Source organism: Nitritalea halalkaliphila LW7 (genome assembly GCF_000265075.1).
Lineage (GTDB): Bacteria > Bacteroidota > Bacteroidia > Cytophagales > Cyclobacteriaceae > Nitritalea > Nitritalea halalkaliphila.
This window is the reverse complement of record NZ_AJYA01000009.1, coordinates 1-112995: the sequence shown is the minus strand read 5'-3', so window position 1 is coordinate 112995 and position 112995 is coordinate 1. Positions and strand designations below refer to the sequence as shown.

111 protein-coding genes and 18 pseudogenes (1 of these 129 only partly in view) are annotated in these 112995 nt (G+C 49.6%); 76 read left to right on the top strand and 53 right to left on the bottom strand.

Annotated elements, in window-relative coordinates:
- Window positions 1–547: the 5' portion of a replicative DNA helicase gene (gene dnaB / locus A3SI_RS04085; RefSeq protein WP_009053764.1), read on the bottom strand. The gene continues 1016 nt to the left of window position 1, outside the view; only the first 547 of its 1563 coding nucleotides appear in the window; its start codon is at window positions 545–547; the stop codon falls past the left edge of the window.
- A gap of 299 nt (window positions 548–846) precedes the next feature.
- On the opposite strand from dnaB, the gene A3SI_RS04080 reads away from it, so the two are divergent.
- Window positions 847–2157 (top strand): UDP-N-acetylmuramate--L-alanine ligase, encoded by a 1311-nt coding sequence (locus tag A3SI_RS04080; protein ID WP_009053763.1) that lies wholly within the window; start codon window positions 847–849, stop codon window positions 2155–2157.
- Window positions 2154–2959: pseudogene (locus A3SI_RS04075) on the top strand (exonuclease domain-containing protein). The gene A3SI_RS04080 and the pseudogene A3SI_RS04075 overlap by 4 nt, the downstream one beginning before the upstream one ends.
- Window positions 2960–3161: 202 nt before the next feature.
- Here the strand turns inward: A3SI_RS04075 and A3SI_RS04070 are convergent.
- Window positions 3162–3968, bottom strand: a complete 807-nt coding sequence (locus tag A3SI_RS04070) for a M48 family metallopeptidase (RefSeq protein ID WP_009053762.1) — start codon at window positions 3966–3968, stop codon at window positions 3162–3164.
- Window positions 3969–4085: 117 nt separating this feature from the next.
- Between A3SI_RS04070 and A3SI_RS04065 the strand changes: the two genes are divergently transcribed.
- Window positions 4086–4598: a DUF4442 domain-containing protein gene (locus A3SI_RS04065; protein ID WP_009053761.1), complete on the top strand. Its 513-nt coding sequence runs from the start codon at window positions 4086–4088 to the stop codon at window positions 4596–4598.
- 61 nt (window positions 4599–4659) lie between these two features.
- Here the strand turns inward: A3SI_RS04065 and A3SI_RS04060 are convergent, their stop codons facing one another.
- The 4 genes from A3SI_RS04060 to A3SI_RS04045 all read right to left on the bottom strand — a co-directional run bounded on the left by A3SI_RS04060 (window position 4660) and on the right by A3SI_RS04045 (window position 10506).
- Window positions 4660–5433, bottom strand: coding sequence for a peptidase associated/transthyretin-like domain-containing protein (locus A3SI_RS04060; protein ID WP_009053760.1), 774 nt, complete (start codon window positions 5431–5433; stop codon window positions 4660–4662).
- A gap of 126 nt (window positions 5434–5559) precedes the next feature.
- Complete coding sequence (locus tag A3SI_RS04055) at window positions 5560–7062, bottom strand: S10 family peptidase (protein ID WP_169315088.1); 1503 nt, start codon at window positions 7060–7062, stop codon at window positions 5560–5562.
- A 94-nt stretch (window positions 7063–7156) separates the two neighbouring features.
- Window positions 7157–7840 carry a potassium channel family protein gene (locus A3SI_RS04050; protein WP_040670072.1) on the bottom strand — a complete coding sequence of 228 codons (684 nt, stop codon included), beginning with the start codon at window positions 7838–7840 and terminating at the stop codon, window positions 7157–7159.
- A 113-nt stretch (window positions 7841–7953) separates the two neighbouring features.
- On the bottom strand, window positions 7954–10506 hold the full coding sequence (locus A3SI_RS04045) for a phosphoenolpyruvate carboxylase (protein WP_009053757.1): 2553 nt from the start codon (window positions 10504–10506) through the stop codon (window positions 7954–7956).
- 356 nt (window positions 10507–10862) lie between these two features.
- Between A3SI_RS04045 and A3SI_RS20185 the strand changes: the two are divergent.
- The 20 genes and pseudogenes from A3SI_RS20185 to A3SI_RS03970 all read left to right on the top strand — a co-directional run bounded on the left by A3SI_RS20185 (window position 10863) and on the right by A3SI_RS03970 (window position 23188).
- Window positions 10863–12079, top strand: a pseudogene (locus tag A3SI_RS20185) (proton-conducting transporter transmembrane domain-containing protein).
- Between the two features lie 121 nt (window positions 12080–12200).
- Window positions 12201–12746: a hypothetical protein gene (locus A3SI_RS20175; protein WP_238531585.1), complete on the top strand. Its 546-nt coding sequence runs from the start codon at window positions 12201–12203 to the stop codon at window positions 12744–12746.
- Between the two features lie 17 nt (window positions 12747–12763).
- A complete protein-coding gene (mbhE, locus tag A3SI_RS20170; protein WP_238531584.1) occupies window positions 12764–13165 on the top strand; it encodes a hydrogen gas-evolving membrane-bound hydrogenase subunit E in 402 nt (133 codons plus the stop codon).
- Window positions 13166–13177: 12 nt separating this feature from the next.
- Window positions 13178–13588 carry a Na+/H+ antiporter subunit B gene (locus A3SI_RS04035; RefSeq protein WP_009053756.1) on the top strand — a complete coding sequence of 137 codons (411 nt, stop codon included), beginning with the start codon at window positions 13178–13180 and terminating at the stop codon, window positions 13586–13588.
- Between the two features lie 6 nt (window positions 13589–13594).
- Entirely contained in the window at window positions 13595–13951 is a 357-nt protein-coding gene (locus A3SI_RS04030; protein ID WP_009053755.1) for a Na+/H+ antiporter subunit C, read from the top strand.
- Window positions 13944–14978, top strand: a pseudogene (locus A3SI_RS04025) (proton-conducting transporter transmembrane domain-containing protein); the annotation flags it as partial. The gene A3SI_RS04030 and the pseudogene A3SI_RS04025, both read left to right, overlap by 8 nt.
- A gap of 82 nt (window positions 14979–15060) precedes the next feature.
- Window positions 15061–15138: pseudogene (locus tag A3SI_RS22145) on the top strand (hypothetical protein); the annotation flags it as partial.
- 108 nt (window positions 15139–15246) lie between these two features.
- Window positions 15247–15456, top strand: a complete 210-nt coding sequence (locus A3SI_RS22140) for a hypothetical protein (protein ID WP_316929066.1) — start codon at window positions 15247–15249, stop codon at window positions 15454–15456.
- Window positions 15457–15465: 9 nt separating this feature from the next.
- Window positions 15466–15945 carry a Na+/H+ antiporter subunit E gene (locus A3SI_RS04020; protein WP_009053754.1) on the top strand — a complete coding sequence of 160 codons (480 nt, stop codon included), beginning with the start codon at window positions 15466–15468 and terminating at the stop codon, window positions 15943–15945.
- Window positions 15942–16217 carry a cation:proton antiporter gene (locus A3SI_RS04015; RefSeq protein ID WP_009053753.1) on the top strand — a complete coding sequence of 92 codons (276 nt, stop codon included), beginning with the start codon at window positions 15942–15944 and terminating at the stop codon, window positions 16215–16217. The genes A3SI_RS04020 and A3SI_RS04015 overlap by 4 nt, the downstream gene beginning before the upstream one ends.
- Window positions 16210–16581 (top strand): monovalent cation/H(+) antiporter subunit G, encoded by a 372-nt coding sequence (mnhG, locus tag A3SI_RS04010; protein ID WP_009053752.1) that lies wholly within the window; start codon window positions 16210–16212, stop codon window positions 16579–16581. Before A3SI_RS04015 ends, mnhG begins: the two co-directional genes overlap by 8 nt.
- A 79-nt stretch (window positions 16582–16660) precedes the next feature.
- The gene (locus tag A3SI_RS04005; RefSeq protein WP_009053751.1) at window positions 16661–17368 is read left to right on the top strand and encodes an RsmE family RNA methyltransferase; all 708 of its coding nucleotides are present in this window, start codon (window positions 16661–16663) and stop codon (window positions 17366–17368) included.
- 12 nt (window positions 17369–17380) lie between these two features.
- Window positions 17381–17770, top strand: a complete 390-nt coding sequence (locus tag A3SI_RS04000; protein ID WP_009053750.1) for a hypothetical protein — start codon at window positions 17381–17383, stop codon at window positions 17768–17770.
- A gap of 116 nt (window positions 17771–17886) precedes the next feature.
- The gene (locus A3SI_RS03995) at window positions 17887–19011 is read left to right on the top strand and encodes an alpha/beta hydrolase (RefSeq protein ID WP_009053749.1); all 1125 of its coding nucleotides are present in this window, start codon (window positions 17887–17889) and stop codon (window positions 19009–19011) included.
- Window positions 19012–19013: 2 nt separating this feature from the next.
- The gene (locus tag A3SI_RS03990; RefSeq protein WP_009053748.1) at window positions 19014–20456 is read left to right on the top strand and encodes a leucyl aminopeptidase family protein; all 1443 of its coding nucleotides are present in this window, start codon (window positions 19014–19016) and stop codon (window positions 20454–20456) included.
- Window positions 20446–21066: an ATP-grasp domain-containing protein gene (locus A3SI_RS22135; protein WP_316929064.1), complete on the top strand. Its 621-nt coding sequence runs from the start codon at window positions 20446–20448 to the stop codon at window positions 21064–21066. Before A3SI_RS03990 ends, A3SI_RS22135 begins: the two co-directional genes overlap by 11 nt.
- Window positions 20949–21659: an ATP-grasp domain-containing protein gene (locus A3SI_RS22130; protein ID WP_316929063.1), complete on the top strand. Its 711-nt coding sequence runs from the start codon at window positions 20949–20951 to the stop codon at window positions 21657–21659. The genes A3SI_RS22135 and A3SI_RS22130 overlap by 118 nt, the downstream gene beginning before the upstream one ends.
- A gap of 129 nt (window positions 21660–21788) precedes the next feature.
- Window positions 21789–22028 carry a hypothetical protein gene (locus A3SI_RS03980; RefSeq protein ID WP_009053747.1) on the top strand — a complete coding sequence of 80 codons (240 nt, stop codon included), beginning with the start codon at window positions 21789–21791 and terminating at the stop codon, window positions 22026–22028.
- Window positions 22025–22801 (top strand): XRE family transcriptional regulator, encoded by a 777-nt coding sequence (locus A3SI_RS03975; RefSeq protein ID WP_009053746.1) that lies wholly within the window; start codon window positions 22025–22027, stop codon window positions 22799–22801. The genes A3SI_RS03980 and A3SI_RS03975 overlap by 4 nt, the downstream gene beginning before the upstream one ends.
- A 6-nt stretch (window positions 22802–22807) precedes the next feature.
- Window positions 22808–23188, top strand: a complete 381-nt coding sequence (locus A3SI_RS03970; protein ID WP_009053745.1) for a hypothetical protein — start codon at window positions 22808–22810, stop codon at window positions 23186–23188.
- A gap of 79 nt (window positions 23189–23267) precedes the next feature.
- Here the strand turns inward: A3SI_RS03970 and A3SI_RS03965 are convergent, their stop codons facing one another.
- Window positions 23268–24020 (bottom strand): hypothetical protein, encoded by a 753-nt coding sequence (locus A3SI_RS03965; RefSeq protein ID WP_009053744.1) that lies wholly within the window; start codon window positions 24018–24020, stop codon window positions 23268–23270.
- 192 nt (window positions 24021–24212) lie between these two features.
- Here A3SI_RS03965 and A3SI_RS17100 point away from each other — a divergent pair, with 192 nt between their 5' ends.
- The 3 genes from A3SI_RS17100 to A3SI_RS17095 all read left to right on the top strand — a co-directional run bounded on the left by A3SI_RS17100 (window position 24213) and on the right by A3SI_RS17095 (window position 25851).
- Window positions 24213–24785 carry a Na/Pi symporter gene (locus tag A3SI_RS17100; RefSeq protein WP_009053743.1) on the top strand — a complete coding sequence of 191 codons (573 nt, stop codon included), beginning with the start codon at window positions 24213–24215 and terminating at the stop codon, window positions 24783–24785.
- A gap of 18 nt (window positions 24786–24803) precedes the next feature.
- A complete protein-coding gene (locus A3SI_RS18780; protein ID WP_156810156.1) occupies window positions 24804–24962 on the top strand; it encodes a hypothetical protein in 159 nt (52 codons plus the stop codon).
- Between the two features lie 160 nt (window positions 24963–25122).
- Window positions 25123–25851: a hypothetical protein gene (locus A3SI_RS17095; protein WP_050977364.1), complete on the top strand. Its 729-nt coding sequence runs from the start codon at window positions 25123–25125 to the stop codon at window positions 25849–25851.
- 10 nt (window positions 25852–25861) lie between these two features.
- Here the strand turns inward: A3SI_RS17095 and A3SI_RS03955 are convergent, their stop codons facing one another.
- The 4 genes from A3SI_RS03955 to A3SI_RS03945 all read right to left on the bottom strand — a co-directional run bounded on the left by A3SI_RS03955 (window position 25862) and on the right by A3SI_RS03945 (window position 30117).
- Complete coding sequence (locus A3SI_RS03955) at window positions 25862–26614, bottom strand: pseudouridine synthase (RefSeq protein ID WP_009053742.1); 753 nt, start codon at window positions 26612–26614, stop codon at window positions 25862–25864.
- Window positions 26615–26707: 93 nt separating this feature from the next.
- Window positions 26708–29080, bottom strand: a complete 2373-nt coding sequence (locus A3SI_RS03950; RefSeq protein WP_202946842.1) for a DUF3427 domain-containing protein — start codon at window positions 29078–29080, stop codon at window positions 26708–26710.
- A gap of 20 nt (window positions 29081–29100) precedes the next feature.
- Window positions 29101–29847: a phospholipase D-like domain-containing protein gene (locus A3SI_RS19605; protein WP_202946841.1), complete on the bottom strand. Its 747-nt coding sequence runs from the start codon at window positions 29845–29847 to the stop codon at window positions 29101–29103.
- A gap of 39 nt (window positions 29848–29886) precedes the next feature.
- On the bottom strand, window positions 29887–30117 hold the full coding sequence (locus tag A3SI_RS03945) for a hypothetical protein (protein WP_009053741.1): 231 nt from the start codon (window positions 30115–30117) through the stop codon (window positions 29887–29889).
- 715 nt (window positions 30118–30832) lie between these two features.
- Between A3SI_RS03945 and A3SI_RS03935 the strand changes: the two genes are divergently transcribed.
- Entirely contained in the window at window positions 30833–31048 is a 216-nt protein-coding gene (locus tag A3SI_RS03935; RefSeq protein WP_009053740.1) for a hypothetical protein, read from the top strand.
- 307 nt (window positions 31049–31355) lie between these two features.
- Here A3SI_RS03935 and A3SI_RS03930 read toward each other — a convergent pair whose 3' ends face one another.
- Genes A3SI_RS03930 through A3SI_RS03920 form a run of 3 tightly spaced genes read right to left on the bottom strand, consistent with a single transcriptional unit; the run spans window position 31356 to window position 32865 of the window.
- On the bottom strand, window positions 31356–31811 hold the full coding sequence (locus tag A3SI_RS03930; RefSeq protein ID WP_009053739.1) for a DUF2141 domain-containing protein: 456 nt from the start codon (window positions 31809–31811) through the stop codon (window positions 31356–31358).
- Window positions 31790–32476, bottom strand: a complete 687-nt coding sequence (locus A3SI_RS03925; protein WP_238531583.1) for an acyl-CoA synthetase family protein — start codon at window positions 32474–32476, stop codon at window positions 31790–31792. Before A3SI_RS03925 ends, A3SI_RS03930 begins: the two co-directional genes overlap by 22 nt.
- Window positions 32392–32865: an AMP-binding protein gene (locus tag A3SI_RS03920; RefSeq protein ID WP_040670069.1), complete on the bottom strand. Its 474-nt coding sequence runs from the start codon at window positions 32863–32865 to the stop codon at window positions 32392–32394. Before A3SI_RS03920 ends, A3SI_RS03925 begins: the two co-directional genes overlap by 85 nt.
- 233 nt (window positions 32866–33098) lie before the next feature.
- Between A3SI_RS03920 and A3SI_RS03915 the strand changes: the two are divergent.
- Window positions 33099–33930, top strand: a pseudogene (locus tag A3SI_RS03915) (1,4-dihydroxy-2-naphthoyl-CoA synthase).
- A gap of 535 nt (window positions 33931–34465) precedes the next feature.
- Window positions 34466–35146: a hypothetical protein gene (locus A3SI_RS19600; RefSeq protein ID WP_009053737.1), complete on the top strand. Its 681-nt coding sequence runs from the start codon at window positions 34466–34468 to the stop codon at window positions 35144–35146.
- A gap of 199 nt (window positions 35147–35345) precedes the next feature.
- On the opposite strand, the gene A3SI_RS17085 is transcribed toward A3SI_RS19600, so the two are convergent.
- From A3SI_RS17085 to A3SI_RS03895, 4 genes are all read right to left on the bottom strand, one after another.
- Window positions 35346–35783, bottom strand: coding sequence for a hypothetical protein (locus A3SI_RS17085; RefSeq protein ID WP_050977362.1), 438 nt, complete (start codon window positions 35781–35783; stop codon window positions 35346–35348).
- Entirely contained in the window at window positions 35780–36148 is a 369-nt protein-coding gene (locus A3SI_RS17080; RefSeq protein ID WP_050977361.1) for a universal stress protein, read from the bottom strand. The genes A3SI_RS17085 and A3SI_RS17080 overlap by 4 nt, the downstream gene beginning before the upstream one ends.
- Window positions 36149–36284: 136 nt before the next feature.
- Window positions 36285–36434, bottom strand: coding sequence for a hypothetical protein (locus A3SI_RS20165; RefSeq protein ID WP_009053736.1), 150 nt, complete (start codon window positions 36432–36434; stop codon window positions 36285–36287).
- Between the two features lie 56 nt (window positions 36435–36490).
- On the bottom strand, window positions 36491–36889 hold the full coding sequence (locus tag A3SI_RS03895; protein WP_009053735.1) for a methyltransferase domain-containing protein: 399 nt from the start codon (window positions 36887–36889) through the stop codon (window positions 36491–36493).
- A 117-nt stretch (window positions 36890–37006) separates the two neighbouring features.
- Between A3SI_RS03895 and A3SI_RS03890 the strand changes: the two genes are divergently transcribed.
- The 4 genes from A3SI_RS03890 to A3SI_RS03875 all read left to right on the top strand — a co-directional run bounded on the left by A3SI_RS03890 (window position 37007) and on the right by A3SI_RS03875 (window position 40231).
- Window positions 37007–38446, top strand: coding sequence for an MBL fold metallo-hydrolase (locus A3SI_RS03890; protein ID WP_009053734.1), 1440 nt, complete (start codon window positions 37007–37009; stop codon window positions 38444–38446).
- 108 nt (window positions 38447–38554) lie between these two features.
- On the top strand, window positions 38555–39505 hold the full coding sequence (locus A3SI_RS03885) for a sterol desaturase family protein (RefSeq protein ID WP_083836438.1): 951 nt from the start codon (window positions 38555–38557) through the stop codon (window positions 39503–39505).
- Window positions 39506–39564: 59 nt separating this feature from the next.
- Entirely contained in the window at window positions 39565–39816 is a 252-nt protein-coding gene (locus A3SI_RS03880; RefSeq protein ID WP_040670065.1) for a hypothetical protein, read from the top strand.
- Window positions 39817–39895: 79 nt separating this feature from the next.
- A complete protein-coding gene (locus A3SI_RS03875; protein WP_009053732.1) occupies window positions 39896–40231 on the top strand; it encodes a rhodanese-like domain-containing protein in 336 nt (111 codons plus the stop codon).
- 137 nt (window positions 40232–40368) lie between these two features.
- Here the strand turns inward: A3SI_RS03875 and A3SI_RS03870 are convergent, their stop codons facing one another.
- Window positions 40369–40653 (bottom strand): TIGR03643 family protein, encoded by a 285-nt coding sequence (locus tag A3SI_RS03870; protein ID WP_040670091.1) that lies wholly within the window; start codon window positions 40651–40653, stop codon window positions 40369–40371.
- A 39-nt stretch (window positions 40654–40692) separates the two neighbouring features.
- On the opposite strand from A3SI_RS03870, the gene A3SI_RS03865 reads away from it, so the two are divergent.
- The 4 genes from A3SI_RS03865 to A3SI_RS03850 all read left to right on the top strand — a co-directional run bounded on the left by A3SI_RS03865 (window position 40693) and on the right by A3SI_RS03850 (window position 45041).
- Window positions 40693–42162, top strand: a complete 1470-nt coding sequence (locus A3SI_RS03865; protein WP_040670064.1) for a cryptochrome/deoxyribodipyrimidine photo-lyase family protein — start codon at window positions 40693–40695, stop codon at window positions 42160–42162.
- A gap of 68 nt (window positions 42163–42230) precedes the next feature.
- Window positions 42231–42593, top strand: a complete 363-nt coding sequence (locus tag A3SI_RS03860; RefSeq protein ID WP_009053729.1) for a hypothetical protein — start codon at window positions 42231–42233, stop codon at window positions 42591–42593.
- 38 nt (window positions 42594–42631) lie between these two features.
- A complete protein-coding gene (locus A3SI_RS03855) occupies window positions 42632–44614 on the top strand; it encodes a PAS domain S-box protein (RefSeq protein WP_009053728.1) in 1983 nt (660 codons plus the stop codon).
- Window positions 44535–45041 carry an ATP-binding protein gene (locus tag A3SI_RS03850; protein ID WP_156810153.1) on the top strand — a complete coding sequence of 169 codons (507 nt, stop codon included), beginning with the start codon at window positions 44535–44537 and terminating at the stop codon, window positions 45039–45041. The genes A3SI_RS03855 and A3SI_RS03850 overlap by 80 nt, the downstream gene beginning before the upstream one ends.
- 41 nt (window positions 45042–45082) lie before the next feature.
- Here A3SI_RS03850 and A3SI_RS03845 read toward each other — a convergent pair whose 3' ends face one another.
- From A3SI_RS03845 to A3SI_RS03820, 6 genes and pseudogenes are all read right to left on the bottom strand, one after another.
- On the bottom strand, window positions 45083–45322 hold the full coding sequence (locus tag A3SI_RS03845; RefSeq protein ID WP_009053726.1) for a (2Fe-2S) ferredoxin domain-containing protein: 240 nt from the start codon (window positions 45320–45322) through the stop codon (window positions 45083–45085).
- Window positions 45323–45345: 23 nt separating this feature from the next.
- Window positions 45346–46598: pseudogene (locus A3SI_RS03840) on the bottom strand (DUF819 family protein).
- 13 nt (window positions 46599–46611) lie between these two features.
- Window positions 46612–47295, bottom strand: coding sequence for an NUDIX hydrolase (locus tag A3SI_RS03835; protein ID WP_009053724.1), 684 nt, complete (start codon window positions 47293–47295; stop codon window positions 46612–46614).
- Complete coding sequence (locus A3SI_RS03830) at window positions 47285–47947, bottom strand: hypothetical protein (protein ID WP_009053723.1); 663 nt, start codon at window positions 47945–47947, stop codon at window positions 47285–47287. The genes A3SI_RS03835 and A3SI_RS03830 overlap by 11 nt, the downstream gene beginning before the upstream one ends.
- Window positions 47948–48329: 382 nt before the next feature.
- Window positions 48330–49591: pseudogene (aceA, locus tag A3SI_RS03825) on the bottom strand (isocitrate lyase); the annotation flags it as partial.
- A 37-nt stretch (window positions 49592–49628) separates the two neighbouring features.
- Window positions 49629–51176 (bottom strand): annotated as a pseudogene (locus A3SI_RS03820) (hypothetical protein).
- A gap of 227 nt (window positions 51177–51403) precedes the next feature.
- On the opposite strand from A3SI_RS03820, the gene A3SI_RS03815 reads away from it, so the two are divergent.
- The 4 genes from A3SI_RS03815 to A3SI_RS03805 all read left to right on the top strand — a co-directional run bounded on the left by A3SI_RS03815 (window position 51404) and on the right by A3SI_RS03805 (window position 55460).
- Window positions 51404–52870 (top strand): helix-turn-helix domain-containing protein, encoded by a 1467-nt coding sequence (locus tag A3SI_RS03815; protein WP_009053719.1) that lies wholly within the window; start codon window positions 51404–51406, stop codon window positions 52868–52870.
- The gene (locus A3SI_RS22125; protein WP_316929062.1) at window positions 52867–53835 is read left to right on the top strand and encodes an isocitrate dehydrogenase kinase/phosphatase AceK regulatory subunit; all 969 of its coding nucleotides are present in this window, start codon (window positions 52867–52869) and stop codon (window positions 53833–53835) included. Before A3SI_RS03815 ends, A3SI_RS22125 begins: the two co-directional genes overlap by 4 nt.
- Complete coding sequence (locus tag A3SI_RS22120; protein WP_316929061.1) at window positions 53826–54593, top strand: isocitrate dehydrogenase kinase/phosphatase-domain containing protein; 768 nt, start codon at window positions 53826–53828, stop codon at window positions 54591–54593. The genes A3SI_RS22125 and A3SI_RS22120 overlap by 10 nt, the downstream gene beginning before the upstream one ends.
- Window positions 54594–54692: 99 nt before the next feature.
- Window positions 54693–55460: a 3-hydroxybutyrate dehydrogenase gene (locus tag A3SI_RS03805; protein WP_009053718.1), complete on the top strand. Its 768-nt coding sequence runs from the start codon at window positions 54693–54695 to the stop codon at window positions 55458–55460.
- Between the two features lie 133 nt (window positions 55461–55593).
- On the opposite strand, the gene A3SI_RS03800 is transcribed toward A3SI_RS03805, so the two are convergent.
- The 5 genes and pseudogenes from A3SI_RS03800 to A3SI_RS03785 all read right to left on the bottom strand — a co-directional run bounded on the left by A3SI_RS03800 (window position 55594) and on the right by A3SI_RS03785 (window position 61067).
- Entirely contained in the window at window positions 55594–55896 is a 303-nt protein-coding gene (locus tag A3SI_RS03800) for a hypothetical protein (RefSeq protein WP_009053717.1), read from the bottom strand.
- Window positions 55897–56013: 117 nt separating this feature from the next.
- Window positions 56014–56364 (bottom strand): TonB-dependent receptor, encoded by a 351-nt coding sequence (locus A3SI_RS21485; protein WP_156810152.1) that lies wholly within the window; start codon window positions 56362–56364, stop codon window positions 56014–56016.
- Window positions 56295–58466 (bottom strand): TonB-dependent receptor, encoded by a 2172-nt coding sequence (locus A3SI_RS03795; protein WP_050977359.1) that lies wholly within the window; start codon window positions 58464–58466, stop codon window positions 56295–56297. Before A3SI_RS03795 ends, A3SI_RS21485 begins: the two co-directional genes overlap by 70 nt.
- A gap of 321 nt (window positions 58467–58787) precedes the next feature.
- The gene (locus A3SI_RS03790) at window positions 58788–59501 is read right to left on the bottom strand and encodes an alpha/beta fold hydrolase (RefSeq protein WP_169315087.1); all 714 of its coding nucleotides are present in this window, start codon (window positions 59499–59501) and stop codon (window positions 58788–58790) included.
- Window positions 59437–61067, bottom strand: a pseudogene (locus A3SI_RS03785) (sodium:solute symporter family transporter). Before A3SI_RS03785 ends, A3SI_RS03790 begins: the two are co-directional and overlap by 65 nt.
- Window positions 61068–61376: 309 nt before the next feature.
- Here A3SI_RS03785 and A3SI_RS03780 point away from each other — a divergent pair.
- Entirely contained in the window at window positions 61377–62135 is a 759-nt protein-coding gene (locus A3SI_RS03780; protein ID WP_083836436.1) for an alpha/beta fold hydrolase, read from the top strand.
- Between the two features lie 209 nt (window positions 62136–62344).
- Here the strand turns inward: A3SI_RS03780 and A3SI_RS03775 are convergent, their stop codons facing one another.
- The 5 genes and pseudogenes from A3SI_RS03775 to A3SI_RS03755 all read right to left on the bottom strand — a co-directional run bounded on the left by A3SI_RS03775 (window position 62345) and on the right by A3SI_RS03755 (window position 67276).
- Window positions 62345–63157: a transglutaminase family protein gene (locus A3SI_RS03775; RefSeq protein ID WP_009053714.1), complete on the bottom strand. Its 813-nt coding sequence runs from the start codon at window positions 63155–63157 to the stop codon at window positions 62345–62347.
- Between the two features lie 70 nt (window positions 63158–63227).
- Window positions 63228–63926 carry a peptidase gene (locus A3SI_RS03770; RefSeq protein ID WP_009053713.1) on the bottom strand — a complete coding sequence of 233 codons (699 nt, stop codon included), beginning with the start codon at window positions 63924–63926 and terminating at the stop codon, window positions 63228–63230.
- Window positions 63923–64904: pseudogene (locus A3SI_RS03765) on the bottom strand (alpha-E domain-containing protein). The gene A3SI_RS03770 and the pseudogene A3SI_RS03765 overlap by 4 nt, the downstream one beginning before the upstream one ends.
- An 18-nt stretch (window positions 64905–64922) precedes the next feature.
- Window positions 64923–66355, bottom strand: a pseudogene (locus tag A3SI_RS03760) (circularly permuted type 2 ATP-grasp protein).
- A gap of 54 nt (window positions 66356–66409) precedes the next feature.
- Entirely contained in the window at window positions 66410–67276 is an 867-nt protein-coding gene (locus A3SI_RS03755; protein ID WP_083836435.1) for an N-acetylmuramoyl-L-alanine amidase-like domain-containing protein, read from the bottom strand.
- Between the two features lie 216 nt (window positions 67277–67492).
- Here A3SI_RS03755 and A3SI_RS03750 point away from each other — a divergent pair, with 216 nt between their 5' ends.
- Window positions 67493–68539 carry an alkaline phosphatase D family protein gene (locus A3SI_RS03750; protein ID WP_009053711.1) on the top strand — a complete coding sequence of 349 codons (1047 nt, stop codon included), beginning with the start codon at window positions 67493–67495 and terminating at the stop codon, window positions 68537–68539.
- A gap of 1 nt (window position 68540) precedes the next feature.
- On the opposite strand, the gene tamL is transcribed toward A3SI_RS03750, so the two are convergent.
- The 6 genes from tamL to A3SI_RS03730 are packed head-to-tail and all read right to left on the bottom strand — an operon-like array spanning window position 68541 to window position 75925.
- The gene (tamL, locus tag A3SI_RS03745) at window positions 68541–70850 is read right to left on the bottom strand and encodes a translocation and assembly module lipoprotein TamL (RefSeq protein WP_009053710.1); all 2310 of its coding nucleotides are present in this window, start codon (window positions 70848–70850) and stop codon (window positions 68541–68543) included.
- Complete coding sequence (locus tag A3SI_RS21480; RefSeq protein ID WP_162098411.1) at window positions 70837–71619, bottom strand: translocation/assembly module TamB domain-containing protein; 783 nt, start codon at window positions 71617–71619, stop codon at window positions 70837–70839. Before A3SI_RS21480 ends, tamL begins: the two co-directional genes overlap by 14 nt.
- Complete coding sequence (locus A3SI_RS21475) at window positions 71567–71959, bottom strand: translocation/assembly module TamB domain-containing protein (RefSeq protein WP_050977357.1); 393 nt, start codon at window positions 71957–71959, stop codon at window positions 71567–71569. The genes A3SI_RS21480 and A3SI_RS21475 overlap by 53 nt, the downstream gene beginning before the upstream one ends.
- Window positions 71960–71961: 2 nt before the next feature.
- On the bottom strand, window positions 71962–73017 hold the full coding sequence (locus A3SI_RS21470) for a translocation/assembly module TamB domain-containing protein (RefSeq protein WP_050977356.1): 1056 nt from the start codon (window positions 73015–73017) through the stop codon (window positions 71962–71964).
- Window positions 73018–73067: 50 nt separating this feature from the next.
- Window positions 73068–73532 (bottom strand): hypothetical protein, encoded by a 465-nt coding sequence (locus A3SI_RS03735; protein ID WP_009053709.1) that lies wholly within the window; start codon window positions 73530–73532, stop codon window positions 73068–73070.
- Window positions 73533–73546: 14 nt separating this feature from the next.
- Window positions 73547–75925 carry an AsmA family protein gene (locus A3SI_RS03730; protein WP_156810150.1) on the bottom strand — a complete coding sequence of 793 codons (2379 nt, stop codon included), beginning with the start codon at window positions 75923–75925 and terminating at the stop codon, window positions 73547–73549.
- Window positions 75926–76233: 308 nt separating this feature from the next.
- Here A3SI_RS03730 and miaB point away from each other — a divergent pair, with 308 nt between their 5' ends.
- The 6 genes and pseudogenes from miaB to secG all read left to right on the top strand — a co-directional run bounded on the left by miaB (window position 76234) and on the right by secG (window position 80739).
- Window positions 76234–77685, top strand: a complete 1452-nt coding sequence (gene miaB / locus A3SI_RS03725; protein ID WP_009053708.1) for a tRNA (N6-isopentenyl adenosine(37)-C2)-methylthiotransferase MiaB — start codon at window positions 76234–76236, stop codon at window positions 77683–77685.
- Window positions 77686–77706: 21 nt separating this feature from the next.
- Window positions 77707–78440: pseudogene (locus tag A3SI_RS23115) on the top strand (sigma 54-interacting transcriptional regulator); the annotation flags it as partial.
- Window positions 78441–78590: 150 nt separating this feature from the next.
- The gene (locus tag A3SI_RS23110) at window positions 78591–79025 is read left to right on the top strand and encodes a helix-turn-helix domain-containing protein (protein ID WP_394330346.1); all 435 of its coding nucleotides are present in this window, start codon (window positions 78591–78593) and stop codon (window positions 79023–79025) included.
- 7 nt (window positions 79026–79032) lie between these two features.
- Entirely contained in the window at window positions 79033–79560 is a 528-nt protein-coding gene (gene lptE, locus A3SI_RS03715; RefSeq protein ID WP_009053707.1) for an LPS assembly lipoprotein LptE, read from the top strand.
- A gap of 29 nt (window positions 79561–79589) precedes the next feature.
- Window positions 79590–80309, top strand: coding sequence for a hypothetical protein (locus A3SI_RS03710; protein ID WP_009053706.1), 720 nt, complete (start codon window positions 79590–79592; stop codon window positions 80307–80309).
- 13 nt (window positions 80310–80322) lie between these two features.
- Window positions 80323–80739, top strand: coding sequence for a preprotein translocase subunit SecG (gene secG / locus A3SI_RS03705; protein ID WP_009053705.1), 417 nt, complete (start codon window positions 80323–80325; stop codon window positions 80737–80739).
- Between the two features lie 151 nt (window positions 80740–80890).
- Here secG and A3SI_RS03700 read toward each other — a convergent pair whose 3' ends face one another.
- A complete protein-coding gene (locus A3SI_RS03700) occupies window positions 80891–81613 on the bottom strand; it encodes a hypothetical protein (RefSeq protein WP_009053704.1) in 723 nt (240 codons plus the stop codon).
- A gap of 223 nt (window positions 81614–81836) precedes the next feature.
- Between A3SI_RS03700 and A3SI_RS03695 the strand changes: the two genes are divergently transcribed.
- From A3SI_RS03695 to A3SI_RS03670, 7 genes and pseudogenes are all read left to right on the top strand, one after another.
- The gene (locus A3SI_RS03695; RefSeq protein WP_009053703.1) at window positions 81837–82115 is read left to right on the top strand and encodes a co-chaperone GroES; all 279 of its coding nucleotides are present in this window, start codon (window positions 81837–81839) and stop codon (window positions 82113–82115) included.
- Between the two features lie 33 nt (window positions 82116–82148).
- Window positions 82149–83776, top strand: a pseudogene (gene groL / locus A3SI_RS03690) (chaperonin GroEL).
- 127 nt (window positions 83777–83903) lie between these two features.
- Window positions 83904–85039 (top strand): annotated as a pseudogene (gene proB, locus A3SI_RS03685) (glutamate 5-kinase).
- Window positions 85005–85316 carry an aldehyde dehydrogenase family protein gene (locus A3SI_RS20150; RefSeq protein ID WP_238531580.1) on the top strand — a complete coding sequence of 104 codons (312 nt, stop codon included), beginning with the start codon at window positions 85005–85007 and terminating at the stop codon, window positions 85314–85316. Before proB ends, A3SI_RS20150 begins: the two are co-directional and overlap by 35 nt.
- A complete protein-coding gene (locus A3SI_RS03680; protein ID WP_238531587.1) occupies window positions 85277–86257 on the top strand; it encodes a glutamate-5-semialdehyde dehydrogenase in 981 nt (326 codons plus the stop codon). Before A3SI_RS20150 ends, A3SI_RS03680 begins: the two co-directional genes overlap by 40 nt.
- Window positions 86258–86337: 80 nt before the next feature.
- A complete protein-coding gene (locus tag A3SI_RS03675; protein ID WP_040670056.1) occupies window positions 86338–86742 on the top strand; it encodes a hypothetical protein in 405 nt (134 codons plus the stop codon).
- On the top strand, window positions 86715–87005 hold the full coding sequence (locus A3SI_RS03670) for a hypothetical protein (RefSeq protein ID WP_156810149.1): 291 nt from the start codon (window positions 86715–86717) through the stop codon (window positions 87003–87005). Before A3SI_RS03675 ends, A3SI_RS03670 begins: the two co-directional genes overlap by 28 nt.
- A 59-nt stretch (window positions 87006–87064) precedes the next feature.
- Here A3SI_RS03670 and A3SI_RS03665 read toward each other — a convergent pair whose 3' ends face one another.
- The 3 genes from A3SI_RS03665 to A3SI_RS03655 form a co-directional block, all read right to left on the bottom strand.
- Entirely contained in the window at window positions 87065–87823 is a 759-nt protein-coding gene (locus A3SI_RS03665; protein WP_009053698.1) for a YoaK family protein, read from the bottom strand.
- A 48-nt stretch (window positions 87824–87871) separates the two neighbouring features.
- Window positions 87872–88327 carry a lipocalin-like domain-containing protein gene (locus A3SI_RS03660; RefSeq protein ID WP_009053697.1) on the bottom strand — a complete coding sequence of 152 codons (456 nt, stop codon included), beginning with the start codon at window positions 88325–88327 and terminating at the stop codon, window positions 87872–87874.
- Window positions 88328–88562: 235 nt separating this feature from the next.
- Window positions 88563–88934, bottom strand: coding sequence for a DoxX family protein (locus A3SI_RS03655; RefSeq protein WP_009053696.1), 372 nt, complete (start codon window positions 88932–88934; stop codon window positions 88563–88565).
- 202 nt (window positions 88935–89136) lie between these two features.
- Between A3SI_RS03655 and A3SI_RS20145 the strand changes: the two genes are divergently transcribed.
- The 3 genes from A3SI_RS20145 to A3SI_RS21460 are packed head-to-tail and all read left to right on the top strand — an operon-like array spanning window position 89137 to window position 90531.
- Window positions 89137–89298, top strand: a complete 162-nt coding sequence (locus A3SI_RS20145) for a hypothetical protein (protein WP_009053695.1) — start codon at window positions 89137–89139, stop codon at window positions 89296–89298.
- A 17-nt stretch (window positions 89299–89315) separates the two neighbouring features.
- Window positions 89316–90032, top strand: coding sequence for an alkaline phosphatase (locus A3SI_RS21465; protein WP_262491753.1), 717 nt, complete (start codon window positions 89316–89318; stop codon window positions 90030–90032).
- The gene (locus A3SI_RS21460; RefSeq protein ID WP_262491754.1) at window positions 89950–90531 is read left to right on the top strand and encodes an alkaline phosphatase; all 582 of its coding nucleotides are present in this window, start codon (window positions 89950–89952) and stop codon (window positions 90529–90531) included. Before A3SI_RS21465 ends, A3SI_RS21460 begins: the two co-directional genes overlap by 83 nt.
- 126 nt (window positions 90532–90657) lie before the next feature.
- Here A3SI_RS21460 and A3SI_RS03645 read toward each other — a convergent pair whose 3' ends face one another.
- Window positions 90658–91074, bottom strand: coding sequence for a DUF983 domain-containing protein (locus A3SI_RS03645; RefSeq protein WP_156810148.1), 417 nt, complete (start codon window positions 91072–91074; stop codon window positions 90658–90660).
- A gap of 141 nt (window positions 91075–91215) precedes the next feature.
- On the opposite strand from A3SI_RS03645, the gene A3SI_RS19595 reads away from it, so the two are divergent.
- From A3SI_RS19595 to A3SI_RS03630, 3 genes are all read left to right on the top strand, one after another.
- The gene (locus tag A3SI_RS19595; protein ID WP_238531579.1) at window positions 91216–91602 is read left to right on the top strand and encodes a hypothetical protein; all 387 of its coding nucleotides are present in this window, start codon (window positions 91216–91218) and stop codon (window positions 91600–91602) included.
- Window positions 91603–91701: 99 nt separating this feature from the next.
- Entirely contained in the window at window positions 91702–92958 is a 1257-nt protein-coding gene (locus A3SI_RS03635; protein WP_009053692.1) for a hypothetical protein, read from the top strand.
- 93 nt (window positions 92959–93051) lie between these two features.
- Window positions 93052–93951 carry an HAEPLYID family protein gene (locus A3SI_RS03630; protein ID WP_040670082.1) on the top strand — a complete coding sequence of 300 codons (900 nt, stop codon included), beginning with the start codon at window positions 93052–93054 and terminating at the stop codon, window positions 93949–93951.
- 131 nt (window positions 93952–94082) lie between these two features.
- Here A3SI_RS03630 and A3SI_RS03625 read toward each other — a convergent pair whose 3' ends face one another.
- The 6 genes and pseudogenes from A3SI_RS03625 to A3SI_RS03600 all read right to left on the bottom strand — a co-directional run bounded on the left by A3SI_RS03625 (window position 94083) and on the right by A3SI_RS03600 (window position 96820).
- Window positions 94083–94298: a hypothetical protein gene (locus A3SI_RS03625; RefSeq protein ID WP_009053690.1), complete on the bottom strand. Its 216-nt coding sequence runs from the start codon at window positions 94296–94298 to the stop codon at window positions 94083–94085.
- On the bottom strand, window positions 94299–94796 hold the full coding sequence (locus A3SI_RS03620; protein ID WP_009053689.1) for a cytochrome c': 498 nt from the start codon (window positions 94794–94796) through the stop codon (window positions 94299–94301).
- Window positions 94765–95108: pseudogene (locus tag A3SI_RS18045) on the bottom strand (DUF4920 domain-containing protein). The gene A3SI_RS03620 and the pseudogene A3SI_RS18045 overlap by 32 nt, the downstream one beginning before the upstream one ends.
- Before the next feature lie 195 nt (window positions 95109–95303).
- Window positions 95304–95969 (bottom strand): peptide-methionine (S)-S-oxide reductase MsrA, encoded by a 666-nt coding sequence (gene msrA, locus A3SI_RS03610; RefSeq protein ID WP_009053686.1) that lies wholly within the window; start codon window positions 95967–95969, stop codon window positions 95304–95306.
- 45 nt (window positions 95970–96014) lie between these two features.
- Window positions 96015–96278 (bottom strand): DUF3253 domain-containing protein, encoded by a 264-nt coding sequence (locus A3SI_RS03605; protein ID WP_009053685.1) that lies wholly within the window; start codon window positions 96276–96278, stop codon window positions 96015–96017.
- Window positions 96275–96820: a class I SAM-dependent methyltransferase gene (locus A3SI_RS03600; RefSeq protein WP_040670051.1), complete on the bottom strand. Its 546-nt coding sequence runs from the start codon at window positions 96818–96820 to the stop codon at window positions 96275–96277. Before A3SI_RS03600 ends, A3SI_RS03605 begins: the two co-directional genes overlap by 4 nt.
- 403 nt (window positions 96821–97223) lie before the next feature.
- Between A3SI_RS03600 and A3SI_RS03595 the strand changes: the two genes are divergently transcribed.
- The 14 genes and pseudogenes from A3SI_RS03595 to A3SI_RS03535 all read left to right on the top strand — a co-directional run bounded on the left by A3SI_RS03595 (window position 97224) and on the right by A3SI_RS03535 (window position 112371).
- On the top strand, window positions 97224–98792 hold the full coding sequence (locus A3SI_RS03595; protein ID WP_238531577.1) for an amidohydrolase family protein: 1569 nt from the start codon (window positions 97224–97226) through the stop codon (window positions 98790–98792).
- A 10-nt stretch (window positions 98793–98802) separates the two neighbouring features.
- A pseudogene (locus tag A3SI_RS03590) lies at window positions 98803–100187 on the top strand (amidohydrolase).
- Window positions 100188–100222: 35 nt separating this feature from the next.
- The gene (locus A3SI_RS03585; protein ID WP_009053682.1) at window positions 100223–101506 is read left to right on the top strand and encodes an amidohydrolase family protein; all 1284 of its coding nucleotides are present in this window, start codon (window positions 100223–100225) and stop codon (window positions 101504–101506) included.
- Window positions 101507–101626: 120 nt separating this feature from the next.
- Window positions 101627–102025, top strand: coding sequence for a response regulator (locus tag A3SI_RS03580; RefSeq protein WP_009053681.1), 399 nt, complete (start codon window positions 101627–101629; stop codon window positions 102023–102025).
- Window positions 102026–102156: 131 nt separating this feature from the next.
- Window positions 102157–103768 (top strand): annotated as a pseudogene (locus tag A3SI_RS03575) (ABC-F family ATP-binding cassette domain-containing protein).
- Window positions 103769–103782: 14 nt separating this feature from the next.
- Window positions 103783–105165, top strand: a complete 1383-nt coding sequence (locus A3SI_RS03570) for a sodium:solute symporter family protein (protein ID WP_009053678.1) — start codon at window positions 103783–103785, stop codon at window positions 105163–105165.
- Entirely contained in the window at window positions 105162–106229 is a 1068-nt protein-coding gene (locus A3SI_RS03565) for a class I SAM-dependent rRNA methyltransferase (RefSeq protein WP_316929060.1), read from the top strand. Before A3SI_RS03570 ends, A3SI_RS03565 begins: the two co-directional genes overlap by 4 nt.
- A 168-nt stretch (window positions 106230–106397) precedes the next feature.
- Complete coding sequence (locus A3SI_RS03560; RefSeq protein ID WP_009053677.1) at window positions 106398–106904, top strand: dihydrofolate reductase; 507 nt, start codon at window positions 106398–106400, stop codon at window positions 106902–106904.
- On the top strand, window positions 106901–107686 hold the full coding sequence (locus A3SI_RS03555; protein WP_009053676.1) for an SDR family oxidoreductase: 786 nt from the start codon (window positions 106901–106903) through the stop codon (window positions 107684–107686). The genes A3SI_RS03560 and A3SI_RS03555 overlap by 4 nt, the downstream gene beginning before the upstream one ends.
- 1 nt (window position 107687) lies before the next feature.
- Window positions 107688–108948 (top strand): annotated as a pseudogene (locus A3SI_RS03550) (competence/damage-inducible protein A).
- A gap of 80 nt (window positions 108949–109028) precedes the next feature.
- Window positions 109029–110387 (top strand): dihydrolipoamide acetyltransferase family protein, encoded by a 1359-nt coding sequence (locus A3SI_RS03545; RefSeq protein ID WP_009053675.1) that lies wholly within the window; start codon window positions 109029–109031, stop codon window positions 110385–110387.
- Between the two features lie 397 nt (window positions 110388–110784).
- Window positions 110785–111387, top strand: coding sequence for a carbonic anhydrase (locus tag A3SI_RS19590; RefSeq protein WP_009053674.1), 603 nt, complete (start codon window positions 110785–110787; stop codon window positions 111385–111387).
- Window positions 111388–111410: 23 nt separating this feature from the next.
- Complete coding sequence (locus A3SI_RS23105) at window positions 111411–111557, top strand: hypothetical protein (RefSeq protein WP_009053673.1); 147 nt, start codon at window positions 111411–111413, stop codon at window positions 111555–111557.
- 85 nt (window positions 111558–111642) lie between these two features.
- The gene (locus tag A3SI_RS03535; protein WP_009053672.1) at window positions 111643–112371 is read left to right on the top strand and encodes a DUF2490 domain-containing protein; all 729 of its coding nucleotides are present in this window, start codon (window positions 111643–111645) and stop codon (window positions 112369–112371) included.
- A 70-nt stretch (window positions 112372–112441) separates the two neighbouring features.
- On the opposite strand, the gene A3SI_RS03530 is transcribed toward A3SI_RS03535, so the two are convergent.
- A partial coding sequence (locus A3SI_RS03530; RefSeq protein ID WP_009053671.1) for an ATP-binding response regulator occupies window positions 112442–112995 on the bottom strand: 554 nt, incomplete at its 5' end.

Genomic DNA, 112995 nt, shown 5'->3' with positions numbered 1-112995 from the left:
GCATATCCGAATAATTCTTGCGGATATTTTTCTCCGAAATCTCGAAGAGGCTTTGCTCCATTTTATCTAATAGCTCGAATACATCCGTCGTCTCCTCGAAGGCATCGCGCTGAATTTCCGAGGCGATGCTGATCATCTCTCGCTTCATCGCCTGCTCGGTGATGATCCGCGCATGGTACTCGATATTGGCCGCCGAAGAAACCTTAGAGGTCAGCTCGGCCACCTTAAAAGCCCCCCCTGCGATTTCCAACTGCCCGCTCTTCCGCAGCTGGTTGGTCACCGTCAGCAGGTCGATCGGCGAGCTCTCCGAAAAGAGATCTAAAATCGCCGTATAAATGGCCTTGTGCGCATCTTTATAAAAACTTTCCGGCTTTAAAATATCCACCACCTCGGTCAGCGCATCCTTTTCTAACATCAGCGCCCCGAGCACCGCCTCCTCCAACTCTACCGCCTGCGGGGGAATTTTTCCCGTATTTACCTGAGTTCCGGTAAAGGGCGACTTCCTGCGTGCAGCTGTTGTTCGTTTTTGGCTCTCCTCATTTATCATAGTACAAAAGTAAACGCTTTCAGACAGACTTTATTAACAATTTTTACACGAGTTATACACAGCCCTGATGCTGAGCCCGCTGGGCATCGAAATCTCTGCGCAGGAAAACAGGAACCGCCGGGACGCCCTCCTCCCACTTTTTATTTATGGGCCTGCGGCAAAGTATTTGTGGTGAGGGCATTTCCGCACCTGCCAAATTCTTGTTTACTTGCAGGTGAATCCGCATAGCGCATGAACAAGACGACAGACTTCCATTTTATCGCCGTAGGGGGCGCGGTGATGCACAACTTAGCCTAGAGATGCATGCCAAAGGCCATCAGGTCAGTGGCTCCGATGATGAAATTTACGAACCTTCCCGTAGCAGATTGGCCGCGGCGGGGCTTTTGCCGGAGGCCAAAGGCTGGTTTCCAGAAAAAATTCATGCCGAGCTGAAAGGGGTTATCCTCGGCATGCATGCCCGCGCAGATAATCCGGAACTCCTCGCCGCTAAGGCGCTGAGCATCCCGGTTTACAGCTTCCCTGAATTCGTCTACGAGCAGTCGCGGGATAAACTGCGCGTAGTGATCAGTGGCAGCCATGGCAAGACCACCATCACCGCCATGCTCCTGCATGTGCTCCGCCGCCAGGGCATCGCCTTCGACTACCTCGTCGGCGCCCAGCTCGAAGGGTTCCAGCGGATGGTGCAGCTCAGCGACGCACCCCTCATCGTCATCGAAGGGGACGAATACCTCACCTCTCCCCTTGACCCCCGTCCGAAGTTTTTACATTACCATCCCCATCATGTACTCCTAAGTGGCATCGCTTGGGATCATTTTAATGTATTTCCCACCTTCGCGGACTATCGCCGCCAGTTTTCGCTCTTGCTAGAGGGCCTGCCCACAACTACCCACCTGTACGCATTCGAAGGCGATGAGGAGGTGATGGCGCTCGCCGCGCAATTTGCCGAACGAGGCGGCCAGCTGCATACCTACAACACACATCCGCATCGCATCGCGGCCGGCACGACACACCTGCTCCATGCTGAGGGCGAGACGGCTATCGCCATTTTCGGGGCGCATAATATGCAAAATCTAGCTGGAGCTCAGGCCCTGGCCGCTGCCCTAGGCGTATCGACCGCAGACTTCTACAGCGCCATCGCCGACTTTAAGGGCGCCGCCAAACGACAGGAGATTTTAGCCGAAGGCCCAGATGCTCTCCTCATACGGGACTTCGCGCACGCACCCTCTAAATTACAAGCGACCGTGGAAGCGGTGAAGGGACAGTTTCCCGAGCGTCGCCTGCTGGCTGTTCAGGAGCTGCATACCTATAGCAGCTTAAATGAGGACTTCCTGCCCAACTATGCGCATACCATGGATGCCGCCGACGAAGCCATCCTCTACATGAATCCGAAAGCGGTGGCCTTAAAACGCCTGCAGCTGATGTCTGAGGAGACCCTGCGAAACGGTTTTAAGCGGAAAGATATTCGTTTATTTACCACTAAAGACGACTTATTTACGTACCTTGCAGGTCGCGATTATTCTAACAGCAATTTACTCCTGATGAGCTCAGGGAATTTTGATGACATGGAATTAGCGCCTTTAGTAGAGAAAATTCGACAAGCAAACGCATGAACTTGAACTTAAGAACCCCTATTGCATTTTTTGATTTAGAAGCCACAGGAACTAACATTTCGACGGACAGAATCGTGGAGATTTCGATCGTAAAAGTGCATCCGAATGGCAAGGAGGAGATTTTAACGCATAAGGTGAATCCGACCATCCCGATTCCGGCGGAAGTGACGCTGATTCATGGCATTTCAGATGCAGATGTGAAGGATGCACCCACCTTTAAAGAGCTCGCACAGGAGCTGAACCAGTTTTTCCAAGGAGCCGACTTGGCCGGGTTTAATGTGCTGAAATACGATATTCCGCTGCTGGTGGAAGAATTTCTACGTGCAGGCATTGATTTTGACATCGAGAAACGTAATCTGCTGGATGCGCAGAAAATTTCCACATGATGGAAAAGCGTAATCTGACGGCTGCCTACAAGTTTTACTGCGGCCAAGACCTGAAAAATGCGCACTCCGCAGAGGCCGATACCTTAGCCACCTATGAAGTGTTTAAAGCTCAAATCGCCCGATACGAAGGAGAAGAGGTGACGGATCTGCTCGGGAATACGCGCGGAGTCATCGTAAATGATATGCGTAAGGTGCATGATCTGATCAACGAAAAAATGGTGGACCTGGCAGGCCGCTTTATTTTTAATGAAAAGGGCGAAGAATGCTTTAATTTTGGTAAGCATAAGGGGAAGCCCATCACGCAGGTGCTGAAAGAAGAGCCTTCTTATTACGACTGGATGATGAAGGGAGATTTTCCTTTGGACACGAAGCGTAAATTTACTCAGGTAAAACTGCGCAGCTTTAATCAGCGCTAAATGCATACACGGTAAACACCTAAGCGCGCAAAACCTGGAAATACTGCCTCGCAGAGGGCGAGGTATGCCACCGCTTAAAGCAAGTATACATCAGAAAAACTTGCGAATGGCGCGATAAGTAGGAAATGGATAGCATTAAAAAAAGGCCTAACAGTAATGCTAGGCCTTTTTTCGGTACTGATTAGAAAAACAGCACTTCCGCTTACTGCTGGCTTCTATTATAATATTCCATCGCCTTACTCATCTCTCTATTCAGCTGATCGATGCGACGGTCTGGCCCTGGGTGCGTGGACAAAAACTCTGGTGGACGTCCGCCACCTGCAGTGGCCTGATCCATGCGTTCCCAAAACACAGGCGCCTCACGTGGATCGTATCCTGCTAATGCCATAAACGTCAGCCCCAGCTTGTCCGCTTCCAACTCATGACGCCGTGAAAAGCGCAGCATGCCGAGCTCACCCGCATAACCGACTGACTGTAGAAACAGGTTTTTCGTCAAGTTAGGACGCTCTCCCATGGCCACAGAAAGGCCACCTACAAGCCCATTAAGGGCCAGGGCATTAGACATACGCTCACGCCCGTGGCTGGCCACTGCATGCGCGATTTCATGCCCCATCACCACGGCCACGCCCGCCTCATCGCGGCAAATAGGCAAAATCCCCGTATAAAAAGCCACTTTGCCGCCAGGCATACACCAAGCATTAATCTGATCGCTTTCGATCAAGTGGAACTCCCAATCAAAGCCTTTTAGCTCATTTTCGAAGCCCTGCTCGATGAGGTACTGCTCCACGGCTTTCGCCATACGATTTCCGACACGTACGACCATTTGGCCCTGCTCAGTGTTGGTGACCAGACGCTCCCCCTGCTTCACCTGCTTGTACTGTTCGAAGGACATCGGTAAAATTTCCGAGTTCGGGATGGCCGCTAGCTGCCGCCGACCGGTTAAAGGAACCTTCGCGCAGGCATAAACGAATAGCCCCAGCGTAAAAAAGAGCAAAATTTTCTTGTACATGGTGGTTGATTTTTAGTTGACAGCACCCAAAAAAAGTGCCATGATGAAACTCAAATCATATTTTTGAGTATCTTTAGTATATACAAAGATAAGGAGTTAAACTACGATCGAAACGCTATGGCAGAAAAAATCACCCCCAGCACCCGAGAATTAAACCCCGCGGCAGCATCCTACCGGAAAAAAATGACCTCGCCCTTCATTTTTAAGCTGGCCATGCTCAGCAAACTTCCCTCAGCACTTTTTTGGAAACTTAAAATCGAATCCCTAGACGGAGAGAAGTGTGTGGTTAGCATCCCTTTTACATGGCGAACACAGAATCCCTTTAAGAGCATTTATTTTGCCGCGCTAGCGGGAGCCGCCGAACTGAGTACGGGAGCACTGTGTCAGCTCGCCCTAGCGGGCAAAGGGAAATTCAGCATGCTGGTCGTGGATTTTCGCGCAGAGTACTATAAAAAAGCCGATGCCCGCATCCACTTTACCTGCGAACAGGGAGAGGAGGTGGCTACACTGGTGGACAGCCTGCAGCCCGGTGCCTCTGGAACCATTACCACGGTCAGCACAGGAAAGAACCCTGCCGGACAGGAAGTCGCGAAATTTTACGTCACTTGGTCTTTTAAGCGCAAAGCCTAAGCCTAAACCCAAGCCTAAACCCTCAGCCCTTCCCATACAGCGTGGGCGAAAAATTTTCATCTCAGCGGTAGCGGCGCGGTGGATCATACTGCCGCCGCCACGCATAAGAACGGAAAAACTCATAGAGCATACGGCTCACCGTGCTTGCCGGCAGGTCCGCAAACTGATGGCTGCGGTTTTCCCAATTAAATTCCACCACCAAGCTGTCATACTCTTTTTCGGTCAAATTAAATTCTAAAATCAGGCGATTACGCACCGAATCGGACTGAATAAGGTCCAGATAGGGCTGCTGACGGGCACGGAATTCCATTTTGCGCCGATACTGCCGCTTATAGCGCTCGCTTTTCATGAAGTAAGAGATAGGACCGTCGATGGTCAGGCCGGGCATCAAGCCGGGATTATCTGCCAATCCAGAGTAGATTTTCCCTGGTCCCGCTGGCCGATCGGAAAGCCCGCGCATCATGGGCTGGAACTCGTAGTCCATGTTGTACTTAAAATAATCCCCATACACATCGAAGGTGGGTAGCGTGCGTGCATTCAAGTAAATTTCCAGCAGGAGATGACGCTCCTCCCCAACTTCCATTTCCTGCCCGATCCAGTTCGGCTTCGACCAGGCGATGCGATCCCCGCTTTGCCCTTTAAGTCGAAAATACCCACGCGCATTCGTCTGAGCCGAGTCCCCACGGCTGAGATTGACCACGGTCACCCCCTCCACATAACTGCGGTCCAGACCATCGACGATGTTTCCTGAGATGGTCTGCGCCACCCCCGTCACCGGCAAGAGCCCCAGCCCGAGGAGGCCGAAAAGGAAGAAAATAAGTAAAGAATGCTTCACCCTGTAAAATTACGCTTTTCTTTTGGCTTACGTAAAATCAGCTGTTAAAGGTTATTAAACAGAAAACTCCCCCGACGCATGACCGAGGGAGTTTCCCTTATTTTACTTTGGGCCTAGGCCCAAAAATCACTTCTGAACTTCCCAGTACTTCGCTGGAGCATCCTTCGCCGGAATCGTGCGCTTGATAAAGTCACGCACATCATCGTTCGCATTTTTCAAGTCCTCCGCACGTAAGTACATCATGTGTCCGCTGCGATAGCCTTTAAACTCTAAGCGATCCTGCAGTTTGCCTGCCGGATCCATCGCCCAGTGGTTATACTTGGCGTTAAAATAATCCGTACCCCCGTCGTAGTAGCCACTTTGGGTGAGGACATGCAGGTAAGGATTTTGAAGCATGGCCTGCGCCAGCTGCATCCCTGTGTTATCGCCACTGCGGTCCCATGGATTTACTGGGCCGAAGAGGTAATAGGTCAGGTCGGTATTGTACTTCAAAATGTTTTTCGCGTAGTAGTTCATCGCTGGGCTGAAAGCGTGGTTCCAAGCCGTCAGCGCAGGATCATAATCATACGCTTGTCCAGCATCTGTGCGATCCACACCTCGGTAGCGGCTGTCCAGACGGCCCACGGTCAAGCCTCGATCGCGAAGCAATTCCTTCCAGTAAAAACTAGTGGGCACTGCGAGCGCATGCTGCAAGATCACATCCTTACTCAATCCAGAGTAATAAGCCATTTTTTCAGCGATTTTATTCCGCTCTGCTGCAGGCAGTGAGCCCCCCTTAGCGATAGCCGGAAGCACCACATCCAGTGTGTAAGCCTCCACTTCAGGAAGGAGATCCGCCTCCAGATCTTTCGCCTGCAGCTCAGGAGCTAAGGCCTCATGATACCAAGCCGTGGCCGCATAGTAGGGCAGGTAGTTGGCCTGCATCACTGCACCGCTTCTATCCAAGCCCAGTCCAGTAGGAGAAACTAAAATCACTCCATTTAAGTACATCCAGTGGGAATTTTGGAGGGCATAAGCCAAGCCTGATACGCGGGTAGTGCCATAGCTTTCACCGATAAGGTACTTAGGCGACTGCCAGCGGTTTTGGCGCGTGACGAAAGATTTCACCCAATCTGCGAGGTAGCGAATGTCCGCGTTCACCCCAAAGAACGTGCTGCGCGGCGTGTCTTTATCCACGATGCGGCTGTACCCGGTATTCACCGGGTCGATAAAAATGATGTCTGCCACATCTAAGATAGAATGTGGGTTTTTCTTCACGCCATAGGGCTGCAGCGGATAGCCTTCATCGTCGATATTAAGCACATAAGGGCCTGTATAGGCCAAGTGCATCCATAGGGAGCCCGAGCCTGGACCTCCATTAAAGGAAAAGACGATCGGGCGCTCTGCCTTGTTTTGCACATCTGTGCGCTCATAATAGGTATAAAAAAGCGAGGCGATAGGCTCTCCGGCATCATTCCAGACCGGCATAGTGCCCGCTGTGGCCTTATACGGCACCCGTGTTCCATTAATGGTGACCTCTCCGCTCGTCTCCACGGCGGACTCTACTTTAATTTCACGTTTCTCTTGTGCGTGCACAGTTCCTGCCAGCAGGAGCGCCGACAGAAGGATGGGCATAAATCGTTTGAACATAGCGTATCATTTAGTCTGCACTAAATTACCAAAAGCCCGCGCAATCCGGCATTGAATTTTATTTGAGGTGAATATCACGTTTCAGCGGCAGCACTTATTCAGTGGTTTTCCGGGTTACATTAAGCGAAACCAACTGTGCGATCACCACGGCTGGATATAAAATGCCCACGGTAGACAAGAAGCTTGAAAGCATTTTAGAGCTGATATGCGAGGGGACGATGTCTCCGTAACCTACCGTGCTCAGAGATACCATGCTGTAATAAATGTATATGCCGAAATCTAAGTCACTCTTTTGAAAAATTATCTCCCCCTGAAGCACCTCGCCGTGGGTAAGGGCTAAAATCTCTAAGGTAAAGGCCCCGAACATCCCCAAGAGCAGGTACACATTCACCGCCCCGATGATGCGGTAGGCGTTCGCCTCCTGATCGCGAAAAAGCAGGCGCAAGTTTAAAAAGATAAATAATAGCAAATTCGCCACCCCCACGATACGCTCGACAAGGGCAAAAGATAGCGGCCCGTCGGAAAATCGGATGATTTTTAGGGTGATATGCGCCACAAGTAACAAAAGCGCAAACGTACGCATCTGCGCCCCCGAGGCGGAGAGCACGCTCAGCAGAAAGAGCCCGACGAGTAGCCCATTAAAGCCAATCTCACTTAAATGGCCACTCTCTAAAAAAATGGGGATGATAAAACAAAAAAGCAATAACAAAAGCAGAAGTGCCACGAAGCTGACATCCGATAGCCAAAAGCTTTTGATTCGTTTAACCGTTTCTCTCATGCAGGAAAGATACAAGGTCTCGTGCAAAATCCCGCTTTCCTTTTGGGCGGAAGCCCAAAAAAAAGACCCCGCGCAAACGATCGGGGCCCCACTTACTAGCTAATCATACTCGTTTATGCTGCATTTCGAGCTGCATTGATAATACCAAACATCGTGCGCAGGATTAGCTTCTGCAGCACAGGGTCCTCCTCACCAGACTCCAGCATGCTCTGTATCGCATACTGCTGAATCGTGATCAGCGGCAGCACGATACGCTCACGGATGCGAATCGACTGCTTGGATACCGGCGCATCCTCTAACAGACTCTCCATATCGGCTAATGCAGTCAGCTGCTCCACGGTACGCTCGTACTCCGTTTTCATCAGCTCCCAGAAAGGCCCATACTCGGGGTGCTCCTTCAGGTAGGCCGTTGCCGGATAGTAAGACTTGGCCAGTGACTGCATAGAATTGCCCATCAGCGAGCGGAAAAACAAGCTGTCTCGATACAGTTTTTTCACCTCTTCCCACTTGCCCGCAGCTTTACAGGCTTCCAGTGCCTTTCCGACGCCATAAAAACCTGGAATGTTTTGCTTCATCTGCGACCAGCTGCCTACAAAAGGGATGGCGCGCAGGTCCTCGAACTTCAGGCCACCGCCCTGCCCGCGCTTCAGTGGACGAGAACCTACATTGGTTTTGCCAAAATACTTGAGCGGTGTCACATGCTCCAAGTAAGGCACGAACATAGGATGCTTTTTAAATTCCTTATAATGGGCATAGCCCACATCCGCCAGCTCATCGATGAGCGCACGCTGCGCATCGTTTAGGCATTTCTCATCACTCGGATAGAGGTCCGCTTCCACTCCCGCACAGAGCAGCTGCTCCAAATTATAGGTACAGGAGGCGATTTTGCCATAGTTAGCCGAAATCGTCTGCCCCTGAATCGTCACTTGAATCTCGCGATTTTCCACACGCTTCCCGAGAGAGGCATAGAAGTTATGCATATTCCCCCCGCCACGTGCTGGAGGCCCACCCCTACCGTCGAAGAAAACCACGGCGATTTCCTCCTGCCGAGAGATGGCCGTCAGCTCCTCCTTGGCCCGTAAAATCGCCCAGTTGGCCTTAATGTAACCCCCATCCTTCGTGCCATCAGAAAAGCCCAGCATGATGGTTTGTTTTTTATTGCGCTCGCGCAAATGGGCCGCATAGACGGCATCCGAATAGATCGTTTGCATAATCCCCGGAGCATTTCGGAGATCATCGATGGTCTCGAACAGGGGCACAATATCCAAGGTGAGTGGCTTGCCCTCCTTACACAGAGTCAGCTTGGCTAAGTAAAACACCTGCATGATGTGCAGCAGGGACTGACAGTTCGAAATGATGTAGCGATGCAGGCCCGCCTCCCCATTAAAATCCTGCACATAGGCGATAGCATCGAAGCAGGCGAGCATCTCCTGGTGGAAAGGATCCTGCAGCTGCTCGATAGCGGGCAAACTGTCTACCTCGCGGACGATAGCCAGTTTCTCTTCCTCCGTGCCCGCCTGATAAGCAGCCAGTTTCTCTTCACCCAGCTGCAAGCCAATAATCTCCTGCCAGAGCCCATCATGCTTACGACTATCTTGTCGGACATCCATAGTCGCGAAATGAAAGCCGAAAACCCGTACTTTCAAGATAAATTCGTCTAGATGCTCCACGAATAGGCCCTCGTGCTGCTCCATGACGATTTGGCGTACCGCCAAAAGATCCTCAATCAACTCCTCCGCATGCAAGTAGATGGGTGTGGCCTCAAAAAGGGTGCTGTATAGCTTGCGCTCAATACCGAGCAGCAAATGCTCTACCCCTTTAAAGGTCAAGCGGCGTCGCACCTTTCGGATATCCCGGTAATAGTTGCGCAGCACCCAGCGATGCAGCCGCTCTGCCACCTTCTGCGTGATGTCATGCGTGACATAGGGATTCCCATCCCGATCACCCCCCGGCCAAAAACCGATGCGCAGGAGTCCCGTATTCTTCCACTCATGCAGCGGAATATCGAGCGCACGTAGCATGCGGGTTAAAATATCGCTTATAGAAGGATAAAAAACGTTTTCTAAGTACCAAATTAAACTGACTGCCTCGTCGAAAGGCGTCGGCTTTTCCCTATTGATAAATCCGGTCTTGCCCAGCTGCTGCAGGAGCGTATTGATAGTGCCCAGATCATTCGCACGGATGGCCTGCTCCATGTCTGTCATAATCCCCAAGACATTCCCCGGATAAAACTGTGTCGGGTGCGCCGTCAAGGTCAGCCGCACAGAAAAATTATTCAATTTATCGATCAGCGCCTGTCGCTTGTTGTCGTTATCCACCCTGGTGATCAGCGCAGAAAGTGTTCCTTTTCCCTTTACATCATTTACCTTATCGAAAGCAGCATCTTCTATGGAGTCGAAAAGTACGACCTGCCGCTCAACATACTGCACCATGTGAAAAAGCAGCTGATCCCGCTCCTCCTTACTCCTCTCCTTCATGAGCTCTTCGAAAAACTGCTGGATGATCGCTTTCGGCGTCTGTCCCGCCTCAAGACCCTCCTTACAGCGAGTCGCCAGTACAGGCAGCAAAGTCCCCGTACGGTAAATGTCACTGAAAGGCAAGTCCAAGAAAAGACTGTTGTAAATCGTAAATCGCTTTGCGACTTCGGTCTGATAAATTGTAGACATAATAGGTTTGTTGTGTAGTGATTACAATTTAGGCAAAAATGATCGAATATTTTTAACTATTCTCAAATTTACACGGATAAAACCGAAAATTGTTCGGAAATCAGCAGCAGAAAACATGCTCCGCCTATCAAAAAGATGGGGGAAAACATATCCTCTTCATTTTCTGCTATGTGCAGCCGTTGGCCTAAAAATTATTAAAAGTCTGTAAACTTTTATCTAAGAAATTTTGTCCCTATAACGTAATTGCCGATAATTTTAACGATTCTATAACGTACATCTTCTGCCTGTTAGCGCTACAATTCTAAAAATTTGCGTACTTTAGGCCTTTCGTTTCGAAGATTGAACGCCGTACACTTATGATCTTTGCCGTTTTAGCGGGCTTTTTGGTGGCCGCTCTCATTCCCTTTTTCAGCCGCTTTCTGCGCGATAAGGGTGCACGCTTATTCCCTCTCTTACCCCTCGGACTGCTAGGTTATTTCGCCAGCTTCATCGGGCAGGTGAGCATAGATAGTGGCTACACCGTCAGCTACTCCTGGGTACCTTCCTTGGGAATTAATTTCGACTTCCACCTCGACGGCCTCTCCCTGCTTTTTACACTTCTGATAACAGGAATCGGAACGCTGGTGTTTCTCTACACCGCCGCCTATTTAAAAGGTCATCCTTATTTAGAACGATTTTACGGTTACCTGAGCATGTTCATGGCCGCCATGTTAGGCCTCGTGCTCAGCGATAACATCCTCACGCTGTTCATCTTCTGGGAGCTGACCAGTATCAGCTCCTTCTTCCTAATCGGATTTAATAATGAGGACCCCAAGTCCCGCGCATCCGCACGACTGGCTCTCAGCATTACAGGCCTAGGCGGACTCTTCTTGCTGGCAGGCGTCTTACTGATCGGTGCCGTGGGTGAAACATACAGCATCCAAGAGCTTATCAGTTCCAGCGAGCTTCTAAAAGGTCATGCCTGGTACGGCTGGATGGTGGCCCTCCTCCTCGTGGGCGCCTGCACCAAATCGGCCCAGTTCCCCTTCCATTTTTGGTTGCCCGGCGCCATGAAAGCCCCCACGCCCGTAAGTACCTACCTGCACTCCGCCACCATGGTAAAAGCTGGCGTTTACCTGCTGGCACGCTTCACCCCTGTTCTGGGCGACCATGCCTACTGGAACACCCCGCTCATTCTTATCGGCTCCATTACCATGGTCTATGCGGCCATCCACGCCCTCTTCCGCATGGACATGAAAGGCATTTTAGCCTACTCCACCATCTCGGCACTAGGGGTTTTAGTCTTCCTGATCGGCCTTGGCACCGAGGAAGCCCTGCTCGCTGCAGGCGTCTTTATCCTCGTGCATGCCTCTATAAGGCCACCCTATTCCTGATCACCGGCATCGTCGACCATGAGACGGGAACCCGTGACGTATCTGTTTTGGGGGGCTTGCGCAAAGTCCTCTTCCCTGTCGCCATTGCGGGCCTCTTAGCAGCGCTTTCCAATGCAGGAGCCCCTCCCTTCTTCGGCTTTATCGGCAAGGACCTGATCTATGAGGCTACCTTACACCTGGCTCCTATGGCACCCTTTTAACCGGCTTAGCCTTCCTAACGAATGCCTGCCTGCTCTTTGCAGGGCTTCTGGTCGGCCTCAAGCCCTTTGCAGGTCCCCTGCCAAAAGCCTATGAAAAGGTGCACCTTCCGAGCCCGCTGATGTGGGTACCGCCCCTGCTGCTGGCCTCCCTCGGCCTACTCTTCGGCCTAGCGCCAGGCTGCTGGAGGATAGCCTGGTGTCCCCCGTGCTGGCCAGCATGCTGCCGGGAACCGAGGGCGCACACCTGAAGCTTTGGCATGGCTTTAATACGGTGCTGGTCTGGAGTTTAGCCACGCTAGCTACCGGAACGGGCCTCTACTTCGTCCTCAAGCCTTCCGAAAGCCTATTGCAGAAAGCTACGCGGTTTGAAGGGGCCTCTCCCATGCAGTTGGTATTGGCTTTCGGCAAAGGATTCTTACGCCTCGCAAAAGCCTGGACGACCTTTTTCCAAAACGGTTATTTGCGCAACTACCTGCTCACCATCATGGTATTCCTCACGGTGCTACTCGCCTGGAGGCTGTTCGAGGGGGCCAAGCTGGTCGTGAGCACAGAAGATCTAACCGAAATGACGCTTTATGAGGTGATTATCACGGTGGTTATGTTTGTCTCCATTGTATTTGCGGTATTTTCCACCTCCCGCCTCGTGGCAGTGGCCTCCTTAGGGTGATGGGCTTCTCTATCTGTATGATTTTCCTCTTCTACTCGGCACCAGATTTGGCCATGACGCAGTTTAGCATTGATACGCTGACGGTCATTCTTTTCGTGCTGGTGATTTACAACCTCCCGAAATACAATACCATCTCCAGCAAGGCCCTACGTGTGCGTGATGGGATTTTGGCCCTGTTTTTCGGCACGCTGATCGCCCTGACCACACTGGAAGTGCTAAATGAGCCGATAAACCGCGAAACATCCACCTACTACGCCGATAATGCCTATGTGCTGGCGAAAGGAAAAAATGTGGTCAATGTCATCTTAGTTGATTTCAGGGGCTTCGATACGATGGTAGAAATCATCGTACTGGCGATCGCCGCCATCGGCGTCTTTTCCCTGCTGAAACTACGTCTGAAAAGTATCGAAAAAGAATAAGCCTATTCGTTTATGAAAACATTAATCTTTAAAACTGCCTCCGGCTACTTACTCCCGCTTTTAGTGCTTTTTTCGGTCTTTATCTTGCTGCGCGGGCACTATCTCCCTGGAGGGGGCTTTGTGGGTGGACTGATCGCCAGCATCGCCTTTGTAATTCACTCATTCGCGAATGGATTAGAAGAAACCAAGCACCTGATCAAGATGCATCCCGGCTTTCTTATGCCAGTGGGCCTGTTACTGGCTATCCTCGCAGGCGCATCGCCCCTGTTCATCGGTGAAACCTTTATGACCGGGCTTTGGTTCGAGAATCCCGTGCCCGTGATCGGCATGGTGGGCAGCGCGCTCTTCTTCGACCTGGGGGTGTATCTGGTGGTTATCGGCGTGACGCTTACCATCATCTTCACTATTTCTGAAACGCTATAAGTCACTATGGAACTGATCCTTGTCATCCTCATAGGCCTGCTGTACGCCTCCGGCATCTACATGATGCTGCGCCGCAGTATGGTTAAAATGATTATCGGCCTCATCCTGCTGGGAAATGGAGCCAATATGCTGATTTTCCTTCTCGGGCGAATCGTAAAAGGCAAGCCCCCAATTATCGATAGCGCCGAAAAGGTCTTTCAGGACATCTATGCCGACCCCGTGCCGCAAGCCCTCATTTTGACGGCCATCGTGATTTCCTTTGGCCTACAGTCTTTTGCTATTATTTTGGTGAAGCGCGCCTATAAAGTGGTGAAAACCGACGATTTAGACGCCTTAAATTCCACGGACGAGATTTATGACTAACCCTTACATCGTTTTACCGGTTCTTTTTCAACTGCTCACCGCAGTGATTCTCCTGTTCTTCTGGGCGAAGGTGAACACGCAGCGCCTCATTAGCATTATCGGCTCGCTGATCAGCATGGGGATCGCCATCCACCTCTTTTATCAGGTGTATGGACAGGGCATTCAAACCATGCAGGCTGGCAGCTGGGCCGCTCCCTTTGGCATCACCTTCGTGGCAGACCTGCTCAGCGCCACCATGGTGCTGCTCACCACCCTTTCGGGCCTGGCCGTGGCTGTATTCTCCACAGGCAGCATCCGAAATGCCCGTCTTAAATTTGGCTTCCTGCCCATCCTGCACTTCCTGCTCATGGGATTAAATGGCGCCTTCTTAACAGGAGACATCTTCAACCTATACGTGTGGTTTGAGATCATCATCATCGCCTCCTTTGTTTTGATCACCATTGGTGGCGAAAAAGCCCAGATCGAAGGCTCGATCAAGTACGTGACGATGAACCTTTTGGCATCGGCCATCTTCCTGACCGCCATCGCTATTTTATACGGCTTGGCGGGCTCGCTAAACATGGCCGATCTATCCGGACAGGTGGCAGCGATCGAAAACCGTAATCTCGTCCATGTCACCGCCATCTTATTCTTAGTAGGTTTCGGTATCAAGTCCGCCGTCTTCCCGCTTTACTTTTGGCTACCTGCCTCCTACCACACCCCTCCTCCGGCCATCTCAGCCATCTTCGGAGGGCTCCTGACGAAGGTGGGCGTCTATGCCATGCTGCGCATCTTTACGCTTATCTTTATCCCCGACGATTTCCTCTCCGATTTACTCAGCGTGATGGCGGGGCTTACCATTCTCTCGGGCGGACTGGGAGCGCTGCTCCAAAGCAATATGCGCAAGATTTTCTCCTACCTGATCATTTGCCATATCGGCTTCCTCATCGCCGGCCTGGCCATGTACACAGAGCTGGCCCTCTCGGGAACCCTGTTTTATTTGGTGCATGATATCGTGGTTAAGACCAACCTCTTTCTTCTGGCAGGCATTATTTTTAAGCTCACAGGCACGCTAAACATCCAAAAGCTAGGGGGCATGTATAAAAAAATATCCCAAGCTCAGCCTGCTCATGGCCATACCGCTCTTTTCCTTGGTGGGGATTCCTCCTCTTTCGGGCTTTTGGGCGAAGGTAGGATTGATTCAAGGTGGCTACCTAAGTGGTTCCTATGTGCTGGCGGGCATGATCGTGCTGGGGAGCTTTTTGACTCTCTTTGCTATCGCAAAGGTCTGGTCAGAGGTCTTCTGGAAAGAAGCCGTGGACCTGCCTAAAAAGATCGCGGTGAAGTATTTCTATGAACTAAAGCCGATCAAGCGCGTCGCCATGGTGGTGCCCGTCATCGTTTTGGCCGCCGTTTCCCTGTACATCGGGCTGATGGCGGAACATATCGTGCTGCTCTCCGAGCGTATCGCCAGTGATTTAATGGAGCCTTCAGGCTATATCCAAGCCGTTTTAGGAACTAAATGATGCACACACATGATTAAGAACCGATTTTTAAGTAACCTGCTCCTTTCCTTCATCTGGGTGGCCATCACGGGAACATTCAGTGTGGAAAACTTCCTCTTTGGCTTCCTTTTGGCCTTCGGCCTGCTCTGGATCGTGAGCACCGACCGGCAGGAAAATGCCTACTTCCTGCGCGGCCCGAAAATTATCGCTTTCATCTTCTTCTTCCTGAAGGAGCTGATCAAAGCCAATATCGAGGTGGCCTACGATGTCATCACCCCCAAACACTACATGCAGCCGGGCATCATACAGATCCCACTGGATGCGAAAACAGACCTGGAAATTACCCTGCTGGCCAACTTGATCACGCTCACCCCTGGGACGCTGAGCCTGGATGTGTCTGAGGACAAAAAGGTGCTCTATGTGCATGCCATGTACGTTAAAGACCGCGAAGCATTTATCGCGGACATCAAAAATGGTTTCGAACGCAGACTCTTAGAAATTACGCGATGAATCTTTCTGACTACCTCTACTATATTATCCTCCCGATTTTAGCGGTCTCCGTTATCATCATGTTTGTGCGCTTCCTGCTCGGGCCGAAGCTACCGGATCGTGTGGTGGCCCTGGATCTGATGCTGACGACCGGCATCGGAATCATCGCCATTTACAGCATTCGAACCAACCAGCCCACCTTCCTGGACATCGCGATGATCATGGCCCTGATCGCCTTTTTAGGGACCGTGGCCTTCGCCTATTACTTAGAAAAAAGAGAACGAAATGACTGACATTATAATCATGATACTGGCCAGCTTAGGGGCCATCTTTATCTTCCTGGCCGCCGTAGGGGTGGTGAAAATGCCGGACATCTACCTGCGCATCTCTGTGACCACGAAGGCCGCCACGCTGGGCATCGGTTTGATCCTGATCGCCGCAGCCGTCTACTTCGATGACATCGCCATCACGGCACGTACCATCGCCATCATCGTCTTTATGCTGCTCACCGCTCCGGTAGGAGCACACATGATCGGCAGGGCCTCTTACTTCGTGGGCACCAAGCTCTGGTCCCGCTCGAAAATCGACGACCTCGATGGCATGTATGACCCGAAAACACATAAGCTGCGCAGCGAAAAACCAGGCACTCACATGTAACACAGGCGGAATTTCCGCCTTTTTTTCGGCAATTTTCACAAGAAATAAGTACCTTTAGCTAAATCGATAGACGGGCAATATGCAGCTTTTTTATTTTGATTCGATCACCGCAGGGCAGCGGGTCCAGCTTTCAGCAGAAGAGTCCAAGCATCTGATTAAGGTTTTGCGGAAACAAATCGGTGACACAGTTTTCGCCACGGATGGCAGAGGCCTGAAGGCACAGGCACGCATCGTCGTGGATCATTTTAAGCAGGCCGAGCTCGAAGTGCTGGAAGTGGAGCAGGTAAAGCGACCGGACTTTCATATCACCGTAGCCCTCGCTCCCACGAAGAACCAAGACCGCATCGAGTGGTTCCTGGAAAAAGCCACAGAGGTGGGCGTGGATCAGGTGCTGCTCATGCAGACCGACCACAGTGAAAAAAGCTACCTGAAAGAGGATCGGCTGGAGAAAAAGATTTTGGCGGCCGCCAAACAAAGCCATAAATTTTACCTGCCAACCCTCGAAACGGGCATTTCCTTCGATGCGCTGCTCACAGATGCCCGCTTTCAGGACCATGCCCGCTTTATCGCCTACGTATCCGAGCAGGAGCGGGAAGGGCTCTTTGGGCTCGCCCCAAAAAACGCGCAGTACCTCCTGCTAATTGGCCCAGAAGGGGACTTCTCTACGCGGGAGATTACCGCCGCGAAGGCTGCCGGTTTTCTGCCCTGCGCACTCGGTCCTTATCGCCTGCGCACCGAAACGGCCGCGCTTATGGCGGTACATACCTTACAATTAAAAAACACCTAATTACCAGAAACTATGAAGCATTTCACCTTAACTGCCTGGGCTGCTGCCCTCCTACTGGCCGCGAGCTGTAGCCAATCCTCCTCAGAAGAAAAATCCAGTGCCGTAGGATTAGATGGCTGGCTTTCAGGAACTACGGAGGAAAAATTCGAAGAAGTAGCCGAGCAGCTTCAAGGCTTCTCCACGACCATGGTGGAGGTTTCCTACCGCTACAGCGAACTGTACTGGGCAGCCATGGATGAGAACTGGGGCTATGCCGAGCATCAGCTGGAGCATCTGGAGGAGGCGATCGAGCTGGGCCTGAAGCGCCGCCCGCTACGTGCAGCCTCAGCGGAGGATTTTATGGAAGTCAATATCCCCGAGATGGAAGCCTCATCGCAGGGGAAGATAAGGAGGCCTTTCTAAAAGGATTCCAAAGCTTTACGTCTGCCTGTAACGCCTGCCACGCTAAGGAAGGTGAGGCATTTATTAAAATCAAAACCCCTGAGGCGCGTCTGTCGCCGGTACGTTGGTAAACCCCTATGGAACAGCAAGCGATGCAGGTGAGCGAGGTGGAGGAGACAGGATTCGTGATTCGGCTAACAACCGACGAAGACGATGAGCGTCCCGTGTTTATCGCAGGAAATTTTAACGACTGGGCGACGCAGGACTTGCGCTTTCGCATGCAGCGGGAAGCGGAGGGCAGCTATGTGTACCGATTTCCAGAGGGCTTTCCCCTGCCCAGCCCGCTACTCTACAAGTTTACAAAAGGCGACTGGTCGGAGGTGGAAATCGACCGCTATGGCAACAAGACGCCAAACCGCTCTTGTGCCGAACCGAGCGGCACGCGCCAGGAGCATGTGCCGCGCTGGCGCCGCAACTGGCTGCCTTTTCAGCCGGAGCATCTGCCAAAGGTGCACTTGATTTCAGAGGAATTCGAAATCCCCCAGCTGAATAAAAAGCGAAAGGTCTGGGCGCTCCTGCCGCATGACTACCACGAAACGGACACGCACTACCCGGTGCTGTATCTGCAGGATGCCCAAAACCTGTTTAATGAAAATGCTGCCTATGGCAACTGGCAAATCGACAAGAAGCTAGCGGTGATGTCTTACTATGGCATCGGCAAACTGATCGTTATCGCCATCGAGCATGCAGAAAAGGAGCGCATCATCGAGTATAATGTGGGCAAGACCCTGCTCGGTGAAGGGCAGGGCAAGCAGTACATTCGGTTTATGACCGATACCCTAAAACCCTTCGTGGACAAACATTTCCGCACGCTACCCGACCGGGAACATACCGGCATCGGGGGCAGTTCCATGGGCGGGCTGGTCAGCATCTTTTCCGGCCTAATGTACCCCGAGGTGTATGGGAAATTGATGATTTTTTCCCCCTCTTTATGGGTGCTGCCCAAGATGCGCTTCCGCTTTATGGACTTTTTCGAGGTACCAGAGACGCGAATCTACCTCTATGCCGGCGGTGATGAAAGCGAGACCATGGTCAAGCATGTCAAAAAATTCAAGAAAAAACTCTTAAAACAAAGTGATACGGCGGAAAATCTCCGCATTAAATTGAGCATAAACGAAATGGGCAAGCACAGCGAGACCTACTGGTCCGATGAGTTTCCGAAAGCCATCGAGTGGCTCTTTTTTCCAACAGCAAAACCCTAACCATGCAGATTCAGATGTCCACAAGCAGCAGCGCTGCGCATATTATCCTCCCCTACTTCGAGCAGGCCGATGGGCTGCAGCTCCCCGAGCTATACGGCGGCGAGGCGATACCGAAAAAACTGTTCACCGGAGAGGTGGGCGCCATTCGTCATTTGCCGCAAGGAGATCGGCTTTTCCTTTTAGTGGGCCTGGGCCCAAAAGAAAAGGCCAACTTCGAGGAGATGAAGGGCAGCTTTCGCAAGATAACCGCGAAGCAAAGTGACTTCTTTCGGGAACCTGTCACCCTGTACCTCGACGGCAGCCATACCGAAGAAAGCCTGCAAGCCGCCGCACTCGGGCTTTGGATGGGTACCTATCGCCTCGATTTTTATAAAAAGCCCAAAGCAGATCAGGTAGATTTCAGCCAGGTCAGTCTGGAGCTCGTCGCCCCTGAGCTCCAGCAGGCCGCAGAAATCCTCCAGCAGAGCGCCGCCATTTGGAAAGGCCAAAAGCGCTGCTTGACCCTAGTCGACCAGCCTGCCCATCAGGTGACGCCTGCCTTTATGGCCGAAACGGTGCAGCAGTTGGGCCAGGACTATGGCTTCGAAGTGCGCGTTTTCGATGCCGAACAGGCCCGTGAGATCGGTCTGGAGGCATTTTTGGCCGTAGGCCAAGGGAGTGCACGTCCTCCGGCTTTCATCATCGCGGACTATGTGCATCCCGATGCCCGCATCCATGTGGGACTGGTCGGTAAAGGGGTGACCTTCGATACGGGGGGCTACAACATTAAAACAGCTGGCATGCACCACATGAAGTGCGATATGGGAGGCGCTGCCGCCGTGATCGGTGCCTTAGAGGCTGCCGCTGCAGCTGCGCTGCCGATTCGACTCACCACCATCCTGCCCTGCGTCGAAAATGCCATCGGTCCAAGCGCTTTTTTGCCCTCAGATGTGATCGGAAGCTACTCCGGAAAAACCATCGAAGTGATCGATACCGATGCGGAAGGGCGCCTGATTTTGGCCGACGGCCTCTACTACATGCAAAAGCATTTTCAGCCCGAGCTCCTCATCGATCTGGCCACCCTCACGGGCAGCAGCGTCGGGACCTTTGGATACGCCTGCGCCGCCCTTTTCTCTACCGATAAGACCTTAGAAAACAGCCTGATGGAAGCGGGCATGTCCGTTGGGGAACGCGTATGGCCCCTCCCGCTGTGGGACCTGTATGGAAAGGAAATGGAAAGCGACATGGCCGACATTAAAAATTACCACGGCAAGCCTTTCGCAGGGGCCATCACAGCGGCCAAGTTTTTACAGGCCTTTACGGAGGGGCATGAAAAATGGGCCCATCTGGACATCGCGGGGACAGCCTTCGGCGACTCGGCCTTTGCGAAAAGCAAACATGCGACCGGCTTCGGCGTGCACCTGCTCTTCAACTTACTCCAAAACCACGTAGACCATGGAAAATAAACATGTTTTTCTCTGCATTTCCAATTATTTTAAGGGAAGTGCCTTTCTCCGGCGCCTGAGCAGCCTGGGAAATACCGTTTACCTGATCACTTCCGAGAAGCTGCGGGAGGCGGACTGGCCCCATGAGCACATCGCCGAGACCTTTTACATGCCGGGTCAAGACCTGGACTGGAACATGGAGCATCTCCTACTGGGGGTGGCAGACCTGATGCGGCGCAGCCCGATTCACGCCATCGTGGCGCTGGATGATTACGATGTGGAAAAGGCCACCTACCTACGGGAACATCTCCGCATTCCGGGTATGGGGCAGACCACCGGGCGCTACTTCCGAGATAAGCTGGCCATGCGCATGCGGGCCCATAGCGCAGGCATTCGTGTTCCAGCCTTCAGCCCGCTTTTTGTAGATGAGCAGATTAATGCCTACATCGCCGAGGTGCCGGGCCCTGGGTACTTAAGCCGCGGTCGGAGGCCTCCGCCAATGGCATCATTAAAGTGCATACCGCCGAGCAGCTCTGGGAAGAAATTCATCGCCTGGGAGAAAACCGGATTCGCTACCTGGTGGAAGCCTTCCGCCCCGGAGATGTCTACCATGTGGATAGCTTGCTGGTAGGTGGACAGGTGAAATTTGTGTGTTGCTCCCGCTATTTGGCTACGCCAATGGAAATTTCACAGGGGGGTGGGATTTTCCGCAGTGCCAATATCCGCTACGGTTCTGAGGAAGACAAGGCCCTGAAGGCAGCCAATAAGGCCGTGCTAAAGGCCTTTGGACTTAAAAATGGCGCTGCCCACACGGAATTTATATTGAATAAGGCCGATGGCCAAGTGTATTTCTTGGAGACCTCCTCCCGAGTGGGGGGGGCACACCTCGCCGAAATGGTGGAGGCAGCTACGGAAATCAACTTATGGGAGGAGTGGGCCGTGATCGAGGATGCGGTGGCTAAGGACATTCCCTATGCCCTGCCCAAGGCCAAAAAAGGCTATGCAGGCATCGTGCTGACGCTTTCCAAGTATGCCAAGCCTGATCTGAGTGCTTTCGATGCTCCTGAGGTCTGCTTTCAGGTGCCCTTAGACTACCATGCTGGACTGATCGTCCGCAGCCCAAAACAGGAGCGCGTTTTAGACTTATTGGATACCTATGCGCGACAGCTGCAGGAAGATGTGGCGACGGTCGCTGCGCCGGAAGAGGTGAAGAAATTCCACTAAACGGAAGCCTAAGCAAGAAATACTGACAATTACTGACACTTCGTGTTACTTTTATCAACATCTCTTGGTTATTAAAATCAACTTTGCTATCTTAGTAGCATCAAGTTTAACCGATAACCGAGAGCAAGTATGGAACAGCATGGAATCATTCGCTTAGAGCAGCGCAACTTAAAGTCAGGAAAGAAGCAGGTGAAATTTTACATCGATGATGCGCGGAGACCACGGTACGGGTATCTTCTTTTAGATGAACCCAAGCCGATTTCTGCCATCATCGATGAAATTTTAAAGCGTAGCATGCGCCAAAGAGGGCTGCATGCGCTGTCTCTGCATGCACAGGATGACCACTGTTTTTATATGTACTCAGCATGAGTTATTTGGCTGTTAATATTCGATTTTTACGTACACGGCAGGGGCTGAAACAGCAGGAGCTGGCGGAACTCCTCGGGGTGCAGCGGAGCATGATCTCCGCCTATGAGGACGGGCGCTCGGAGCCGAAACTGGCCGGTTTACAGAAGCTGGCCAAGCATTTTAAGGTGCGACTCGATCGCTTAATCGAAGAGGATTTAAGTCTGGAGCGCCAGCCTGTGGGCGAGGAAAAGCGCCTGCAGGTATTAGCGGTCACACTGGATCGGGAAGAGGAGGAACGCATCGCGCTCATACCCCAAAAGGCCTCTGCTGGCTACCTGAATGGCTATGCGGATCCCGAGTACATGGGCGAGCTCCATCACTTTTCACTCCCGCACCTCCGTAAAGACTTGAGCTACCGCGCTTTCGAGCTCAGTGGGGACAGCATGCTCCCCTTAGTACCCGGTACACTGATTATCGGCGCCTATGTCCTGCGCCCAGAGGACATTAAAAGTGGGCAGACCTATGTACTTATTACGGGACAGGAGGGCATCGTGTACAAGCGGGTGTTTAACTATATCCCGGAAAACGGGAAGCTTTACTTGGTATCCGATAATCCCCAATACAAGCCCTATGAAATACCCGCCAGTGATGTCTTAGAGGTCTGGGAAGCAAAGGCCTACATCAGTACACAGTTGCCGAGTCCGCAGCAAGCTGCAGAGCCAGTCACGCTGGAGGATTTAGCCGCCATGCTAAACGAAATAAAAGCCGCTTTGCCCCTTACCAAACAACCCTAATCTACTATGGACGAAATCCAAAAGAATTTACAAGCCCTCCGTGAGCAGCTGCAAGAGCCCGCTACGCGAAGAGAGGCGAAAAAGTCTCCCCTATTTGGTGGTGCAGACGTTTCCTTTGTGCTTAAAGCACCAGCCCCGAAGGCCGAATCAGATTGGAGAGGTGCTCCTACCTATGTGGTGACACCCTATGCACGAGAGTTGAGCTGGGTAGTCTTCCAGCTAAAAGAAATCTTCAGTAAACAACTCAACTATGGGAATAAATATGCCTTTTACGGGCGTCTGGCAGAGGCAGCAAATGCGGCATTAGAACAGAATGAGGCAGCAGGACTTCCTGCGCTATGGGCTGCGCTACTCGAAGAAGCAGAAAAACTGCATGCCGGAACCTAAGGCAAAAAGGGGGGAAATGGTTCAAGCACTAAAAAAAGTGCTGTCTGAGCACCCCTATATCTTTCGTCATCTCGTTGGCTTACTTCGCTTTTTCGATGATGGCCTCGAAGCCCTTTCGAATACCGGCTATGGCATCGTAGCTGCTGTCAATGTTTTGAACCGTTTTTCCTAGCTCGAACCAGTTGCCATCACCTAAGTCAATATAGTTGCCGCGCTTAGTAGGTTTTTTAGTGGCCACATGCTCATAATCGTAATCGGGAAGGTACACATCTGTCAAAAGCTTTTTGGTTTTCTCCCAAGATAGGGATACCAGCTGCCCATTCACCATGGCCTCTGCCTTACGCTGTGCAAAGGAGAGCTGTAGTTCTACTTCCACAGGCCCCTGTTTATCTACCTTTAAGAAGGCCAAAAATAAAGGGGCCTCCTTTCCTGCCTGCTCGTAGATGGCTTGGATAATTTCTTGCGCCAGAAAAGACCATGCTTCCTGCTGCTTGGGTACCCGCTCCTCCCCTTCTTCGATCCGCATGCTGATGCCCCCATCCTCGAAGGAGCTCATCTCCATCCAGTCGGTATGGTTCCAAAGATCCTTCAGAGGCCCTCTCCATACGACAGACACCGTACCAGAATAGGTATAATCATCGTCCTCATTAAACCCCTCATCGATGATCTCCTCTAAGCTGAGCTCATCGCGATGTGTGTAGTGCAGCGCAAAGTCCACCGCGATACCCGTATCCTGGGGCCGAAGCTTCAAGCTATACACATGGCTGTAAGGAGGTGGCACATGTCCAGATTCAAAGAGTATTTCCAGTTCAGCAGGTAATGAAGGCGTCATGTTTCGATTTAAGAGATTAAGAGCACAAAAATACAGGTAAACTCTGATATTTTGCCTATTAACCGCCAAATCCTGCCGACAAAAAGCCGGAACGGGCGGCGAATGCTGCCCATGAGAAGCCCAGGCGTCCTTTCGCTACTATTTTCAAAAAGAAGAAATCGTTATCTTTACATGAAGTTTTAGCCCCACACTATGCCCACACCAGATTTTGAGTTTTGGAAATTCGCCGCCGGATTAGGTATTTTTCTTTTTGGTATGCACCAGCTAGAGGCCGGCCTAAAAGGCTTGACCGGCCGTTCTTTCCAGCGTCTCCTCCAGCGCGCTACCAACAAGCCCTGGAAAGGCATCAGCGTGGGCACCATCGTTACGGCCATTCTCCAAAGCTCCTCTCTGGTGAATCTTCTCGTCCTGGCCTTCTTAGGAGGTGGGGTGATGAGCCTAAAAAATTCACTATCCGTGGTGCTCGGCGCTAATCTGGGGACCACCTTTACCGCATGGATCGTAGCCACGCTGGGATTTAAGGTTAACGTGGCCGATTTAGCATTCCCCTGGCTAACCATCGGCATTCTCTCGGCCCTTTTTCTCACCAAGCGGCCCTTACTGAAAAGTATCGGCGGCTTCCTCATGGGCTTTGGCCTCATCTTTTTAGGATTGGATTACATGAAAGTAACCATGGAGGACTATGCGGCCTATTTGGATATCAGCAGCTTAGAGGGCTTTGGGCTTTGGGCCTTTTTACTGGCTGGCCTGATTGTAACTGCCTGATTCAAAGCAGTCTCAGCCATGATCGTCATCGTCCTCAGCGCGCTAAATGCCGGCCTAATCGACATCTATCAAGCGGTAGCCATGGTCATCGGGCAAGTATCGGCACCAGCAGCACCCTGGTGCTCGGCTCCCTTAGCGGTAGCGCAGATAAAAAACGTCTGTCCTATGGCAACTTGATTTTCAAGGGCGTAGCCGGAATCTTTTGTTTTGCACTCCTCCATCCGCTCGTGGCGCTAAGCCTAAAAATAGGCATCCAAGACCCCCTCATGGAGCTCGTATTTCTGAACACCCTTATCAATGTCATCAGCATTTTGCTTTTCTACCCCTTCTTGGGCAGATGGAGCGCTTCCTCAACCGCAGATTTAGCGAGCCCAGCACCACGGGGGTGGCCCTTCACCTGCCCAAAGTCCCCGTAGAGGTTCCCGAGGTCGCCTTACAAGCGATAGAGAACGAGGTGCAACACTTGTATCGGCTAACCGAACAATCCATTCGTGAGGTCATGCAGGCGGGGGCACCCAGTGCCAAAACCGGTACTTGGAAGCGGCTTTTGGCTACCGAAGCAGATCCCTTTGCCCTATACGGGCAAATCAAACAGCTAGAAGATGAAATCACCGCGTACTTTTCTGAACTTCAGGAAATGCCCTTAGAAGAGGAGGAAGTGGACAAACTCAATACGCTGATCATGAGTACGCGCTCCTTGGTTTTCGCGGCCAAAGCCTTTAAAGACATTCAAGAAAATGTACAGCAGCTCTACCAAACGGCCAAGCCCGAAGAGGTGGAATGGTTAGAAAAAAGCCGCCAGTTTGTGCTGCGCCAGCTGCAGGAGATGCGCACCTATGCCCAGGCGGGCGACTATGTGGAGACACTGCCGGCATGGCCTGCTGCACATGATAGCTATTACCAAGAGCGCTTAGCGGAAACCTATGAGTGGGTCAAACAGCGACCTGCGGGTGCGGCGGGCATTTCGACGCGCACGAATGTGCTTCGCCAAATTACCAATGGCCTGAACAATCTCTCCAGTGCACTCTACTACTGGAAAACGCAAAAGGAAACAGTTCCCTCCTGATCCCAGCTGCTTAATCGATGGCATTTTCCGATGCGGCCAGCGTGCTGTGCAGTTGCTGCAACTCATCCGGGCGCAAATCGCGCCATTTGCCCACGGGCAGGTCTAAGTGTAGGTGCATGATGCGAATCCGCTTGAGGCGTGTCACCTCATAGCCTAATGCGGTACACATGCGGCGAATTTGGCGGTTTAACCCTTGGGTCAAAATGATGCGAAAGGACTGCTTGCCTAAGGGGAATACCTGACAGGGGCGCGTGACAGTATCTAAGATGGGTACACCAGCAGCCATTTTAGCTAAAAAATCTCCGCGGATAGACTTATCGACCCAGACCAAATACTCCTTTTCATGGTGATTTTTGGCGCGCAGAATTTTATTGACGATATCCCCATCGTTTGTTAGGAGAATGAGGCCTTCGCTTGGTTTGTCCAGGCGGCCTACGTGAAAAATTCGTTTGGGATGGCCGATGAAGTCGATGATATTATCTTTTTCGCGCTTGGTGTCTGTGGTGCAGACGATGCCTACCGGTTTGTTAAAGAGAATATAGACAAAATCCTCTTTTGGAGGAACCACAAGCTTACCGTGAACGCGCACCAGATCCCCAGGCATCACCTTCGTGCCCATCTCCGGTACGCTGCCATTTAGCGTCACTGCCTCTTGGGCTATTAAGGCATCGGCTGCTCTCCGGGAGCAGTAGCCAATGACACTCAGGTACTTGTTGATCCGAATACCTTCTTCGGGAATCCCCTCTAACTTACTCATCGCCATTACTTCTGTACATGAAGCCCAAAATTACAGAATTTACAGCACCCCTCAAAGGTGAGAGGGATTAGGGGGAAGGGTTTAGGTGATGCGGGATGCCTATCCTATACGTAGTTTTGCAGCATCATACCATAGATAATGAGGCAGTGGCTCATACAGCTCCCATTTAATATTCATCGGCTTAGCACCAGAATATTCTTTTATTTTTCCTTCGCCTACAAAAACATATCCCATTGTATTACCAAATTCATCTTTATTTTTTTCTCTGACAAAAAGTAGTATTATTTTTCCAATTTCTTCATGCTTAATATAAGAAATCCCTTTTGGGGTTTCTGGTCCAGCCGAGTTTTGACTTTGCCAATGAAAAAGGCTTTCCGTAATAGCATAGTCGTCATATAGTGTAGTAGGAGAAAAATCCTCTTCTGATTTTATCAAATTAATAAACAAAAGTTCTGTATTTAAATCGGTATTCACAACTACTCCTTCGCGACTAGATGATTTTTTCTCAAAGGTACTAAGACCAAAAGCCGCTAGAATTTGATCCCGAGTATAGCGCGCATGAACCTTTAGAGGTTGCTCATAAGGCAATTTAATAGCTAATTCCTTAAAGTCTATCTTATCGATTAGAAGCTCCAAAATTTCCATGATTTCAGCGAGCAATACCTTGTTTTTTCCAATGGCCTCTATACTTTCTTCAAGTGAGGCAAAGCCACCAGCATTTTGCCAAACATCATAATGAAGCATCAAAAGCATTTGTTTTTGAACTTTATTCAACGGAGAAGAAGAAATTTTAAACTCATTTTTTGCTAACGATAAAATAAATTCGAAATAGCTCAAGGACTTGCATGAAAGCCATTTTTTAGAAATAGCGTTAATAATTTGGTTTTCATGCGTATTATCAAAATGAAGTATTCTTCCCGCCTCTAGACAAAGTCTTTTCCATCCACCACGTCTGTAAATAATGGGAAGCGGTATATTATTAAATTCTATAAAATTTTTGAGATTAAACAATAGGGTCGTTTGATGTGGAAAATTACGGATTTTTGAAATAAGTTGATTTCGATTTAAAGAAGTAGCCGCTTTAATACTCTCTATGATAATTTGTTTTGCTTTCTTTTCTAAAACAATAGAACAGCCAAGCGGAAGATGTGGGAAATTATCTTCAATTTCTTTTTTAACTGTTGTTGAAGTTTTTCCTAATAGTGCTCTAAACTTATTTTCAAAATTGTACTCAGGCCTAGCATTTCCCACAAAATCCAAAACAGTTAAACACTCTTTATTGTCCGCAAGTCTTAATCCACGTCCAAGCTGCTGCAGGAAGACAGTCAGACTTTCAGTGGGTCTTAAAAACAACACAGTATCAATTTCTGGTATGTCGACGCCTTCATTAAAAATATCAACAACGAACAAATAATTAATTTCCCTCTGAATGAGTTGATGCTTGATCGCGTCCCTATTTTGAGCATTAGCACTCGTAAGATAGGCTGCCTTAAGGCCGGCCAAAACAAACTTTTCAGCCATAAATCGGGAGTGTTCTATGCTTACGCAAAAACCAATAGCACGAACCTCATTTAGATTTTTGGTATATTTATCCAGTGCATCAATGATATCCCGAACCCGTCTATCATTAGCAGTATAAACGGCTGACAATTCACTCGTAAGATAACGGCCACGCTCCCAAGCTACCCTCGAAAGGTCTATGCTATCTGTGATTCCGAAGTATTGAAATGGACAGAGCAGTTTTCTGTTTAATGCCTCTGGTAGACGAATTTCAGCAGCTATTCTGTTAAAAAAATCCTCTTGAATGTCACCTCCATCCATTCGCTCCGGAGTTGCGGTCAGTCCCAAAAGGATTTGAGGCTTGAAATAATTTATAATGTCTCGATAACTGCTAGCTGTTAAATGATGACACTCATCTATTACTATAAAATCAAAATAACTTGGAGTCAGACTTAAATTATTAATTCTATTATTTAAAGTTTGCACGGAAGCGAAAACATATTCATAACGATCAGGAACTAGGCCATCCACCCAAAGTTCTCCAAAATTGTTGTCTTTTAAAATACCTCTATATACAGTAAGTGCTTGAATTAATATTTCTTTTCGATGTACTAAGTAGAGCAGTCTAGCAGAACTATTTTTACTTTTATAACTTTTATAATCAAATGCTGAAATAACAGTTTTACCAGTACCCGTTGCTGCTACGAGTAGGTTTCTGTTTCTATGGTGAAGAATTCGTTCAACCTCAAGTTTTTCAAGTATTTCTTGCTGAAAAGGATAAGGTTTGACTTCGAAAAAATTAGTATTTAATTTTACAGTGTTTTTATTAGCCCCTTGACTTAAAGAAAAAATTAATTTATCTTTATGAACACTGTCATCAAAGAGCTCGAAGTCATTGCTTTGCCAATATGAATCAAATGTTTTTTGAAATTTATCGATAATATGGCTTACTTCTTTTGTGGTGATCTTCAAGTTCCACTCTAATCCGTCTGTTAAAGCTGATCGGGAAAAATTAGAAGAGCCAATATATCCTGTATGAAAACTGTGTTTCTTTTGAAGAGATAGGCCTTGGCATGTAGCCTTTCATTACTCGTATTATAGGAAATTTTAACCTTGGTATTGGGTAGTTTTGATAAAAATTGAATTGCCTTGTAATCTGAGGCCCCCATGTAAGTGGTGGTAATCACACGTAATCTACCGCCGCGCTGGGTAAATTCTTGCAATTCTCTCTCTAGAATTATTATACCTTTAAACTTGATGAAAGAAACTAACAAATCAACATTGTCAGAGGAAAGAATTTCTTTTTTTAACTCACTTTCCAAAGATAAGCCCACATTACCTCCAGTGAAAAGCTCACTCTGAGTTAATCTCGTATAAGGGGTTATTTCTTTTAACTTTAGATCAAAGTCTGAATAGTCAGAATCAATTTTAGAAAAAACAGCTTTTAATATTTCTGCTTCTACTGAAATAAGATCATTTTCAAACTCTTCCTTTTCCAACTCATCTTTGAGGAATAGGATAATTTTATTGGCAATCTCAATCTGTAACTCAATGGAATTAACTCCCTTTATATATTTAAGAGCATTCCTGAAAGTAAGCGCAAGGTGTTTTGATAAAATGGAAGAGGCCTCTTCTTTATCTAGCTTTCTCTTATTGATGTAAAATGAGCTCCTGTCAACATCATTTAGCTGTTGTTCAACCAACTTAGTGACCAATTCTTCGTAAATCCCTTCAACCATAATCTTATTTGTTCATTAAAAAACTATTTCAACTTCTTCTCAACATGCCCAAACCTTAATCAATGCCGGAAATACTTCCTTGATCGGTACTTTGGCGAATTTAAACCCCTCAGGAAGAATGAAGCCCAGTTTTTCGGCTCTATCGCTAACTGAAAAGGGATACAGTTTTTTATCACCTCTAAAAACTGTGTTTTTCTTTGCTATTTCGCATTTAGGAGCTTGTAAGATAGCCTCGCAGGCCATTTTCTTGATGTAAAGCAATGTACGCATTCTATTTCAATTTTTGGACACCTAGCTAAACTTATTCCAATTAAGCTAATTTTTAAAAGAAAGAAAACGATCAAAAGCGAAAATCAAAAAGAAAGAAAACGAAGCCAAACGAATCACGATTTTAGAGAAAAAGGAAAGAAAACGAACATCTAACGCCCAATGGATAAGCAGAGGGCTATAGACCTCCCAAATTATTAGCCAATGATGACTTCACGACATAACTAAGGTTTAAAAATTTTAACTACGAGCTAAATAAAAAGTTGAATTAGCACCAAATTAATCTGTCGTAAATTAGTCAAAATTCTATAAATTTACGTTTAAGAAAAAGAGGGAATTTTCGAAAGAAGAGAAACTGAAGGTACTTGAGGAGGCCAAATCGAACGGGGTTCAGGCTACTTTGGATAAGTACGGTGTCTATCCTGCTACCTATTACAGCTTGAAAAGAAATAGGAAACCATGGGAGAAAAGGGTTTACGGCATGGCATAACACCCGCGCATTGAAACATCTGGTATTCTGGTATTTAGCTGAGTTAGAGGATAGGCTTGACACCTTCTCCGCAACATACAGCAAGGGGGGAATACATGCCACAACCGCTTACCTTTGGCTCATGCAATTTTGGGAGCTTTGGACCAAATAAAAGATCGAAATGATAAAAAAAGAGAAAAATAAGGTTAAATTTAGGCTTAATGTACCCTAACGCAAAAATCCGCTTAAATGAAAAATTATAAAGAGATAAATAGAGAAATGTTTATGCAGTTTTTTAGAGATGATAAGAAACTGAATGAACTTACTCCTGATGATAGAATTGAAATATTTAGAACTGTTCTTATTGGTAGTTCGGATTTCACAGAAGAACTTATTGAGACTGTGCTATCTGATTACTCTGTACCAAATCTAAAGGTAATAAAAGTAAATAATGAAGAAAAATAATTGGATAAGAGAAAAAACGAATCATAGGGAGAGACTGTTCATTAAACTATCCCACCTCCTAACCCGAAAAGAAAGCAAACGATCATAAACGAACATCAAAAAGAAAGGAAAAGAAAGAAAACGAAGCCAAACGAACACGATTTTAGGGGAAAAGGAAAGAAAACGAAAGAAAACGAACATGCAAGCCCAAMCCCCTACGCCCAAGCCTTAAACGCCCACCAGATGCATCACTCCTATCACTTCCCCTAAAAGCTCGAAATGTACCAAAAGCCAAAAAGGGAATCATGGGCGCCAGCGCTATCTGCTCCTACACCCCTGGCCCCTGCAAGCGGATTTTTAAAGTAGCCCCCTCCTTCTCTGCAGTAAAAGCAGCATCCTTAAACTTGGGAGGACCCATCCTGCCCTTGGCATCCTGCGTGAAACCATACTGCGCCTTAGGAATCCCGAAAGTAGAAGTGGGCAACTTCCCATTTTTTTCCTTGTCATGAAAAACAGAGACCGCATACCGCTTGCCCTTCTCTAAATCGGAAAGCGTAAGGCTCGCCTTGCCCCCCTTAATGCGCTCCCCACCGCGCTTCAAAGCCTTTTCCGGTTTATTCGGAAACCCCTCCTCCTTATCGAACAGCAGCCAACTCATTTCGCCCTCATCCGACTCGAAATCGCCTACCTCGATGCGAATCGATACCTTCTCTACCGGCTCAGGGCTTAGTTTCCAAAAAAAGCTCATGAGTAAAAAACCTGCTAAAACGAAATGTGTTGACATAAAGCGACTGTTTTTGTTCGAGATACCTTATCCGTGCTGGTGCGCACAAACTCCTCCGTCCAGGCCAGCCCCCGAGGACTGATACCGCCAGGCAGCACCTGCTGACAAATCTCTTTCAAAAACCTTGCCTGTTCCATTTCAAGCTCAGCAACTTCCAGCACCAAAATAAGTTTTTGGCCGAAGGCCGCATCTTCCTGCCCAAAGAAAAAATACCGGTCCCCCCGAAAAAGCGGATGCCGCCCCTCCAGTGCCCGCTCCAGCGCTTCAGGGTACAGCTTCAGCCCACCCGAATTAATCACATGGTCCTGCCGCCCCAGCCATTCGAAATGCCGCCCATCCGCCTCCAGTTGCACCACGTCCCGCGTGTCGAGCCAGCGGTTTTCGGTCATCGGGCCACGCAGGGAAAGCCCCCCATCCGGACGCAGCCGGAGCTCCACCCCTGGCAGCGCCGCATAACGCAGACGCGCCGCAGCACTCAGCCGGGCCAGCGCCACATGCGAAACCGTCTCCGTCATACCATAGCTTTGATAGATGCCTTCCGGCTTAAGAGCCAGCAGCGCTTCGCGCAAAGCCAACTGACTCACCCCTCCCCCCAGCAGCAGTATCCGAACGCGCTGAAAAAAGGCCGGCGACTCCTCTGCGATACGGGCAGCCTGCAGCGGCACCAAGGCACAAAATCAAAAGCCTCAGGCCAATCCTCCGGAAGCTCCTGCGCCGGATTCGCACGCGGCGGAAGCAAGTAAAGGGGGCAGTCCAGCAGCAGGGCCCGCACCAGCATCATTTGGCCCGCCACCTTATCCAGCGGCAGCGCACAGAGCAAGCGATCCTGAGGGCCCAGCCCAAAAAACCGGATCGTCCCCTCTGCACTGGCGATCATTTGCGCCCGACTCACCCGAATCGGTGCAGGCGCACCCGTAGAACCCGAAGTGTGCAGGGTAAAATGCGTGTCCCCTTGCGCCCAGCGGCGCAAAAACTCCTCCGCAGGCGCTAAAAAAGCACGATCTACAGCGTCGGGATACCAGAGACGAAAACCAGTGGGAGTAGGTACAGACATGGCGCAAAGATAACATTTTCCCGCATGGATTCGGCGCCTCGCCCCTCGGCCGAATAGACTTTTGCCCACAGGGCTACAAGCCCCCCTCCCGCTAGGCCTTACAGCGCATTTCGGCACAGAAAGGCCGCCAAAGGGGAAAAAGAGCCCCTGCCAACAAACAATTCCGCCCTTTATCGGGTAAGTATGGAGGCGCATTCGCGCGATAAGCTTAACTTGCAAGAAAATTTTAAATCATGGATTGGATCGTCGCTAAAGAATACGAGGACATCACCTACAAGAAATGCCAGGGGGTGGCGCGTATTGCTTTTAACCGTCCTGAGGTGCGGAATGCATTCAGGCCGAAAACTACATCAGAACTTTATGATGCCTTTTTAGACGCCCGCGAGGACACCAGCATCGGCGTGGTCTTGCTCTCAGCAGAAGGCCCCTCCCCGAAGGATGGCGTCTATGCTTTTTGTTCCGGCGGAGACCAGCGCGCCCGCGGACATCAGGCTATGTGGGGGAAGACGGCTACCATCGCCTGAATATTTTAGAGGTGCAGCGCCTAATTCGCTTTATGCCGAAGGTGGTCATCGCCGTGGTGCCCGGCTGGGCAGTAGGGGGAGGCCATAGCTTGCACGTGGTTTGCGACCTGACACTGGCCAGTAAAGAGCATGCCATCTTCAAGCAGACCGATGCCGACGTCACCAGCTTTGATGGGGGATATGCTCGGCATACCTAGCGAAAATGGTGGGCCAAAAACGCGCACGCGAGATATTTTTCTTGGGCCGCAACTACTCCGCGCAGGAGGCCTATGAAATGGGCATGGTAAACGCGGTTGTGCCGCATGCGGAGCTGGAAGAAACCGCCTTCGCTTGGGCACAAGAGGTGCTCGACAAGTCCCCTACCGCCATAAAAATGCTGAAATTTGCCTTTAACCTCACCGATGATGGCATGGTGGGTCAGCAGGTATTTGCCGGGGAGGCCACACGCCTGACCTACATGACCGATGAGGCGAAAGAGGGCCGCGATGCCTTCCTGGAGAAGCGGAAACCGAACTTCCGACACATCCCCTGGATCCCCTAAAAAAGGATAGGGCGTTAAAAAAATGGTATTGGCGCGAGCGCCAAAAGCCACCGGCAACTAGTCTTCGGAAGTGCATCTCCCGAAGACTAGTTTTTTATGCCCCTCCTACCCGCAGACCCTGAACGAAGTTAAACGTTTAAGTAAAGGTCAAAACTTGAATTCATGCACAATCAAGTGTACTTTTGATTACTATAAATTGTAAACGCAATTTATGTACAGATGTAAATACACCGATACAGGGAAAGGCACGCCGCTTAGGTAAATTTAAGAGTCCATCAAACAGAGTGTTTACGTCGGGAGAAAAAATTGACCCGAAAACTCCCAATAACAAAGTAGGGCATAAATAACTTTTTTTAAAAAATGAAAAATCTATTTTTAATCACGCTTTGTACGCTAATTTTCCTAGTATCTTGTAATCAAGAAGAGAAACCTGATTTCAAAAACAATTTTGAAAAAAGAGATATCATTTCTTACAGAGATAAACAGGAATGGATTAAATTCAACTATTTCTAATTTAAACTAAAATGTAACTCCTTTGGAAATCGGTGGATTAAGTTTGAATCAAAGAGACCTGCTTAATGACATCATGTCAGGTTGCAACGAACGTTACCTTTATGCCAATAACATACCTCTAATGGATATGACAAGTAGCTTGGTTGAGGTAAGTTTTCCAGATCATCTGACTAATTTAAGAACGTCTGCGGCTATTGATCTATCAACTTTTGAAATTTATAGCGAAGATCAGTTATTATTGGTTCAGCCATTCATTGAAGACTTGTTGAGTGAAGAAGGTTTAAATCTCGCAAAATCTAAAGCCGTTTCTTTTCAGCAATCAATAATTAACTCTTCTTTATCTTACGATGAAAAAATACAGTTATTAACATTATGCACAGGGATTATAACTGCAGCTGAATTTGTTGAAAAGGGGGGTATTGATTTAGTTGCAAACGAACTTGGTCGTACTTATTTTCCAAATGGTCGAATTCAGAGCTGTAGCGTAAGCTCTAGAAACGTATTGGCGAGCGCTGTAATTGGATTAGCTGGAGGCGCAGCAACTGGAGGATACGCAGGCGCAAGCGTTGGGACATTCACAGTGCCAGTTTTAGGTACGGTGGCAGGTGGTGTTGGTGGAGCTGTTTTTGGTGGAGCTGCTGGATTTGTTAGTGGATTAGTAAGTGGAGTAGCAGGTGAATTACTTACATCTTGCGGAAGATAATATGAAACGAAAAACAAATATAAGGCTTGCCGTAGGGTTTATTTTTCAAGCTGTGTTCTACATGTCAATGGCGCCTTTTGGTAGCTTTAACCCAAGTTTATTCGGCTTTTGGATAGCATTAATTAGTGCGGGATGCACAACATTAATTATTTATTTCATACTAAAGAAATATGCGAAGCATGAGCAAGAGTCATAATCCTCACTTCATGATCCAAAGCGGGTTGCGCGTATGGTAGGCCATCTGCAGGCTATGACTCTGGTTGAACAGGTACGCAAAAAAGGATTTCTTTTGGTAAAACATCACCAAACAGCGCTCGGGATGCTCGCCTAAGTAGCCATTCAGCACCTGCTCTGGCTTTTCTCCCGCACGCAGCTCCAGCCGTGCACGCCAGTCTGGAAAGGCATCCTCCAGCTGACTGGAAAATTCTGCCAACCGGTCCTCGGCCTTATGCGCGAAACCCTCGTAAATATGTAGCAGCGAAAATTCCGCCTCTAAGCCCTGAACCAAAGGGTACCACTTGCGAAAAAACTTCTCATCGTCAGGATGCAAGGCAGTGGAAATCGTAAACGACCAGCGCTCCGGTAAGGGAGCTCCCGTCGGAATCGCCAGCACGGGCGTCATCGCTTCCTTAATCACCTGTCCGGTGTTCGACCCATGAGCGCCTTTTTTATGCCTGAAGCACCCTGCGTGCCCATTACGATCAAATCAAAATCCTCACGATAGGCCATCGCGGTAACAGCCGTCGCCACCGTGCCCTGCACGATTTTATAGGAAACCTCCACCTCCGCAGCACGGCCCACGGCCAAAGCCTGCTCGAGGGCCTGTTCTGCCTCTGCTTCTATGCCCGCCACGATCTCCGTCGCTTGGGCAGCAAAATCATACACCGCGGTAAACGTGTACACCAAACGAATACTGGCGCGCTGCTGCGCTGCTAAGGCCAGCGCAAAACGATAGGCATGGCTGGCATTCTCGGAAAAGTCTGTTGGAACTAAAATCTTCATAGTGCTCAAGTAAGCGTTAAGGTAGTGAGTGGATACAACGTTGTGTAGTTGTGTGTAGCATGTAGCCGCCCCTCTTGGGGCACAATTACAAAGGAAAGTTACCGAAAAATCACCAAGCTACCCGCTTTCTCTCCTACTATTTTGCCAACTTTTTACCTACCAGCCGCACCACATGCGCGGGCCCTCGATGCCCCTCTCCCTCTTCCAGGTGCACCTCACCCGAAAAGGCATACTCCCATTCCAATCCTTTAAATTCAGCCTTGATCTCCTCTAAATCATACAGCATCTCTGGTGCATTCGGACCCCCGGAGGTGTAGCCGATTTGCTCCTGACTGAAGCCCTCTACAAGCAGCGTACCCCCTGGCCGTAGCGCTTGATAAACTTGTGATGGATTTTTTTTCGCATGGCCTGCGGCAAATGAAAGTAAATCAAAGCAATCACATCAAAATGCTTTGCCGGAGGCAAATACAACAGCGCGTCACCTAAAAAATAATCGATTACCACACCATGCAAGCGTGCAAATCGAAGTGCATTCTCTCGCGCCACCTCACTCTGATCTAGGGCCACCACCCCCCAATCTTGCGTGGCGGCATAAATGGCATTTCGGCCCTCTCCCTCTCCCGGTAAAAGGATCAATCCAGGGCGCAACTTATCCAATTCTTGTTTAAAAAAGGCATTGGGCTTCACACCATACAGCAGCGGCTGCTCTTCAAAACGTTTATTCCAAAAAGATTCATTCATAGCTCTCCAACTTAAACCTGCACAAAAATGCAGGCAAACGCGGAGCCAATATGTAACAATCATCACCTATTTTGTGGAAAATACTCCCTTGTTTTGTGCAGAATAGAAGGAAGAACCATGCGTATAACGAGTTTACTAGTGCTCCTGACCTGGGGGCTTATGTTCCAGGTCCAAGCCCAATTTACCGATAAATTCCCTGCGGCGGAACCCCAAAAGGCCGAAATCCATCAGTTTCATGATGCCGGACTCGCCCATTACAGCTATGCCATCGTAGCGGAAGCGGGCATCTACCTGGTAGATCCAGGAAGAGATGTGCGTCCCTATTTGGCCCTGGCCCAAGAAAAAAACAGCCGCATCGAAGGCGTTATCAATACCCACCCGCATGCAGATTTCGTTAGCAGTCACTTGGAACTCCACGAAACCCTCGGCATCCCTATTTATGTGTCCTCCCTCGTGGGGGCCGCCTACCCCCACCAGGCCTTCGATGAGGGTGATGTCCTGGACCTAGGAAATGGGGTTACCCTACGTGCCCTGCATACCCCTGGCCACTCCCCTGATGGCATTTCTATCGTACTGGAAGAGGACGCCGAAGCCATTGCCGTTTTTACGGGTGACACCCTTTTTATAGGAGATGTCGGCCGCCCAGACCTGCGCGAAAATGCCGGAAACGTAACTGCGGATCGCGTGGAGCTAGCCAAAATGATGTATGCAAGCACCCGTGAAAAGCTTATGCCGCTTCCTGATGCAACCCTCGTCTATCCCGCCCATGGTGCAGGCTCCTTCTGCGGCAAAGCCATCGGTACGGATAATGTAAGCACCATCGGGAAAGAAAAAGCCACCAACTATGCCCTTCAGGACATGACAGAGGCGGAATTTGTGGCCCTGCTGCTGGAAGATCAGCCCTTTATCCCTTTGTATTTCCCTTATAATGTGGAGGTCAACAAGCGCGGAGCAGCCACATTAGAGACTGATTTGGCTCGTGTTCCCCGCTTGGCACCCGATTTCCTCACCGAGCAGACGGCACTGCCCCTGATCGACGCCCGAAATCAAGCCCTTTTTAAGGCCTCCCACATCCCGGGAGCGCTGAACATCATGCAGGGCGCTAAATTTGAGACCTGGCTGGGAGCCCTTTTGCCCCCTGGGCAAAGCTTTTACCTCGTCTCAGATTCCGAAGAAAATTTAGATGCGCTGATCGCGCAAACTGCCAAAATCGGCTATGACAAATACATCGTCGGCGCCTTCGTTTATGCACGCGGTGGTGATGCGCAGATGCAAGCCTTCGACCAAGCCGCCTTCGACGCTAATCCCGAGGCCTTTACCATCCTCGACATCCGAAATCCGGGAGAAGTGGCGGAAGGCAAGCTCTTCGAACATGCTTTGGCGATACCACTGCCTGAACTTCGGGAGCGGGCGGGAGAAATTCCTACTGACAAGCCCGTAGTCGTGCACTGCGGGACAGGGTACCGCTCAGCGATCGGCAGCAGCATCGTGCATAAAACAGTACCAAAAGCACAGGTGCTCGACATGGGCGCTGCGGTAAAAGACTATCAAAAATAATTATTGTGGTTTATGGGAGTTAAAAGTGGGCCTTCCTTTGGGGGGTCCTCTTTTTCGTATAAATTACGTATATAACTTGCCTTTTAATCAGAAGACGGAATGGACGTGCTGGAGAAATATCTAAAAATCATCTACGATGCCTATTACGGCTATGCCCAGTATCTACTAAACGAGATGCTGTATCCCTCCTGGAAAAATTATTTCTGGTGGCTGATCGGCCTGTCCCTGCTGGTATGGACGCTCGAAATCCTGTTTCCCTGGAGGAAGCGGGGCGGCATCCTGCGTAAAGACTTTTGGATGGACACCTTCTACATGTTCTTCAATTATTTTCTCTTTTCCTTAATCGCGTATAATGCCATTTCCATGGTGGCGGTGGAGGCCTTTAATGATTTCCTGGGCCTTTTTGGGGTGACAAATTTGGTTGCCCTTGAAATAGGTTCTTGGCCCCAGTGGGCCCAATTCCTCACCCTGTTTTTAGTAGCAGACTTTATCCAGTGGAATGTCCATCGGCTGCTACACCGATCGCCCCTGCTATGGGAGTTTCATAAGGTGCACCACAGTGTGGAGGAAATGGGCTTCGCTGCACATCTCCGCTTCCACTGGATGGAGACGATTCTGTACAAGACCGCTCAGTACGTCCCGCTCGCGATGATCGGTTTTGGGCTGGAGGACTTCTTTATTTTGCACATGTTTACCACGGCGATTGGCCACCTGAACCATGCCAATATCCGCCTCACCTACGGGCCTTTCAAGTACATCTTGAATAATCCCATCATGCACACCTGGCACCATGCGAAAACCCTTCCAGAAGGCAGCCATGGCGTCAACTATGGCATCACCTTGAGCCTGTGGGACTACCTTTTCGGCACCGCCTACATTCCGCATGAGGGGCGCGACGAACCTTTAGGCTTCCCGGGTATGGAGCATTTTCCAACTAAGCTTTGGGATCAGTTGAGGTATATCCCTACTCGGACCAAAACCCCTTCCGATACCTCAGCTCCCCCGAGGAAGGCGGCGCTTACCCCGTTTACACCTGCTAAAGGGCCCGAGAAGCTGTAGCTACAGTGTGCCTCCCCTACATGCACCCCATAAAGATTACTTTACCCCCCCCCAGTATCATGAAAACAAGTATCAATTCTTGGCGCTTCGTCCTCTTGCTTTGCGCTACTTTAGGTTTAGCGCCCTTCGTTCCAGAACCCCATATTTGGGGAAAAATCCGTTGGATCGCCGGAGGCGCAAAGGGCATGCAAGCCTTAGACTGGTTTGACTTTTTTTGGCACGCGATCCCTTTTGTGCTATTAATTCGCTTACTCGTTTTGGCTGCGTATAAAAAAGGGGACAAAAAAGCTGAGAAAAGTCAGCAGGTGTGATAAAGGTTACGGTCTGAAGGGGCTTGGACAGCTATTTTTGTAGTATATAATATCGAATAACCTAATAGCAAATACCAGTATGTTTAGTTTCTTCAAATCCAGCCCAAAAGGGTATAAAGATAGTGATGCAGCCACCTTTTATGAAGGCCTAAAGGCTAAGGATGCCGTTTTAATCGATGTGCGCAGTGCGGGTGAGTTTCAGTCGGGCAAATTAAAAGGTGCGCGTAACATCGACATCATGAGTGCGAACTTCCAGCAGCAGATCGCGAATTTACCTAAAGACAAAACCTACTACGTGTACTGCCGTAGCGGTAACAGAAGCGGTCAAGCTTGCGCCCTTATGGCAAAAGCAGGCTTCGAAAATTTACATAATTTGGCTGGCGGCATCATGTCCTGGCCATACGAAACGGTTTAAGGACGGCTTTACTAAAAAGTTGCATCTACTCGATTAAAGACAAGGCTCGCCTTGTCTTTTTACTTTCCGTACAGAGGATTGCGTCCAGCCCCTCGTGGACGCCTGTGGCAGGCTTTTTTTGACTAGCTCCTGACAAACTACCGCTTCGGCATTTTATTTAGCGCGATTCCCCGCTGCATCCTCGACTTAAACGTATCCATGTCCTTCGGCGCCTTCTGCTTGTGCTTGGTGGCCCTCCCCTGCACACGTGCCCGCCACATCTTAAAGGAGGACTGCTTCATTTCCCGTCGCATCAACTTAATCACCTCTTTCTCCGGCAGTCCAAACTGCCCCTCGATCGCATCGAAAGGCGTCCGATCCTCCCAAGCCATTTCGATCACACGATCTATTTCCTCCTCTGAAAGTGTCTTGAATTTACGCATATCCCCTAAACCAAAATCCGCCGCCCTTGTTTTAGCAGCATGCAAGACCTTCATGTCGTTTGGTTCAAGCGTGATCTCCGCCTCAGCGATCACGCCCCGCTTCAGGCTGCCCTAGCCGAAAAAAAGTGGTGCCTGCTCCTCTATTTTTTTGAGCCCGAACTCGTCGCCTCCCCGCATAGCGACACGCGCCACTGGAGATTCGTCCTCCAAAGCCTCCACGAAATGCAGGCCAAACTGGAAACGCACGGGCTTCAGCTCCACATCCTCTATGCCGATCCGCTGCCCGTCCTGCGCCAACTGCAGGAAACCTATGGCATCGCTTGTCTGTACAGCCACATCGAAACCGGCCTGGCCATCACCTACCGCCGCGATCTGGCCGTAGCCGACTTCTGCCGAGAAAATGGAATCCGGTGGAGAGAATTTCAGCAGCAGGGTGTGCGCCGCGGGCGCAAAAACCGCGAGCGCTGGTCCCAAGAATGGTATGCCCAGATGACAGCACCCCTGGCCCAGCCGAATTTCCACCGCGCTAAAGGCATCAGCCTCCCTAAAACCTTCTTGGAAAACCTCCCTCAGGCCCCTTTGCCACAGGCATGGCAAGAAAACAATCCCCTTATGCAGCCCGGTGGAGAGGATCCCGCACAGCGCTACCTCCAAAGCTTCCTGCGTGACAGGGTGCGGCATTACAACCAACATATCAGCAAACCGAGCCTCAGCAGAAGCTCCTGCTCCCGACTTTCACCCTACCTGGCTTGGGGCAACCTCTCCATGCGGCAGGTCTATCAGGCCGCCGAAGCACGTAGAAAGAGCGGCTTTCAGGCACGAAATCTTGTCAACTTCCAATCCCGCCTGCGCTGGCACTGCCATTTCATCCAAAAATTCGAGATGGAGGATCAAATGGAGTTTCGCTGCGTCAATCAAGGCTTCGAAAAGATGGAAAAACCACTGGACAGCGCCAAAGTGGAGGCTTGGAAGGAAGGACGCACGGGATTTCCGCTGGTAGACGCCTGCATGCGCTGCCTGAAGGAAACGGGCTACCTGAATTTCCGGATGCGGGCCATGCTCGTATCCTTCTTGACCCATCACCTGCTACAAGACTGGCGGCACGGCGTCGCGCATCTGGCGCGGTACTTCTTGGATTTTGAGCCCGGCATACACTTTCCCCAGTTCCAAATGCAGGCAGGGGTGACGGGCATCAATACTGTCCGCATCTACAATCCCGTCAAACAGGCCGAAGATCATGATCCTGAAGCAGTCTTTATCAGCAAGTGGGTGCCTGAGCTCGCGCAGCTGCCCATTCCCTATCGCCTAAAACCCTGGGAACTCTCTCCCATAGAGGCCAGCCTCTACCAGTTTCAGCTGGGAAGCAGCTACCCTGCGCCTATCATAGACTTGGAAAAGGCCGCCAAAATCGCCCGTGACCAGATCTGGAGCGCCCAGAAAATGCCCGAGGTCCAGCAGGAAGCCAAGCGAATTTTGCGCAAGCATACCCTACCCAACAGACAGCCTTAATTATTTAAATTTATGGCTTAAATCCAAAATTTAGCTTAACTTAAGGTTTTCAATCTTAATTAAAGGCTATGCATTCAGAGCCATTTCAGACTCCAGACGCACCAAAATTACCTTGGCCTGCTTTGGGGCCCGCTATGGGCCTACAGCACTCCGCACATCAAGAAGCCTTTACGCGGCATATTCACTATTTATGCGCGGCCCTAGCACATCAAAAACACCATGTGGCCACGATTTTACTGACTTATTTTCCTGAGAAAGGGATTCAAGTGCATGAGGAGTACAGGTTTACAGCGCGCTTTAGTGCGTCAGAGGCTACGCTACTGGCTGAGCGCTACCTCCAATATCGCGAAGAAACCGAGGAGGCCGAGCCCTTTTTTCAGACGGCCCTGAGGGCCAAAGGTCCGCAGAAGAGGAATTCCAAGCCTTCGTAGGAGAAATCCGCCTGCAGCCAGAGACGGGTAGCTACTGCTTGCTCGTCAGCATTTTGGAGGCGGAAGCCCCAGAAGCCTCCTACAGCTATTTTAGAGATTTTTTGTTGCACTCCGTAGCCTATACCGAGCAGCTCTATCACACGCTGCAAGAAACTGAGCGTGAATCCACGATGAAACTTGAGGAAGCGACGCTACTGAAAGATAAGTTTCAAAGCATCTTTAACTCCTCCTTTTCCTTTATCGGGTTTTTAGATCGAAACGGTATTTTAACAGAAGCGAATGCCACTGCTTTGGATATGGCTGGCTTACAGAGAAGCGATGTGGTAGGCAAGTATTTCTGGAGACTGCTATTGGTGGCAGATCAGCATGGAGACACAGGAGGAGCTGAAGCAGCATTTCGAGCAGGCACTGAAGGGCAGGAAGTGAGCTATGAGGTAAATGTATGGATAAAAGATAAACGCGAAGTTACGATCTTGTTTAGCTTGCGCCCAGTGAAAAATAGTGCGGGTGAAGTAATCTTTGTGATTCCCGAGGGTCGTCCGATACAAGATATCGTGGAGGCAAAAAAACGACAGCGTCTTATTTTAGAAAGCTCAAAGCTAGGTACTTGGGACTGGAATATGAAAAGTGGAGAGATGCTGATCAACGAATGGTGGCGGAATTACCTGGGCATCCAAGAAAAGCACGGGCAACCCATGATGCGTGAAGAGTGGATCGCGCGTATGCATCCTGAGGATAGGCAACAGGCGCTTAATAGCATCACGCAGTACTTAGCAGGGACACTCGACACATATCAGGTGGAGTTTCGCATGCAGCACCCGAATGGCTCTTGGCTGTGGATGGCGGAGCGGGGCCAGGTCTTCGACTGGGATAGCACTGGCGCGCCTTCCAAGATGTATGGAACCCTGCAAGATATTACCCATCAAAAGGAGAAAGAGCGGGAAATCACCTACCATCGTGATTTGTTTACGGCGCTATTTGAGCTCTCACCTATCGGTATCGCCCTGAATGATTTCGAAACAGGGCAGTTCTTAGATGTAAACAGTAAGCTTTTAGCTCCGACCCAATATACTAAAGAAGAGTTTTTGGCGCTCAGTTACTGGGATGTTACCCCAAAAAAATATGCCCCAATGGAGGCGCTGGCCTTAGAGGAGATGCGCACGAAGGGAGAGTATAGCCGATTCGAAAAAGAATACCGCAGAAAGGATGGAACCCTCTACCCTGTAGAATTAAGGGGCATCGTCATCGAAGACTTAAATGGCCGAAAACTTATCTGGTCTATTATTCGGGATGTTATCGAAGAAAAAGCCGCAGAAGAACGCCTGAAGACGGCTTTAAGTAAATTACAGGCGGTTTTAGATGCGAGTACACAGGTGGCCATCATCGGGACGGATCGAGAAGGTACCATTTCACTCTTTAATGCAGGGGCAGAGAATCTCCTGCACTTTTCGGCAAGCGAAATGCTGCAGCAGAGACAGCTACAGCAACTTCTGCTGCAAGAAGAACTCGAAGCGCTTAGCACTGAAATTCAAAATCAGTACGGTGTCAAGTGCACCCCAAAGCAGGCACCTTTCTATGAGGCCCAACATGACATTTTCTTTACACGAGAGTTTCAGCTGCGCGATGCACATGGGACGCTTATCAATACGCTTTGTTCCCTCACAAAATTATCAGTGGAAGGAGAGCATATCGGATTTTTAGGAATCTTTACGAACATTTCAGGGCTTAAAAAAGTGGAGCAGCAGATGACACACCTGCTGGAGCGCACGAAAACCCAAAATGAACGCCTGAAGAACTTTGCACACATCGTAGCCCATAACTTGCGCTCGCATAGTGCTGGTCTTATCGGGATGATCGAGCTATTAGAAATGGAAAAACCGGAACTTTTAGAAGTGGCTGCTTTCCCCCTGCTACAGCAGCGCACAGAACTTAGAGCAGACCGTGGAAGACCTAACCGAAATCGTTCGCATGGACTTGGCGGAGCTGCAGCTAAAGGAAGTGGATCTGCATGCCAGCATTGAAAATAACTGTGCCAGCATCCGAGCTTTGCTGCTCCTAAATGGTGTTCAGGTCATCAATAAAATTCCAGAAAAAACCTGCGTGGCCGGCATACAAGCCTACATCGACAGCATCGTCTTGAATTTCATTACCAATGCAGTGAAGTATAAGCGTAGCGAGGCGAAGGAAGGTTGTCAGCTACTCATTGCTTTAGAAGAAACGGACACGCATAAAATCGTGCATTTTCAGGATAATGGCATCGGCATCGACATGAAGCTGAATGGAGGTAAGCTCTTCGGCCTGTACAAGACTTTCCACAAACATCCTGATGCACGTGGAGTAGGATTATTTTTGACCAAAGGTCAAGTAGAGGCAATGGGAGGGTTTATCACGGTACAGTCCACCAAAGGGCTAGGAACTACCTTTTCGGTACATTTCCCGCTTCAGTAAGGGAGTTGAAAGCAGCACGCCAGCTAGCATCACGGGAACATTTAGCCCGTGATTTTCTTACGTATGGCTTCCACGTCGGCCTTTTTGCAGACCTCATTGTTGTAGACCACCACGGGTGCACTTTTACAAAAGTCCATGCACTTGGTGCGGATGATTTTATATTTTCCTTTATGACCGTCTGTTTGAATGAGGGACTTGAGGTCTTTGGTCAGCTTTTTACATCCTTCGTCTTTACAGTCTCCCCCGTTACAGACAAAAATAAATTTGCGGTACGTCGCCATACTCTTTTTACTCTAAAAAAGACCTAAAGGTTATAGACAGCCTGCAGGAGGAGGCCGCAGATCAGGGCGCCGTAAGTACCCACCGCATAGCCTAACACCGCCATCAATACTCCTACGGGAGCCAGTGCCGGGTTAAAGCTGCTGCTACGATAGGAGCTGAAGCAGCACCGCCAACATTTGCCTGAGAGCCCACCGCCACATAGAAGAAAGGGGCTTTGATTAAAAAGGCCACCAGTAGCATGATGGTCACGTGGAAAAGCATCCACAAAATCCCTACTAAAAAGAAAAGTGGGTTATCGAAGATGGCACCCAGGTCCATCTGCATGCCGATCGTAGCTACGAGCACATACAGAAAAACTGACCCGATGCGTGAAGCGCCTGCCCCTTCCAGGTTGCGCGCCTTCGTAAAACTCAGCGCCAGGCCACCCGTGGTGGCTACCACGACGATCCAGAAAAAGGTGCTGTCTAAGGAAAAATCTGAAAGTCGTGGATAGTGGGTGCCGATATAAGGCGCGACATAGTCAGCCACCAAATGGGCGAATCCGGTAATTCCTAGGCCCACACCTGCTATTTTCATTGTGTCTGGCAGCGTAGGCATCCGCATGATCCCTTCGCGATAGGCGGCCACTTTTTCTTGTAGCGTTTGGATGGCACTGCTGTCCGCTTTAAAGAGCGCGTCGATTTTCCCGGGTTTCCCCGCCCAATAGAGGATAACCGCCATCCAGACATTGGCCACCAAAACATCCACTGCGATCATCTGGGAAAAAAGCGTGGTACTCGCCCCGTAGACCTCTAACATGGCCGTCTGATTCGCTCCTCCCCCGATCCAGCTACCCGCGATGGTGGCCAGCCCGCGCCAAAGTTCATCGGGTCCTACTCCGCCGAGGAGCTCTGGAAAAAAGAAGGAGCAGGTAAACAAGGCCAGTGGCCCGCCCAGCACGATGCCCAGCGATCCTGCTAAGAACATGATGAGGGCCTTTGGACCCAATTTTAATATCCCCTGAAAATCAATGCTGAGCGTTAAAAGTACTAGGGAGGCTGGTAAAAGATAGCGGCTCGCCATGTAGTATAGCCCCGACTCCTCACCGGAGATCAGCCCGAAACTATTACAGAGCGCAGGAATAAAGTAGCAGAGCAGAATGGCTGGTACCACGGAGTAGAAGCGTTTCCAAAAGGGATGGGAGCTGCTGCTGGTACTAAAAACAAAAGCCAAAATGGTTATCAATACACCTAAGACTACGGCGTCGTTTGTAAGTAGAGGGGCCTGTGCGAGCATACAGCAAATGGGTTTAGACTGCATAATTAACACATTCGGCCTGAAAGTCCAAAAAGCTGCGCTCAGGCGCCTGCCAAAGTTGCTGCAATTCCGAAAGAATCATGGCGGTAGCTCCCCAAACCATCTCATTTTCGACGGCGTAGTAGGGCGTCCGCAGGGCATAGCGATCGCGTACGCGCACATTTCCTACTTGGATAGCTTCGGGAGCGAATAGTGCAGAAAAAGCACAGGGAATAAGGCGATCCACTTCTTTCGGATCGGGAGAAAAGGAAGGCTGCTCCTCGACAAAGCCGATATACGGAAAGACTACGAAATTACTGGGCGGAATATACAGGCGGGTGAGACTGCCGAGCAGGGTGATGCGTTCGCGCTGCACGCCGATTTCTTCTTCGGTTTCACGTAGCGCTGTCGCGCCAAAGTCCTTATCCTCGTCTTCCCATTTGCCGCCAGGCAGAGCGATCTGCCCCCCATGCACGCCATCATAGGGAGGGCGCTTGATGAAAGGGAAGGTGGCTAAACCTTTTTCTCCCGGATATAGAAGAAGCAAGACAGCTCCTTTCCGGGCGGTTTCGGGGATTTCAGGTGAGAAACGGCGCTCATCCACAGGCTCTGGCGCCATATGCCGATGCCCCTGCAGACCGGGTAAAGGCTGCTGCAGTTTTTCTTCTAAGATGGGAATGACTTCACTAAAACGCACGCTCTTCGATTTGATCCTGAAATTTCTCTTTTAGATATGCATATCTAACGAGCTCAGGGGCGATTTGTTGGTGGCGATACAGCTGGATTTCACCTTCGAAAGGAAAGATTAGCCAGACCATCGGGCGGTACCCCTCTTCTTCCTCCATACTACCGAGAACGAGTAGACACTCGCGATCCAGCCACTCAGCCTCCTCGATACTGGCTGATGGGCCTAAAAAGAGGAGTCGCTCACGCATGCCATCGCGCTTATAAAAGATGATTTCGGAGTCAGGGTTTAGTAACAAGCGCCCCTCTTCGATCAGGGCCAGCTTTTGGCTGTAAATATCCACGACACCTTCTCCCTCGGGGTGCCGTATCTGGTGTGCAGCTAAAGGGTGGCGTGCATTAATCGGGTTTTTCTCTGGAAAGCTCACGTCCTCCATGGGCAGGGTGCCGGCAACCTGAAAATCACTCACCTGAAAGCTGGGAAGGGCTTCCTTCCAAAACCCCATCCACCGCGGCTGAGCCTGTAGTCCCAGCTCTAAGCGTGTCGCTACATCTACTTCTGGCTCTGTGGCAGCTCCTCCACTGCTGGCTCCTTCTTCTGACGCGGAAGAACAAGCGATAAAGACAGAAAGCAAAACGAAAAAAGAATAAAAGTTGGTCTTCATAGTGCAGGCGGATAACGATTTAAATGTACAATAAAAAAAGTCTAGGATACGCGAAGTTTAGTTTGAATTTTACGCATTTTTCCACTCCCTTCGGTGCAAGGCCCCACCAAACGTAAAAAGGAGAACGCATCACGTTCTCCTTTTTATATCGAAAGTACCTTCAACCTTTATTCGAGGGCCTCACTTCATCGGGTGCGAAACAAAATCCCGACGATAAAACCCTGCGATTTGGAACAGAAATGGACTTTCTCATCTCTCAAACCTATTAAACCTATTTGTGGATATTCATCTGATGAATAACACTTCGGAAAGGTATAAAATGTTTTCTAATCGCGCAAACAATCGATTGCGAAAATTTTATTTTGCTTAAAACTGCTGGCGTCTCAGTAGAGTCTTTCATGGCTGTAGTGGAAGCTGTTCCGGCAGTTACGATCTCTTGTACTGCATCGAAATAACCTGTTCCTACGAAGCCTGGTGCTTCACTGCTTTGAATCCATCCTTCTGTAGCGCGAACTCACGCTCCTGAAGCTCGGAGTATCCTGCCATGCCGCGCTCTTTATACGCTTTCGATAACTCGAACATAGACGTATTCAAGGCGTGGAAGCCTGCCAATGTGATGAACTGGAAGCGGTAGCCAAGCTCTGCTAAGTTCTCGCGGAAGGTAAGCATTTCTTCACGGGATAAGTGCGCTGCCCAGTTGAAAGATGGAGAGCAGTTATAGGCCAGCATTTTACCTGGATATTTTTCGTGAACTGCTTGCGCGAACTCACGCGCATACCCTAAATCTGGGTTAGACGTTTCCATCCAGATTAAGTCTGCATACGGAGCATAAGAAATCGCTCTGTCGATACCTTGCTCGATACCATTTTTCACGTGGTAGAATCCTTCAGCCGTACGTGGTCCGGAGATAAACTTATGGTCACGCTCATCGATATCCGATGTAAGCAAATTAGCCGCGTCTGCATCCGTTCTAGCGATGAGTACGGTCGGCACACCACATACGTCTGTGGCTAAGCGCGCCGCAACAAGCTTGTTGATGGCTTCCTGCGTCGGCACCAACACTTTGCCACCTAGGTGGCCACATTTCTTAGCAGAAGAAAGCTGATCTTCGAAGTGAACACCTGAGGCACCTGACTCGATCATCATTTTCATCAGCTCGAAGGCGTTCAAGTTGCCCCCAAAACCGGCTTCTGCATCTGCTACGATCGGCACGAGGTAGTGCAAGTCACCCTGACCGCTCACGGACTGAATCTGGTCAGCGCGTAAAAGGGCATTATTGATACGCTTCACCACTGCAGGAACTGAATCTGCTGGGTATAAGCTTTGATCTGGGTACATATGTCCGGCCAAGTTGGCATCGGCAGCCACCTGCCAGCCGCTTAGGTAGATAGCCTCTAAGCCTGCCTGTACTTCCTGAACCGCCTGATTTCCTGTAAGTGCACCGAGACCCGCGATAAAAGGCTGACTCGTTAATTTGTCCCAAAGTCTGTTCGCGCCCATACGTGCGATAGAATGATCGATGGTAAAGCTTCCTTGAAGCTTAACGACTTCCTCCGCTGTATAAGGACGTGAAACGCCCTCCCATCTTGGATTTGTTTCCCAATCTTTGCGGATCGCCTGCGCTCTTTCTGCTGAATTTTTCATGTTACTAATGGTTATGATATAAATGTGAAAGGTTTTCTTAATTTTCTAGTAGGCCGTAAGCCGGCAAAGTGAGGAACTCGATGAAGGTGCTGCCCAGTACGAGCTTATCCATTAATTGGGAAGCTTGCTTCAGTGCCTCGCCTTGGCTGCGCTCCGGACCAAGTAACTGACGTACTTTTTCCATCTCCTGCTCTTTAAGTGTCATGTAAAGCTCTTTAGTGATGGTACGCCCATCGTCCATTTTGGCGCCCAGCTTGATCCACTGCCAAAGCTGTGCACGGCTGATCTCCGCCGTAGCCGCATCCTCCATCAGGTTGTAGAGAGCGGCTGCCCCCACCCCGGACAGCCAACTTTCTACGTACAGGATTCCCACGTTAATGTTCGTCCTAACACCCATCTCGGTAATCGTACTGCCGGGAATACGCACATCGAGGAGATCCTCCTGGCGCACGCCTGTCTGCGGCACCGGCTTATTTTTTTGGTTGACCTGACCTTCGTCAAAGGCCGCCGTAAACACTTCTTTCGCGATATCTACCAGGAAAGGATGTGCGACCCAAGTGCCGTCATAGCCTAGCTTAGCTTCATTTTCTTTGTCAGCCCGCACTTTCGCACGTGCCTGCTGGTTGGTAGCTTCATCCTTCGCAGGGATAAAAGCGGACATTCCGCCGATAGCATGGGCACCACGCTTGTGGCAAATTTCCACTAACAGGCTGGCATAAGCTTCATAAAGGGAACCGTCATGCTCACCTGCATACGATCCGGGAGTAGGAAGTTGGGATCGTTTCTGAACTTCTTAATCACCGAGAAGATGTAATCCCAGCGACCTGCATTAAGCGCCACGATATGCTCTTTCAACTCGTACAAGATCCCGTCCATCTGTAGTGCTGCGAAGATTGTCTCGATTAAAACAGTACTTTTAATGGTCTTCTGCGGGATGCCGATATAATCCTGTGCTGCGATAAAAACTTCATTCCATAACTTGGCTTCCAGTGCACTTTCTAGCTTAGGCAAGTAGAAATAGGGGCCTGAACCACGGGAAAGTAATTCCTGTGCGTTATGGAAGAAAAATAGACCAAAGTCCACTAAGGAACCGCTGAGGGGCTCGCCGTTCAGCGTCATGTGTTTTTCTTCTAGATGCCAGCCACGTGGGCGAACTTTTAAGGTAGCGATTTCCTCTGCTAGTGCGTATGTTTTGCCGTTAGGCGCTGTAAAATCAATCTGCCGGCGGATAGCATCGAAAAGATTAACTTGGCCCGACATCAGGTTATGCCAGCTAGGAGAAGAGGCGTCTTCAAAATCCGCCATAAATACCTTAGCACCTGAGTTTAGTGCGTTAATAACCATCTTTCTGTCCACAGGCCCTGTGATTTCGCAGCGGCGATCCTGTAAGTCCGAAGGGCCCTCCGCTACTTTCCAGTCGCCTTCCGGCTTAGGAAGCTCAGCTAAAACCTCCGCGAGCTGACCTTGGTCGATTTTTTCCTGGGTACGCTGACGTTTCACTAAAATAGAGTAGCGCTTCTCACGAAACTTGAGCTCTAAAAATGCCAGAAACTCCAGGGCCTCCGGCGTCAAAATCTTCCTGTATTCCTCTCGGATTTCACCTAAAACTTTGAGCTTTAAAGTGTCTGAAACGGGTATGGTCATGATTGCTGTGCGTTTGTGTGATTTGATGTGTTAAAGGTAAAAAGACGAATTTAGATATGCAAGCGAAATTTCGCTTTTTATGAAAAAAACTTTAATTACCGATTTTTGCTAAGTGTGTAAAAACGGATAAATTCCGTATATTCGTCTACGAATAAAACCCACCCGAACGTGAAAGAAGAACACATACGCATAATTTTTGGCTTGAAGATCAAGCAGTTAAGAAAAGATAAGCACTTATCCCTCCAGGAGTTATCCGAAAAATCAGGCATCTCCATCTCCTATTTAAATGAAATCGAGAAGTCGAAAAAATATCCGAAGGCAGATAAAATTTTTAAACTAGCCGAGGCCCTGCAGGTTAGCTACGACTATTTGGTCTCCCTGCAGCTCGATGACAAGATGAAGACCATATCGGATCTGCTGCAGTCAGACATCTTAAGTGAGCTACCGCTCGACATCTTCGGTATCGACGTGGCCACCTTTATCGAACTGCTCTCCGATGCCCCTTCCAAGCTGAATGCCTTCATCATCACCCTCATGGACATCAGCCGCGCCTATGACATCAGCAAGGAGGAGTTTTTCCTCTCTGCCCTACGCGCTTATCAGGAGATGCATGATAATTACTTCCCGGACCTCGAACAAGCCGCGGAAAAACTAAAAAAACAATTTGGCCTCGAGAAGCCCAGCGTGCAGCGCCTGGAGGAAATTCTCGAAACAGCCTATCAGTACCAGATCGACGCTTACGACTTCGACGAAGATCCCGAACTAAAAGGGCTGCGCTCCATCGTACTGCCGGGCAAGGCTCCACGCCTGCTTTTCAACAGGAACCTGACGGAAAATCAAAAGCTCTTCACCCTCGGCCGCGAGCTGGGGCACTGCTTTTTATCTTTGGAAAACCGCCCACTGAGCTACTCTTGGGTGAGCGTGCACTCCTTCGAAGAAGTCCTGAACCACTTTAAAGCGAGCTACTTCTCCTGCGCACTCTTGATCCCAGAAAAAGGCTTCGTAAAAGACTTGGAGCACTTTCTCTACCAGCCCACACTGGAAGCGAGCCGCTTGCTGCAGCTGATCGAAAAGTACACCGTCACCCCAGAAACACTTATTTATCGTCTGACGAATGTGCTGCCCAAGCATTTCGGACTCAAGGAGCTCTTTTTTCTACGTATTAGTAAAAATACGGAAACGAAGAACTTTTCCTTAAATAAGGAGCTGCACCTCACGGGCATCCATCATCCCCATGCCTCGAAGGGTCAGGAAGACTACTGCCGCCGCTGGGTGTCTGCCACCATTTTTGATGATTTCGAGCGCTCCGGAGAACGGGTCGTGGGCAAGGGACAGTTCTCCTTTTATCCGGATGGGGACTCCTACTTTGTCTTTGCGATCGCCTATCGGGCGGGCATGAATGCGAAGGAGCACGTAAGCATTTCCTTTGGCCTGAAGGCCAATGCACTTTTCAAGCGCAAAGTCAAATTTCATAACGACCAAAATATTCCGCTCCGCTACGTGGGAACGACCTGCCAGCGCTGCCCAGTGGAAAACTGTGAAGTGCGGGTAGCAGCGCCTAAATTTTTACTCGAAGCCCAGCGCAAAGAAGCCAAAAGACAGGCCATGGAGCGACTGAAAAAACAGATGCTATGAGTGCACAACAGGTAAGCCGTGTGGTGGGCCTGATGCTGGAAGGGTATATTTCCTACATCAGCACCTTTAATGAGTTGACAAGCTACGCCCCGAAGTACTTTAAAAACAGGGACTGGACAGGCATGCAGCAGGTTCACAAGCGCCGACTTCGGCTCTATAAATATGAGGTAAATGCCACGCGCATCCTGATTAAAGGTGTGCTGAGGGAGGAAATCGGGCAGCGGCAGCTGTGGCGGGAGGTTAAGGCGAATTTTGCCTGGGAAATCACCACCCGAAAGGATAAGGAGCTGGCTGAATCCTTTTTTAATTCTGTGGTACGTAAAACCGTACCTGACACCGCTGTGGATGAGGAAATTATGTTTGTCCATGAGGGCTATGACACCTGTGACATCCACCCGCAGGAAACCTTATACCACACCTATCCCCCTCGCTGGGGCTTACAGAAGATCATGCGGAAAATCGTGGAGGACTTCGACTTCGAGGCCCCCTATTTGGATAAAGAGGCAGATGTACAGTACCTCGTACAAGCCGTCCGCAGCATCGTGCTCACCCGCTACAAGCCCGATGAGCGGACCATCACCCAGGTGCTCAAGTCCGTTTTCTATCGAAATAAGGCCGCCTACCTCATCGGCAGAACCTTCGTGGGAGAAAAATGGATGCCCTTCGTCATTCCCTTTATGCATGGGCCGCGCGGCATTTATGTGGACACCCTCATTTTCGAGAAAAACCTGATGAGTGGACTATTTAGCTACACGCGCAGCTATTTCATGGTGGAAACAGCCATTCCCTCCCAGATGATCAGCTTTCTTTTAGCTGTCATCAACCATAAAAAAATTCATGAGCTGTATAATGCCATTGGCTTTAACAAGCATGGGAAAACCGAGTTTTATCGGGATTTTATCGGGCATCTGGAGCAAAGTAAGGATCAGTTTATCTTAGCCCGGGCATCAAAGGCATGGTCATGACCGTTTTTACGCTACCTTCCTATAATATTGTGTTTAAGTTGATAAAGGACTACTTCGACCCCCCAAAGAGCATGACACGGCAGGAGGTGAAGGACAAGTATGTCTTGGTTTCGCGCCATGATCGGGTGGGCAGGATGGCGGACACCCATGAGTTCGAATCTTTCCACTTTCCTCTAGATCGGATCTCTCCTGAGCTTTTAGAGGAGTTACGGCGGAGCACGAATTCCCTTTTGTCCTTCACGGACAAAGAGCTGATCATTCAGCATCTCTACACCGAGCGTAGGATGACGCCGCTGAACATTTATCTGGAAACCTGCTCGCATGCAGAGGCCAAGCATGCCGTGGAAGAGTACGGACTGGCGATTATTCAGCTGGCCAAGGCCAATATCTTCCCTGGCGATATGATGACGAAGAATTTTGGGGTTACCCGACAGCGGCGCGTCGTATTTTATGACTACGATGAAATCGAATTTTTAACGGATATGAATTTCCGCTGGAAGCCGAAGCCGCAGACCTACGAACAGATTTATGCCTCAGAGCCCTGGTACGAGATCGCACCGAACGATGTCTTTCCTGAGGATTTTAAGCGCTTTATGATCGGGCGAGCCGATGTGCGCCAGCATTTTATTACCTATCATGCCCGGCTTTTCGACCCCGAATACTGGATCGACATCCAGCAGCGCATCCGCCGTGGGGAGCTCTTGCATGTCTTTCCTTATCCGCGTAGCTATCGTTTTCGTCCAGAAGAGGAGGTATAAATGCAAGAATTTATGTAACTTAAGGCCACAGAATTCTAGCCGTGTAGCTGGATGTTTGGGAGGAATCAAATAGGACAGTGTTCAACCCAATACATCAACATGAAACACGCAATCATTACAGGAAGTACCAGCGGCATCGGCCTAGGGCTGGCACGTCAGTTTGCCCAGGCGGGCTACGGTCTTATGCTCCATGGATTAGACCCAGAAGGGCCAGCGCTGGCGCAAAGTTTAGCGCAGGAATATGCTGTTCCTGTGCATTTTTCTGATGCTAACTTGATGCATCCAGAAGCTATCTCCACCTTAATCGACGAAGCCCACCAGGCATTCGGCAGCATAGAGGTGCTGATAAACAACGCGGGCATCCAGCATGTAGCTCCGGTAGAAGCATTTCCCGCAGCGAAATGGGAGGCCATCTTGAGTATCAACTTATCCGCCGCTTTTTATGCTAGCCAAGCTGTTTGGCCCCACATGAAGCAAGCGGCCTTCGGAAGAATTATTAACATCAGCTCTGCCCATGGTTTGCGCGCCAGCGCATTTAAATCGGCTTATGTAACAGCGAAACACGGCATCACGGGACTCACCAAGGCGCTCGCCTTAGAGGGGGCGCCCCATGGTATCACAGTAAATGCTATCTGCCCTGGGTATGTAAAAACACCTTTAGTGGAGGGGCAAATCCGTGACCAGGCCCTTAGCCATAAGATCAGTGAGGCAGAGGTGGTGGAAAAAATTATGCTGGTGAAGCAGCCCATTAAATCCTTTATCCCAGTCGCTGACATCGCAGCCTTAGCCTTATTTCTGGCTTCCGATGCTGGCAAAACGATGACGGGGGCAAGCCTTCCCATCGAAGGGGGCTGGACCGCGCAGTAGTATTCGATTAGGAAAATAGGGTAAAAAGCAGGCTATTCTTGATGTAAAAAGAGAAAGGCTTGCTTTTCTGTTTGATGGTAACTAATCTTTAAGCCATATTTATCGATTAGCCGTTTCGCGATACTCTTAGAGCTTATCGCTCGAAATGTCGTGGCTGAAGGAAGAATAGCGATGCGCAGTGCCTGCTGAAAATGCTCCATCGCTTGTGGAAACCAGGTACGGTACAGCACTTAGTATGTGCCTCCGAGAGCGGCTTGAGCTCTCGCTGATCCACTAAGATCAGTGGGATGTCGTGCATGCGCATGTAGTCTAAACAGGCTAATAAGGTTTCCTTATAGCCCTGCAGGGGCACCTCTCCTATCCACCGAAGGCGCATCGCCTGCTGCTCAGCATCGTATAGGAGCTGCACGTACATTTGCTGTTTTAACTCTTTCATCTCTTTTCGACTAGGCCTAAATTAGAGCCAAAAGCTGGCGAAAAAAAAGAAAAACCAAAAAAAAACCTTCTGGCCAGTGGCTAGAAGTTTCGGAATCAAATAGGACAGTTTATTTTCTTAGAAATCTGCACGTAGCTCTAAAGAGAACAATCTCCCGATAAGCGGTGAACCGACGAACTCTCGCTGCTCTACGTTAAATAAGTTGCTAATCCCGCCACCCAAAGAGAGTGCCTGGCTGATGCGGTACCCTACAGAAAGATCTACTGTGGTAAATCCTCCCAGAGGCCCATAGTCAAAAAGGAAGGGCGCGACGCGAGTACCTGCGCCAGCCGCAGTCGCGATCTGATTACCTGACCTGAAATCAAATTCCGGTACCCAGCGCACATTCACGGATGCGTTTAACTTGTTGTCCAGTAAGTTCGCGGCAGTAAAGTTAAAATTAGCACGGTTGGCAGGTGCATTAAGCACGCGAAATGCCTCCCGAGCCTGTGGCTTAAAAGTGCCAAATTTGGATCATCCTCGAACTTATCTGCCTGAGTGATGTCGGAACCGAAATAGGAGTACTTCGCCCCAAAGCTGTAATTGGCATTAAAGTTATAGGTAAACCCCAGATCGATTCCCCAGTTATTTACCTCTCCAAAGTTCAGGTAGGTCAGGTTAATCCCGCTCAAGTTTTCCGGGATGGGCTGGCCCCCACGCTCCACGATGCGCTCTCCGCCTACGAAGAGGTTTACCGCTGGGCTAATAAAATCACGGGTAATGCCATACCAAGCGGTGGCGTCTACGAAGAGTTTTTTGGCCGCCAGGCCTTTATAGCCGAACTCAAAGGTCTGATTCACCTCCGGCTGTAGCGGGTCGATCATGCGGCGATCTCCTGTCACCAGGTTTTCCACAGTAAGTCCCTGCCCCGAGCCGATGATGGCCCCATTTACCCCTGCGATGGGAAACAAGAACTCTAAAAACTGAATGGAAGGCGCGGCGTATGCACGACCATACGTTAAACGCACGGCTCCATTTTCGCCCACCTGATGGGTAAGGGCTAATCGAGGGCTGAACTGTAGGTCATAGTAGTCGTGGTAATCCACTCGGGCGGCGCCTACGAATTTTAATTTATCTGTAAGTGCATAATCCATCTGCGTCACGACACCGAATTGATTGATGATGATATCGCCATCGATGTCAAAGAGGTAGGTGCCCAGGCTGTTGGCCACATCGCGCTGAAAAGAGGCTCCCAAGACATAGTTAAAGCGGGATCCTACGGAATTATTATACTGAAACTCCCCGTTTAGTCTGCTCGATTCGTCTTTAAACCCAGGGAATCCCAGACCACCCTCTTCTACTGGCAGTAGAGAGCGCCTTTTCGCTTCCTCTGGGCTTAGGCCTGCGGCCAAAAGGGTTTGATAGTTGACGGTACGTCCATTGATTTGGAAGGTGTTTCCAGCATTATTCCACGAATTATAAAGCTGCGCGAAAACCCGAGGAGACACATAGCGCGCCTGTAGGTAGCTAAAAGTCCAGCCGTCGATTTGGTTTCTACCGAGATTCGTCACCCCGATGTTCGAACCCTGACCGATTCCGTAATCCACGATTAGGTCTGCATCTGGCTTAATACTGTAATACACTGCTGCATTCGCGCGGATGGAGCGAAAATTAAAGTCAGGAGCCAACTCAGGCACCCCTATGGCGCCGATATATACCGTATCGATAAACTCAAAATCCCTTCCTTGCGTGTATTCCGCATTTACTTTAAAGGCTAACTTTTCGTTGACGACATTCGCATGACGAAAACGGCCAGACAGTACGGACTGATTTCCTCCACCGAAAACCACGGTCGTACCCTCCGAAGACCGGGGGTCTTTTGTCAGCGTATTGACCACTCCGGCATGCGCATTCGGCCCATAAAGAGCAGAGGCAGGACCTAAGATAACCTCGATACGCTCGATATCTTCTTTGATAATCGTATTGTAAAAACCAGCTGGGAGGCCTGTTCCGCCTGGAAGCATGCCGTTTCGTCCATCGTTTAACTGCAGCATGCGCACATTAAAGGCTGAGTTAAAGCCGCGGGCATTAATCCCGATTCCGATAACTCCTGAGCGAACGACTTCCACGCCTTGCACTTTATTCAAAAGTTCGCCGACGTTAAAGGAGGGGAGGTTGTCCAAATCACGTGATGTAATCACACCGATCGAAGCGGGGGCGTCTGTAAGTCGCTCAGGGCGACGTGTGGCCGATACGACCACCTCTCCTCCGAGGGTCAAAGCAGTACTTTTTAAGTTGAGCGTTCCTAACTGAAGGTCTGCCGAGACTCGGATGCTGCGCTGAAAATTTTCGAAACCCAAACTGCTCGCTTCTAATGTGTAGCTGCCCTCAGGTACGGCAGAAAGGGTGAAATTTCCATCTAAATCAGTGGCCGCTCCGATACCGGTTCCAGCGATGCGCACGTTCACACCGATTAAAGGTTCACGGGTATCGGCATCTCGAAAGGTGCCTCGGACGGTGTAATTTTGAGCTGCTGCCCAGTGCGATGCGAACAGGCAAAGCAGCAGGAGAATAGTAAATCGTCTATCCATAGGTATTTTGGGTTTAAGTATTTTTGGCTTTGAAAAGCTAATACAAGTTTCCCTATTATCAAAATTTTATATAGGTTTAAACCTCATTAACAGAACGACAATAAAAAATAATACAATTTTGAACATAGAAAATTGCACTGAAAAACTCCTCACAAACACCTCATTTCCTGCCTCTTACCTCACTCTAACGCCCCAATTCCCAGACTACCCCTAAAAATCTTAATATTTTAGCCACCAAATAAAAAACTGAAAAAAAATTCCCGGAGAAACTCTGGGAATTCGATTGTAACTGCTCCTACCCCTTTATGGCGTAGCTTCATTTTACTCTAGGCAGAAGCTGCGGATGCGTTGATTCACTTCCTCCGCCTTTTCCCACATGATAAAATGTCCCGCAGCGGGAAGCGCTACCGTTTGAGCTCGTGGAAACCTTTCTTTCGCCTCTGCGAGCAGCTCGGTGATGGTAAGCCCTGGGTTAAAAAATCGATTAGGAATTAAGGCATCCTCTTCGCCGTAGATGATCAGAACCTCCTGCTGAAGCTTAGGTATCCACTCCCAAACCGGCTCCCGCACCATGCCTTTGACCCCATAAACGACTGCCTGCGCATACAAAGGAAATTGAGGGTCCGCTTTTATCTTTTCGCGATCCCTCGCCATAAACCGTGCTTCTTCGGGAAATTGATGAAAATTGCTTTGAAGGTTTTGTAAAATGATATCCGCATCCGCTGCCATCACCGCAGCAGGTTGCATGAGCTCGAAGACCCCTACCTGCTCCGCTGTAAATCGTTCGATACCTGCTGGGGCGAGCAGTACAAGCCGCTGTACCTGCTCCGGATGCCTGTGCGCGAGGTGCATGGCAATCTGCCCACCCATACTATGCCCCACCAGCGTATAGCGTGGAATGGCCAGGTGCCGCAGCAGTTCCGCGACCGCATCCGCCTGATCGGTCAGCATAAATGGCGCTTGCGGCTTGCTACTTTTCCCATAGCCGAGCAGGTCCACCACGATGCAGCGATGGGATTCCGCCAGTGCGTGCATGTTTTTCGTCCAGGCAGGCGCGTAGGACCCCAGTCCATGGAGGAAAACCAGTACCTCCCCTTCTCCTACATCCATGTAGGCCAGTGTATCCGCACTTTCTAGCGCGGCATAATGGACCAGAGCTGGGTAGGAAATCGCTTGAAAGATAGCCTGCCCCTGGCTGGAGCTTATCCCCTGAAACATCCAGAGCAAAGCGACAATGAGTAGTTTTTTCATGAGTTTTGGAGGTTTTTAGGTGTTGGTGAAGGGTTATTTTTGCGCTCGCGCAAAGAAAATACGCGAGGGTGCCGACGGTGAAGCTACTTAAAATAGCCAAAGCAGCTGGAATTCCAGGGTTCTTTACAGGCACTTGCATGTAGCTGATCCATTCCCCATAGTACAACCCAAAATGCACAAAGAGGGCCGTAAACGAGGCTAGAGCCGCAGCGACTACAGGTGTATCCTTCCGAAAAGTCCCGAATAGCACCGGAAAAAAAGCAGCCGAGAAATAAGCATAAACGCCATTTTGGGCGAAAATCCCTACGCTCAACTTAGGGTTTTCCAGTTGATCCACCGTCAGCAGCATGGCCACCACTGCGAGCAGCAGGATAACCCCTCGATTAATCCAAATTCCATAGCGTGTAAAGTCAATAAAGCTTCCCAAAGCAGGGCGCAATAGATCCGAAGTGATGGTAATCGATAGGGACTGCACCAGACCTTCTAAGGTACTCAAGCCAGCAGAAACCAGCCCCATGATGAGGAGCAAGCCAATGATGACAGGGAAATGATACACCACATAGGTGGCGATCACATTATCTACCGGAATAAGTGCTCCGTTAAACTGCAGGTCGGGAAAGCTGATGCGGGCATAAAGTCCCACTAAAACCACCGAGAAAAACAAGAGCTCAGTACCTACTGCAACCCACAGAAAGCGATTGACATCTTTTTCTGACTTGAGCAGGAGTGACTTGGTAATGATATGAGGCTGGCAGACGATGGCTACCCCGACGACTAGTTGGCAAAAAATAATTTCAAAATAATCCCGAAAAAGTGGGCTATCCGGATTAGTCGGCTGCCCCAGTTCTGGGGAAATACGTGATATTTTATCTAAAAACCCATGAACACCCGCGCTAAAGTGGCTGTAACCAGAGCCCAGTAGGAGGATGGCCACTACGAGCATAAGCAGCGCTTGAACCATATTGGTGTACACCATGGCATTCGCTCCACCAAACATCATGTAGCCGAAAATGAAGCTGATAAGCAGCAGACTCATGGTCACCTCTGGCAGGTCCATGGCTCCGGCAAGTACCTTCGTCAGCCCGACGGTAATGAGTACGATAAAGGTAAGTAAAAGCAAGGAAAGCAGGCGAAAAATCGCCGATAAGCCGTATTTTGGTACATGTCCCCCATCCACTGCGCCATGGTGAGTGCTTTTACGGTAGTTCCTGCTCGGCGAAACCCCTTGGTCAGCAGCACTAAGGAAAGCATCGCCGCGAAGGGCAAAAATACAGCCATGGACAGAAAACCCGCCAGACCGTAGTAGGCCACGAAGCCTGGGTTAATGATAAAGGTTGCCGCACTCGTCATACTAGCGGCTAAGCTAAGCCCCACTGCTGTGGGGGAAAAAAGAAAACTACCTAAGGCATAATCTTCCACTGACTTCGTTTTTTTTGCACCACGAAAGACCAGGTAAAGAATGACCAGCATGTACAGCAGCACCAATGCAGTTACCGCTGTTTTATACGTCCAAAACGCTTCCATAAACGGATTTTAAGGGGTTAATAAGGAGAAAGTGAGCCAAAAACACCTAAACCCCCTACCGAGACAGAAGAATTCATAGCGCTAATCTAAACATTTTTCGTTTTATTTAAGCCATGAAACCAAATCCATTTCACCATGCAACACTACTTTCGTCTACCGAACGGGAAGCGGATGCACTACGAAATCAGGGGCATTCCTGATAGTAGCGCTCCTCCTATCCTATTCTTAAATGGGCTCTCTCAGTCTACGCTAGCCTGGCACCCCCTCCTGGCTGCTGGCTTAGAAAAACACGCTACCTGTCTGCTTGTGGACTTACTTTTCCAAGGAAAAAGCGATGAAGATGAGAAATTCAGAAGCTTTGAAGCCCATGCCACTGACGTCTATGCCCTACTCCAGCATCTCGGTATACAACGTGTGGTTTTAGTTGGAATATCCTATGGAGGGGCTGTGGGACAGCGCCTGATGCAGCAGTATCCAGAGGTGATCGCGCAGGCCTTTCTTTTGGCCACCTTTGGAGAAAAAAACCCTTTCTTTAATTTCATCGGAGCAGCTTGGAAGCAGGCACTCCTTCAGGGCGGCTATCCCCTTCTCTTCGATGTCATGCTGCCCTGGGTGCTTGGGAAAACGTTTTTGACGCGGGAGAGCGAGAAAATAGCCCTTCTTCGATCGGATAAATCAGCGATGAGCCCGAGTCCACAGCGCCTGCTTCTACTTATGGAGGCTACCGCTAAAAGTTCGGAAAGCTTTTATGCCCACCTACAGGACTGCCCGGTGCCCACGCAGGTCATTCATGGGGAAGAAGACCTACTCTGCACCCCAGAAATGGGTAGCGGATTGCGGAGGCTTTGCCCGAAGGGCAATTTACCTGCCTGCCGCGCGTCGGACACAGTTTAAATGTGGAGGCGATTCCAGAGCTACTGGATATTTTACTGCGTAACATGCATACGCATAAAAACACCGCTGACTGCTAAGCCAGCAGCACGTATAATTTTTATCAAATAGGACAGTTTATTTTTATACCAAAAGACCCTTTTTCGCCGGAGCATACGGCTAGGCCAGCACCACCGCCTTTTCTTAGCGGGCGAAGATCTGCATCTGCGTGTCTAATCGGGCTTCTGCATCCCCTGCAAAATGCCCTGAAGGGGTGCCACCTGCTCCGGATGATAGCCCATCGCCAAAGGAATGTAACCGCCATCTGCTAATAAACCCAAGCTGGGATCCAGCCCGACCCAGCCAGCACCGGGTAAGAAAACCTCCACCCAAGCATGCAACTCATGCCCCTCCACTGCCTCACTCGAATAGGTATAGCCACTCACATAGCGTGTAGCCAGTCCTACCTGACGCAGTAGGTGCACCAGCATCCAACTGAGGTCACGACATGCTCCTCTTTTCAGCTGAAAGGTCCGTGCAGGCGCCCAAAGATCCGGAGTCAGCCGAATTTCATGCTGCCACTCCGCGTGGATCACAGCTGCCATTTGCGCTAAAAAGGAGACCAGGTCCCTGTTCTGCGCCATGCATGCCCGCGCGAAAGCTTCCAGGGCGAGGTCCTGCTCACTTTCTAGGAAGGGGGCTAAAAAGCCCTGCATCTTTTCAGGGTAAACGTACTGCTGAAAAGGCAGCTGTGGCGCATCCAGCAGAATAAACCCATAGGGATTCACCTCTGCAAGCTCCAGCTCTAAGGTTAAATCGACCGTAAAAGAGTCAGTCCGTTCGGCGGGAAACCACATGAGCCAGCAGCTGTTTCCGAGCATATCGATGCGCTCGTGGAGGGCTTGGGGCTGGGGCCACACCCGTAAACGTTCTGCCTCTAGGCGCACGTAGCCCCGCTGCTGTGGCTTCAGGTACAGGGCATGGGGCTGCAGGAAAACGCCGGAAGAGTAGCTGTAGCGTGTATGGTGCTGAATAGTCAGCCTCATCGCTGTTCCTCTTCTGTATTGAGGTCGAGGATTTCTTGCTGACGCAGGCCTTCCTTCGAAAAGGCTTTTTTCAGGCGTCTACGGGGAGGGTCTGAATGGCTTCCTTCAGCTGCTCATTCCAGTGGCTGGAGATGTGCTCGAGCTCCCGCTGCTCGAAGCGTCGCTCGATGGTGTGGAAATGATCGTTTTCCAATACTACTGTATCGATGGGGTAATCCACATCATTCACGGATAGCTTGGTGGCATCGAAGGCTAAAAAGGCACACTTCATAGCGAACTCTAAGGAATCCTCATAGGAAAGAGAGCGCCGTAGAATCGGGTTTCCAGCTCCTGTATTACCGATAGACACGAATGGAGTTCCTCGACGGATTTCGATCCAATTTCCCTGCGGATAGAGCAGATATAACTTGGGGGATTTATCCTGCTCCAGCTGTCCTCCGATGATGGAAAACAGATTGAAGGCAAACCCCGCCTGCTCTAAGTTAGCCTGATCTTCTTTTGCTACCCGCTTCACCTGATCCGCGAAAGCGTTTACCATCAGGTAGAGCTTGGTGATTTCAGCGTCTTTTTCTTCGATGACTTCAGAAAAATACGTAATCGCCTTATCGCGCACCGAGCGCAGGCCGGAGGTCATGATAAAAAAGGTGTGCTTCTGCCTGTTGACAGTAAAGACCTTCTTCGATGTCGTGGTTTCTGTCCCGGAAGTTATACGAGTGTCTGATAAGCCGACGATGCCGTGCTTGGTTTTTATTCCTAAACAAAAGGTCATTGTAGAGTAGAACTGGTTTGCTGGACAAAATTATCCTTTATTTGAAAGAAATTTGAGTGGATCTTGTTCGAAACTTGGTTAAGTTTTAACTGCAAGCCATCGATATACTCGTGCAGGCCGGAGTCGATGATCTCTCCCACCTCTGTGAATTCCAGCTGTGCACGCAGCTCGCCGATGGCCTTCACTGCCGAATTTCGGTAGGCGCGATCGCCCTGTCCGGAAATGCGATTCAGACAGTGTTCTGCCTCCCGCAGGCAGTAAAATACGGAGCGGGGAAAGTATTCGTTTAGCAGCAAAAATTCTACCACCTTCGCTGGCTCGATATTACCGTACAACCGTTTATAGGTATTAAACGCCGTCACCGACTTGAGCAGGGCTGTCCAGTGCAGGAAGTCCAGCGGCGTCCCGATTTCATCTGCCGTGGGCAGCAAAATATGGTATTTGACATCTAAAATGCGGCTGGTTTTATCTGCTCGTTCCAGAAAAAGGCCAAGCTGCCGAAAGTGCCAGCCCTCCGTACGTGCCACGGTGCTGTCAGCGATTCCGTACAGCAGCAAAATATGGTTTTTCACCTCATGAAAAAAGGCCCGCGGATCCTCTTTTAGCCAGATTTTACGCTCCATTTTGGCATTTACGAAGTGGTACAACTTGTTCAGCCCCTCCCAGGTTTCTTTGGTCAGATTTTCACGGATCACACGCGCATTTTCACGCGCAAAATGGATGCTGGAGAGGATGGAGTTTGGGTTTTCTTTGGCGAAAGCCAAAAATAAACCACGTCCTTCCGGTCGAAGCCCTGAAACTGCTGGAGGTATAGCTCCCGGTCCCCGTGGCATTAATGAGGGGCTCCCACTGCGCCTTCAAGTCTGGCGGTAGATCGAGCATCAAATTAAAGTTCACATCGATAAAGCGGGCATAATTTTCGGCTCTTTCCAGGTAGCGACCCAACCAATAAATAGAATCTGCAACACGACTTAGCATAGGATTAATTTTCTTCGTTTAACGTTCACCATACAGGACCCAAGTATCCTTCATTCCACCTCCCTGCGAGCTATTCACTACCAGGGAGCCCTTTTTCAGGGCCACACGGGTCAGTGCACCCGGAATCACCTCGATCTCCTCTCCATATAAAATGTAGGGGCGTAGGTCCACATGGCGCCCTGTATGCCCTCCTCCGTATAAGTGGGAACGGAAGATAGAGAGAGCGTGGGCTGGGCGATGTAATGCGTCGGATTTTCCCGAATCAGCTTCCTAAACGTATCGTGTTCGTGTGCATCGGCCTTCGGCCCAATGAGCATGCCGTAGCCACCCGCAGCGTTCGTTTCCTTCACGACGAGCTCTTCGATATGGTCGAGCACGTACTGCCGGTCTTTTTCTTCTCGACAGAGATAGGTGGGTACATTCGGGAGGATGGCCTCCTCTCCCAGATAATACTGGATAAAGCGCGGCACATAGGCATAAACGGCCTTGTCATCTGCTACGCCCGTTCCGGGGGCATTGGCCAGGGCCAAATTTCCCGCCTGATAAGCGCCGAAAAGTCCAGGGACGCCCAGCAGGGACTGGGGATTAAAGGTAAGTGGGTCTAAAAAGGTGTCGTCGATGCGACGATACAGTACATCGATTTGGCGCAAGCCCTTCGTGGTCTGCATGTACACCTTGTTGTCTTTCGTGCGTAGGTCTATCCCGGAAACCAGCTCCACCCCCATCTGCAGGGCTAAATAAGAATGCTCGAAGTAGGCCGAATTATAAATGCCAGGGGTGAGCACTCCCACCACCGGCTTGTCCTTATTGGCGATAAACTGCAGCATCTTGAGCAGCTTAGTCGGATAATCCGAGACTGGCATCACGCCAAGTTGATTAAACAGATCTGGGTAGGCACGCTTGATGATTTCCCGGCTTTCCAGCATGTAAGACACTCCGGACGGACAGCGTAGGTTATCCTCCAAAATATAATACTGCCCATTTTTATCGCGCACAACGTCGGTTCCGGTGATGTGGCACCAGATGCCTTTAGGCGGTTGGAGGCCTTTACAGGCATGCAAATAATCCTTACTGCCTAGGACCAGCTCTTCAGGAATGATCTTGTCCTTTAAGATTTTTTGCTCGTTATAGATGTCGTGAATAAACATGTTCAGCGCTGTGATGCGCTGCTTAAGCCCTGCCTCTATGTGTGTCCATTCCGTGTGCGGAATAATTCTGGGAATGATGTCTAAGGGCAAAATCTTTTCCACGCCTTGATTATCGTGGTAGACGTTAAACGTCATGCCCATGGCCAGCTGGTTTTTATTCGCCGTGTACTGGAGCTGGGAGAGTTTTTTAGGGCTGGTTTTGCTGATTAAATGCAGAAAATCCGTGTAGTGGCTGCGCGAAACACCCTCAGGCGTAAACATTTCATCAAAACCATCCCCTAGAGGATAATTTTTTAGGTTCATTTTATGGTCAGTTAGTCCTCTAATATAGAGAAAATTCTGAACATTTGCTTGGCGCTAGCGCAAACGCATGACGCGGATGCCGAGGACGCGGGACTGAGCGGCTAAGTAATCCACCAGCGGCTGGGGACTAATCTCTACCTGCATGCGTTCGGTGCCCGCATGTAGGAGGTGCAGGGTTCCCTCCTGCCAGCTGGCAAAGCCTACATGTGTGATCGCGATCCCTTTCACCTGGCTGTGGATGGCGATGAGGTCGCCCGACTGGATGGAGGCAGCCGCTTGTGCCACCTTGTGTTTAGGCAGCAAAGGATATCTGCTTTGGCTGAGGCGCTTTTCTTGCTGCCGAATCGCTTCGAGTGCCTGCGGGTCACGCAGCTGAGGATAGAACTCTGGATGGCTGGACATAAAGAAAAAATCCTGACGTCGATACTCCCCTCCCAGCTGCAGCGTGTGCTCTTCTAAAAGCCCTGAAGCCACATGGCTATCGATCCAGTCTGTAAAATAATGCAGGCGCGAAGCATAACCCTCCAGCTGGCCATCCCGGTAACGAACCGTTTGCAAGGCCTCCAGATAATCCGCAAAGGATGTCTTGCCCGTCCGAGCAGTCATCGTGAGTGCTAACACATTTTCTAAAAAGGTGGTACAGTCCAGTCCGCTTAAATGGAGCACGAGCTGTTCAGGGCCCGGTAGCTCCAGCGTTTTCGCGACATAGGGCGTGCCTAAAAAGGTTTTGCCGAAGGCAAGGAGCTGCTCGCCAGCACTCGACTCCTGCCAGTCCTGCGCTTCGGCTAATAGCTCCATGATCTTCATCTGATCGGCCTCTGAGCAGTGGAAGGCGGCCTGTGCTTGCTGTCCGAACAGCTCACGCGAGAGGCTGGAAAGTAAGACAGAAAGTATCAAAAGACGAAATATAGCCGAAGACATAAGCGTGAAGATGGATGGAAAAGGAAAATTACAAAGGAATCTTGCAAGCGCCAAAAGCTGCTTGCCCTTTCTCCCCTGCCCGAGGCCTTTCTGTCAAAAATCTCCGCGACCTACCTGCTCTTTTTCCCTGTTAACTTTACGTGAATTTATGGGAGTGGAACAGTCTGGCCGCTAAAAAAGGACTTTCTTTGTAGCAAACTTATGTAGGATATACCCATGAAACGTATTTCACAACTTGCACTCAGTACACTTTTTGGCGCAGCCCTCCTCGCCTGCCAGTCCGGCCCGAAGGAGGCAGAAACACAAGAGGCCGATGCCTCCCCGAGTCAACCGCTTCGTATGGCTTTTGGCTCCTGCAACAAGCACGACCTGCCGCAGCCGCTTTGGGAGCCGATCCTGGCGGACAATCCGGATGTATGGATCTGGATGGGCGATAATGTCTATGGCGACACGCATGATATGGAGCTGCTGGAACAAAAGTATCAGGCCCAGTTCGCACATCCCGCTTACAGCCAGCTCCGCGAGCAGGCGCAGGTAATCGGTATTTGGGACGATCATGACTATGGGATTAATGATGGCGGCAAGTATTACAGCCAAAAGGAGGCTAGCCAGGCGCTGATGCTCGACTTTCTGGAGGAGCCCGCAGATTCTCCCCGACGTAAGCAGGCGGGTGCTTATGCCAGCTACACCTATGGAGAAGGCCAGCAGCGCGCGAAGGTCATTCTGCTAGATGCGCGCTATCACCGGGACACGATCTACCGCGTAGACGGCGCCTACCTGCCGAATGAAACAGGCACTATTTTGGGCGAAGCCCAATGGGAATGGCTAGAGCAAGAGCTCCGCAACAGTGACGCACAGGTGCACCTCATCGCCTCCGGGGTACAATTTATAGCCGAGGAGCACGGCTGGGAAAAATGGGCTAATTTCCCACAGGAGCTGGCCCGCCTCGAGCAGCTTCTCATCACATCGGGTGCCGCTAATCCCGTTTTTTTAAGCGGTGACCGCCATATCGCCGAAATATCGCGTAAGACCTTAGCTAATGGTCAGGCGATTTACGACATCACTTCCAGTGGCTTGACCCACACCTGGAGTAGCTGGAGACCGGAGGCCAACAAGCACCGGATCGCGGGAGACCATGTGGCGGCTTTGCACTATGGTCTACTCGAAATCGACTGGGAGGCAGCCGAAATGCACACCTGGATAAAGGGCGAAGGCGGAGAGGTACTGCTCGAGCAGAAGATACCGCTACAGCTCGCCAACTGACTTAGAACGGATATCCGATCGCAAAATTGATGATTAAATTATCCCTGCGCCAGTCCGAGCTGCCGATATCAAAGCTGCGCTGCCAGCGGTTATCGGGGGCCAGCCAAGGCTTGCGCAGGGGTGTTGCGAAATCAAAACGGAGCACAAAGAAGTCGATGTCTACGCGTAGCCCGATTCCTGCCCCCACCCCGAGCTCCTCTGCCCAGTTGGAGGAAAATTGCCCTCCGGGCAAAGCCTCATTATCATTCACCAACCACACATTTCCGGCATCCACGAAGAGGGCACCTTTCAGGTAGCTCACCAGAGGAAAGCGGTACTCAATGTTTCCTTCCAATCGGATATCCCCTGCCTGGTCGAAGAAGCCCGCGATGGACTGCGTTTCTGGGATATAGGTTCCTGGCCCTAAAGAGCGGATCCGAAAAGCCCGCACCGAGTTGGGACCTCCCGAAAAATACTGCTTGACGAAAGGCAGGGACACATTATCGCCCAGCGGAAGTCCGAGGCCCGCGAAAGTCCTTAGCACCAGTTGATTATCCTTCGAGAAGCGAAAGAAATAGCGGAGATCCACATCCCCCCGCACATAGCGCGCATATTCGGTTCCGAGGAAGCGTTCGGGTCGCTCGCTTCCGAAGGCGGTATTTACCAGAGAGAGGCTATTCCCCGCCACATCTAAGGTCGCCCCGAAAAAGAGTGCGCGCTTTCGAAAATCGTCTACAAGCTGGTTATAATTAAAGGTATAATTAAAGCCAAGGATAAACTGCTGCTCGAAACTTCGCCGTAGGAAGGGGTTGTTTTCGAGGATTTCATTAAACAGCGGAGAGATATTTCCCAGCTGCACGAAGCTCAAGCTGAGCGGATTCACTTCGTGATAGACGAAGCGGTTCACCTTCCAGAAATACCCGAATGAGGCATTATAGGAAATGAGGCGGTAAAGATCGGTCCGGTTTTGATATTCTGTCCCCAGGGAAATTCGTGTGCTCGGAATGGTGAACTGGAAGCGGTTCATTACGGGAGCCGGAAAGAGCACCCGTGGATAGGTGATACTGGCCTGCAAGCCGAGCTCGATGGACTGCAAACCCGTGCGTTCCCCGGCGGCAATTTGCTGCTCGAAGCCTACATTCGCACTCAGCGTAAAGGTCTCTCCTCCACGAAAGAGGTTTCGATTGCGATACGAAAACAGCACTCCTGGACCAGCAAAATTATTCGACTTGGTGACCGCCTGCAGCTCCGCGCGGAAGCTTCGCTTGTTTTGTGGGCTGAGGGCGATTTGACTGCGCAGCCCCAAGCGACCATTTGCATCGGGGATGGTGTCCAGCTCCTCGTACTGCACATTCACGAAGCGGTAGGTGCCGATGGAGGAAAGCCGGTTACTGGTCCGCCGCGACAAGTCGGGACTAAACAGGCCCTCTGGCTGCATGAGCACATAGGGTGTAATCCGCTCAGGATAGAAAAACAGCTCGTCTTGGATGACGCGAATACCGCGACTTTTTACCGTATCCGCTCGGCTATAATCTTCATTTACTGAAAAATTAGGTAGCAAGTCGATTTCTCGCAGGACGTAGGGGTAGAGTGCTTTCTCTGGGACATTGCGCTTTAGGCGCAAAAACAAATCGTACTGCCGGCCCTCTAGGCGGTTCGTATCCGCCTCGAAGATGAGTAAATCACCGGAAAAATTATAATACCCCTCTGCTTTCAAGCGGCTTTCCAGCTCATCGCGCACCTTTTTTAGGCCGTCCAGATCGAAGCGATAGCCTTTTTGGAGGCTCGTCTCCGGAATGAGCTGCTGAATCCGCTGCATGATCGGCAGCGTATCGCCTTCCACGGTGAATTCACGTAGGCGGTAGGGCTCCCCGATTTCTAGCTTATAGCGTACCGCAGTTTCTTTCTTTTTTTTATGGGGCTCCAACTCATAACTAAGGCTATTAAAGAAATAGCCTTGATTTTCGAGGCGATTCTGCAGTAGCGTCAGCGTGCGCTCCGGGTTCACCCTACTGAAATAAACCGGTTCCTCTCCGAAGCGGCGCTTGAGAAAGCGGTTGATAAAACCAGGTTTTTCGCGGTCTCCTTTATAGTGGGCCCATAGGCCAAAGCGCACGCCCAGCGTACTGCTATTAGGCTTTGGGCGAAGCACATTTTCCAGGTCGCTACTTAAGCGACTATTTCGCTCCGAAGAGCTGCTGTTTACGTGCAGCTCGGCTCCCGCATAGAGGCGCTCCTCCTCTGGGATAAAGCGCTGCACACTACAGGCTCCCAGCAGGAACCCGAGAAGCAAGAAAAATCCGACTTGCGGCCACAGGTTAAGGCTTTTCATTTTCTTCTTTCTCTTCTTTTTCTTCTTTCACTTCTTGTAACTGTTGCTCAGGGCTTTTCGGGGCCTCCTCTTCCTCGGAGCGGCGCGGACGCCACAGCTCCTTAAAATAGTTAAATTCACGGTTGAAGATCAAAGAACCTCCCGTGATGATCAGCTGCCCATCGACGATGGACTCAAACTGATTTTTCCGGAAGGCTTTCGCGCGCCACATGCCTGCTGGGGTGAGTAAATACTCCACCTCCACATCTCCAAAAAGCGCGTTTTGCTGCTGCCCTGCCGCTGGGCCTCCTTCGACAGCCACCTGTCCACCGATAGAAATGACTAGGCGATCATCGAACAGACGCTGCCGTGCGGCGACATTCAGCTGGGTGCGGTCTTGGCCCGTACCTCCTTCGAAGTCCTGGAAGGAGTCCAGCCCGAGATCTAAGCTGAAGCCCGATTCCCCAAATAACTTATCCGACAGTGCGTTTAGCTGATTCGACAGGAGGTTGCTCACACTGTTCCGCGCGATATTCACAGAACCGCCCGAAGCACCGTCGTTATTGCCCGCAGGGAAAAACTGGTTCAGCACCAAAAGAGAGAATACCTGCCGATTTAGCTCATCTTCTCGCTCATTAAGTGCGAGCACTGCTGCGTACACACTGCCACCGAGGGCGCCGCGGTCGAGCTCCGCCATATCCAGCCCGAAGCTGATTTCCGGCTGCAGCAGATCGCCTCTAACTTTTAACAATACCTGAAAGGGCACCGACTGGCCGGTACTGTGCGGCACTTTCAGGATCTACGCCCGAGAGCTGGGACAGCATCAGCTCCGTCACTGGCGTGCGTACCGTGTAAATCGTCTTCAAATCCAGCTCCGCATCTAAAGGGTCTCCCCGCCAGCTCACCCGGCTCCCCTCACCCAGCTCGAAGCGTCGGTTCACCAGCCCGAAAAGGCTCAACTCGTAATGTCCGCTGCGCACCTCGTAGATGCCCGCTAGGTTCATGCGGCCATTCGGACTGAGATTAAACTGCAAGTCTGCCTTACCTTGGAGGCGTAAATTATCCCCCGAGCGCTCGTCCACAATCACATTAAAGACTACATTCGGGTCGATCTCGATGAGTGCCTCCACAGCTAGGCCTGTGAGGCTCCGCCCAAAAGCTCCTGCTGCCGCTGCTCATCTAAGTTTTCCTCATTTTCACGATCCACGAGCAGCACCACACCCGAGCGCTCGACCACATCGACTTGATCCTCCGGAAGGAAAACCGTCACATCTGTTCCGCGAAGAAGTTTGACTCGCGTACGGATGTCGGGATTCTCTAAGGGGCCTTGGACCGCCAGGTCTAGGTCGAGCCTGGCTCGGCCAAAAAACAGCTCCTGCTCCCCTCTTTTCAAGTCAAAAAGCGTAAATTCTCTGCTCTCCATGACTAAGTCGAGGCGGATGTCATCGAAATCTCGCGTGTCCACATTGCCTTTTAGCGTGAAAGTGGCGTCATTTTCATCGTAGACGCGGAATCGCTCGATCTTCACCCCCTCACGGTTTACCTGAATGGGGTCTGGGCTAAAACGGAAAGGTGCATTCAGGTCTGCCGGCACGAGGAAAGCGTCCTCCACCAGTGCAAAACTACCTGTGTACTGCGGGTCCTCTGCTGAACCGTATAGGCGCATCTTCCCCGTCAGGTGCCCCCCTGCCTCTGAAATGAGCGAGTCCGTAAAGAAGGGCAGCTGCGCCAGATCGAAGCGCTGCAGGTCAAGCTCGAATTCAAAACTGCTTTGATCGTCCGCTTGGAAGGTGCCGCCAAATTCCAGATCCGCCAGCCCCTCTTTCAGTGCCAGCGCCAGCGTGTAGGTTTCTAAGGTGCTCGCTTCAGCATCCAGGCTAAAATTCCCTAAGGCAAGCTGCATGGCCTCCAGTTGATCGATACGGAAAGCGGCCTGCAGCCCTGGATTCTCCAGCGGTCGCTCTACGGTGATAAATCCATCGAGTGTTCCGGAGGCAAGCGGCTCCTCTGGATTTAAGAAATTCGTAAATGTCCCTAGTCGAAACTGTTCAAAGGCCAGTGTCAATGCATCTTCCGGCTCCCCGATGACCGTCCCTTTAATCTCCAATGCTTGCTGGTTACGCGTCAGACGAAACTGCTCCGCCCCGAAGCGTCCATCGGCGTACCACAACAGATTTTCAGGGTCCATCTGCCACTCTCTTTGGTTAAGCAGGAGGCCCTCCCCATCGAGGCGGAAGGCTACCGAATCGGGCGAAGGTAAAGCTCCGAACCGATGGCCATAAACTTTTCTTGCTCTTGAAATACAGCTAAAGACTGACGCAAATCCCCTGCTTTGGCCGTCAGGCCGAAGATCGTCTCACCGATTTTAAAGGCCCCTCCGTTAAAGCCTGCGATCCCCGTCTCTAAGGCCAGGCCTGCGCTATCCCCAGCCACTTTAAAGCGAAATCCCTCCACCGTAAAGTCTCCGAAGCCCAGTTCAGGCAGGCGCGCTTCCAGCGCAAAACCTTCTTTTTTCGAGTCGGCCTGATAGCTTAGCGTCAGGGTGTCTAGGGCAAAGGAGGCCTCCAGGAGGCTATTCAGAAGCTCATTCGGATAGAAGGAAAAGGCCCCTGAAAGCGCGTATGCTGCGGTGCTGACCTGAGCTTGCTGGTACTCGGCATATTTCTCCGGTTCTAAAAGCCCAAGGTGCGCACGTAACTGCATTTCCAAGGCTTCTGCTAAGTAGCTCGGGTCCCCTTCCAGGTAGTGGCGCCATTTAAAAAGTCGGAACGTATGTTTGCTTTAATAAAATCACTGGCATACAGGCCGGTAAGATTGAAATCACCCATCTCCAGACGCCTCCCCTCTTGCACCAGGGATGCACGCTCCAGCTTCAGTCCGAAGTCTAAGGTCTCCGCCTCATAGCGTACCCCTAAGCGTAGGGCCAGCTGCGCCTCTAAGGGGGTATCGGATAGCCCTAGGACTTGGCCATCAAGCCGCTGCAGGTCAAGCTGTAGTGCGATCTGCTGAGCGAGGCTATCCAAAGAAATGTCTGCCTGCACATCCAGATCGAACCAGTCCCGCGCATGGCGCAGCTGCAGGTCTCCCTGTCCATTTTCAACGGCGAGCTGCAAGCGTAGGGCAGATAAATCCAGGCTATCGTAGGCGAGCCGGTCGAAATCCCAGCGCACACTGGCCTGAAGGTCTTCTAAGGTGGAAAAAGCGCCCTCTGCTTGTAGTCGTGTGCTGAGTGGTGCTAGCTCGGGCAGCTCTAGCAGGTCGGCTACATTAAGTTCACGGATACGCAAATCCGTTTTCAAGAAATACGTAGCATTCGCCCGCTGTCCACCTTCTACTTGCCAGCTTACATCTCCTATCGGGGAACGCAGCGCCAGCTGGCTACGCAGGCCACGCAGCCCCCCTTGGCTGGAAAGCTGCACGGTGAAGCGCTCAGGAAGTGGGCCTCCCTGCCAGTCGGCCAAAGCCCCTAAGCCTCGCCCATAACCGGTAAAGCGCAGCTCTGGAAGGTCCAGGCGGAGTTTTTCCGGGTCCATAAACTGAGCCACGCGCAGCTCTGGCACCCGGAGAGACAGTGTCTGTGGGATGCTCATTTCCAAGCGGCTGAGCTGCAGACTTTCGGCATCTCCACTCAGTGAAAAGCTACCCTCAAAAGGCTTTAAGGCCTGAAACCAAGGTTCCTCCGCCAGTTCTGGCGCGAAAAAGGCAAGCTGTTGGAAATCGGTTTTGGCCTCCAGCTGCAGCGCATAGCGCAAGGCCCCCAGTGGATCTTCCCCCAGCAGGGATTCAATCGAAGGAAAACGGAGCTGGCTCTCTGCTTTCAGTCCCGTACCGGGAAGTTGGAAGCGGAAATCAGCGATTTCGAGGGCTTCTTCCTCCAGCGACAGGGCCAGGCTCAGCTCATCAAGCTGCAGGCCACGCTGCTCCCGAAAGTTGAACGTATGCAGGTGTGCCTTTAAACGTCCCGGCTTCAGGGTGATTTGGCGGAGCGCCAAATTAAAATCCGCAAGCTCCACAGCGTTCGGATCGATATAGGGCAGCACTTCTGCCGTTCCTGCACGGTCATGGAAAAGGAATCTGCCGTCCTCCACGCTAAAATCAGCAAAATTCACGCGCCAGTCCGGCCAGCTGAAGACTTGATCATCGGCATCCTCCTCCGAGGAGGAGTCAGCAGGCCTGTCCTCGCCCTCTTCCTCCTGAGTAGGGATTTCCAGAGAAGTATCCAGTTCCACTGCAGCACGGAGGCCGTTAAAGCGAAGCGTGTTGATCTGGACGTTTTGTTCCTCCAAATCCAATTCGGGTAGTTCAAAAACAAACTGATCCCAACCCAAATCAGCGACTAAAGCACTGGGGATATCGCTGTAGTGAAAGTGGGCATTTGGCATGCGCAGCCTGCCTAAGCTCACCACGGGTAAGGGTCCTGCTGTAGGGGTCGTCTCCTCTTCGGAGGGCGGGAAAGGAAGAAACTGTTCATAGCGCACCTGTAAGCCCTCCCAGTCGATCGCCTCTAGCAGGTAAGCGCCTGCATCTAGGTCCAGTTTTTCCGTTTTCATACGAAAATCCTCCCAAGCTGCGTCTAGATCGATGCCCAGGCTTTCGTCTCGGAAGGCGAGCTGTATATCTTTTAGCTGAACGGGACCTATATATAGGGTGCCAAGACCTGCTGCTTCTTCGGCGCTTTCGGTATCGGTGGGTGACGCAGGTGCTTCAGCGGGTTTTGGCGCTGGCGCCCCCTCTTCCTCGCCGAGCAGCGCGCTCAGAATAAAGTCAAAATTAAAATTTTCATCTGCATCGCGTGAGATGCGGGCACGGACCTGCTGCATGTCCACTCCAGAAACCCCGAGGGCTCCGGTGCGCAAAAAGGGCCAAAGCGCAAAGCCTGTTTCCAGTTTCCCGACATAGAGCAGGGTGTCCCCTTGGGCATCGCCTACCAGCAGCCCCTCTAGGGCAAGATCCCCCTGAAAGGTGATAAAAAGCCGCTCCAGCTCCCAGCGGCTGTCCGTCTGCTGGCGCAAATAAGCCAAAGCCTTTCCGACGATAAAGTTTTGGCCGTAGGGCGTACGTATAAACAGCAGAAGGCCCACCACAAGGAGGATCACGACTAGTAGGAAATACCCAAGCCCTTTACTTATTTTTAGAATAATACGTTTCAAAAATTACGAACACTTGTTGGTTTAGCACTTTTTAAAGAAAAGGAATAGCTGTGGAGCCTAAAGATACTTGATTTAGGCCTGAATCCGACCGCTTCGCCCTTAATTTTTCTTCATTTTGAGTAGATAACCGATTCAAGGGAAGGTAGTTTAAAGGATACCCAAAGGAGAAAAAGTAGGCAGTGATTTATTTTTCGTGACCACCTGTCATTTTGTCCGATTTTTACTAATTTTGTGGGGCGTAATCGTGAAAGCAAATGGAAAACCTCATTAGAGACATAGATATAATTAGCCCAGAAGAGGCGCAGGCCTGTGATGTGAAAGTGACAGCGGAGGAGGCCACAGGCAAGAGCAAGAAGCTTTACATCGAGTCGTATGGCTGTCAGATGAATTTCTCTGACTCCGAGATTGTGGCCAGCATCATGAAGGAAAATGGTTTTGACACCACCTCGGACATGGAAAAGGCCGATGTTATCTTTCTGAACACCTGCTCCATACGGGAAAAGGCAGAGCTAACCGTGCGGAAGCGCTTGGTGCATTTTAATGCCTTGAAAAAAAATAAGCCCGAGCTAACGATCGGTGTGCTGGGCTGCATGGCGGAGCGCCTGAAAGAGAAGCTGCTAGAAGAAGAGCAGATCGTGGATGTGGTCGTAGGGCCGGATGCCTACAGAGATCTGCCGAACTTGGTAGCCGTGGCGGAAGCGGGTGACAAGGGGGTAAATACCTTTCTTTCCCGTGAGGAAACCTATGCCGATATCGCACCGGTGCGCTTAAACTCGAATGGTGTGAGTGCTTTTATCTCCATTATGCGGGGCTGTGACAACATGTGTTCCTTCTGCGTGGTACCCTTTACCCGTGGGCGTGAGCGGAGCCGTGATCCGCATTCGATCGTGGCAGAGGCGCGCGAGCTTTTTGCTAAAGGCTATAAGGAGGTGACCCTACTGGGTCAAAATGTGGACAGTTATAAGTGGTCTGCGGAGGAAAATAACAAAGCCCGCTTGAATAAAATGGGCGTGGATGCAGTCGTGAACTTTGCGCAGCTCCTCGAAATGGTCGCGCAGGTGGATCCGAAGCTTCGTGTGCGCTTCAGCACTTCGCATCCGAAAGACATCACCGATGAGGTACTGTACACGATGAAGCGTTATGCGAACATCTGTAAGTATATTCACCTGCCGGTGCAGTCGGGAAATAGCCGTGTGCTCGACCTGATGAACCGCACCTACACCCGAGAATGGTATCTGGAGCGGGTGGAAAAAATTCGTGAGATTTTAGGCGAGGACTGCGGGATTTCCTCAGACATGATCGCTGGTTTCTGCACCGAAACGGAGGAGGAGCACCAGGACACGCTCAGCTTGATGGATATCGTGCAGTACGATTTTTCCTACATGTTCTTTTACTCCGAGCGCCCTGGCACACTGGCAGCGAAAAAGTTCAAGGACGACATTCCGTTAGAGGTAAAAAAGCGCCGCTTGGCTGAAATTATTGCCAAGCAGAACGCCCTCTCCCTGCTCCGCAATCAGCGCGACGTAGGTCAGGTGCAAGAGATTTTAATCGAAGGTGTCTCCAAGCGCTCCGAGGAGCAGCTAAAGGGCAGAAATTCAGCTAATAAGGTAGTCATTATCGATAAGGGTGCCCATCAGATCGGCGACTATGTACAGGTAAAAATTACCCATTGTTCTACAGCGACACTTTTCGGCGAGGTCGTATAAAGCGGAAGGAAGCCAGCATTTATGATCAGCACAGCAGAAATTCAAAGCGTCAAGCAGCGGTTTGGCATCATCGGAAACAGCCCTTTACTTCACCACGCGATTCAGGTGGCCATGCAGGCTGCGCCTACGGACATGACCGTGCTCATCACGGGGGAAAGTGGTAGTGGTAAGGAAAGTTTCTCGAAGATCATCCACGCGCTGAGTGCCCGAAAGCATGGCAAGTTTATCGCCATCAACTGTGGCGCTATACCGGAGGGCACGATAGATTCTGAACTTTTCGGACATGAGAAGGGAGCTTTTACGGGCGCCACGAGGGTCGCAAAGGGTATTTCGAGGTGACAGATGGAGGCTCGATCTTTTTAGATGAGATCGGTGAGATGCCACTGGGGACGCAGGCGAGACTGCTGCGCGTGCTGGAAAATGGAGAATTTATTCGGGTAGGTTCTTCTAAAGTGATGAAAACAAGTGTGCGCGTGATCGCTGCCACGAATGTAAACCTTATCAAAGCCGTAGAAAAAGGGAACTTCAGAGAAGATCTCTACTACCGGCTAAATACGGTGCCGATATACGTACCCCCTTTGCGCGAGCGCGGCGAAGACATCGCCCTGTTATTTCGGAAGTTTACCACAGATTTCTCCGAGAAATATCGTGTTAAGCCGATCACCTTACATCCTGAGGCTAAGGAGCTTCTGCTGCGCTATCCTTTTCGGGGTAACATCCGTCAATTGAAAAACCTGGCGGAACAAATTTCGTTGTTGGAAGAAGAAAGAGAGGTGGATGCGACCACACTGGAGCGTTACCTGCCGCGTGAAGGTTCCAGCCTACCTGTAGCGTATAAGGGAGGTGAGGGCGATAAAGGACAGGATTTCAGCGAGCGTGAACTGCTCTATAAGGTGCTGTTCGACATGAAAAAAGACATGCACGAGCTGAAAAAACTGGTGCTGGAAACCTATCAGTCGGGAGGCTTGAACGCCTCAATTATTAACAAGCACCAGCGGCTTTTCGAGGGGGTGGAAACCGAGGAGGGCATGGAGCGGGAGGAGCATCAGGAAGTTTCGCGTAGTTCGGAAAGAGAGGAAACCGTCTCCTACCCGATTTTACTAGAGCATCGGCAGCAGCAGGAGCATGAGGGGGAAACAGAAGAGTATGAAGATACGGTGATCGAGGACATCGCTCACGAGGAAGATGAAGGTTCGCTTTCTTTAGAGAAAAAAGAGCGAGAGCTTATCATTCGCGCCTTAAAAAAGCACCATAATAAACGAAAGTATGCAGCGTTAGACTTAGGTATTTCGGAGCGAACGCTTTATAGAAAAATTAAACAGTATGACATCGAGGGATAAGAAGAGTATGCTGCTTACGGTAGTGAGCGGCTGGAGCATGCTGACGCTGCTAGTGGCCTGTTCGATCAGTTATAGCTTTACGGGGACGAATATCAACTATGACATTACCAAGACCTTTTCGGTAGATAATTTCTTTAATGACTCAGGTGGTGGGCCTGCGAACATGGAGCAGCTCTTTACGGAAAGCTTAAAAGAATTTTACCAGCGAAACACGCAGCTGGAACTGGTGCGCTCGAATGGGGACTTGCAGCTATCGGGTGCGATTACACGTTATGTAATCGCACCATCTGCCACGGTTTCGAGTCAGGATCCGAATATTCCCGATCGTGCGGGTCAAATGCGCTTAACCATAGCTGTGGAAGTGGAGTATGTGAACATTCACGATGAGGAGCAGGATTTAAAACGGACTTTTTCCTTTTTCCAAGATTATGACCCACGGACCACCTCCGTTTTACAGGTGGAGAGCGAGCTGATCGAAGAAATTTTCGAAAATATCATCCAGGATATCTTCACCGCCACGGTGGCGAACTGGTAATTGTCTGAATTTTCCAGTAACTTCAACTTATGAATCTTTCTGAATTAGTAGCGGCGGTAAAATCACCTGCCGATCTAAGCCCTACGCAGTATGGCTATCTGGTGAAGTTACACGAAGACTTTCCTTACTGTGCGGTGGTGAATTTGGTGCTGGCACATCACGAGCGGCAGCGTTCGCAGGGGAAGCGTACCAACTGTCTCCACTGGGCGGCGATTAGTGTTTCGGATCGTCGCTATCTGTACGATTATGTTCATGATGCTACGGTTTTCAGCGCTCCTGCTGTACAGGCAGCAGATCAGCCAGTAGCACATTCGGAAAATGCAGCGGAGGAGAGTCCGTCACTCGCTTCGCCAGAAGAAAATGAAGATGGTGCACTCCGGGAGGCGCTAGAAAGCACTCCTGATTTCAGTGCCGGCTATGCAGTGGAGTCTGCGACTGCGGCAGACGAAGAAGGCGATGCAGAGACGAGCTCTCGCTTGGATGCGCTTATCGCCAAATTCGATGAGGGACATGGACGCCTGCGCGCACTACCTCAGGATGCGGAGGAGACGCATAAAAAAGAAGATCTTAGCAAGTCCAGTACCGAGCTAAAAATGAATTTAGTGACGGAAAGTTACGCTAAACTGCTTACATTGCAGGGTAAAACCGCCAAAGCAAAAGAAATTTATGAACAGTTAATGGTGAAATTTCCGAATAAAAAGGCTTACTTTGCAGACCTTATTGCAGGCTTAGATAAAAAAGAAGAATAATTAATCCCATCATATGTTTACCGTACTTATTACAGTTATCATCGTACTGGCAGTACTCTTAATTTTAGTTATTTTAGGTCAAAACTCCAAGGGTGGCGTGGGTGCAGCTTTCGGCGGCAGCGCGAGCCAGATTATGGGTGTTACGAAGACTGGAAATATTTTGGAGAAATCCACCTGGGTGCTCGCCATCGCGATCTTAGTGCTTTCTTTAGCATCCTCTGCCTTTTATACCTCTTCGACAGGTGGCGACAGCTTTAGCTCTCCTAACATCGAAAATGCACGGCAGCAGCAGCTCCTAACTCCTTCGTTCGGTGATGACGAGGGTGGCCTACTTCCTTCTGAAGGCACGTTAGAAGAAGGCGGAGAGTCTTTACAGAACATTGAAATTTCTCCTGCTGAGCAAGAGAGCGGAGAAGAAGACGAAAATTAATTCGTTTTACACCGTATGAGGAGCGCCACTGCGATAGACAGTGGCGCTTTTTTTATTTCTTTTTGTATTCTTGTACGTAGCACTTGCACCTCACTTTGCGCCTCCGGCGCAAAGGACAGTTCCGGGGCATGCACTCCCCTACCGTGCACTTTTAGCTTTTTTCTTCTTCACTGAGATGAATCAGCAGCAAGCGCTTACTCATGGGAAGAAATGTTTCCTGTAGCGGAATACTGCGGTTCGAGAGAATACTGTATACCGCAGGATTCGGAAGGTCGCGATACTCGCGAATCAGGCGTAGCTTAATGGCCTCCACGGTATCCGCCAGGCTTCTGCGAATGGACTGCACGAACTGCATCATGATTCCTTTAAAGGAGTCGCGCGCCTGCGTGAAGATTCCCACCTTATACCTGTAGATATGCAGGTGTTTTTCCTCCTTTGATCCTAAGATAGCGTAGCCTTCCTGACGGTATAGCGGGGTGATGCCTACGGGACTAAATTCCATCTCTTCTTCTAAGAAATCGTAAATCGTTTTCCCCTCCTCGATGTATTTTTTTAGCTGCGGGATCGCGTAATGGAGCAGTTCCTCGAGCACTTGTATGGCTTCATCGTCTGGTATGGCACTTCCATACTTCCACGCCATTTTTTCCGGGTCCGGGCCGAGGATGCGCTTGGGAAAGGCATCGCGCAAGCGGTCCTTTTGGGCCTGCATACTTGTCAGTTTTTGATAGTGGTAAATTAAATCTGCCAGCGGAGGGTATAATTTAACCTCTCGAAAGCGCCCAGAGACATGTTTTAGGTAGGCCAGAAGCAGGTATTTTTTGTATTCCATGTCCATCCAGCCCTCGGCGATCCAGTTGTCAGTTAATTTTTCCATAATTTAGTTAATACTAGATTTGGAATTTAAGGAGTTCGGACAAATTAAGCAAATGCTTTTGAAATTTTGACAGTTAAAAAAAGTCAAATTTTACACTAGTCAACAAACACCCACAAGAAGAAGCGACTTTATGGCAGTCTCCAGCGGTTTAGGAGAATTGGCACAAGAATCGCTCATGGGCAAGAGGTAAAACAAGCAATCAACCTTAATTTATAATTTAATCATGTCAAACGTTAACATCAAACCTCTTGCAGATAGAGTTCTGGTAGAACCTGCTGCAGCTGAAGAAAAAACCGCTTCTGGTCTTTTCATTCCGGACACTGCTAAAGAGAAGCCGCAGAAAGGCACTGTGATAGCAGTAGGAAATGGCAAGAAAGATGAACCATTGACTGTAAAAGTGGGTGACACTGTACTTTACGGAAAGTATTCCGGTACGGAACTGTCCTTTGATGGTCAGGACTATTTGATCATGCGTGAAGCAGACATTTTAGCGATCATTTAATTAAACCCTTTAAACTCTAAAAATTAGAAAAAAATGGCAAAAGAACTCTTTTTCGATACTGACGCAAGAGATAAACTGAAAAAAGGCGTAGATGCCTTAGCGAACGCTGTAAAAGTAACTTTGGGCCCGAAGGTCGTAACGTAATCATCGACAAAAAATTCGGTGCTCCGACAATCACCAAGGATGGTGTATCTGTAGCGAAGGAAATCGAGCTAGAAGAGCCTATCGAGAACATGGGTGCTCAGCTTGTAAAAGAAGTAGCCTCAAAGACGGCTGACAACGCAGGTGATGGTACGACGACAGCTACTGTGTTAACCCAGGCGATTTTTAACGCAGGTATTAAGAACGTGGCCGCTGGTGCTAACCCTATGGACCTGAAGAGAGGTATCGATAAGGCGGTAGCTACTATCGTAAGCACACTGAAGGCGAACTCTAAAGACATTTCTACTTCTAAGGAAATCGAGCAGGTCGCCACAGTTTCTGCTAACGCAGACGAGGAGATCGGTAAGATGATCGCTGACGCGATGGACAAAGTGGGTAAAGATGGTGTCATCACCGTAGAAGAAGCGAAAGGTACTGAAACGGAAGTAAAAACGGTAGAAGGTATGCAGTTCGACCGTGGGTATCTTTCTCCTTACTTCACGACGAACACTGAGAAAATGGAGGCTGAATTAGAGAATCCATTTATCTTAATCTACGACAAGAAGATTTCTTCTATGAAGGAATTACTTCCTGTTTTAGAGCCAGTAGCGCAGTCTGGCAGACCGCTTGTGATCATCGCGGAAGACGTAGATGGCGAGGCTTTAGCTACCCTAGTGGTAAACAAAATCCGTGGCGCACTGAAGGTGGCGGCTGTAAAAGCTCCAGGTTTCGGTGACAGAAGAAAAGCCATGTTAGAAGATATCGCGATCTTAACAGGTGGTACTGTTATCTCTGAAGAGAGAGGCTACAAGTTAGAGAATGCGACGATCGATTACCTCGGTAATGCTGAAAAGGTAAACATCGATAAGGACAATACGACGATCGTTAACGGTGCTGGTGACAAAGGTGCTATCGAGGCGCGTATTAACGAAATCAAGGCACAGATCGAGAAGACAACTTCTGACTACGACAGAGAAAAACTACAGGAGCGTCTGGCCAAGCTTTCTGGCGGTGTAGCTATCCTTTACATCGGTGCTGCTACTGAAGTAGAGATGAAAGAGAAGAAAGACCGCGTAGATGATGCTTTACATGCGACACGCGCTGCGGTTCAAGAAGGTATCGTAGTAGGTGGTGGTGTGGCGCTAATCCGTGCTTCTGCTGCTCTAGATAGCTTAAAAGGCGAAAATGAAGACCAAGATACAGGGATTAACATCGTGCGCATCGCGATCGAAGCTCCACTGAGAACGATCGTAGAGAACGCAGGTGGTGAAGGCTCTGTGGTTATTAATAAAATCAAAGAGGGTGAAGGCAACTTCGGTTACAATGCCCGTTACGACCGCTACGAAGACTTATTCGAGGCTGGCGTAATCGATCCTACGAAAGTAACACGCTTAGCATTAGAAAATGCAGCTTCTATCGCTGCCCTTCTTTTAACTACTGAGTGTGTAGTCGCTGACATTAAAGAAGATGCCCCTGCGATGCCTCCTATGGGTGGCGGTGGCATGGGTGGCATGATGTAAGCCCTTTCACGGACCTATTTTCAAAAGGCGGAATCTACGGATTTCGCCTTTTTTTATGCCCTTCACGGTGTTTTCTACATTTCTTTTTAAAATCAATAGTAAATTCCTTAAATGATTACGCTTTCAATTGCTATTTTTGTTTTCCACTAACGATTCCATAGTATTGAAACGCTGCGTTATCAAAATCGGCTCAAATGTACTGACCACCTCAGGCGGCGCCCCTGACCTCGAGCGACTGGAGGCACTGGTAGATGAAATCGCCGGCTTGATGGCGATGGGCGTTCAGGTGCTTTTAATTTCTTCGGGGGCCGTGGCCTTTGGACGACAGTCCAAAAGCTTAAAGGGTAAGGCCGACCCTGTTCTGCGCCGCCAACTTTTCGCTTCGGTCGGGCAGATTCCGCTTATGCAGGCTTATGCCTCGCTTTTCAGCGGCATGGGCTCAGCATCGGACAGTTGCTGGTGACCAAGGAAGATTTCCGGGACCGCAAGCATTATGTCCACATGCAGCGCTGCATGGAGGGACTTCTCAGCCAAGGGATCGTGCCCATCATAAATGAAAACGATGTTATCGCGATTACAGAGCTGATGTTTACCGATAACGACGAGCTCGCCTCGCTGACGGCGGCACTGTGTCAGGCGGATACCCTGGTCTTACTGACGAATGTGGCGGGAGTGTATACGGGGGCTCCGAGTGATCCGAAAAGTCAACTTATCCGCGAGGTGCATGTGAAACCAGGAGAGCATTTGGAGGTAGAAATCACACAGGGTTCCAGCTTCGGGCGGGGCGGTATGGCCTCTAAACTGGCGATGGCGCGAAAGGCTGCTGAGCTCGGCATCGGCGTCTACATCGCCAATGGTAAAGAAGGTGGAATTTTAGGTAAAATTTACCGTGGAGAGGCAATGGCTACTTTTTTTCACCCCCAAAAGAAACAGGATGCCGCGAAGCGCTGGCTAGCCTATGGTTCGGCTTACTATAAGGGAGAGGTCCGAATAAATGCAGGTGCCCAGCAAGCGCTTCTGCAGCCGGCGGGGGGTAGCTTGCTGCTGGTGGGCATAGAAAGTATAAGCGGACGCTTCGAAAAGGGAGATATCGTGCAGATCTGTGATGCTGCTGGGCAGGCGATCGGCCTCGGACGGGCAGAATATCCTGCGGAGGAAGCCCTAAAGCGCATCGGTGAACAGCATGCGCGCCCTTTTATTCATATCAATTACCTGTACCTCTTTCACCATGATGAATACCCAACAGATACTTCAGCGCGTTAAAACGGCTTCCAAACAGCTAAGCCCCTATTCGGACAGCGCCGTGGTGGACTGTCTCCGGCATTTGGCTCACCTTTTAGTAAGCGAGACACCTGGAATTTTAGAAGCCAATCAAAGGGATTTGGCCCGGATGTCGCCGGAAGATCCACGTTATGACCGCTTGCTGCTGACGGCTGAGCGGATCGCGGGTATCGCCGCTTCTTTAGAAAATGTGGCCCTGCTCCCCTCCCCTGTGGCAAAATCCTCGAACAGCGGAAACTACCGAATGGACTTCGCTTAGAGAAAGTCAGCGTGCCTTTAGGGGTAATCGGGGTTATATATGAAGCCCGCCCGAATGTGACTATCGATGTATTCGCACTGGCATTACGGTCTGGGAATGCGCTGGTGCTTAAGGGGGGCTCGGACGCTCAGGACAGTAATCAAGCGCTTTTTCAGCTCATTTGTGCCAGCTTGGCAGCGGCGGGATTGCCTGTGGCTGCTTTTGCGCTTTTGGGCAGCGCCCGCACGGAGACCACGGCACTTTTAGAGGCGGAAGGGTTAGTAGACATCGTGATCCCTAGAGGAAGCCAGGGCCTGATTCAGTATGTCCGTGCACATGCTAAGGTTCCCGTCATCGAAACGGGAGCAGGTATCGTGCATACGTACTGGGATGGAACCCTGCCGCCGGAGGAAGCGCTACCCATCCTGCTGAATGCGAAAACGCGGCGTCCAAGTGTGTGTAATAGCCTGGACTGCTTGCTCTTAGATGTAGACAACCTCCCCCGCTTGGGTGCGGTGGTGCGGGCCTTTGTGGCACATGAGGTGGAGCTCTTCCTGGATGTAAAGGCATGGGAGGTGTATCAGCAGCAGGAGTTCCGCTCTAGCTTGGTGAAGGAGGCGCTACCCGAACATTTTGGCTGCGAGTTTTTATCCTTGAAGCTGCTCGTACATGTAGTGGAAGATGTGGATAGCGCTATCGCGCAAATCGATCGCTACAGTAGTCGGCATAGTGAGGCCATTTTAAGTCATGATGCAGCGGCGGTGGCCCAGTTTCTCACCCATGTCGATGCGGCTGCCGTGTATGTAAATACCTCTACCGCTTTTACCGATGGAGAGCAGTTTGGGCTTGGGGCTGAAATCGGCATCAGCACGCAGAAACTACATGCGCGGGGCCCTATGGGCTTGGAGGCACTATGCAGCTATAAATGGCAGGTTTTCGGGACGGGACAGGTGCGGGCCTAGGGCGCTTGAATGGTGTTTTTTCGATCGCTTACAGTAAAAATTATGTTTTAGTGGGCAATTTTTCCTAAATTAAGAGAAAAATGCCTGCGAAAACCCGATATACAGATGGCATATTGGCCCTTTGGCTAATTGGTGGAATAGGATGTATGGCTGTTTCCTGTTCCTTCGAAGACCCGCTACTTCCTGATGACTGTTTGCAAGCTCGCCAAACCGAAATGGTGCGGATAGACGATGTGCGGTTCGGACCTCTCCGTGCGGATAGCTGGTTGACGCCAGCGGATACCGTTTCAGCTCAAGATTTATTTTTGAACCTAGCATTTGGCTTTGCGCTCGATGCGCAAGAGGAGGAGGAAACGCTTTTACCTGCTCGTGCGGGCTTTTGGCCGGCAGATTTTTTTCGTTTACTTGATTCTAGCAGTTCTGGTGCGATGGGTTATTTGGTTCAAGACCAACGCGTTTGGACTGCAGTCCTGTTTTTCAGGTGAACAATGTGTCGAACATCCGTATCTTTCTGCTGAGCCCTTTTGAAGATCTGCAGGTCGGAGATGATATCAGCTTTTTATTTGTTCGAAACGATGGCTCCACGGTGCAGCGCTGGCGGGATTTTAGTCGAACTTCACGCTTTAACCAGCTACGATTTATTCGTATTCCGAGCGCCCCGGCACGCATTCAGCTACGCTTTGAAGTATTTACCATAACTGGGGAAAGCTTCGAGTGGTCAGGCAGTACACCGCTTATTATCCCCTAATAAAAAAAACGCGACCCGAAGGTCGCGATAGAGAAGATGGCGGTTGACGGTACCTCTTCTTATTGTGTTCTATAGGCACTTTGTGCAGCAGCAGGCATTTCGGCTTTTCTTCTCATGAATCGTAGTCTGAACTTGATGAAATCATAAGAAAGCACAAAAAGCAAGAAGATGGCTGTCACGAAGAAAACACTAAATCCAATATTCCAGTATAAGTAACCAGAGAAAACACCTCCAGCCATGTAGCCCACCAGGATAGAAGATAGAAGCTTGAATTTATTAACCACAGCTTCTTGCTCGCGGTATTCTTTCTTCGTTAGCATAGAAACCAAAATCCCCATATCGGTGGTGAGCCCTGTCAAGTGGGTGGTCTTCACGGCACCATTCGAAATGGTCGCTACTAGACCGTTTTGAATACCCATAGCAAATAGCAGGACGCCAACTAAGATTTCTGTCTCTCTGAGTGTCTCGCCATAGTAATAAATACCATAGATACCAACACCCACGACGCACAAGATTTCTAAAACAAGCGGAATGGCGTGGGAGAGATAATTTGATTTTTTAATGGAGATCACGCAGTAATTAGAGACAAAATTTCCATAGAAGAAAAGGAACAACCAAGTTCCAACAATAACAACTTGCCCCCAGTTGGCCTTAGAAATCTCTTCTGCGAGAATGGCCCAAGTACCTGTTACGTTCGAGGTGAAGGCGAAGAAAATGATTAAGGAGGCTACGTTAACCATTCCCGCTGCGAAGGCGGTAAGTGCTCCTAGTTGAATGTTGTCTGTAAGTGAACGGGCGCTACTAAATTTTCTTAACATAATTTACGCGAATCTTTACTAAATAAGAGGTTTATAGGTTTGTGTAGGTTATATTCTTTCGAATGTGAGCTTAACGATACCTCTGGCGAATACATCTGCATGGAAGTGTATGACCATGCGCTCATCGGAAAGCTCACGAATTTCATAGGCTTCGAAGAGGTCATCACCATGCTGAATGCGAAGTAGGTCACCTCTTCTTTTGATGGTGTAATTGGTTTTCTCTACATCCCCATCTTTAAGGTAAATTTTCATGGTACCGTCAGGATTAAATTCCCATGTTTCTCCCTGATGGATAATGACTTGTTGACCAAGTAGCTCTCGTGTATCCAAGAGATCATAGTTGAGCTCTTGATCACGCACTGTGGGTAACTTTTCGTATTCCCATGCAACTTCCTTCCAGACACCCACAATGGATTCGGAAGATTTTACTTCTTGTGATACCATGCCGTAAACGAGCGACGTTCCTAGCAGCAGGATCAGCACATTAGACATTACTTCTTTCATGATTTATTTAGGTAATAGAGTTTTCAAACTTCAGTTATATCACTATCCAAATCTAATATTGATTCAAGACTTGTAATACAATGATTATAATTCCTACCATTTTTGTAGGGTTTTAAGTATAATATCTTAGTGTATCACAATAATACACTTATAAATTAATAGTACGCTCTAAACTACCTACGGAATCTTTTTGTTCTCGGTTTTGTGTTCATGTTAAAAAAAAATTAGAAAAAATTTATTGCGCGCTCACGCGCCAAACCAGCCACATGATCAGCGGGTGTAATAAGAGGAGCCGCAACCAAGCCACCCACATAGGAACACAAAGACCTTCGTACACACATGCCCCCTGTTGAATGAAATAAATGTGTGAACTAATAAACAGCAGCAGTAGCACTTGTAAGGCCCAGCCTGCGCTTCTACGGTACTTCGTAAATAATAAACCTACTCCGGCTACGATTTCCCACAGTCCTGAGAGCGCATTTAAGAGGACGGGATAGGGCAAATAATCCGGAATAAGCGGCAAATAAAATTCAGGCATAACGAAGTGATTCACACCCGCTACGATAAAAAAGCCCGCCGCTACGATCCGCCAAAGAAAGATACTCATGAGCTGAGAAACGAAAATTCAAAAAAGAAGTTGGGAAATTTATCTTGAGGAGTTTGAAAAACAGTGCTTTACCACTGATCCTCTCTTCCTACATTACGGCTACATGAACATAGCGTTAAAAAAGCTTCACCTCGGTAGAAAAAAAGATTTTCTTATCTTTGGACAACTTGAAACGACGTAACACGCGTAACACTACATTCTCATGAAAAGAAGAGACTTCTTTAAAAATGGCTTCCTAACCACTTTAGGACTGGGTACACTGGGGACTGCCAGCCCCGTTTTTGCTGAAAAATACCGTGCACGTAAAGGGGAAGCGAAAAACATTATCTTTCTGGTAAGTGACGGAATGAGCATGGCACCTTAAATATGGCCAATATTCTGATGAAGCATAAGTTAGGACGTACCAGCACATGGATCAGCGCCTACGAGCAGGGCATCATGCGTAGAGGACTTATGGATACGCAGTCTGCCAACTCATGGATCACAGATTCGGCAGCGGCTGGCTCTGCCTGGGGTGGTGGCATGCGCGTAAATAATGGCGCCCTGAACGTGGGCCCGAATGGAGAGCGTCCCACACCTATCTTACAAAAATTTAAAGCAGCAGGTAAGGCGGTAGGTTGTGTCACCTCCGTAACCATCACCCATGCTACCCCTGCAGCCTTCTGTGTAAATAGTAATAGCCGTAATTCCCAACCTGAGATCGCTGTCGATTATTTAGACCTGCGTTTTGATGTGATGATGGGAGGCGGAGCCAATTTCTTTGCGCCGGCGGCGCGCAAGGATGAGCGCAATTTATTTCAAGAGTTTACGGATAAAGGCTTCCATGTCGCGCGTACGAAGGCGGAAATGCTGGCCAGTGATGGCAGTAAGCCTCTTTTAGGGGTATTTTCAGACGATGGTCTCCCCTATGCCATCGACCGCGAAAATGATCCTGAGCTAAAAGAAAAAGTACCGAGTCTGGCAGAGATGACGCGCTTAGCTATTCAAAATCTATCCAAAACCCGAATGGTTCGTGATGCAAGTCGAAGGTGGCAAGGTGGACTGGGCGGCTCATGCGAACGATGCCCCTGCACTGATTTACGACCAAGTGGATTTTGATGAGGCGCTTGCTGTAGCTTTAGCTTTTGCGGCAGAGGATGGCGAGACCTTAGTAGTGGCGACGACTGATCATGGAAATGCTAATCCAGGCCTATTCTATGGGTCTAAAGCAAATCAAAATTTCGAAAAGCTGTTTTCGACGACTGCCACAAATGAGTGGGTACTGAATCAGATTACACAAAACTATACCCCTGCACAGGTGATCGAGCTGATCGAGGCCAAGCAGCGTATCGTCTTGAATGAAGAGGATGCACGTGCGATCCTTTCTCGCTACAACAAGGACAGTAAGGAGCTTTATAACCCCGGAAATCTTCCTTTTGCTGATTTCGCAGCGATGCAGGCCAAGCATACCAATGTGCAGTGGGCGGGCACCAATCACTCGGCGGATCATGTGGAGCTCGCCATGTTCGGGCCAGGTGCTGAAGCCATGCCGCATTTTATGGAAAACTACCGCATGCATCAGTTTCTTCTTGAGGCAGCAGGTGTAGTGGCCGGTTAACTCCTGGTAGTTATCGTGTATAAGCGCTAATGCGTACATGAGCGCATTTAAAATAGAAAGTCGGCTCCTTATTTTAGGTAGCCGACTTTTTACTTTTTGGCCCGAGAGGGCCAAAGGTTAAGTCCTCTATTTCTTCTGAAGTTTCTGTCGCCAATTCGCATCATAAGAGAGTTTTCCGACCCCATATAGGTAAAGTACTTTCGAATAGCGTAGCATAAAAGGGGTCAGTAGCGCATTCGCCACCACGATGACGACCCCATACACCCATAACTCCTGCCGACCTACCAAGATGTTAATGGCAACCATGCCGGTGATGACCAGGGCTACAGAGAAGGCATAGCTAATGTACATCGCGCCATAATAAAAGTCCGGCTCCGGTGTGAGGACCACATTACAGGCAGGGCACTTGTGGTGCACATCGGACAACTTCCGGTAACTGTATAGTGGTGCTGGAAAAAGAGAGCCTGTTCTACAGTTCGGGCACTTGCCTCCGAGCATGGCAGAGACTAAAGGTGTGGTTTCGGGGGTGTTCTTACTACTCATACCGTAAATATACAAAATAATTAGTCGCTTCTTGGTGACAGGAATCACGAATACGCCTGAACTTCTAAACCTCTGCTGACTCTAACAGGATTATAATGGAGACCTTTCGAGGGTTTGTTTATTTTTTACTAATTTTGTTATATGAGCCAAAAACGTGTACTCGGTTTACCAAAGAAATTTATTCAGGGGATGAAGTATCTTCTCTTGGTGAATTTCATCAACCTGAGTGCTAACTTTTACCATGCTTCCATGCAGGATTCGGCTCTCTTAGGACACCATGATCCGATCGACTCCCTCGCAGAACTGGTGCTGGAGTATGTTTTCGAAATGGATGAGGAAACGATTCCGGACACGGAAGTGCCCCATGAAAAAAGAAAGTTATCGGATGTAAAAATTCGCTTAGAGGCACTTTTTCTAACCCTTTCTCCTACCCTGCGTGGTCAGGACCGTGCTTACCGCACGCCAGTAAAGGAGACCCTTCACTATCAACTTTTTTTCGAGGTGCTCTCTCCACCTCCTAAAGGCTAAGGCATAGCAGGCCAGGTGTCTTTTGGCACCTACCAACCACCCCACAGCTACTCTAGTGGGGCCTATATGCATGTCTTTACCCTTTAAACAAAAATCCCTATGAATACCCTACGGATTCTGGGAGTGCTCCTTAGCTATATGGCACTTTTCAGCACATCCCTCTATGCACAAGATAAAAATACGGTCGAACAGGTCGAGCCAATAGTTGATAGCGCCGCTGTGGAAACCAAAGAGAAGCTCATCGAAGAGCTGAAATACATCAAGCAGCCGGGCCTGGCGAATGCTGCTTCTAAAATTTACCATGCTGACCGACGCTACTCCATAAGTGGATTTCTGGAGCTGAACAGTGTCAGCTTTTTAGGAGATCGCACGCGCGGGGATGATTTAGAGCTAAATTACACCAATTTATACCGCTTGGGGCTCTATTTTGGGTATAAAATTACGGATAAGTTTATTTTCAACTCGGAAATTCAAGCCGAGCTGCTGCATGATGGCTTTCGAGAGCTGGGTACAGAGCTGAATTTTGAGTGGATATTCGACTATTTGTTTGCCCCTCAGTTTAATGTGCGCGTGGGTAACTATCCCGTGCCCATCGGCTATGTCAATATCAATGAGGAGCCCACTGCCTTCTACTCTGTGAACAGGCCAGAGGTGGAGCGTCTCATCTCTCCCACCCAGTGGCTGGAAACAGGGGTTTTATTCTACGGAAGTGTCCTTAGCGGTAACTGGGAGTATAATGCGGGGCTGACTAAGGGGCTGGATGCGGCTGAAATGGTGGAGGGAACTTGGATCCGAAGGGGACGCTTCCATAGCTTAGACTTCAGCGGCCTGGCGGCCAATGGAAAAGTAGAATACACGGGAAATGAGCGTATTAAATTTGGTCTTAGCGGCTATTACGGGAATGCGGGCAGAGGGCGCATGCTTCCCGATGGCAGCCCGCTGGATCCCATCGTGCAGCTCTACAGTGTGTTTGGCGGCTATGAATGGAAAAATCTATCCCTATTCGGTCTGGCTATGACCGGAAATATGACCCAGACGGATCGCCTTTTCCTTCTTTCTCAGCAACTAATCGGGCAAGAAACTTTCGGTTATTATACAGAAGCACGGTACAACCTTTTCAGCTTATTTCCGAATAAAGCGCTAAAAGGAAGTCTTCCGATCTGGGTTCGTTACGAACGCTTAGACACCCATGCGGGAATCGCTTCGGGTTTAGATGCCATCAACTTCGAACGTCAAAACCTGGAAATAATCAGTATCGGAGCCAATTACCGCCCGAAAAGAAATCTCGTCTTTAAGGGCAACTATCAATTCCGCAGCAACTTGGCGCCACAGGCTTTCAAGAAGCCGACCGCGTAGAGCTTGGGATAGGATTAATTTTCTAAGTGTTAACAGTATTTAACTCCTAAATGTGGAAAAAAGCAAGTAACATTGCGCCGTTTTAAAACGAACATGAAAAAAACAATCTTCTTTAGTATCCTCATGCTCAGCAGCATATGGGGATATGGTCAGCAGTCTGAGCTGGACAGTGCGAAGTACGAACGCATGCTATTAGACAGTATGTTTATCGCCGAGGTGGAAGATCAGCCGCGCCTGAAGCCGAAGGTTCTCCATGCGGAACCCTTGTACATTGACTTGATACGTGACTTAGGGGCGCGAAAGGGGGAAAAGGAATGGAACGTGGGCGCTGGCATGACGGATCGAAGAGGATTTACCGAATTTGAGACACTGATCGAGTATGAGTGGGCGCCGATCGACCGGTTGGGATTGGAGATCGAAGTTCCTGTGACCTTGTACTCAGCGAACCGAAATTTTCCAGAAAATGCCCGACCTGAGGTACCTGCTAACCGCGTAGAATCGCTCAAGCTCGCGGCGCAGTGGTCTTTTTTCGTCTCCGAAAAAGCTAAAACCACCTTGGCGCTAGGCTATATCCATGAATTCGAGTTCGTAGACCTGAACCAGATAACGCGGGACAATGTATTTAAAGGAAATATTTACAATCCTTTTTTCATTGCGGCTAAACGCTGGGGCTCTAATTACCATACGCTCGTGTACACTGGCCCGCGAATTATCCGGGATTTCGGCCAGCGTAGTGAGGTAGTTTATGAAATCAATAGTAATTTTCATTACATGATCACAGGAACCCGAAATTTCATCGGGGTGGAAGTGAACTCCGAGGTACACTCCTTTGGCGTGAGCCATGTCCTGCGTCCGCAGATGCGTCTGGGGCTAGCAGAAAACTTACTCATCGGTATCGTTACGGGTATTCCTGTAAATAGAAATGAATTCGTAGGACTTAGCTCCTTCATGCGTATCATTTATGAACCAGGCTTCCGAACTTTCCATAAGTAAGGAGATATAAGAGACATGCATGCTAACTGTATAAAAAAGGTGTCAGCGTTACCACTGACACCTTTTTTGTTTATTGTGAGGGGATAAACTTCGAGCACTTCTCGATGCGTTAAGAAACGGGCGAAGTCCCATTAATCATCGTGCTCGTCCAGCTCGAAAAGCGCGTAATCTTTCCCTTTTCCATAGCGAAGTAGCTCTTCTAAGGTGTATTTTTCGGTTGTATCGAGGTCCTCTACCTCGAAATCCTCTCTGCTGATGCGTGCTAACACCCGCAAACGTCGGTTTTCTCCGTAGTTTTTAAAGGAATAACATCTTCCTACACGTAAATTATCTAATGCTATGGCCATTTATGCGTCTAATTCTAGTAATCGGATGCGCTTCATCGGACCGGGACAGTAGGTGGCATGGCATGCCAAACAGGTCTCTAGGATGGCCTTATAATGTCCTTCCAATAACGTCGCATCTGTTTCCTCATTGAAACGATTTATCTGATTTATGTAGAGCTGGGCATACTGTTCGAAGGCAGCTGTTTTCACCTTCGGGTCGGTGGGTTGTGCCTCCATCCAAGTGATATGCTGCTCGATGTCTATGAGGTGTCGTTGGCCTTCGCGCAGCGCATCGCGCACCTCTTCGAAGTCTTCGAAAAGTCCGCGCATGGCCCAGGCTAGGGGAGCGCTTTCATTCGGGTAGCGGATGGTGGAAGGCTCGATTTCCTCTTTTACGGGGACATCCAGCACCTCCTTTTGCTGCTCTGCAGCGCAGGCCACGAAAGCCGCCCAAAGTACCAGGCCATACAGAATGCCTGCGGCAGGCTTACGACTTAGCCGTTTTAACGATGACACCATGCGCTTCAAAACTTAGTTCTTCTTTATCGGCTGTAATTTTAGCGATTTCTTCTTCAGAAGCACCCGCATCTTCTGCGTAATGCCGAAGCGTAGCCACATCTGTGGTTTGGATGCTCCCTACTCCTTCCATTACCACGAAGGCCCCATGAGCATCCGTAGGCACGAAAAAGCCATAATCCTTAAAGGTTACACGCACAAACTGCTCATCAGGAGCTCCAAGGTCATCCAGCATCCCTTTTTCGTGCAGACATCAACGATCCTCCCTTCCACACGACCGGTGAAGGTACCCGATTTACGCAGGTTCTGAACCATTTCCAAGGTGCTGACCGCGTCGGCGTCTTCAATAGGGGCGCCGAAATTTCCGACGAGTTCCAGATTATCTTGCCCTGCGGCAGCTGTGTTTTCTTGTGCTTCCTTAGGCTGGCAGGCGAAGGCCAAACAGACTAGGAGAATCAGGCTACTTTTTTTCATGCTTACGATTTTTTGAATTGGGCTAAAGATACGGCTTTACTTTAATTTGTCCGCGAAGACTTCTCGGAATTTCTCCACCTTCGGTCGGATAACTACCTGACAGTAAGGCTGCGCGCCATTGTCTTTAAAGTAGTTTTGGTGGTAATCCTCAGCCACATAGAAATTCGTGAATGGCGTTACCTCCGTCACGATCGGATTCGGAAATGCCCCCGATTTATCTAGTGCCTGCTTGAGCTGCTCCGCCAGTGCGCGCTGCTCATCCGAATGGTAAAAGATCGCCGAGCGGTACTGCGGGCCTACGTCGGCACCTTGGCGATTTAAAGTAGTCGGATCATGGGTAGACCAGAATATTTCAAGCACCTCTTTAAAGGAAATCACTTCCGGGTCAAAGTAAAACTGAATGACCTCTGCATGCCCAGTGGTCGCGCTGGTCACTTGTCGGTAGGTAGGCTTTTCGACATGCCCACCACTGTATCCCGAGCGCACCTCATGCACGCCTTTGAGATCTTGATAAATCGCCTCTATGCACCAGAAGCAGCCGGAACCTAAGGTAGCTACTTCCATGCCTGCTGGCACTTGAACGTCTGTTTTTGGGAGCGCTGATGTTTGCATGGTTTTCGTTGCCGTTTTTTGGGCCGCAGCCCCAAAGGGATTTCCGAAGTAGACCAACAGAAACCCGATTAGAATGGACCAGTTTTTCATACTTAGTTTTTATGGGTAACATTTGCGCTAGCCAAAGAGTTTAGTCTAGCGCTTAGCGATTCGGATGGGGCCTTTCACGGGTTCATCTTTAGGAACGAGCTCTCCTGCCTGTAGGATGCGGACGACATCTTCTCGGTATAGCTCGAAGGCTGCTTCACGAACGACATCCATAAAATGGCGCCAGTCTTGGGGGAAAAGCCACCGGGCCACCTCGGAAGGACAGAAAGAAGCATCTCGTCCCCTTTTCTCTGCTAAAAAAACGATCGCCTCATGAACGATGCGCGCATTTATGCCGGCTTTTGTGCTCATGCTTGGCAAACCATGATAAAAGCAGGAGGAAAATTACGTAGCGTAAAAGAGGTGGAAATCTGCTTGAAATGCTTGGCAAACTGAAACCGCAGCAGATAAGAATAGCAAATCTGGATAAACTTACCCTGATGCTTGACTGCCGAGCGACTTTTCGCGTAAATCTGCTGGCGACTCTCTTTAGGGATCAGGCTAAACGGCAGGGAGGATAAGATGAGGTCTGCCCGTTTTCCACGCAGGTAGCGATCTAAATTTTCGGCGCTATCGCAAATGATCTTCACATTCTTCTGCGGAAATTCCAGCTTCATGTTGTCACAAAACTCCTTACTGATTTCGAATACCAGCAAGGTGGCATCCGGATCCATGCGCTCGATGATTCCTTTGGTGATACTGCCATCCCCGCCCCCCAGTTCGACGATTAGTTTCGCTCCTTTAAAATCTGCATAGGACAACATCTTGTCTACAAGCGCTTTTGAGCTAAACGTAATCGCTCCGGTGGTCCCTATGTTTGAATATAATTCCTTAAATAACTCTCTCTTTTCCATATAAATCCAATCACGCCAGCGTAAAAAAGGCGATTTTTTATTTTTTTCAGCTCATAAGGTACTGAAATAATTTGAATACTTCTCTTAACTAGAATGCCTTTTTAACCCCCGGTTTAGGCGCATTGTTTGGTCCGCAAAATCAGTTCCCTACAGGGAGCCCCAGTATTATTCCGCTGATGGACACTATTTTCCTTTCCTCCCATAATCAGGAATTGGCAACACAAAACAGTATTTGTGTGCAGGTTCTTTTCTTATCTTCATGCCTATTTAACTGTCAAATTACACCATAATTTAGAAAGAATGAGCAGGATTTCAACTGTTTTACTAGCATTTTTTTTTGTGCTTCCTTATAGGAGCCGAAGGAAATTTGCTGGCGCAAAGTGATCCTAGTGCAAAGCGGCGTGTGACGGCTTCCTACCTATTAAAAGGAGGATACGTGGTCACCGCTCCAGGCAGAAGCCCGGAGGCATTAGAGATTCACATTCATGAGGGGCTCATCGAGCAGGTGGGTAAAAACCTTAAAGTCCCGACGGGCACACAGACGCTTCAGCTAGACTCCCTCTATATTTATGCGGGCTTTCTGGATGCGGCTAGTTATGCTGGAGTCAGCACGCCACCTGCGGGGGAACGCCCATCGAACTTCGACTACACCTCACCTCCGGATGAGCTCGCTGGCATCAGCCCTTGGATGGATGTTACCGACTTCATGGACATGCGAAATCAAGCGATCAAGGATGCACGTAAGGCGGGCTTTACACTAGGCCACATGATCCCTCAGGGAGGCATGATGCCGGGAAAAAGTGCCTTAGTCGTATTCGGAGAAGAAGACCGCATCAATAGTGTTCGAAAAGAGGTCACCGCAGTGGCAAAATTTCGTGGTGCACGCGGCATGTACCCAGGAACTCCCCTCGGGGTGATGGCGAAATTCCGAGACTTATACAAAAATACAGAGCTTGCAGCACGCCATGAGCGCCTTTTTGCTAATGCCGGCAACATGCAGCGTCCCGAGGTGACCAAAACTCAGAGAGCGCTTTTCCCTGTCGTAGATCAGCAGCTTACAGTAGCTTTTCAGGTGAGTAATGACCTAGAGGCGCGGCGCGCGATGCGCTTACAAAAGGAGCTCGGCTTTAATCTTATGCTTCTGGGCGTAGATGATGTCGCTTACTTGGTGGACGAACTGAAAGCAGCGAAGATGCGAGTGGTTCTCAAGCCTGCCCTTCCGAAGGAGCCGAAAGCCGCCGGCGACGATGCCTCCGAAGAAGTACAGGCACGCCTCGATAAAGTTCAAGAGGCCTACACGCAAAAGGTAAAGCAGGCAGCCACCCTAGCGGATAATGGAATTCTCTTCGCCTTCGGCACTATGGAGACGAAGGCTGGCGAAGCGCTCCCAGCCATCCGCAAGATGGTAGCTGCAGGACTGAAAGAGGAGGCTGCACTGGCGGCACTCACGACGAATCCTGCACGCATGCTCGGCGTAGATAACTTCATCGGACGTATCGAAAAAGGGAAATTAGCTAACTTCACCATTAGCACTGCCCCTATTTTTTCGGAAGAAGCACAGATCAAACATGTAATTGCAGATGGCTTCGTATACGATTATGAGGTGAGCCAAAAGAAAAAGGCTTCCGGTAATGGACAAGCTGCCCCGGGCATAACAGGCGAATGGACCTACGAAAGCACGACTCCCGCTGGAAGTGGTGGAGGCACGATGACCATTAGCCGTGAAGGTGAAAGTTACTCCGGTACGATTACGTATGACGACCCTGCAGGCGGCGGAAAAGCCAGCGCCAGCATGCAAAACATCGAGTTTAACGAGGGCAAATTACGCTTTTCCTTCGATGTATCTGCCGCAGGGATGGAACTGCAAGTTCGCGTGAGCGGAGATGTGGCAGGCAGTAATTTTACCGGCACGATGAACATCGCTGATTTCGGCACTTTTCCGCTTAGCGCTGAAAAAAAACCAACGCTTTAATTTCACACAGATGTATCAAAAGTCATTTATACTCAGTATATGTTGCACGCTCTGGTCCTTTTGCGCTTTCGCGCAAACCCCAAAGGGAGACGTGCTCATTAAAAATGCGACTGTTCTGACGGTAACGCAGGGCACATTAGAAAACACGGACATCCTCGTAGAGAAAGGGATCATTCGCCGCATCGGGAAAGACCTGAGTGCGAGCAGTGGCGTTCAGGTGATCGATGCCACGGGAAAATATGTGATGCCTGGCATTATCGATGCCCATTCCCACGTGGCACTAGATGCCGTAAATGAGGCCACCTCTCCGATCACGTCGGAGGTGAAGATGGCCGATGTGGTCAATCCATTTGATATCGGTCTCTACCGTGCTTTAGCAGGCGGGGTGACCATTTCGCATGCCATGCACGGCTCAGCGAATGCGATCGGTGGAGAAAATATCACCTTAAAGCATCGCTATGGCACTTATAATCCTGAAGACCTCTTTATGCAGGATGCACCGAGGACCATTAAATTTGCCCTCGGCGAAAACCCAACGCGGGTACATGGTCGGGGGAACAACAAGCAGCCAAGGACCCGTATGGGCGTGGAAGCAGTGATTCGAAATGGGTTCAAGGAAGCACAGCAGTATCAAGCGCGCTGGAAAGCATACGAAGAAGCGCGAAAAGTGGCGGGCGCTAAGCTACCCCACCTGCCTACGACGAACGCTTGCAGACACTGGCCGATATCTTAGACGGCAAGGTCATCATCCACTGCCACTCCTATCGTGCAGATGAGATTTATATGTTGATTAAGGTTTGTCGTGAGTTTGATATCACCAACATCGTCTTCTCGCACGTAAACGAAGGCTTTAAGGTAGCTCCGGAACTCGCCGAATACACGATGGGTGCTTCTATTTTCGCGGACTGGTGGGCCTATAAGTTTGAAGTCTATTATTCCACGGCCTATAATGCTGCTATCCTGACTGAAAATGGGGTGATTACTTCCATTAATTCTGACTCGGGAGAGCTTATTCGCCACCTCTACCATGAAGCAGCGAAAGCACAGCGCTACGGAGAGCTTAGTGATGAGGAGACGCTGGCGCTGATCACGATAAACCCCGCTAAGCAGCTGGGCATCGCCGATAAAGTGGGCAGCATCGAGGTAGGCAAGCAGGGTGACCTGGTTATCTTCAATGCGCATCCCCTTTCGGTTTATGCGATCCCACAAATGACCTTTATCGATGGTAAAAAATATTTTGACATCCATGAGGATCCCAACGATATGCGCCTAAAAGTGAGTGCAGAAGATCGTGTAGAGCCGATTTTCTTAAAAGAGCATGACCATCGCTGCATGCATGGTGTGGATTTCTTTTTCACGAATTTTGGTAGAAATTTATTTGAACACGAACATTAAGTCCAGCGATTATGCGATTTATACGAATACTACTTATGAGTTTCGCCCTACTGACGCCTACCCTATTATGGGCGCAGTTTGATGGCGAGTTCGTCAAGCCTCGAAGTGGGCGCTTTTTATTACAAAATGGCACCGTGTACACCGTTAGTGGGCCTATTCTGAAGGATACCGATGTGCTTTTAGATGGCGGAAAGATTTTGGCCATAGGCCAAAACCTATCTACAGAAGGCGCAGAAGTCATCGACTGTAGCGGCCTGAGCATCTACCCGGGACTCGTGGATGGAGGTAGCCGCCTCGGACTAGTGGAGGTCGGCTCACTGGCCGAAACGCAGGATTACCAGGAAATCGGCGATGTCAAGCCGAACATGCAGGCGCTTACGGCGGTGAATCCGAACTCCGTGGCCATCCCTGTTACGCGTGTTAGTGGCGTGACTACTACCCTTGCCATGCCCTCTGGAGGTCTCTTTCCCGGAACGGCTGCATTAATTAATTTAAACGGGTATACGCCGGATCAAATGTACGCAGGTTTTAAAGGTGTGGTGCTGAACTTCCCTTCTTCGGCACGCCGTTCCACTTGGGATAGACGCTCGGACGAGGACATCAAGAAAGAAGCTGACCTCGCCCAGAAATCCTTAAATGAGGTGTGGGAAAAGGCTACGCTGTACCATGAGCTAACCGAAAAAGGGGCTACACTGACCTACTATCCAGAGATGGAGCATTTAGCGAAAGTGATCGCTGGTGAGCTCCCACTTTTAGTGGAGGCGAATGCTGCACAGGATATCCTCAATGCGATCGCATGGATCAAGGAGAAAAAGGTTCGTGCCATCCTAACCGGTGTGGCAGAAGGCTGGAGAGTGGCGGAAGAGATCGCGAAAAGTGGCTTACCTGTCATCACAGGGCCGATGCTTTCTATCCCGACACGGCAGTCGGATCGCTATGATGCCGCCTATACGAACCCTGGAAAGATGGCCAAAGCGGGTGTAAAAGTGGTGATTCGCTCAAACGATGCTGAAAATACGCGTAACCTGCCTTTTAATGCTGGTTTTGCTGCAGCCTATGGCATGGGTAAAGAGGAAGCGCTGAAGGCGGTCACACTAAATGCCGCTGAGGTATTCGGGGTAGATGACCGCATGGGTAGCATTCAGGAAGGCAAAGATGCTACCCTTTTGGTAGCTACCGGCGATCCTTTCGAGACCCGTTCTCAGATTCAACATGTGTTTATTCAGGGTTACCGTGTTCCGATGAGCAATAGACAAATCCGACTCTATCAGGAGTTTCTGGAGCGCTCACCGGGATTAGAAGCGCAAGGCACAAAATAAGTGAAAAGAAAAAAATGATAAGCCGCATGTATTTGCGGCTTTTTTTTTTCTACCTTGTTAAAAGAATCTTGGTTTTCCAAGCTCCCATCTGTCCAAAAGTTTAGCCACTAGAGTAAAACCATGAAATCCTTAAAAATCTTACTTGTTGAGGATGACCGCGTAACCCAAGTAATCGGTAAAAATTACTTGGAAAAGTACCGTGACTGTTTCGATGAGCTGATCATAAAAGAAAATGGTGCCGAAGCTTGGGATTTTTTAAATCGAGGGCTATTAGGGGGAAGTTTGCCAGGATTAATCATCTTGGATATTAATATGCCCATTATGGATGGCTGGGAATTGCTCATGAATATGCAGGATGTACCGGCATTTGCTGAAATTCCAGTCTGCATGCTCAGTAGTTCCGTGGATCCACTCGATATCACGCGCTCGACGAGTTTTCAGCAGGTCAAACATTATTTCACCAAACCGTTAAAGCAGCAGGATATACCTAAGCTGCTCGAGTTTTTAGAGACAGAGTAATTGACACCTTTTTTAACTTTACTTATCCACGATAGCTTCTACTCGAAGGCATAATGAACCTTCCTAAGATGATTTTTGATTCCTGATCGTTTTTGCCGTACATTTGCAGTCTTAAAGACTAATTTGAACGTATGATCTCTGTTGATAATCTTTCCTTAAAGTTTGGAAAACGCACACTTTTTGACGAAGTCAATGTAAAATTCACGCCGGGCAACTGTTACGGGGTGATCGGGGCTAATGGTGCAGGAAAATCCACCTTTTTAAAGATTTTATCGGGAGAAATCGACAGTACCAGCGGGCAGATTTCGATTACCCCTGGGCAGCGTATGGCGGTGCTCAAGCAGAATCACTTTGAGTTCGACGAGGTAGAAGTGTTGAAAACGGTGATCATGGGCCATAAAAAGCTGTATGCCATTATGGAAGAAAAAGATGCCATTTACATGAAGGCAGATTTTTCAGAAGAAGATGGTATTCGTGCTTCTGAGCTCGAAGGCGAGTTCGCTGAGATGGACGGCTGGAACGCAGAATCAGATGCTGCGGCCCTCCTGAGTGGTCTTGGAATATCGGAGGAGCTCCATTATGAGCAGATGAAAAATTTAGCTGGTAACCAAAAGGTGCGTGTGCTTCTCGCACAAGCGCTTTTCGGAAATCCAGACATCCTCATCCTCGATGAGCCTACGAATGACTTGGATGCAGAGACCATCAAATGGCTAGAAGACTTTTTAGTTAATTTTAAAAACTTAGTGATTGTGGTGTCTCACGACCGTCACTTCCTCGATGAAGTTGCCACGCATATCGTCGATATCGATTTTGCTAAGATTCGTATTTATTCGGGTAACTATACGTTCTGGTACGAATCTTCCCAGCTCGCAGCCAAACAGCGCTCTGATCAGAATAAGAAGGTAGAAGAAAAACGTAAAGAGCTACAGGAGTTTATCATGCGTTTCTCGGCGAACGTGGCCAAGTCCAAGCAGCGACCGCGCGAAAGAAGATGCTCGAAAAACTGAATGTAGACGATATACAACCTTCTACACGAAAATACCCCGGTATCCAGTTCAAGCAGGAGCGTGAAGCGGGTGACCAGCTTTTTATGTCAGAAGCGCTCGAATTACGTGAAGCGGGAACTACCTACTTCACCGATGTGAACCTCATGGTCGAAAAGGGGGATAAAATTGCCTTTATTTCGAAAACCAAGCAGGCAGTCACGAAATTCTTCCAAACGATTATGGGAGACCTGAATGCCCATTCCGGTAGTTTTAAGTGGGGTGTCACCATCCAAAAAGCCTACCTTCCTAATGATAATTCCGAGTTTTTTAAGAGCGATCTGAATCTTATCGACTGGCTCTCCCAGTTTAGCAGTAACCAAGAAGAAGCCTATGTACGTACCTTTCTGGGCCGCATGCTCTTTACAGGAGAAGAGACGCTGAAAAAAGCTTCTGTCCTTTCTGGAGGAGAAAAGGTACGCTGCATGGTTTCCAAGATGATGCTCCAAAACCCCAATTTTCTCATCCTCGATGAGCCCACCAACCACTTGGACCTCGAAAGTATCACGGCCTTCAATAACGCCATCATTGAATTCGGTGGCACCGTATTCCTTTCCTCCTATGACCACGCATTCGTCACTTCTTCTGCGAACCGGATCATCGAATTCACACCGAAGGCACAATCGACCGCAGGATGAACTACGACGATTATTTAGAAAGTGAGGAAATCAAAGCCCTGCGGGCCAGTATGTACAGCTAAGGGAAAAGGGGGAATTGTTACTAGCAGCGATTACTGTTTACATCGCGTTAACACTGGGCGTGGGCGCTTACACGGCACGCTTTGTGAAACGCTCGAAGGATTTTGTATTAGCAGGCAGACAACTGCCTGTTTTTCTCTCTTCTGCAGCACTTTTTGCTACCTGGTTTGGCTCCGAAACGATTTTTGGTGCCTCTTCTGAGTACTTAGAGCATGGGCTACAAGGGGTCATCGAAGACCCTTTCGGAGGCGCCCTGTGTCTCATTTTATTCGGGCTCTTCTACCTCAGACCCATGTACAAAATGGACGTGCTGACCATCGGAGCCGTCTATAAAAAGCTCTTTGGCCCCAGAATCGAACTGCTGGCCTCCCTCTTCATGATACCTGCCTACTTCGGCTACGTGGCGGCACAACTCGTCGCCATGGCACTGATATTCAGCAGCATCACTGACTTCACCTTAGCAGAAGGGGTTCTCATCGGTGCGGTCATCGTCGTGGTGTACACCTATATGGGTGGCATGTGGGCCATTTCCATTACCGACTTTATCCAAACCTCCCTGATCATCATCGGCCTGGCATGGGTAGCCTACACGGTAGCGGCAGATGCCGGGGGTGTCGGCGTCATTCTGGACAGCGCACCAGAAGGTAGTTTTCAGGTCCTTCCCGATTCGAATCCTGTCTCATGGCTGAATTACCTCGGTGCCTGGATGATTTTAGGCCTCGGATCTATTCCCTCCCAAGATATCTACCAGCGCGTGATGTCTTCGAAAAGTGAGCGCGTAGCCTTTCAGTCCACCCTCATCGCTGGGAGCATGTACCTAACACTGGGACTTTTGCCTTTATTTATTGCTCTAGGAGCTAAATACCTGTATCCAGAACTTTATCTGGAAGATAAGCAGTTTTTACTGCCTTCCATGGTACTTAACCATAGCAGTCTTTTCGTCCAAATCCTCTTTTTCGGCGCACTCCTCTCAGCCATCATGAGTACCACTAGCTCCGGACTGCTAGCCCCCGCAGCGGTTATAGGGGAAAATATTATTCGCCCCATCTGGGGCAAAAACTGGAGCGACCGCCGCTTTCTTTGGGCCCTGCGCCTCAGCATTGTGGGTGTCGCCATCGTAGCGATCGCACTGGCACTTTATAAGGCTAATATCTACGAACTGGTAGCAGACGCCTCCATCCTCCTGCTGGTCTCCCTCTTCGTTCCCCTGACCGCTGGCTTGTACTGGAAGGGTGCCCGCGAAAGAGGCGCCTACTGGTCTATCATCGGTGGCATGATCGCTTACTTGATTTTATTACAAGTGCCCCTTCCTATCTATGCCCATATCCCCGCACTCGGTGTCAGTATACTCGGTATGCTAATCGGCAGCTGGACAGCCCCTAAACAAACAGAATCATGAGTACCTATCCCATTCTCCGCCTAAAAAAAGGCAAAGAAATCTCCCTGAGCAGAAGACATCACTGGATATTTTCTGGCGCCATACTCTCTGATGTAGAGCAGCTGCACTCCGGTAGTCTCGTTACCGTGGCGGACGCCTCCGGCAAGGCTTTGGCCACAGGCCACTTCCAATTCGGCTCCATCATGGTGCGCCTGCTGAGTTTTAGTCCAAGAGAAATCAATCAGGATTTTTGGGTAGAAAAACTCTCCGAAGCCTGGCAGCTGCGGCGGGAATTGGGCTTAGTGGGCGGTACCGCTACCAACCTCTTCCGCTGGGTGCACGGCGAAGGAGATGGCCTCCCTGGACTGATCATCGATGTTTTCGATCAAGTAGCCGTCATCCAGACACACCATGTAGGCATGCATGCCCATGTAGCGGAAATCGCTGAAGCCATTCGCCAAGTGGCGGGTGACAGCATTCAGGCGGTTTACGATAAAAGTAAGGAAACACTTCCCTCCGATTATGCCTGCACGAATGGCTGGCTATGGGGAGCAAAACAGCATTTTACCGCCTTGGAGCACGGAATTCGCTATGCCATCGATGTGGAAAAAGGCCAAAAAACGGGTTTTTTCATCGACCAAAGAGAAAATAGAGCCCTGCTCGGCAGCCTGGCGGCAGGAAAACGCGTGCTCAACACCTTTTCGTATTCGGGAGGGTTTTCGCTGGCGGCACTAAAAGGAGGAGCCACGAAGGTCTGTTCCGTGGATATTTCCGCACAAGCCATCCAGCTGGTGAATGAAAATATCGCCTTAAACCCAGAGTTACAAGGTGCGCATGAAGCTATTACTGCCGATGTCATTCCCTATTTAAAAGAAATTCAGGCTGAGGATTTCGATATCATCGTGCTGGATCCCCCCGCCTTTGCGAAAAATATCAAGGCACGCCACCGGGCCGTCCAAGCCTATAAACGCTTAAATGCCACAGCACTGCGTAAAATCAAGCCCGGAGGCTGCTGTTTACCTTTAGCTGCTCGCAGGTCGTGGACAAGGCCCTCTTTACCCATACCATCACCGCGGCAGCCCTAGAGGCCGGTCGCACAGTGCGCATTCTAAAACATGTAGAACAGCCCGGAGACCATCCCGTAAACATTTTCCACCAGGAAACCAGTTATCTGAAAGGCTTGCTCCTTTATGTGAGTTAAGCACAAAAGGATTTGTTCCCTAAAAGGAAAGTGGTATTTTTAAAAAAAAGTTGTGGAGATACGTATCATCGTGGCAGCCGCTCGCAATCAGGCCATCGGGCTGAAGAGCGGGATGCCTTGGAAGCTTTCGGAAGATTTAAAGCGCTTTAAGGCCCTGACGATGGGGCACTGGATGCTCATGGGTCGAAAAACCTATGACAGCCTAGGCCGTCCACTACCGGGCAGGATATCCGCGGTCATTACCCGGAACACCTCCTTTACTTTGCCCGAAGGGCATCAGGTCTTTCATAGTCTGGAAGAAGCCCTCTCAGGGGCCGAGGCCGCTGGCCAAACGTGCGTTTTCCTCATCGGTGGTGGAGAAATTTACCGGCAAGGCTTGCCCTACGCCACGCATCTAGAGCTCACAGAGATAGACGCCGAGCCTGAAGCGGATACCTTCTTCCCGGCATTCCCGGAAGCAGAATGGCAGGAAACAGCGGCGAGCCCCTGGTACCCAGCAGATGAGTGTCACAGCTATCCCTATCGGTTTCGTACCTTGGTTCGAAGAAAAAAAACATGAAAAAACCCGTAGCCTGGATCACTGGCGCCTCCTCCGGCATAGGAGAAGCATTAGCCTACACCCTTAACTTAAAGGGGTATCGCCTCATCCTATCCGCCAGAAATGAAGCCGCCCTAAACCGAGTCGCCGCTCAGTGCAGCTCCCCAGAAGAAGTTCAGATACTCCCCTTAGACTTGGCCAAGACCAGTCTTGCGGCACACTATGTCGAACAGGCCCTTGGCTTTTTCGGGCAAATCGATCTGCTGGTTAATAATGGGGGGATCAGCCAGCGTTCTCTGGTGGAAGAAACGGAACTGGAAGTGGACCGCCGCATCATGGAGGTTAATTATTTCGGAACCATCGCCCTCACGAAGGCCCTCCTCCCCCATTTCATGGAGCGCCGCAGCGGGCACATTGCTACGGTGAGTAGCCTGGTAGGAAAATTCGGAACCCCCTATCGCTCTGCCTACGCCGCCTCCAAGCATGCACTCCATGGCTTTTTCGACTCCCTACGCGCCGAGCTGCACCCGCATCCGATTCATGTCACGCTGATCTGTCCCGGCTTTATCCATACACAGGTTTCAGTGAACGCCCTCACGGGCAAAGGCCAGCAGCTTGGCCAAATGGACGAGGCCCAAGCGAATGGCATGTCCGCAGCGGCCTGTGCTGCAGCCATCGCAAGCGCCATTCGAAAGAAAAAACAAGAAGTCACGATAGGCGGAAAAGAGCGCTTTGGTGTCCTGCTAAAACGCTTTTTCCCTGGCCTTTTCTCCAAATTAATTACCCGAACACGGGTCAGATAATATGGCATACCAAGAAGTCAGTGCAGCCATCATCGCTGTAGGAGATGAATTACTTTACGGACAAATCGTAGACACCAACAGTCAGTGGATCAGCCAAAACCTAGATCGCATCGGCGTGCGCGTAGTCCTTCGCCTGACCGTAGGAGATAATAAAACGGATATGCTGGCTGCCTTTCGGCAGGCGGAAGCGCGGGCAGATGTGGTTCTCATCACTGGGGGATTAGGCCCCACAAATGACGATCTGACCAAGCCCCTGCTCGCCGAGTATTTTGGCAGCAAGTTGGCCTTGGTACCAGAGGCCCTAGAGTCCGTCCGGCAGTTTTTCGAAAAGCGCGGCCGTCCTCTCACGCGCCTAAATGAGCTTCAAGCGCATCTGCCCACTAACTGCCGCTATGTAGAGAATAGCATGGGCACAGCGCCGGGCATGTGGTTCCACGAGCGGGACACGTACTGGATGTCGATGCCGGGGGTTCCTTACGAGATGAAACACCTAATGGAAAGTTTCGTGCTACCGGAATTAAAAAAATGCTTTCGACTGCCCATGATCTACCATAAGGTCATCAAGACAGTAGGCATCGGGGAAAGTTGGCTGGCAGAGGTTTTACAAGACTGGGAAGCTGCCTTGCTGCGCACATTAAACTGGCCTATTTACCTTCACTGGGGCATGTCAAGCTGCGCCTATCGGCTTTCGGCGAGGAACAAGACAGCTTGGTGCATGATGTCAGTGAGCAGATCGAAGCGGCTCTACACTTATAGGCAAGTATATCTACGGATATGACGACGATAGCCTATCGGAGGCTGTGGGCCGACTTTTACGGCAGCAGAAGAAAACAGTCGCCCTGGCGGAAAGTTGTAGTGGTGGCTATATCGCCCACATGCTCACCGAGATTCCTGGGGCTTCCGCCTATTTCGAGGGGGGCATTATCCCGTACCATAACCGGCATAAGGCAGGTCTACTCGATGTATCCGAGGAGGTGCTGGCGCAAAAGGGTGCCGTAAGCGAAGAAACCGTGGCTCAGATGGCGGAAGGTGTGCGAAGACAGTTCGGTGCCAGCATCGGTTTATCCAGCAGTGGTATCGCTGGCCCTTCTGGTGGCTGGGCCGAAAAGCCTGTGGGCACCGTTTGGATCGCCTGCGCAACAGAAAAGGGCGTTCGGACGAAAAAACTGCAGCTGACAGCCGATCGAGGGCTGAATATTCGGCTAACAGGGATTTCGGTATTGAATTTGCTCCGGCAGGAGCTGGCAAATATTTCAGAATAAAAATTTTATTTTCGATTTTGAAAAGCCCAAAATAAAATATAATTTTATAAGTCAGAAATAAACCCAATTAAATAAAGACTATGGCAACGATAGAAATGGTGATGCCCAAGATGGGTGAGAGTATTATAGAGGGGACCATCCTAACCTGGTTAAAGCAGGAAGGGGATACCATCGAGCAAGATGAGTCGGTTTTAGAGGTCGCCACAGATAAAGTAGATACAGAGGTACCGGCCATAGAGGGCGGTATTTTAAAGAAGATATTAGTAAAAGAAGGTGATGTCGTGGCGGTGGGGGCACCGATCGCGCTCATCGAGACGGATGCGGCGGCTGTAGATACCCCGGCTTCTTCTCAGCCAGCAGCAGAGACCGCAGCAGTGGCACAGACTACGGTAGCCCCGGCGCTTACAGAAAGCTTGGTGGCAGCGAGCGCTGCGCCTGCAGAAGCCGTTTCTGATGAGCGTTTTTATAGCCCGCTTGTGCAGAGTATTGCGAAGGAAGAGGGGATTGGTGCTGCCGAATTAGCGGGCATTCCGGGTACAGGAAAAGACGGACGTGTAACGAAAAACGACATGCTGGCCTACTTGAAAAAGCGCGGTGAGGCACCTGCACAGCCTTCAGCACCAGCAGCAGCGCCGGCTCCAGCGGCCGAGAGCCCAGCAGCTGCAGCGCCAGTGACAGCGAGTGCAGCAGCGAGCCCAGCGCCCAAGCCACAGCCTGTGAGCATCAGTGCTGGAGATGAAATCATCGAAATGGACCGCATGCGTAAGATGATTGCACAGCGAATGGTAGACTCCAAGCGTATTTCACCACATGTAACCTCATTCGTGGAAGCAGATGTGACGAACATCGTCCTTTGGAGAAATAAGGTGAAAGATGCCTACAAGAAGCGTGAAGGGGAATCTCTAACCTTCACCCCGTTTTTCGTGGAGGCGGTCGCAAAAGCCATTAAAGACTTCCCGATGATCAACATCTCTGTGGATGGCGAGCGGATCATCAAGAAGCGGGATATCAATATTGGTATAGCCGTAGCACTTCCTTCAGGAAACTTAATCGTTCCGATCATTAAACAGGCAGATCAGTACAATTTAAGCGGCTTATCAAAAAAGGTAAACGATTTAGCAGTACGTGCCAGAAATAATAAACTGAGCCCAGATGAGCTTGCTGGAGGTACGTATACGATTTCAAACGTAGGTTCTTTTGGAAATGTAATGGGTACACCGATCATTCCACAGCCACAAGTTGCGATATTAGCGGTCGGTGCGATCACGAAAAAGCCTGCCGTAATCGAAACGCCTACGGGAGACGTCATCGCTATCCGTCATAAAATGTTCCTTTCTCATTCTTATGACCACCGTGTCGTCGATGGTTCTTTAGGGGGCATGTTTGTGCGCCGCGTGGCAGACTATCTGGAGGCATTCGACAGCAACATGCAGCTGTAACGAGGAAAAATATAAATTGAGTCCTAAGGAGAGTGCTTTTATACAAAAGCGCTCTTTTTTTATTTTATATGAAAGCCTATAAAATAAGGCTTAATTTTTAATAACCCTATTTATCAGATGGACTAATTATTTACGGTAGGAAATACTTTCTTTGTTCTACAGATAATACATACACTCATTACAAGTATCACTTTATTCATTTACTTTTTTACGCTTTACATACACTTTAAAAATTATTACAAATCCAGATTTTAAACGTTTATCACCAAAACAGGACGAAGCCTTACGTTTAGAACAACTCTCTAAAAACTTGACCGTATAACCAAGGAATTAAATCCAATTATATGTTTACAAGAAAAAACAATCTTTTCAGGCTATTAAACGTCACCCTGTTTACATGCCTGCTCACTGTATTAACAGGAGACTAGCTTTAGCGCAGCGCGATGGTCAAGCTGCCAAGAAAGAGAAGGAAGCACTGTATGCGGACCCTCAGTGGAGAAAGGACAACTACATCATCAACCGTGATTCTGCGGGTGCTAATCCTTACTTTGCGCTACAGAAGTTGATGTGGGGGAACAAGCGTTTTGTGGAGGGTAAAAGTATCCACCCAAGACAGGATGCGGATGTAATCAACACGCTTTCTAAAGGTCAGGCACCATTCGCAACTATCGTGGGCTGCAGTGACTCTCGTGTATCTGCTGAAATCTTGTTTGATCAAGGTTTCGGTGACCTTTTCGTGACACGTACTGCAGGCCAAGTAATGGCACAGGCTTCTTACGGAACCATCGAATTCGCTTCTGGAGTTTTAGGTACGAAGTTAATTGTAGTATTAGGTCATTCTTACTGCGGTGCAGTAGATGCAGCGATTAAACTTCCTGAGAACCCCCCTGGTCACGTAGTAACTTTAATTAACAGCATTAAGCCAGCTACAAAACGTTACTTCGGCATTAGCGAAAACCTACTTGATTTTGCTGTAAAGCAAACGTTATCAACCAAGTAAACGAATTACGTGAACTAGAGCCTATGCTTTCCCGTATGTACTACAATGGTGATATTGTTATCATCGGTGCAGTGTATGATCTAGAATCCGGAAAAGTAGAATTCTTGGAAGAGACATTGACAGACCTACCGGCATCGAAATTCTCTAAAAGAGACATCATGGGTCTTTAATATACATTTACCTTATAGCGTCACTCTTTAATTGGAGTGACGCTTCTTTATGCTTCTATAATCCTAATTTCATCTACAAGCCCGTATGAAAAAACACATTTTACGTTTGCTTTGCTTTGCGCTTCTCTTCTTCGCAGGAGAGCGAACTGTCTACAGTCAAGTTCCAGAAACTGGTAACTGGTTGATTTATTTCGGTAATCAAAACTTCGGAAACAATAAGTGGGTATTCCACAACGAAATCCAGTACCGTAATTATAACTTCGTCGGAAATACGGAACAGCTTCTAATCCGTACGGGTGTTGGTCGTTACCTCACTGAAAATAATAATATTCTTTCGGCAGGCTATGCCTTTATCCATACCCGTCCTCTAGGCGAAATGGATGGAATCCTAGATGTGGTAGAAGACCGAGCCTTCGATGAACACCGTATTTGGCAACAGTTTTGGAGTCGGCAAAATGTAGGCCGATTGGTCCTGATTCATCGCTACCGCTTCGAGCAGCGCTTCTTCGGGAATGATGATTTCAGAATGAGATACCGCTACTTCTTAGGTGCGAATTTCCCGCTAAATAAAAACCGAATGGGAGAAGACACATGGTATTTATCTGCTTATAACGAGATATTCTTAAACTCTAACCAAGATGACAATCCTGCCATATTCGACCGTAATCGACTTTACGGAGCAATCGGTTATCAGACCAGTCCTCGTCTTCGTTTTGAGGTAGGCTTTATGCGCCAAAGTACAAATAATCCACTCTTTACGCGTAATCAGCTGCAGTTCGTTATCTTCAACAACCTTCCTTTCGGTCAGCGATAACATTTCATTCCAGTTTGCCCATAAAAGGCAAGGTTAATTAAACGTGCATTACAAGTAGGAGAGCAGTGTTTCATGAGCTAACTCCTAATTGTAATGCTCTTTCTTTAAGCAGTTTAGCGATTTGATCGGCACGAACTGGTTTGGATAGATACGTATGCATGCCTGCCTTATAGGCCTTTTCTATATCCTCGGTAAAGGCATTGGCCGAGAGGCCAATGATAAAGGTGTCAGGAGCTAAGTCCTCTTCTATTATTTTTTCCGTCGCCTTCAGTCCATTCATTCGCGGCATCTGAATGTCCATAAAAATAACATCATACGCATTTTCTGTTACTTTTTCTATCGCCTCTAGTCCATCACGTGCAGTATCGAAGGGGTAGCCGAGCTGGTCCATGAGTAGCCGCATGTATTTTATATTAATCTCATTATCCTCCACGACGAGTAAACGCAGTGGATATTTTTCCGCCATATCCGTAAAATCCGTTTCCTCTGTAGTGCTAGGCACATCTATTCGTGTATAGGTCTCCTCTGCGGCTGCCTGAGCAAAGATGCTGAACATAAACACAGACCCTTTTCCCAGTTCACTTTTAATTTCTAAGTCACCGCCCATTAGTTCGATCAAACGCT

Bases quoted from the DNA above. Each gene is read 5' to 3' on its own strand.
- A3SI_RS04080 (WP_009053763.1), top strand. From the start codon at position 847: ATGCATGCCAAAGGCCATCAGGTCAGTGGCTCCGATGATGAAATTTAC.
- A3SI_RS04070 (WP_009053762.1), bottom strand. From the start codon at position 3,968: ATGTACAAGAAAATTTTGCTCTTTTTTACGCTGGGGCTATTCGTTTAT.
- A3SI_RS04065 (WP_009053761.1), top strand. From the start codon at position 4,086: ATGGCAGAAAAAATCACCCCCAGCACCCGAGAATTAAACCCCGCGGCA.
- A3SI_RS04055 (WP_169315088.1), bottom strand. From the start codon at position 7,062: ATGTTCAAACGATTTATGCCCATCCTTCTGTCGGCGCTCCTGCTGGCA.
- A3SI_RS04050 (WP_040670072.1), bottom strand. From the start codon at position 7,840: ATGAGAGAAACGGTTAAACGAATCAAAAGCTTTTGGCTATCGGATGTC.
- A3SI_RS04045 (WP_009053757.1), bottom strand. From the start codon at position 10,506: ATGTCTACAATTTATCAGACCGAAGTCGCAAAGCGATTTACGATTTAC.
- mbhE (WP_238531584.1), top strand. From the start codon at position 12,764: ATGATTTTCCTCTTCTACTCGGCACCAGATTTGGCCATGACGCAGTTT.
- A3SI_RS04035 (WP_009053756.1), top strand. From the start codon at position 13,178: ATGAAAACATTAATCTTTAAAACTGCCTCCGGCTACTTACTCCCGCTT.
- A3SI_RS04030 (WP_009053755.1), top strand. From the start codon at position 13,595: ATGGAACTGATCCTTGTCATCCTCATAGGCCTGCTGTACGCCTCCGGC.
- A3SI_RS04020 (WP_009053754.1), top strand. From the start codon at position 15,466: ATGATTAAGAACCGATTTTTAAGTAACCTGCTCCTTTCCTTCATCTGG.
- A3SI_RS04015 (WP_009053753.1), top strand. From the start codon at position 15,942: ATGAATCTTTCTGACTACCTCTACTATATTATCCTCCCGATTTTAGCG.
- mnhG (WP_009053752.1), top strand. From the start codon at position 16,210: ATGACTGACATTATAATCATGATACTGGCCAGCTTAGGGGCCATCTTT.
- A3SI_RS04005 (WP_009053751.1), top strand. From the start codon at position 16,661: ATGCAGCTTTTTTATTTTGATTCGATCACCGCAGGGCAGCGGGTCCAG.
- A3SI_RS04000 (WP_009053750.1), top strand. From the start codon at position 17,381: ATGAAGCATTTCACCTTAACTGCCTGGGCTGCTGCCCTCCTACTGGCC.
- A3SI_RS03995 (WP_009053749.1), top strand. From the start codon at position 17,887: ATGGAACAGCAAGCGATGCAGGTGAGCGAGGTGGAGGAGACAGGATTC.
- A3SI_RS03990 (WP_009053748.1), top strand. From the start codon at position 19,014: ATGCAGATTCAGATGTCCACAAGCAGCAGCGCTGCGCATATTATCCTC.
- A3SI_RS22135 (WP_316929064.1), top strand. From the start codon at position 20,446: ATGGAAAATAAACATGTTTTTCTCTGCATTTCCAATTATTTTAAGGGA.
- A3SI_RS03980 (WP_009053747.1), top strand. From the start codon at position 21,789: ATGGAACAGCATGGAATCATTCGCTTAGAGCAGCGCAACTTAAAGTCA.
- A3SI_RS03975 (WP_009053746.1), top strand. From the start codon at position 22,025: ATGAGTTATTTGGCTGTTAATATTCGATTTTTACGTACACGGCAGGGG.
- A3SI_RS03970 (WP_009053745.1), top strand. From the start codon at position 22,808: ATGGACGAAATCCAAAAGAATTTACAAGCCCTCCGTGAGCAGCTGCAA.
- A3SI_RS03965 (WP_009053744.1), bottom strand. From the start codon at position 24,020: ATGACGCCTTCATTACCTGCTGAACTGGAAATACTCTTTGAATCTGGA.
- A3SI_RS17100 (WP_009053743.1), top strand. From the start codon at position 24,213: ATGCCCACACCAGATTTTGAGTTTTGGAAATTCGCCGCCGGATTAGGT.
- A3SI_RS18780 (WP_156810156.1), top strand. From the start codon at position 24,804: ATGATCGTCATCGTCCTCAGCGCGCTAAATGCCGGCCTAATCGACATC.
- A3SI_RS17095 (WP_050977364.1), top strand. From the start codon at position 25,123: ATGGAGCGCTTCCTCAACCGCAGATTTAGCGAGCCCAGCACCACGGGG.
- A3SI_RS03955 (WP_009053742.1), bottom strand. From the start codon at position 26,614: ATGGCGATGAGTAAGTTAGAGGGGATTCCCGAAGAAGGTATTCGGATC.
- A3SI_RS19605 (WP_202946841.1), bottom strand. From the start codon at position 29,847: ATGGTTGAAGGGATTTACGAAGAATTGGTCACTAAGTTGGTTGAACAA.
- A3SI_RS03945 (WP_009053741.1), bottom strand. From the start codon at position 30,117: ATGCGTACATTGCTTTACATCAAGAAAATGGCCTGCGAGGCTATCTTA.
- A3SI_RS03935 (WP_009053740.1), top strand. From the start codon at position 30,833: ATGAAAAATTATAAAGAGATAAATAGAGAAATGTTTATGCAGTTTTTT.
- A3SI_RS03930 (WP_009053739.1), bottom strand. From the start codon at position 31,811: ATGTCAACACATTTCGTTTTAGCAGGTTTTTTACTCATGAGCTTTTTT.
- A3SI_RS03920 (WP_040670069.1), bottom strand. From the start codon at position 32,865: ATGTCTGTACCTACTCCCACTGGTTTTCGTCTCTGGTATCCCGACGCT.
- A3SI_RS17080 (WP_050977361.1), bottom strand. From the start codon at position 36,148: ATGAAGATTTTAGTTCCAACAGACTTTTCCGAGAATGCCAGCCATGCC.
- A3SI_RS20165 (WP_009053736.1), bottom strand. From the start codon at position 36,434: ATGCTGTATGATTTAGAGGAGATCAAGGCTGAATTTAAAGGATTGGAA.
- A3SI_RS03895 (WP_009053735.1), bottom strand. From the start codon at position 36,889: ATGAATGAATCTTTTTGGAATAAACGTTTTGAAGAGCAGCCGCTGCTG.
- A3SI_RS03890 (WP_009053734.1), top strand. From the start codon at position 37,007: ATGCGTATAACGAGTTTACTAGTGCTCCTGACCTGGGGGCTTATGTTC.
- A3SI_RS03880 (WP_040670065.1), top strand. From the start codon at position 39,565: ATGAAAACAAGTATCAATTCTTGGCGCTTCGTCCTCTTGCTTTGCGCT.
- A3SI_RS03875 (WP_009053732.1), top strand. From the start codon at position 39,896: ATGTTTAGTTTCTTCAAATCCAGCCCAAAAGGGTATAAAGATAGTGAT.
- A3SI_RS03870 (WP_040670091.1), bottom strand. From the start codon at position 40,653: ATGCGTAAATTCAAGACACTTTCAGAGGAGGAAATAGATCGTGTGATC.
- A3SI_RS03865 (WP_040670064.1), top strand. From the start codon at position 40,693: ATGCAAGACCTTCATGTCGTTTGGTTCAAGCGTGATCTCCGCCTCAGC.
- A3SI_RS03860 (WP_009053729.1), top strand. From the start codon at position 42,231: ATGCATTCAGAGCCATTTCAGACTCCAGACGCACCAAAATTACCTTGG.
- A3SI_RS03845 (WP_009053726.1), bottom strand. From the start codon at position 45,322: ATGGCGACGTACCGCAAATTTATTTTTGTCTGTAACGGGGGAGACTGT.
- A3SI_RS03830 (WP_009053723.1), bottom strand. From the start codon at position 47,947: ATGAAGACCAACTTTTATTCTTTTTTCGTTTTGCTTTCTGTCTTTATC.
- A3SI_RS22125 (WP_316929062.1), top strand. From the start codon at position 52,867: ATGAGTGCACAACAGGTAAGCCGTGTGGTGGGCCTGATGCTGGAAGGG.
- A3SI_RS22120 (WP_316929061.1), top strand. From the start codon at position 53,826: ATGGTCATGACCGTTTTTACGCTACCTTCCTATAATATTGTGTTTAAG.
- A3SI_RS03805 (WP_009053718.1), top strand. From the start codon at position 54,693: ATGAAACACGCAATCATTACAGGAAGTACCAGCGGCATCGGCCTAGGG.
- A3SI_RS03800 (WP_009053717.1), bottom strand. From the start codon at position 55,896: ATGAAAGAGTTAAAACAGCAAATGTACGTGCAGCTCCTATACGATGCT.
- A3SI_RS03795 (WP_050977359.1), bottom strand. From the start codon at position 58,466: ATGGATAGACGATTTACTATTCTCCTGCTGCTTTGCCTGTTCGCATCG.
- A3SI_RS03790 (WP_169315087.1), bottom strand. From the start codon at position 59,501: ATGCACGCACTGGCGGAATCCCATCGCTGCATCGTGGTGGACCTGCTC.
- A3SI_RS03780 (WP_083836436.1), top strand. From the start codon at position 61,377: ATGCAACACTACTTTCGTCTACCGAACGGGAAGCGGATGCACTACGAA.
- A3SI_RS03775 (WP_009053714.1), bottom strand. From the start codon at position 63,157: ATGAGGCTGACTATTCAGCACCATACACGCTACAGCTACTCTTCCGGC.
- A3SI_RS03770 (WP_009053713.1), bottom strand. From the start codon at position 63,926: ATGACCTTTTGTTTAGGAATAAAAACCAAGCACGGCATCGTCGGCTTA.
- A3SI_RS03755 (WP_083836435.1), bottom strand. From the start codon at position 67,276: ATGTCTTCGGCTATATTTCGTCTTTTGATACTTTCTGTCTTACTTTCC.
- A3SI_RS03750 (WP_009053711.1), top strand. From the start codon at position 67,493: ATGAAACGTATTTCACAACTTGCACTCAGTACACTTTTTGGCGCAGCC.
- tamL (WP_009053710.1), bottom strand. From the start codon at position 70,850: ATGAAAAGCCTTAACCTGTGGCCGCAAGTCGGATTTTTCTTGCTTCTC.
- A3SI_RS21470 (WP_050977356.1), bottom strand. From the start codon at position 73,017: ATGGACCCTGAAAATCTGTTGTGGTACGCCGATGGACGCTTCGGGGCG.
- A3SI_RS03735 (WP_009053709.1), bottom strand. From the start codon at position 73,532: ATGCAGTTACGTGCGCACCTTGGGCTTTTAGAACCGGAGAAATATGCC.
- miaB (WP_009053708.1), top strand. From the start codon at position 76,234: ATGGAAAACCTCATTAGAGACATAGATATAATTAGCCCAGAAGAGGCG.
- A3SI_RS23110 (WP_394330346.1), top strand. From the start codon at position 78,591: ATGAAAAAAGACATGCACGAGCTGAAAAAACTGGTGCTGGAAACCTAT.
- lptE (WP_009053707.1), top strand. From the start codon at position 79,033: ATGCTGCTTACGGTAGTGAGCGGCTGGAGCATGCTGACGCTGCTAGTG.
- A3SI_RS03710 (WP_009053706.1), top strand. From the start codon at position 79,590: ATGAATCTTTCTGAATTAGTAGCGGCGGTAAAATCACCTGCCGATCTA.
- secG (WP_009053705.1), top strand. From the start codon at position 80,323: ATGTTTACCGTACTTATTACAGTTATCATCGTACTGGCAGTACTCTTA.
- A3SI_RS03700 (WP_009053704.1), bottom strand. From the start codon at position 81,613: ATGGAAAAATTAACTGACAACTGGATCGCCGAGGGCTGGATGGACATG.
- A3SI_RS03695 (WP_009053703.1), top strand. From the start codon at position 81,837: ATGTCAAACGTTAACATCAAACCTCTTGCAGATAGAGTTCTGGTAGAA.
- A3SI_RS20150 (WP_238531580.1), top strand. From the start codon at position 85,005: ATGATGAATACCCAACAGATACTTCAGCGCGTTAAAACGGCTTCCAAA.
- A3SI_RS03675 (WP_040670056.1), top strand. From the start codon at position 86,338: ATGCCTGCGAAAACCCGATATACAGATGGCATATTGGCCCTTTGGCTA.
- A3SI_RS03665 (WP_009053698.1), bottom strand. From the start codon at position 87,823: ATGTTAAGAAAATTTAGTAGCGCCCGTTCACTTACAGACAACATTCAA.
- A3SI_RS03660 (WP_009053697.1), bottom strand. From the start codon at position 88,327: ATGAAAGAAGTAATGTCTAATGTGCTGATCCTGCTGCTAGGAACGTCG.
- A3SI_RS03655 (WP_009053696.1), bottom strand. From the start codon at position 88,934: ATGAGTATCTTTCTTTGGCGGATCGTAGCGGCGGGCTTTTTTATCGTA.
- A3SI_RS20145 (WP_009053695.1), top strand. From the start codon at position 89,137: ATGAAAAGAAGAGACTTCTTTAAAAATGGCTTCCTAACCACTTTAGGA.
- A3SI_RS21465 (WP_262491753.1), top strand. From the start codon at position 89,316: ATGAAGCATAAGTTAGGACGTACCAGCACATGGATCAGCGCCTACGAG.
- A3SI_RS21460 (WP_262491754.1), top strand. From the start codon at position 89,950: ATGCAAGTCGAAGGTGGCAAGGTGGACTGGGCGGCTCATGCGAACGAT.
- A3SI_RS03645 (WP_156810148.1), bottom strand. From the start codon at position 91,074: ATGAGTAGTAAGAACACCCCCGAAACCACACCTTTAGTCTCTGCCATG.
- A3SI_RS19595 (WP_238531579.1), top strand. From the start codon at position 91,216: ATGAGCCAAAAACGTGTACTCGGTTTACCAAAGAAATTTATTCAGGGG.
- A3SI_RS03635 (WP_009053692.1), top strand. From the start codon at position 91,702: ATGAATACCCTACGGATTCTGGGAGTGCTCCTTAGCTATATGGCACTT.
- A3SI_RS03630 (WP_040670082.1), top strand. From the start codon at position 93,052: ATGAAAAAAACAATCTTCTTTAGTATCCTCATGCTCAGCAGCATATGG.
- A3SI_RS03625 (WP_009053690.1), bottom strand. From the start codon at position 94,298: ATGGCCATAGCATTAGATAATTTACGTGTAGGAAGATGTTATTCCTTT.
- A3SI_RS03620 (WP_009053689.1), bottom strand. From the start codon at position 94,796: ATGGTGTCATCGTTAAAACGGCTAAGTCGTAAGCCTGCCGCAGGCATT.
- msrA (WP_009053686.1), bottom strand. From the start codon at position 95,969: ATGAAAAACTGGTCCATTCTAATCGGGTTTCTGTTGGTCTACTTCGGA.
- A3SI_RS03605 (WP_009053685.1), bottom strand. From the start codon at position 96,278: ATGAGCACAAAAGCCGGCATAAATGCGCGCATCGTTCATGAGGCGATC.
- A3SI_RS03600 (WP_040670051.1), bottom strand. From the start codon at position 96,820: ATGGAAAAGAGAGAGTTATTTAAGGAATTATATTCAAACATAGGGACC.
- A3SI_RS03585 (WP_009053682.1), top strand. From the start codon at position 100,223: ATGAGTTTCGCCCTACTGACGCCTACCCTATTATGGGCGCAGTTTGAT.
- A3SI_RS03580 (WP_009053681.1), top strand. From the start codon at position 101,627: ATGAAATCCTTAAAAATCTTACTTGTTGAGGATGACCGCGTAACCCAA.
- A3SI_RS03565 (WP_316929060.1), top strand. From the start codon at position 105,162: ATGAGTACCTATCCCATTCTCCGCCTAAAAAAAGGCAAAGAAATCTCC.
- A3SI_RS03555 (WP_009053676.1), top strand. From the start codon at position 106,901: ATGAAAAAACCCGTAGCCTGGATCACTGGCGCCTCCTCCGGCATAGGA.
- A3SI_RS03545 (WP_009053675.1), top strand. From the start codon at position 109,029: ATGGCAACGATAGAAATGGTGATGCCCAAGATGGGTGAGAGTATTATA.
- A3SI_RS19590 (WP_009053674.1), top strand. From the start codon at position 110,785: ATGCCTGCTCACTGTATTAACAGGAGACTAGCTTTAGCGCAGCGCGAT.
- A3SI_RS23105 (WP_009053673.1), top strand. From the start codon at position 111,411: ATGCTTTCCCGTATGTACTACAATGGTGATATTGTTATCATCGGTGCA.
- A3SI_RS03535 (WP_009053672.1), top strand. From the start codon at position 111,643: ATGAAAAAACACATTTTACGTTTGCTTTGCTTTGCGCTTCTCTTCTTC.